Below are 115343 nucleotides of genomic sequence, written 5' to 3' on the forward strand. Positions count from 1 at the left end.
GCACGTCACTGATCTTCCTCGCCCAGTCCTTGCTTGCCATCGCCCATACCTCCAGTGATTCCGAGAGGGTGTTGCGACGACCGATTGAATCCACCTTGAGACCCCGCGTCGCTGTGACAGCGCAGGTCCTCGTGGCGAGCGCCGCGGGACCAGCGGGCCATCTCGATCGCGTCGAGGACCATCTCGGTGCGCATGTGTGACGCGCACCGCCACCCTACGATCATCCGGGAGAACGCGTCGACGATGAAGCAGACGTACGCGACGCCGGCCCACGTCGGCACGAACGTCAGGTCGGTGACCCAGAGCCGGTTCGGGGCAGGCGCGGTGAACTCCCGCTTCACGAGGTCCGGGTGCCGCGCCGCGGTCGGATCTGGCCGGGTCGTCTTCACCCGCTTCGACCTGGTCGCGCCCTTAATCCCTGCGGCGCGCATGAGCCGGCCCGTCTGATCTCGGCCGATGTCGATCCCGGCGCGACGCGCGGTCTTCCAGAGCTTTCTGACCCCGTAGACGCGGTAGTTCGTCTCCTAGAGCTCGACCAGCTGCGGGATCAGCTCCTCGTCCCGCACCGCGCGAGCCGAGGGGGCGCGGGTCTTGGCGGCGTAGTAGCTGCTCGGAGCCACCTGCAGCAGCCTGCAGATGAGCTCGACTCCGAGCCGGCGAGCGTCGACCAGGTCATCCTTGTTCGCGTCGATGAACGCGACTACTTCCGGTAGTGGCGGTCGAGCTCCGCCCCGAAGAAAGACGCAGCACGCTTGAGGACCTCGTTGGCCCGCCGCAACTCCCGGACTTCCTGCTCCAGTTCACGCACCCGCCGCGCCTCAGCGCTGCTCACGCCAGAGGTGACGCCGTCGTCGATGTCGGCTTGCTTGACCCACATCCGCACGGACTCGACCCCGTACCCGAGCTGCGTCGCGACCCGATTGACGGTCCCATGCTCGGTCCCCAGCTCGGCACGCAGCGTCCTCACCATCCGGACCGCCGCGGCCTTCTCCTCCGGCGAATACCGACGCGTCGTCGGCTTCCCCGCTGTCTGCTCTTTCGGCATAACTCCATCCTCGTTTCCAAGGTCAGGAGCCTCCAACAAACCCAGGGCGCTTCAATCGGTCAGGAAGGCAGCAGGAGCACCTTGATGTCGTAGTCGAGCTTGCAGAGATAGAAGATCAACTCGACGACGGGACGGTGACTATCCCAGCGGGGCTGTGAGGGGCCGATCTCGCAGAACCTTGCGGCAAACTCAACCTTCTCGCGCGCGGCCGGGATCGATGCGCGGAAGGCCGCTTCATCCCATTGCTCTTCGCTCATACTCCCGACCGTAGCGGTGAGTACCGACACGGCCGTGGGAGCTCTCAGCCCCAGAAGATCGGATCCTGGTGGCTGCCGATGTAGTCGAGCAGACTCTGGACGTTCTTCGTCGGGCGCCTCTTCGTGTACTCGTGGAACTTCATGTGCCGGTCACGCCAGTAGATGCTCCACTGGCCGGTCTTGACGGTGTATCGCAGGCGCGCGACCGGGAACCGCGTCCAGTCGCCCTGCCCGTCCCACGGCGGCCGCGTCTCGATGATCGTGACGTGCCGGTCGGCGATCTCGGCTTCTACTCTCACCTGATCCCACAGGTGCTCGGGCACGCGTTCACGGCACCAGCGGCCGATGCGCAGCAGGTCGGTCTCGGGCATAGCCATACGTCCATTATGCTGTCCGATCTCCTCGGTAGCCTCGAAGCTGTGGCGGATACCAAGCAGACGAAGACCATCGGGGAGCATCACGTTGCGGCGGAGCTGGCCCGACGTGGCTGGGCGCCGGCACTGACTCATGACGGTCTGGAACGCACAGACATCCTCGCCGTGCTTGCCGACCCGGATAACCGTCGGATGGTCGAGATCCAGGTGAAGACGGCGCGTGGGTCGGCGTGGAGGTCGATCAGCTGGCCGCTCGGATCGAAGTCGCAGGGGCCGAGCCAGCACCAGCGGGAGTACTACGTCATGGTGGCTGTGTCGCATGACCTCGCCCTGCCGCCACGCAACTTCGTCGTTCCCCGCTCGCACGTCGCCGCCGCCGCATGGATCGAGCACATGAACTGGCTCACCGAACCCGGGATCGAACCGGGCAAGCGGAACGCACCAGTGGAGCGGTCACGGGTGCTGCTCTCCACGTTCGAACGCTACGAGGATCGCTGGGATCTGCTACTGGTCGACGAGATGGCGACGCTGGCGCCCTGGCCGAGGCGCGTGCGACGCAGAGCTCTTCGCGAAAAGTCCTGATCATGAGATAATGAGGACAGGTCGCAACGTTCGGTCGAGCCGGTATGGCTCCCGGTTCCGGCAACCATCGTCGCCCCGCTCCGGCGCGCTCCACCCCGTCTGTCGGTGGCCGTCGGTACGGTAAGACACGCCCCCGAGAGCACAACTTAAGTCGCGCGTCAGCGCGGAGGAGAACCAGTACAGCATGACATCGTTCAGCACCAGGCGGTCGCACGGCCCCAGCAGTACAGCGTGTAACCGTGACGTCCGCCGTCAGGAGGCCACGCGATGACCCCGTCGGTGCCGGACGAGACCCGAGACCTGCACCAAGAGTTGCTCGCTCAACTCCGTGACCTGGTGCCCAGTGCTTTCCTCGACGGTGAGCTCGATCGGGATGCGTTGCTCGGGGCGCTCGGTCTTGACGGTGACTCGAAGCCCGCCTTCTCCTTCACCTGGCCAGGCATCGAGCGAGCACGCCAGGACGCACGCGTGCCCACCACCGCAACGCTGGTGCCTGATGAGGACGCCTCGCTGCGTTGGTCGGATGCCCGGGACGTCCTGATCGAGGGCGACAACCTTCAGGTGCTCAAACTCCTGAAGAACGGCTACTCGCGAGCCGTCAAGCTGATCTACATCGACCCGCCCTACAACACCGGCGACACGTTCACCTACAACGACGACTTCGCGGTGCCCGAGCGGCAGTACCTCGAGGAGACCGGTCAGGTTGATGACCAGGGCAACGCCACCACCAGCCGGATCGAGACCGGCGGGCGCAAGCATGCGCCGTGGCTGACCATGATGTTCCCGCGTCTGGCGCTCGCGCGTCACCTGCTGCGCCGCGACGGCGTGATCCTCGTTTCCATTGATGACAACGAGGTCCACCACCTGCGGCTGCTGCTCGATGCCGTATTTGGCGGAGAGAACTTCGTCGGCAACTTCATCTGGAATGGCGGCCGTAAGAACGATGCTCGTCAGATCTCCGTTGGACACGACTACGTAGTGGCCTACGCGCGTGACCACACCTATCTGCGCGAACAGGACGCGCGCTGGCGTGAGCGCAAGGCCGGTCTCGACGAGATTTACGGGAAGGTCAAAGAGCTACGCGCTGTTCACGGTACAGATTATGAGGCGGCAACGGCGGCGCTACAGGCCTGGTACAACTCACTGCCTGACGAAGCCCCCGCAAAAGCGCACAAGCACTATCGCGTGATTGATGCTCGAGGTGTCTACTTCGCGTCAGATCTAAGAAGCCCGAACCCGAGGGCCAATCTCGTCTACACATTCCGCGGTCACGAACCGCACGCGAATGGCTGGGCCTACGGACGGGAGAAGATGGAGGCGTTCGCCGATGACGATCGCATCGTCTATCCCAAGAAGGAGGGCGGACGCCTTCAGCTCAAGTCCTACTTGCATGAGCATGAGGAGTGGGCACCCGCGTCCGTCTTCTATAAGGATCGCCGTGCCGCATCGAAGGCGCTAGACGAGCGCATGGGAACAACCGTGTTCGACTACCCGAAGGACACGGAAGTGCTCGCCCGCCTGTTCCACGCCATCACCGACGACGGCGACCTGATCCTTGACTTCTTCGCGGGATCCGGTTCGACGGGCCAGGCAGTGTGGGAGCAGAACCCGAAAGACGGCAAGACGCGGCACTGGATTCTGGTGCAGGTCCCCGAGAAGCCTGATGCGTCCGAGGAGTCGGGCAAGAACGCGCTGGCTGCCGGGTACGAGACGATCTTCGAGGTGACGGCGGAGCGACTGCGCCGTGCGGCGGCCTCCCTGCAACAGGAGACGCTCGATGCGCCACAGCTGGGCTTCCGGATCTTCCGCACGCGTCCGACGAACCTCGTCATCGACAAGCCGCTGTTCGCGCTTCCGGAGATGACCGGGCAGAGCTACCTGACGCAGGTGCTCGACCACACGGCGGGCGCTCCGGTGGTTGATGGTGCGAAGCCGCTCGACGTTGCGTGGGAGGTGGCGCTCAAGGCCACGGGAACGAGGCTCGATACGCGCGTGACGACGCATGAGGCGGACGGCTTGGTCGTCTACGAGTTCACGCCTGCCGTGGGCAATGCGTCCACAGGACGTCTCCTGATCTCGCTCGATGCGTTCTCGCTAGCCACGGCCGATGCGCTTGCCTTGAGTGATGACGACACCCTGATCCTTCGTGGTGACCAGGTCGAGGACTCGGTGACGCTGACGTTGGCGCCGCGGTTGCAGTCAAAGCTGATTCTTCTGGAGCGGGTGCCTCGTGAAGTTTCGCTTTGATGATCAGCCGCACCAGTCGGCCGCCGTCTCCGCGGTGGTCGACCTGTTTGAGGGTGCCCTGGTGCCGCCGCGCGATGCGCTTGCTGGGCAGGCACCTGGCGCGGATGGTCACGCGGGCTTCACGCTGGAACGCTCCGTTCTTACCGACAACCTGAGGACGATCACCACCCGTGAGGCTGTTGAACCGCAGGCCCAGCTCGAGCTGCTTGCGGAGACGGATCTCGAGGGCGCGGAGCGCGAGTTCCCGAACTTCTCGGTCGAGATGGAGACCGGCACGGGTAAGACATACGTCTACATCTCGACGGCGCTGCGTCTGGCGGAGCTGTATGGGCTGCGGAAGTTCGTCATCCTGGTTCACTCGATCGCGATTCGTGCGGGCGTGGTGAAGACGTTCGAGCAGACCGAGGAGCACTTCCGGCTGAAGTATCCCGGCGTCCCGTACAAGTGGGGTGTGCTGGGCGAGAATTCGGCACTGAACGACTTCACCGAACCGTCGGGCACGGTGCAGTTCCTAGTTGCCAGCGTGCAGGCGCTCGACAAGCCGGAGAAGAACACGCTGTATGCCAGTGCTGAGCAGCCGCAGCTGTGGGGCGACTCGCTGAGCGGTGTGCAGCAGATCGCGAAGGCTCGCCCCGTCGTCCTGATCGATGAGCCGCAGAATATGGCGACGCCGCTGCGCCGTCAGGCGATTGCCACACTGAACCCGCTGGTGGCGCTGCGCTACAGCGCAACGCACAAGGAGTCGTTCAACCTCGTGCACAGGCTCGGCCCGAAGCAGGCCGCCGAGGCTGGTCTGGTCAAGCGGGTATCGGTCAAGGGAATCGTCGCCGGCGAGGATGGCAAGCCGTACGTGCGCCTCGACAAGCTTCGGAGCGTCCGCAAGCGCCTGATGGCAGAGGCGGTCATCCACAAGGCCGGTGGCAAGCGGGTGCCGGTGGTGCTGCAGAACGGCACCGACCTGTTCGAGGAGTCCGGCAAACTGCCGCAGTATCGCGGGTTGGTGGTCGAGAGCATCGAACGTAAACCCGACCGGGTGATCTTCGAGAACAAGCTCGTCGTGCAGGCCGGGACTGAGACCGGCGTGGATTCCGAGGCTGTCTGGCGTGATCAGATCCGCCATACCATCCGAACGCACCTGGCTCGGCAGGGGCAGATCGACTCGATGAACCGTGGCATCAAGGTGCTGTCGCTATTCTTCGTCGAGCGTGTGGCTGACTACGCCGGTGACGAGGCGGTGCTGCCTGCGATGTTCGACGAGCTGTTCCGTGAGGAGTGGCTCCGGGCAGGCAATTCCGAGAGCGAGATGCCTGACCCTGCCGAGCTGCGGGTCGCCTACTTCCCGTCTACCAAAACGGGCATCCTGAAGGACACATCGGGGCGTGCATCGGACGCCGAGCTGGAGGCGCGGGCGTACCAGGAGATCATCGCGAACAAGGAGCTCATTCTCGACCGCGCCAACCCGCGCGCGTTCATCTTCTCCCACTCTGCGCTCAAGGAGGGCTGGGATAACCCGAACGTCTTCCAGGTCGGGTTCCTGCGTCACACGCGCTCCGAGCTGGAGCGTCGACAGCAGATCGGCCGTGGCCTGCGTCTGCCGGTGGACCAGAACGGTCACCGCGTGATGGACCCGGCGATCAACAGGCTGACGCTCATCGTCGACGAGTCCTTCACGGAGTTCCGCGACGGTCTGAATGCCGAGTACGTAGCCTCGGGTGGTGGCTCCGGCGAGGCCGGCCCCGAGGTCGACAACGCCGACAATGAGGTCGTCGTCCGCAGGCGCCCTGCCCTGTTCGAGAGCCCCGAGTTCGCTGAACTGTGGAAGCGTATTCGCTACAAAGCGCGCTACCGCGTCACCGTCGATCCGGACGCACTCCGCATCGTGGTGGCGGCGTCCGAGCATCTGGCTGACCTCGAGTTCATCGAGCGGCGCGCCAACGTGGTGCAGTCCGCCGATCTCGTCTACGACGACGAGGGACACGTCATCACGGCGGACTCCGCCGTTGCAGAGTCCCGTGGTGAGCGTATCGTCGTCGTAGGCCAGCGCCTTCCTGACGTCGTGCAGCTCATCGAGGATCAGCTGCAGTACGGCAAGTTCCCCCTCCAGCTCACCCGCCCGACCCTGGCTGGGATCGTGCGCGAGATCCTGAACTATCCCGACCGCGACTACGCACGTCACGTCCTCGACGATCCCGACCGCTGGGCACGGATCGTGGCGAACGCCATCCGGATCGAAGCTATCGAGCAGATGGTGCGGGGCATCAGCTACGAACCCATCGACGAGACGGACTGGTGGGATGCCGAGGTCGTGTTCCTCGAGGTCGAGTCCAAGAACCCGCCTCAGCCGCTGCCCGGCAACCCAGACCCGAAGAACGGCGTCATCGCCGCGCCCGAGGGCGGCGTGAACCTCTACGACCACGTCGACTACGACAGCCACGTCGAACGCGCCTTCGCCGCACAGCTCGAGAACAACCGCGAGCACGTCAAACTGTTCACCAAGCTGCCGCGCCGCTTCCGCGTCCGCACGCCTGTCGGTGAATACTCGCCGGACTGGGCCATCGTCTACGACGAGAACGGCGCTCAGCGGCTCTACCTTGTCCGCGAGACCAAGGACACCCGTAATCTCGACGACCTCGACTGGGACGAGGCGATGCGCATCCGCTTCGCCGAGCACCACTTCGACGCCGCACCGCTCGGGCCGGTCGATTACAACTTCACAACCGACAAACACGGACTGCTGATCGGCGGAGCCGGAGGCGATGACTAATGGCCGGCAACCGCAGAGATGACGCAAGTGCATCGATGATCAAGGTCATCTACTTTGATGAGGAGACAGCCTCGGACTATCTCGACATCTCCGCTGGAGGCAAGACAGCCTCCACGAGCGAACAGGTTCAGGAGCGGTCGAAGGAAACTCATGCCAAGGTCGAGGCTGGCCTGATGGCGAAGCTGAGTTGGCTGCCCTTCCTCGGAGCCTCGGGCGAGCTGAGCGCTGGTGCCGGCGCGTCCGCGGCTGGTAAGAGCATCCTCAGCAAGACGTTGTCGAACACGATCCTGACCGACTACCTATCCAAGGCAGATGGCGATTCTCGGGTAGTGCAGCTGCGAGACCTTCGGGTGACGGCACCAAAGGACTCGATGGCGTACGTGAAGATGTTCACGCCTTACATGGTCATGCTCAAGATGGACGACATTCCAGTCGACTTGGCACGGATGGACGAAGTGCTCGTCGGCGCCAAGGGCTACTACGAACTACTTGGCGAGGGCGCTGACGACACCAAGCGCGTACTGCGCTTCAACCTCAAGGCGTTCCGAAACAACTACGGACTCACCGATCTCGGACGCATGCGCCTCGTCTTCCACGGAGTGCTCGTCGGACAGACGCCGGAGCATGCGCTCAGCATGGAGGCCGAGATGTCTGGCAGCCTGGGCGGCACGCCCGTCACGGCCGTCGAACTCGTCGACGGTATAGACACGCAGAGCGACGATCTCCTGGATGTCTACGACGTGATCCTCGCGGGAGTTGAGCATGCCGCGTGATACGACGGTCACCATCTACTACGGCCCGCTGTCGTGGTTCGAAGACCAACTTGGGAAGAAGAAGCGCACGGGTCTTCTCGACATCGTCTATGAGCGCGACGAAGCCAACCGGCGGCATACCCATGTAGTTGAAGGCCAGGAGGCGCCGTCCGAGGAGCCCGCGCCGAGGCCGAAGCGGGTGGCAGCCGAATCGAGCGACTACGCCAGCTTGAACGAGCACGTCATCACGAACTTCGCCGGCCTCGTACGGTCGATCAACCCCGAGCACCTTCACCTGCACAACCCGCCTGCCCTCGTTCACTCACAGCTTGAGCGAGCGTTCACAACCGAGGTGAAGCGCTATGAGTACCCGGCGGTGACGCGGGACACTCTCGTTCGTTTCCGCGACGGCTTCGCCGGACATCTCGTGGGTCAGGCCGCAGTGAAGGAGGCGCTGCTCGCAGCGCTGTACCCACTGACCACGGCACGGCTGACGAAGCCAGTCGTCCTGATGTTTTACGGCCCGTCCGGTGTCGGCAAGACCGAGACTGCGCAGTTCGTCAACGGGCTGCTCGGGGGCACGCTGCTGCGCAAACAGTTCTCCATGTTCCACAATGAAAAGTTCGCGTCGTACCTGTTCGGCGGGACGCACTCCGAGGCATCCTTCGCGCGCGACCTACTCGACCGCGAGTCCGGTGTCATCCTGATCGACGAGTTCGACAAAGCGAACTCGGTCTTCCACAGCGCCTTCTACCAGCTGTTCGACGGTGGCGCGTTTGAGGACAAGAACTACAGCATCGAGCTCGGCCCGTCCTTGATTATCTGCACCTCGAACTACGGCACCGAGGACGAGATCCGCAAGGCTCTTGGCGACGCCCTCTACTCGCGATTCGACTCCTTGGTTCACTTCAAGCCGCTCTCCAAAAAAGAGATCCGTCAGGTCATCGACCGACTTGTTGACGACCGCGTATCCAAGCTCGCGCCCGACGAACGAGCGCGACTGGAACCCGAGACCATCAAGGGCACCCTGTATCCGCTGGCTGATAAGGGCGGCAACGTGCGCAAGCTCGGCAAGCTGGCCGACGAGGTCATCTCGCTGGTGTTGGTGCGCGCCGTGCTAAATGAAGCAGCCAATCCCAGCGGGGCAGCTGTCTCCGGTGACGAGGAGACCGCGGCATGAGGGTCAGACAGCTTGAGATCGAGAACTTCCGCGGCATCACAAAGGGACGCGTGGTCTTCCAGCAGCGCACCTTGCTGGTCGGCGGAAACAACATCGGGAAGTCCACAGTGTGTGAGGCATTGGAACTGGTCTTGGGCCCGGAGCGCCTCTACCGCCGCCCGGTTATCGACGAACACGATTTCTCCCACGGCGCCTACCTTGGCGACGAGGGTGGTCCACGCGAGATTCGCTTTCGCGCGGTTCTCACCGACCTTTCGGACGAGCAACTACGCCGGTTCTTCTAGCTGTTGTGGGTCATGAGGTTCTTGGCACGAGGGCCGGGCTGAGATGAGACGAGTGGGCCTCTCCCGCAGGATGGAAGTTCCTACACCACCGACCTGCCCGAGAAGACCCACTCATGACTCACGCTAATGCACCCCTGACCCCCACCGGCCGTCTCAGGATGGTCCACCGCCACCTGCACGACGGGATCCCGCAGGCACACGTGGCCGCCGAGTTCCGCGTCAGCCGCCCCACGGTGGCCACCTGGGTGGCCCGCTACCGCGCCGAGGGCGAGGCCGGGCTGCTCGACCGGCCCAGCCGTCCGCGCCGTTCACCTGCCCAGCTCGACCCCGAGGTGGTGGCTCAGATCCAGACCCTGCGTCGCAGGGAGAAGTGGTCGGCCCGCCGGATCCATCACCACCTCGTCTCCGAGGGCCACCGGGTGTGCCTCCGAACGGTGGGCAGGTGGCTGCACCGGCTGGCATCTCCCGGTTGCCAGACCTCGCGCCCACGGGTGAGGACCTGCGCCAACGACCACAGAAGATCACCGCCCGCGGCCCGGGGCACATGGTGCACCTGGACGTGAAGAAGATCGGGCGCATCCCTGACGGGGGCGGCTGGCGTGCTCACGGACGGGACTCCGAGAACGCGCGAGCAGCCAAGCGCGGGCCTGGCCGACGGGTCGGCTACACCTACCTGCACTCGGCGATCGACGGGTTCACCCGCCTGGCCTACACCGAGGCGTTGGAGGATGAGCGGACGGTGACCACGATCGGGTTCTTCTGCCGGGCGCGGGCGTTCTTCGCCGCCCACGGCATCACCGTGGACCGGGTGGTCACGGACAACGGGAACAACTATCGGGCTGCGGAGTTCACCGCGAAGGTGGTCTCGCTCGGGGGCCGGCACCACCGGATCCGCCCATACACGCCCCGCCATAACGGGAAGGTCGAACGGTACAACCGGCTGATGGTCGATGAGGTCCTCTACGCCCGCCCGTATACCTCAGAGACAGCTCGGCGTGAGGCGCTGGCCGTGTGGGTGAACCACTACAACTATCATCGGCCTCATACCTCCTGCGGGAACGCCCCGCCGGCCTCACTGGCACCGGCCCGAGTCAACAACGTCATGACCTCTTACATCTAGGACGGACGCCGCCCGGGCCGCGGATGTGATCGGCGTCATCGGGCGGGGAGTTTGCTCTGGCTCCCTCAGGGGAGGACAGTAGATCGGTGGAAAATCCCCAGAATCCTCTCGCGGGCCGCGTGCCCGACGTCGAGCCGTCCGCCCGCGTGGCGGCGTCGACGGCCACCCGTCCCGACGACGCCACCCCCGACTGGCGCGGCCGCCCGTTCCTCGGCCAGCCCGGCCCGCTGGCGAACCTGTTCTCCGTGGAGCTGTGGGAGCGCTTCTCCTTCTACGGCATGCAGGCCATGCTCGTGTACTACATGTCCTGGACCGCCGCGGAGGGCGGCCTCGGGATCGACCCGGCCGTGGCCACGGGCATCGTCGGCGCCTACGGCGGCATGGTGTACGTGTTCTGCATCCTCGGCGGCTGGGTCGCCGACCGCCTGCTCGGTTCCGAGCGCACCATGTTCGTCAGCGCCGTCGGGATCATGTTGGGCCACATCGCGCTGGCCCTCGTCCCGGGCGTCCCGGGCCTGACCCTGGGCCTCGTGCTCGTCGCCGTCGGTTCGGGCGGCCTCAAGGCCAACGCCACGAACCTCGTCGGCTCCCTGTACTCCCGCGAGGACCCCAAGCGCGATGCCGGCTTCTCCATCTTCTACATGGGCGTGAACATCGGCGCCCTCTTCGGCCCGCTGCTCACCGGCCTGGCACGCGACACGATGGGCTTCCACGTGGGCTTCGGCCTCGCCGCCGCCGGCATGGCCATCGGCCTGACGCAGTACGCCCTGACCCGCAAGAACCTGCCCACGGACGTGCACCGGGTCCCGGATCCGCTGCCGCGGTCGCAGTACGGCCGCTGGGGCCTGATCGGCCTGGGGATGGTCGCCGTCGTCGTGGCCCTGTTCCTCACGGACGTCATCACCCTGGACAACCTCTCCGACGCCGTCGTCGTGCTCGCCGCCGTCGCGGCCATCGCGATCTTCGCGGTCCTGCTGACCTCGACGAAGGTCTCGGAGGAGGAGCGCTCGCGCGTGAAGGCGTTCATCCCGCTGTTCATCGGCACGTCCGTGTTCTTCGCCCTCTTCCAGCAGCAGTTCACCGTGATCGCGCTGTACTCCGAGCACCGCCTCGACCGGAACCTGTTCGGCTGGCTCATGCCCATGGAGTGGGTCAACTCCATCAACCCGATCTTCATCATCGTGTTCGCCCCGGTGTTCGCCGCGCTGTGGACCAAGCTGGGCACCCGCCAGCCCGCCACCCCGGTGAAGTTCGGCATCGGCATCGTCCTGATCGGCATCGCCTTCCTGCTGTTCATCCCGGTGGCCGACGTCGCCGCCGTGCCGCTGCTGTGGCTGACGCTGATCCTCTTCGTCTGCACCATGGGCGAGCTGCTCGTCTCCCCGGTGGGCCTCTCCCTGGCCACCAAGGTCGCCCCGCGCAGCTTCCCGGTGATGATGGTGTCGCTGTACAACCTGTCCGTCGCCCTGGGCACGGCCCTGGCCGGCTCCCTGGCCGGCTCCTACTCGGAGCAGAACGAGGTGGGCTACTTCGGCACGATCGGTGCGGTCACCCTCGGCGTGGGCCTGATCGTGCTGGCCATCGCCAAGCCGGTGCGTCGCGGCATGCGCGGCGTGCTCTGAGCACGCCAGTGGCGCGAATCACGCGCCGCTCGGTAGTCTGCGAGACGACGTCATCCCTCCCGACCACACAAAGGACGCGCACTCCATGAGCTCCATCCCCGAAGGCCTGAAGTACTCCGCCGAGCACGAGTGGATCGCCGAGGCCGGTGCCGCCGGCACGGTCCGCGTGGGCATCACCGACTTCGCCCAGGATGCGCTGGGTGACGTCGTGTACGTGGACCTGCCGGAGGTCGGCACCGAGGTCACCGCGGGCACCGCGGTGGGCGAGGTCGAGTCCACGAAGTCCGTCTCGGACATCTACGCCCCGGTCTCCGGCACCGTGGCCGCCGTCAACGACGAGCTCGACGGCGAGCCCGGCCTGGTCAACTCCGCCCCCTACGAGGGCGGCTGGCTGTTCGAGATCACCCTCGCGGACGAGGCCCAGCTCGAGGGCCTCATGGACGCCGAGGGCTACGCCTCGCACACCAGCTGAGCCCCGTCCGCCGTCGCCCCGCCGCCGGCCGGCGGGGCGACGGCGTCCCCTTCGTCTCTCCCTCCGGCGCCGCGGCGCCGGCCCCCGCACAGGAGCACCCCATGAACCAGCCCGGACGTGAACCGGACCTGTCCACCTCCGCCATCAACCTCACCGAGCTGGCGCCGCTGGTCTCGGCGGACCTCACCCGTGAGGAGTCGGACGCGATCCGCGCCCTCCCGGCCGGTTCCGCGCTGCTGCTCGCCCACGAGGGCCCGGACCAGTCGGCCCGCTTCCTGCTGGACGAGGACGTGGTCTCCGTGGGGCGCCACCCGGACGCGGACATCTTCCTCGACGACGTCACCGTCTCCCGTCGTCACGCGGAGTTCCGGGCCGAGGACGGCGGCCACCGGCTCGTGGACCTGAACTCCCTCAACGGCACCTTCGTGAACCACGACCGCGTGGACGAGATCCTGCTGCGCTCCGGGATGCACGTGCAGATCGGCAAGTACCGGCTCACGTACTACGCCGGGCCGGCGCGGGGCTGAGCCGTCATCCTCGTGACCGATCCGCGCCCGCGCCCCGACGCCGTCCCCACCGCCCGCCCTGCGGGCCGGCTGGGCATCGGCGAGGTCGTAGCCTCCCTCGAAGTCGAATTCCCCGGCGTCACCGCGTCCAAGGTGCGCTTCCTGGAGGACCGCGGCCTCGTGCTGCCCGAGCGGACCAGCGCCGGCTACCGGCGCTTCCGGCCCGAGGACGTGGACCGGCTCCGGTTCGTCCTCGCCCTGCAGCGCGACCACTTCCTGCCGCTCAAGGTGATCGCCGACCACCTGGCCGCGCTGGACCGCGGTCAACGCCCCACCGGCCTGCCCGGAACCGCGGCGGTCCCGGCGTCCTCGGACGCGGAGCGGCTCGGCCGCGAGGTCGCCGGGGGCCGCCGGTCGTGGACCCGCGCCGAGCTCGCCGCCGAATCCGGTGCGGGCGAGGAGCTGCTGGCCGAGCTGGACCAGTACTCGCTCCTGCCCGTCGATCCCGACGGCGGCTACCCGAGCCACGCGATGGACGTGGCCCGGGCCGCCGTCGTGCTCGCGGGCCACGGCCTGGAGCCGCGGCATCTGCGCCCGCTGCGGGCCGCCGCCGACCGCGAGCTGGGCCTGGTGGAGCGCGCCGTCGCCCCGCTGCAGGCCCGCCGCGACGCCGGCACCCGCCCCCGCGTGGCCCGCTCGGCACGCGAGATCGCGCAGGCCAGCCTGCGGCTGCATGCGGCCCTCGTGGCCGAGGGGCTGGAGCAGTGGGATGACTGAGCCGCGCCCCGTGCCCGCCGACGACGTCGGCGACGTGCCGCTCTCCGTGCTCGGCGTACGCGTCGAGCTGCCCGAGCAGCACCACGTGATCCTGCTGGTGGATCCGCCCGGCCGCACGATGGTCCCGCTGTGGGTGGGCGCGCCCGAAGCCGCCGCCGCCGCGCTCGCGCTCGAGGGCGTCCGCGCACCCCGGCCCCTCACCCATGAGCTGCTCCTGGCCGCCGTCGACGCCCTGGGCGCCGAGGTCGTGCGGGTGCGGCTCACCGAGGTCCGGGACGAGGTCGTGCACGCCGAGCTCGTGCTCTCCACGGGCGCCCGGGTCGACGCCCGCGCGTCGGACGCCGTCGTGGTCGCCCTGCGCGCCGACGCCCCCGTGCTCGGCAGCCCCGCCGTGCTCGCGGACGCCGGCATGCCGGCGCGGACGGGGGAGGAGGACGCCGGCCAGGAGCGCGCCGTCGAGGACTTCCGCGACTTCCTGGACACGGTGCGCCCCGAGGACTTCGCCTGAGCGGAGCCGGCGCGACACGGCGCGGCCTCGCCGCAAGCTTCGTTGACCGCCCCCGGACCCGCGCGTACCTTCGAGGGGAAGAGGGCCCCGCCACCCGGGGCGCCTCCGTCGTCCTCCCCACGGTCACCGGGGAGCGCCGCCACGGTCACCGGCGGCACATGACGGTCGCGTCCCCTTCCCGCACCGGGGGCCCCGCACCAGGAGGTTCCCCGTGACACCCACTGCAGGTCCTGGCCGGCCCCCCGCGCTCGGCACCCAGGGCACGCTCTTCGACGAGGGCGCGACCCGGGGCGACGACGTCGGCTTCCGCGGTCCCACCGCGTGCAAGGCCGCCGGCATCACCTATCGCCAGCTCGACTACTGGGCCCGCACGGACCTCGTGGTCCCCACGGTCCGCAGCGCCACCGGCTCCGGCTCCCAGCGGCTCTACTCGTTCCGCGACATCCTCGTCCTCAAGGTGGTCAAGCGCCTCCTGGACACCGGCGTCTCGCTCCAGCAGATCCGCACCGCCGTGGGCCACCTGCGCGAGCGGGGTGTCGAGGACCTGGCGCAGATCACCCTGATGAGCGACGGCGCCTCGGTGTACGAGTGCACCTCGGCGGACGAGGTCGTGGACCTCGTCCAGGGCGGCCAGGGCGTCTTCGGGATCGCCGTCGGCCGCGTGTGGCGCGAGGTCGAGGGCAGCCTCGCCGAGCTGCCCCGCGAGAGCGTGGTCGGCGCCCCCGAGCCGGGGGACGAGCTGGCCGGGCGGCGTCAGGCCCGCCGCTCCGCCTGACCCTCCACCGCGGGGCGCCCCGGAGGGCCGAGTCAGTCATCTTTCGTCTCGCAGCGGTGAGTGTGCGCGACACGAGGTGGAACTCCGGCGCGGTGTGACACACTCCCAACCATGACCGCACCTGTCGAGAACTTCACCCCTCCAGAGGACGCGGCCGGGTCGACCGGAGCCGGCGCCGTCTTCTCCAAGGTCTTGGTGGCCAACCGCGGCGAGATCGCCGTCCGTGCCTTCCGCGCCTGCTACGAGCTGGGCGCCCGCACCGTCGCCGTCTTCCCCTACGAGGACCGCAATTCGATCCACCGCCAGAAGGCGGACGAGGCCTACCGCATCGGCGAGGAGGGCCACCCCGTGCGCGCCTACCTCGACGTGGACGAGATCATCCGCGTGGCGAAAGACGCGGGGGCCGACGCGATCTACCCGGGCTACGGCTTCCTGTCGGAGAACGCCGGCCTGGCCCGCGCCGCGGCCGAGAACGGGATCACCTTCGTCGGCCCGCCCGCCGACGTCCTCGAGCTGACCGGCAACAAGGTCGAGGCCCTGCGCGCGGCCAAGCGCGCGGGCATCCCCACCCTGGCCTCCTCGGACCCGAGCGCCGACGTCGAGTGGCTCCTGGAGCAGGCCGAGGAGATCGGCTTCCCCATCTTCGTCAAGGCCGTCGCCGGCGGCGGTGGCCGCGGCATGCGCCGCGTCGAGCGCCGCGAGGACCTGCGCGGCTCCCTCGAGGCCGCGATGCGCGAGGCGGACACCGCCTTCGGCGACCCCACCGTGTTCCTCGAGCAGGCCGTCCTGCGGCCGCGGCACATCGAGGTGCAGATCCTCGCCGACGGCGAGGGCAACGTCGTGCACCTCTTCGAGCGGGACTGCTCGCTCCAGCGCCGCCACCAGAAGGTCATCGAGATGGCCCCGGCTCCGAACCTGGACGAGGAGATCCGGCAGGCCCTGCACCGGGACGCCGTCGCCTTCGCCAAGGAGATGGGGTACGTCAACGCGGGCACCGTCGAGTTCCTCGTGGACACGGCGGGCGAGCGTGCGGGCCAGCACGTGTTCATCGAGATGAACCCCCGCATCCAGGTGGAGCACACCGTGACCGAGGAGGTCACGGACGTGGACCTGGTGGGCGCGCAGCTGCGCATCGCCGCCGGCGCCACCCTGCCCGAGCTGGGCATCACCCAGGACGCCCTCCAGGTCCGCGGCTTCGCCATCCAGTGCCGCATCACCACCGAGGACCCGGCCAACGGCTTCCGCCCGGACACCGGCACCATCACCGCCTACCGCTCGGCCGGCGGCTCCGGTGTGCGCCTCGACGGCGGCACCATCTACGCCGGTGCGGAGATCAGCCCTCACTTCGACTCCATGCTGGTCAAGCTCACCTGCCGCGGACGCGACTACGCCACGGCCGTGCGCCGCGTGCGCCGCGCCCTGGCCGAGTTCCGCGTGCGCGGCGTGGCCACCAACATCCCGTTCCTGATGAACGTGATGGACGACCCGCAGTTCGTCAGCGGCGACGTCGCCACGGACTTCATCGACAAGCACCCCGAGCTGGCCACGGTGAACCGCTCCCAGGACCGCGGCTCCAAGGCCCTGCAGTACCTCGTGGACGTCACGGTCAACCAGCCGCACGGCCCGCGCATCGAGGGCATCGACCCCCGCGACCGCCTCCCGGAGCACCCGGGCGACAAGCACCAGGAGCCGGACCGCTCGCCCTTCGACGGCCCGAGCCGGAACGAGGACGCGGCGCCCCCGCACGGCTGGCATCAGGTGCTGCTGGAGCAGGGCCCCGAGGGCTTCGCCCGCACCCTGCGCGAGCAGACCGCGCTGGCCGTCACGGACACCACGTTCCGCGACGCCCACCAGTCCCTGCTGGCCACCCGCGTCCGCACCCGCGACCTCCTGGCCGCCGCCCCCGCCGTGGCGCACACCCTGCCGGGGCTGCTCTCGGTGGAGGCCTGGGGCGGGGCGACGTACGACGTCGCGCTGCGCTTCCTCCACGAGGACCCGTGGCAGCGCCTCGAGCTGCTGCGCGCGGAGCTGCCGAACATCCCGATCCAGATGCTGCTGCGCGGCCGCAACACGGTGGGCTACACGCCGTACCCCACCGAGGTGACGGACGCGTTCGTGGCCGAGGCCGCGGCGTCCGGCGTCGACGTGTTCCGCATCTTCGACGCCCTCAACGACGTCGAGCAGATCACCCCGGCCATCGAGGCGGTGCGTGCCACGGGCACCGCCGTGGCCGAGGCGGCCCTGTGCTACACGGGCAACATGACGGATCCGAAGGAGACGCTCTACACGCTCGACTACTACCTGGGCCTCGCCCGCCGGATGGTCGACGCCGGCGCCCACGTCCTGGCGATCAAGGACATGGCCGGCCTGCTGCGGCCCGCCGCCGCGCGCGAGCTCGTCACCGCCCTGCGCGCCGAGTTCGATCTGCCCGTGCACCTGCACACGCACGACACCGCCGGCGGCCAGCTGGCCACCCTGCTCGCGGCGGCGGAGGCCGGTGTGGACGCCGTCGACGCGGCCACCGCGTCCATGGCGGGCACCACGAGCCAGGTGCCGCTGTCCGCCCTGGTCGCGGCGCTCGAGCACACGGAGCGGGACACCGGTCTCGGCCTCGAGGCCGCCACCGCGATGGAGCCCTACTGGGAGTCCGTCCGCTCGGCGTACGCGCCCTTCGAGGCGGGGCTGCCCGCCCCGACCGGCCGCGTGTACCACCACGAGATCCCGGGCGGCCAGCTGTCCAACCTGCGCACGCAGGCGATCGCCCTCGGCCTGGGGGAGCGGTTCGAGGCCATCGAGTCGATGTACGCCGCGGCCGACGACCTGCTCGGCCACCTCGTCAAGGTCACCCCGTCCTCCAAGGTGGTGGGCGATCTGGCGCTGCAGCTGGTCGGTTCCGGCGTGGACCCGAAGGAGTTCGCGGAGCGTCCGCAGGAGTTCGACATCCCGGACTCCGTGATCGGCTTCCTGCGCGGCGAGCTCGGCGACCCGCCCGGCGGCTGGCCGGAGCCCTTCCGGACCAAGGCCCTCCAGGGTCGCCGCGAGGGCGCGGGCATGGTGGAGATCTCCGCGGAGGACTCGAGCGCCCTCGCCGAGGCCGGACAGACCCGCCGCGCGGTGCTGAACCGCCTGCTCTTCCCCGGCCCCACGAAGGAGTTCGAGGCGCACCGCGAGGAGTTCGGGGACACCGTCACCCTGCACACCCGCGACTTCCTCTACGGCCTCGTCCCCGGGCGTGAGCACGTCATCTCGCTCGGACGCGGTGTCCGGCTGCTCGCCACCCTCATGTCCGTCTCCGAGCCGGACGAGAAGGGCATGCGCACGGTGATGGTCACCCTGAACGGCCAGCTGCGCCAGATGACCGTCCGGGACCGCTCGATCGAGTCCACCGTGCGGACCGCGGAGAAGGCGGACCCCGGCACCCCCGGCCACGTCGCCGCCCCGTTCGCGGGCTCGGTCACCGTCCAGGTGGCCGAGGGCGACGCCGTCGAGGTCGGCCAGGCGGTGGCCACGATCGAGGCGATGAAGATGGAGGCCACGATCACGGCCCAGGCTGCGGGCACCGTGCGCCGCGTGGTCACGGAGGGCGTCACGCCCGTCAACGGCGGAGACCTGCTGCTCGTGATCGAGTGAGCCCCGCGTGAGCCCGCCGCCGGCGGGCCGCCCCACGGGCCCGGACGCCACCGCGTCCGGGCCCGTGCCTATCCTGGGAGGCATGGCCACCTCTGCGGAACACCACGACCTGCTCATCATCGGCTCCGGATCGGGGAACTCCCTGATCAACGAACACTGGAAGGGCCGGAGCGTCGTGATCGCCGACTCCGGCACGTTCGGCGGCACCTGCCTGAACGTCGGCTGCATCCCCACCAAGATGTACGCCTACCCGGCCGGCCTGGCCGCGCTGCCCCCCGAGGCTCGGAGCCTCGGGGTGGGGCTGGAGTTCACGGGCGCCGACTTCCCGGCCATCCGGGACCGCATCTTCACGCGCATCGACGGCATCAGCCGCGACGGGCTCCGCTACCGCCGGGACGATCTGGACTACACGAGCGTGATCCAGGAGGAGGTCCGCTTCGTCGGCCCCCGCCGCGTGCGCACCGCCTCGGGCCGGGAGATCACGGCGGACCAGGTGGTGGTCGCCGCGGGGTCTCGGCCCACCCTCCCGGCGATCCCGGGCCTGGACCTGCCGTCGGTGCACACCTCGGACACCGTCATGCGGATGGATCGGCTACCGCGGCGGCTGCTCGTGGTGGGCGGCGGGTTCATCGCCTGCGAGTTCGCCTCCGTCTTCGCCGGGCTGGGGACCGAGGTCGTCCAGGTCAACCGCGGCCACCGGCTGCTCAAGCAGCACGACATGTCCGTGTCCACGACGTTCACGAAGATCGCTGCCCGACGGTGGGACCTGCGCACGGGGTGGACCCTGGCCGGGATCGAACCGGTCGAGGACGCCGAGCGGGCCGCGGACGGCTGGGTCCGGGTGCACCTGGATCGCGCGGAGGGCCAGGAGCAGACCGGCATCGTGGAGGAGGCCATCGAGGCGGACGCGGTGCTGATCGCGGTCGGCCGGACGCCCAACACGGACCGCCTCGACCCCGCCGCCGCGGGACTGGACGTCACCGACGGCGGCGTCCTGGCCAGCGACCAGCACCAGCGCGCGCTCTCCGACGGTGCTCCGGTGGAGGGGGTCTACGTGCTCGGGGATGTCGCCAACACGTGGCAGCTCAAGCACGTGGCCAACCACGAGGCCCGCGTCATCGCGCACAACCTGGAGCATCCGGACGACCTCCGCGCCAACACGCTCGGCCCCGTGCCGGCGGCCGTGTTCACCCATCCGCAGGCGGCCTCCGTCGGGCTCACGGTGGAACAGGCGCTCGCCGACTACGGCGCGGACGCGATCACGGTGAAGACCCAGTCCTTCGGGGACGTCGCCTACGGCTGGGCCATGGAGGACACCGAGGGCGTGTGCACCGTCGTCGCGGAGAAGGCCACGGGACGGATCCTGGGCGGGCACATCCTGGGGCACGAGGCCGCGAACCTCATCCAGCCGCTCGTGACCGGCATGGCGTTCGGCATCGACGCCCACCGGCTCGCGCGGGGCCAGTACTGGCCCCACCCGGCCCTCACCGAGGTCGTCGAGAACGCGCTGCTGGGCCTGGACGTGCCGGACTCCGGCCTGCTCTGACCGGACCCGCGGGGACGACGACGCCCGGCCGCGGGGGCCGGGCGCCGTCGTCGAGGGGCGTTCAGTTCTGCGGGGCGGGCTCCCCGTAGATGTCCGCGATCTGCGCGGCGAAGTCCTTCATGATCGCCGACCGGCGCATCTTCAGGGACGGGGTCACATGGCCCTCCTCCAGGGAGAAGTCGCGGTCGAGGATGCGGAACTCCCGGATCCCCTCGGCGCGCGAGACCAGGCTGTTGGCCTTGTCCACGGCCTCCTGGATGTGACGGCGCACCGCGTCCTCGCGTGCGGCCGCAGCGACGTCGAGGTCCTTCGGCAGCCCGTTCGCGGCGAGCCACGCGGGCAGGGTGTCGGTGTCGAGGGTGACGATCGCCGCGATGAAGGGCTTGCCGTCGCCGACCACCATCACCTGGGAGACGAGCGCGTCGCTGCGGATCGCGTCCTCGAGCATCGCCGGTGCCACGTTCTTGCCGCCGGCCGTCACCAGCAGCTCCTTCTTGCGGCCGGTGATCGTGAGGAAGCCGTCGTCGTCCAGGGCCCCGAGGTCGCCGGTGCGGAACCAGCCGTCTTCGAAGGCCTCCTCGTTCGCCTCCGGCCGGTTGTGGTAGCCGCGCATCAGCGACGTGCCGCGCGTGAGGATCTCGCCGTCCTCGGCGATCCGCACCTGGTTGCCGCCGAGGGGGTGTCCGACCGTGCCGATCTTCAGCCGGTCCGGCCGGCCCACGGTGATGGGGGCCGTCGTCTCGGTGAGGCCGTAGCCCTCGAGGATGGTCACGCCCACGCCGCGGAAGAAGTGCGCCAGGTCGGTGGAGAGGGGGCCGCCGCCGGAGACCGCGTACGCGAGCCGGCCGCCCATGGCCGTCCGGATCCGGCGGTAGACCAGCGCGGAGTAGAACGCGCGCTGCAGCCGCAGGGGCGCCGTCATCTGGCCCGAGTCCAGCGCCCGGGACCAGCGGATCGCCACGTCCGCGCCACGGCGGAAGATCTTCTCCTTGCCGCCGCTCTGCGCGTTGAGCAGCGCCGCGTTGTAGATCTTCTCGAACACGCGCGGCACGGCCAGCACGAAGCTCGGCTGGAAGGTCTGCAGCGAGACCGAGAGCCGCTTGATGTCCGAGACGTGCCCGCAGCGTGCGCCCGCGGCGACGGTGAGCACCGAGACGAAGCGCGCGAACACGTGCGCCAGGGGGATGAACAGCACGGTGGAGGTGTCCTCGCGGACGACGTCGCCGAGCGAGGAGGACAGGGTCTGGTTGACGAGCTCCGCGAAGTTCTCGTGCGTGAGCTCGCAGCCCTTGGGCCGGCCCGTGGTGCCGGAGGTGTAGATGATGGTCGCCAGGTCGGCCAGGCCGGCGGAGGACCGGCGCGTCTCGAGCTCCTCATCGGTGACGTCCGCGCCCAGGGCGACGAGCGCCTCGAGGCCGGAGCCGGGGGCGCCGTCGGCCGGGTCCATCGTCCACAGGCCGATCAGCTCCGGCAGGCCCTCGCGCTGCACCGCGTCCCGCACCGTCTTGGCGAGGTCCTCGTTCCCGGTCACGACGGCGCGCACGTCCGAGTCCTCGATGATCCAGGACACCTGGCTGACGGAGGAGGTCTCGTACACGGGCACGGTGGCCGCGCCGGCATACCAGATGGCGAAGTCGACCAGTGTCCACTCCAGGCGGGTGGAGGCCAGGAGACCGACCGTCTCCCCGGGCTGGATCCCGGCGGCGATGAGCCCCTTGGCCAGGGCCCGCACGCGTTCGCGGGCGTCCCGGGCGGAGACGTCCGTCCACTGGTCCTGCGCGTCGGGCACCGCGAAGAGGCCGTGGTCGGGACGCTCCGTGGCCTGGCGTTCCAGGAAGTCCGTGATGTTCGCCTCCGGGGACAGGCGGGGGTGGTACGGCTCGCTGATCTCGTGCATGGGACTCCTCGGGCGTCGGGTCGGTCCCGCCGACCGATGGTCGGCGGAACGGAAGTATGTGTGAGTCGTGTCACGCACACTCTACAACCGGCAGCGGCAGGGTCCGGGCGCGACTCAGTGCGTCGTCATGGCGGCGACCGCGCTCCGGCCGTGGTCGATCAGCAGCGGCAGGTCGTAGTCGAGCGTGGCGACGTGGCGGCTGCGGGGCAGTCCCACCACCTCCACGGGGGCCTGGCGCAGGCCCCGCACCAGGGTCCGGTGGCTCGAGGCGGGCACGACGGCGTCGCGGGCGGACCGGTAGACCGTCACGGGAGCGGTGATCCGCGGCAGGGCGCGGCGGGCGGCCCGCTGGATGCGGCCGAGGGCGGCGACGCCGGCCACCGGCGTGCGGGGGTAGGCGCGCTCGCGCGCCGTCGGGTCCGCGATGTCGTCAGCGATCGGGGCGACCGTGGGGACGAACGGGGCCAGCAGCGGGGCGAAGGGGGCGAGCGGGCTGGCGAAGCGCAGCGCGGGGTTCACCACGAGCACCCCGGCCACGGGTCGGTGGGCGGCGGCGTCCAGCGCGAGGGCGCCGCCCATCGAGATGCCCGCCATGACCACGCGGCCGTGTCGGGCGAGCTCGAGGTCCACGACGGCCCGGACGGCGGCGCGGATCTCGTCCGCACCGGTGGCGGCGAGGTCCTCCCACCGGGTGCCGTGCCCCGGCAGCAGGGGCACGCTCACGGGGGAGCCGCCTGCCGCGAGCCCCTCGGCCCAGGCGCGGACGGAGGCCGGAGTCGAGGTGAACCCGTGCAGGAGCACGACGCAGTGGTCGCGCCGGGCGGGAGCGGCGGGCATGAGGCGCAGGGGGAGGTCTTCGGGGGCGACGGCGACGGGGCGGGGCATGGTGCCAGGATAAGGCAGGCGGACCATACGATGGGCAGGCACCCGACCGCCCCGACCGGAAGGCCCTCGTGTCCACGTTCTACTGGTCCGCCAAGACGTTCGCCGTGGCTCCGGCCACCCGCCTGCTGTTCCGCCCCTGGGTGAAGGGCCTCGGGAACGTGCCGGCCGAGGGCCCGGCGATCCTGGCCAGCAACCACCTGTCCGTCTCGGACTCGGTGTTCATGCCGGCCATGCTCGACCGCCAGGTGCACTTCCTGGCCAAGCACGAGTACTTCACCGGCCCGGGCGTGAAGGGCTGGGTCACCCGCCGGTTCTTCGAGGCCGCGAACCAGCTGCCCATGGACCGCTCCGGCGGAGAGGCGTCCCTGCGCTCGCTGAACGCGGGCCTCGAGGCGCTGCGGGAGGGCCGGCTGCTCGGGATCTACCCGGAGGGCACCCGCAGCCCGGACGGGCGGCTGCACCGCGGCAAGATCGGCGTGGCCAAGCTCGCGCTGGCCTCGGGCGCGCCCGTGGTGCCCATCGCGATGATCGGCACGGACCGGGTCCAGCCGATCGGCCACGTGCTGCCGCGGATCCGGCGCCTGGGCATGATCTTCGGTGAGCCGCTGGACTTCTCCGACCGTGCCGAGGCCGCCGGCGACCCCCGGGTGCTGCGGGAGGTGACGGACGAGATCATGGAGGCCATCCGGCGCCTGTCGGGCCAGGAGTACGTGGACACCTACGCGGCGGACGTGAAGGCGGGCCGTACGGCCGCTCCGCCACGCGCCCGCGACTGAGCGGGGCCCGCGCGTCGTCATCCGGGGACGCTCAGACCGGGGCGCGGCACGCGGCCCCTAGCCTGGTGCACATGACTGAAGACCCCCGCGAGAAGATCCTGGCCTTCGGCACCGCCATCTCGGAGGGCGCCGCCGACATCCCCGGCCTGGACCACTGGCGCTCGCTGCCGATCGCACAGGCGCCGTCCTGGGCGGACGAGGCCGATCACCGCGCCGCCGTCGCCGAGCTGAGCGCCCTGCCCCCGCTCGTCTTCGCGGGCGAGGTCGACCTGCTGCGCGCCCGTCTGGCCGACGTCGCCCAGGGCCGCGCGTTCCTCCTGCAGGGCGGCGACTGCGCCGAGACGTTCGCCGGGTCCACCGCCAACCGGATCAGCGCCCGGGTGAAGACCATCCTGCAGATGGCCGCGGTGCTGACCTACGGCGCCTCCATGCCGGTCGTGAAGATGGGCCGGATCGCCGGCCAGTTCGCCAAGCCGCGGTCCTCGGACACGGAGACCCGCGACGGCGTCACGCTGCCCAGCTTCCGCGGCGAGATCGTGAACGGCTACGAGTTCACCGAGCAGGCACGCCGGCACGACGCCCGACGGATGGTGCAGGCCTACCACACCTCCGCCTCCACCCTGAACCTGGTCCGCGCCTTCACCCAGGGCGGCTTCGCCGATCTGCGCAGCGTGCACCAGTGGAACCAGGGCTTCATGGCCAACCCGGCCTACGCCCAGTACGAGGAGATGGCCGCCGAGATCGACCGCGCGGTCCGCTTCATGAACGCCGCGGGCGTGGACTTCGAGGCCATGCGCCGCACCGAGTTCTACTCGGCCCACGAGGCGCTCCTGCTCGACTACGAACGCGCCCTGACCCGCGTGGACTCGCGCAGCGGCGACCCCTACGCCACGAGCGCCCACTTCCTGTGGATCGGCGAGCGCACCCGCCAGGTGGACGGCGCCCACGTCGACTTCCTCTCCCGGGTCCGCAACCCGATCGGCGTGAAGCTCGGCCCGACCACCACGGTCGCGGACGCGCTCGAGCTCGCGGAGCGGCTGGACCCGGAGCGCGAGCCGGGCCGCCTGACCTTCATCACCCGCATGGGTGCGGAGCGGATCCGGGACGTGCTCCCCGGCATCGTCGAGGGCGTCCGGGACGCGGGGCTGGAGCCGGTGTGGGTCACCGACCCCATGCACGGCAACACCGTGACCGCGGCCAACGGCTACAAGACCCGCCGGTTCGAGGACGTGATGGACGAGGTCAGCGGCTTCTTCGAGGTGCACCGCGAGCTCGGCACGCATCCGGGCGGCATGCACGTCGAGCTGACCGGCGACGACGTCGCCGAGTGCCTGGGCGGCTCCGACCCGATCAACGAGGCCGACTTCGACGCCCGCTACGAGACGCTGTGCGACCCGCGGCTGAACCACCAGCAGTCCCTGGAGATGGCGTTCAAGGTCACCGAGGCCCTCTCCCACCCCGAGCGTCGCGCGCCGCGGGCCTGACCGCGCGGCCGGGCACGCCCCGGCTCAGCCGACCCAGACGTGGACCGCGGTGCCCTCGGGCAGGGCGGTCCCGGCGGCGGGGGACTGGTGCAGGACCCGGGACTCGCCCCGGCCGGAGAGCGGCAGCGGCAGGCGATGCACGCGGGCGTCCCAGCCGTCGTCCGCCAGCGTCGTGCCCGCCGTCTCCGGATCCTGCCCGGTCACGTCCGGCACCGGGCGCACGGCGCGGCCCTCGGAGAGCACCACGCGGACCGCGGTGCCCGGCGTCGCCTGCTCGCCGGGGGCCGGGTGCTGCTCGATCACGGCCCCGGCCGGCACTGCGGGATCGGTGCGGCGCTCCGCGACCTCCACGGTGAATCGGGCGTCCCGGGCCACGCCGTGGGCCCGCCGGATCACGACGCCGGTCAGGTCCGGCACCGGCACCGGCGCGGGGCCGGCGGAGACGGTGAGCTCGACGGGGGTGCCGCGCCCCGCCGGCTCCCCGGCCGCGGGCGAGCTGGCGACGACCGTGCCCTCCGTGCGGAGTTCGTCGTGCCGGGCCGTGACCGCCGCGGTGAAGCCCGCGGCGGTCAGCCGTTCCTCCGCCGCCTCCCGGGCCAGCCCGTCGAGGTCGGGGACCACCGCCACACCTCCGACTCCGAGGCCGCCGGAGCCCAGCGTCCAGCCCAGCAGCAGGGCGACGCCGGTGAGCAGCAGGGTCACGGCCGCGCCGATCGCGGCGGCCCGGCCGGTGCCCTGGCCGAGGTCGAGCGCGGGACGGCGGGCCGCCCGACGCAGCCGCCGCTGGGAGCTGCGCCCCGGATGCCGGTCCGCCGGAGCGGGGTCGAGCCCGAGCGGGCCGATCGGCTCCGCCGGGTGCGCGGCGGGCCGCGGGTCGCCCCCGTGCGTCGCCACACGGGTGTCGATGATGTCGGTCATGTCCGCGTCGAGGTCGGACTCGGCCAGGGCGGGGAGCAGGCGCGTCGCGTGGTGGTCGCCGGCGTCGAGGGCCCGGGTCTCCAGGTTCCCGTCCGGGGCTGCGTCCTCGGGGCCATCGGCGGCGGGGGCGCCCACCGCCGGCTCCGCATCCGGGCCCTCGGCGGGGTGGCGGTCCGGTTCGTCGGGGTCCAGGCCCGCCGCCACGGCGTCGATGCGGTGCAGGAGCTCGCCGGCACCGGCGGGCCGGTCGGCCGGGTCCGGCTCGGTGCACCACAGCACGAGGTCGTCGAGATCCTCGGGGAGCCCGGGGTGCAGCGTGGACGGCACGGGGACCCGCTCGTGGACATGCCGGTAGGCGACCTGCAACGCGGTCGCCGCGGTGTACGGCTGGCGGCCCGTGAGCAGCTCGAACAGGATGATGCCCACGGCGTACACGTCGGAGCGGGCGTCGGCGGGCGCCCCGGCGATGTGCTCGGGGGCGAGGTAGGCGGGCGTGCCCACGACGGCCTGCCCGGCCAGGGTGTGGGCCGTGGCGGCACGGGACAGGCCGAAGTCCGCGACCGTCACCCGCCCGTCGTCGCGGACGAGCACGTTCTCGGGCTTCACGTCCCGGTGCACCAGCCCGGCGCGGTGCGCGGCGGCCAGGCCGTCGACGAGCGGACGCAGGAACCGCAGCGCCTCCCGGGGTGAGAGCGGTGCACGGTCCCGGATGACGGTGCGCAGCGTGCGGCCGGGCACGTGCTCCATCACGAGGTAGGCCAGCACGTCGCCGTCCTCGGCCTCGGTGTGGCCCTGGTCCAGGACCGCGACGACGTGCGGATGGGACAGCCGCGCCGCCGTCTTGGCCTCCTGCTCGAACCGGCCGACCAGGACGGGGTCCTCCGCCAGGTGCGGATGCATGACCTTGAGCGCCACCTCGCGGTCGAGACGCTCGTCCACGGCCAGGTAGACGGTGGACATGCCGCCCCGGGCCAGCCGCTCGACGACCCGGTAGCGGCCGTCGACGATGCCCCCCACGAGGGGGTCCCGGCGTGCGCTGCTCATCGTCCCAGGGTAGGACAGGCGGCGGACCCCCTCGGGGCGGTCCGCCGCCGGCGGATCAGAACATCGCCATCGCGGCACGCACCTTGGCCACGTAGTCCCGTGCCTCCGGGTTCAGGCCGCTGTCCAGCACTCCGCCGAGGCCCTGGTAGTAGGCCCCGATGCCCTGGTCGAGGGTGGGGGTGCGGTCCTGCACGTACTTGATGAACGCGACGCCGGCCACCGCGTTGTCGTAGGGGTCCAGCAGGTTCAGCTCGCGGCCCACCAGCTCCGAGGCGAACTCGCCCGTGATCGGGATGACCTGCATCGCCCCCACGGCGTTGCCGGGGGAGACCGAGGCCATGCGGAAGCGGGACTCGGTGTACGCGTGGCCCAGGGCCAGGCGGGGGTCCACGCCCATCCGCTCGGCGGTCTCGCGGATGATCTGCTGCATCTGCTCGGGGGTGGGCTGCGGGACGGAGCGCAGCAGGCGTAGGTTCTCGTTCGCCGAGGCCGTGACGTGCGGCGCGTAGGTGCGCCCGAGGAAGGTGTCGCCGACCGCCTGGACGGCGGAGACCGGCTCCACCTCGAGGGTGCCGTCGGAGATCACGAGCACGTCGCCGGGGTGCAGCGTCGAGGCCCGCGTCAGGCCGTTGAGCTCGCGCAGACGGGGGATGGAGACCTCGAACCGCTGGGAGATCCCCCAGAGGGAGTCGCCGGAGACCACGGTGTACCGGATCGTCCCGCCGGCCGCCGCCGGGGCCGTCGACGCCGGCGCGGAGGCCGGGGTCGTGGCCGGGGTGGTCGACGCGGGGGCCTTCGGCGCGGCGGCCGTGCGCTGCGTGGTCAGGACCATGCCCGGGTGGAGCATGCTCGACGCGCTCATGCCGTTGAGGCGCTGCAGCTGCGCGGCGGAGACACCGGTGCGGCGGGCGATGACCCACCACCCGTCGTTCGGCTGCACCGTGTAGGTCCCGGCGGCCGGGGCCGGGGCCGCCGCGCCGGTCAGGCGGAGCTCGTCACCCGGGTAGAGCACGGTCTCCAGGCCCAGGCCGTTGAACCGCAGCAGGTCGGCGACGGAGACGCCGCGGGCGGCCGAGATCCGGGTGAGGGTGTCGCCCGGGCGCACGGTGTGCACCGCCGCCTCCTGGGCGTGGGCCTGGGTGGGCAGAGCGGTGAGCAGCAGCAGGGGCACCGCGCCGCCGGTCAGGACGGAGCGCAGGCGGCGGGAGCGGACGGGGTGTGGGACACGGCAGACCTCGGCATCGGATCGGACGGATGGAACACGACGGGGAAGTGACGGGCGGGACCCGTGGCCCCCCGCGGTCGACCGACGACGTCGGCGCCCGGCCGTGGAGCCTCGGCGATGTTATCGGAATGTGATCTTCGTGACCATCCTGAGATCTATGCCGTCCGGAGCGCGGTGGGCCGGGCCCGTCGGCGGCCACGTAGGCTGGCGCCCGTGAGCACCACTTCCTCCGACACCCCGGTCCCCGCTGACGCGATCCCCGCCGAGCTCGACGCCCTCGTGGGCGAGTGGCTCTCCGTGCCCGACGTGGCGGAGCGCCTCGACCAGCGCGTGACCCGCGTCCACAACCTCGTGCATGATCGCCGCCTGCTGGCCGTGCGTCGCCCCGAGCCCGCGGTGCGGTCCGTGCCGGCGCTGTTCCTCACCGAGACCGGCGTGCTCGATTCCCTGCAGGGCACGCTCGTGTTGCTGGCCGACGCCGGCTTCTCCGACGAGGAGGCCCTCCGCTGGCTGTTCACCGAGGACGAGTCGTTGCCCGGCCGGCCCATCGACGCGCTCCGGGACGGTCGGAAGACCGAGATCCGGCGCCGCGCCCAGGCCCTGGCCTGGTGAGCCGGCCCCGCGGGCGACGATCCGCCCGCGGGGTCCGTCGCCGCTCAGTGGCGGCGCGACGTGTAGGCGTCGATCAGCCGCGTGAGCTCGGCGCTCACGTCCTCGGGGACGCCGTGCGCGAGCAGGCCCGCCACGGCCCCGGCCGCCTCGTGCGAGAGCGCCGCGACCCGCTCCTCGACGGCCCGGCGCGCGCCGCACGCCTCGAGGACGCCCTGCCAGTGGGCCACCCGGTCCGCGCCGAGGTCCGGGTCGCCGAGGTCCGCGTCGAGCGCGGCGGCCTCGTCCGGGGCGAGCAGCTCGACGGCGCGGGCGATGAGCACCGTCTGCTTCCCCTCCCGCAGGTCGTCGCCCGCGGGCTTGCCCGTGGTCGCCGGATCGCCGAACACGCCGAGCAGGTCGTCCCGGTACTGGAAGGCCATGCCGAACGGCAGCGACACCCGGGCGAACGCGGTCACCAGCCCGTCGTCCGCCCCCGCCAGCAGCCCACCGAGGGCCAGAGGGTGCACGGCCGAATAGCGCGCCGACTTGTGCTCCACGACCGCCTCGGCGGCCGCCTCGGCCTCGCGGGCATCGCGCGCCGCCGGGGCCATCTCGGCCACCACGTCGAGGTACTGACCCGCCATCACCCCGAAGCGCATCCGCTCGAGCTCGGCCCGCGCCCGGTCCTCCCGGGGGGTGCCGGCGAGGACGCGCGCGAAGGCCGTCTCGCTCATCCCCAGGGCGACGTCGCCGGCGAGGATCGCGGCGGAGACGCCGAAGTGCTCCGCGGCGTGGCGCCAGCCCGCCTCCCGGTGGAGGGACTCGAAGCGGCGGTGCACGCTGGGCATCCCGCGGCGGGTGTCCGAGCGGTCCAGGATGTCGTCGTGGATCAGCGCCGCGGCCTGGAACAGCTCGAACGCCGCCCCCGCCTCGGCGATGCGGGGGTCCTCCGCCTCGCCACCGGCCGCCCGCCAGCCGAGCCAGGCCAGGACGGCGCGCAGGCGCTTGCCGCCCGCGGTCAGGTCCGCGATCGCGTCCACGAGGGGCGCGGTCAGCGGGTGGACGTCCCGGGCGAGGTCCCGGTGCTCCGCCAGCAGGCGGTCGAGGGCGTCGGCGACGGCGGCGCGGAAGCGGTCCTGGTCGGCGGGACGGGGGCGGGGGACGGCGACGTCGGCGGGCATGGCCCCACCCTAGCCGCGCCGCGCGACGGATCGCCCGTCCCGATAGGCTCGGTCCATGTCCGAGACCGCGCCCGCTGCACCCCGCGATGAGGCGACGATCCTCCACGTGGACATGGACGCGTTCTTCCTGTCCGTCGAGCTGCGCGAACGGCCCGACCTCGAGGGGCGTCCCGCCGCCGTCGCCGCCCCGAGCGGCCGGTCCGTGGTGCTCTCCGCCTCGTACGCGGCGCGGGCCTACGGGGTCCGCTCGGCGATGCCCCTGGCGCACGCCCGCGCCCTGTGCCCGCCCCTCGTGGTCATCCCGCCGCGCCAGCAGCTCTACCGGGCCGTCTCCGCCGAGGTGATGGCCGTGCTCGCGGACGTGACCCCCGTGATGGAGCAGCTCAGCGTGGACGAGGCGTTCCTCGACGTCGCCGGCGCCCGCCGCCGGCTCGGCCCGCCCGAGCACATCGGCCACCTGATCCGGGAGCGCGTCCGCTCCGCGCTGGGGCTGCCGTGCACCGTGGGCGGCTCGGCCGTGAAGTTCGTGGCCAAGACGGCGTCCACCGCGGCCAAGCCCGACGGCCTGCTGATCGTGCCGCCGCAGCGCACCCTGGACTTCCTCCATCCGCTGCCCGTGGGCCGGCTGTGGGGCGTGGGCCCCAAGGCGGCCGAGCGGCTCGCCCGGCGGGGGGTGGCGACCATCGGTGACCTCGCCCGGGTGGACCCCGCGCGGCTGGAGGCGTCGTTCGGGGCCGCCGGCCGGGAGTGGGCGTCGCTCGCCCGGGGCATCGACCCGCGCCCCGTCGCCCCGCGCCCGGCGGCCCGCAGCATCGGGGCGGACCACACCTTCGACGTCGACCCCGTCGACGTCGCGGGCGTCGACCCGGAGGTCCTGCGCCTGTGCCACCGGGTCGCGGCCCGGCTGCGTGCGGAGCAGGTCACCGCCGGCGCGGTCACAGTCCGCCTCAAGGCGCCGGACGGGTCGGTCCGCAGCCGCACCGCCCGCCTCGCCCGGCCGACCGCCACGGGCCACGACCTCCTCGGCCCGGCGCGGCGACTCGTCCGCGAGCTGCACGCCGAACGGCCGCATCCGGTCCGGCTCGTGGGCGTGCGCGCCGAGCGCCTCGGGGACGAGGCCGATCAGCCCCCGGCCCAGGAGGCGCTCTTCGGCGGTCCCGCCTGGGGGACGGAGGGCGAGGCGTCGGAGGCGGGCGACTGGGCCGGTGCCGAGGCCGCCCTGGACGCCGTCGCCCGGCGCTTCCCGACGGCGGCCGTGCGGCCGGCGTCGCTGCTGGGTCGCCGCGAGGCCCGCGCCGACGCCCGCCGGGACGCGCCGCGGCCGGGCCCCGGAGGCCCGGACCGGGAGTGAGGGGTTCCGGGGCCGGCGACGTCGCCACCTGGCTGGGGTGGGGCGGCAGGTCCTATCCTGGAGGGCAAGTCGGACGCGCGGGCGTCCCCTCCCGGTCCCGGAGGTGTCGGAGGCCGCGTTCGAAGGAGTCGCCATGCCCCTCTCAGAGCATGAGCAGCGGATGCTGGACCAGCTGGAGCAGCAGCTGCGCACCGAGGACCCCCGGCTGGCCACCCAGATGGCGGACACGGGGCGGCATCGGCTGCCCGTGGGTCGCGTCGTGGCCGGGGCCGTCCTCGCCGTGGTCGGGCTGCTCGTCGTGGTCCTCGGGGTCGCCAACCACGCGATCCTCCTGGGCGTGCTCGGCGTCGTCGTCATCGGGGCCGGCATCTTCCTGCTGACCACGCGGCCCCGCGCTGTCGCCTCCGGGGCCTCGGGCCCGGAGGCCCGCCGGTCGGGCGCACAGCGGCGGCAGGGGAGCGGCGACTTCATGGGCCGCCTCGAGCGGCGCTGGGACGAGCGGCGCGCCGGAGGCGACTGAGCGCCTGGCCCGCCGGGCCCCCACTATCCTCCACTCCAGGCCCCGATCCGCTCCGGATCGGGGCCTTTCCGCTGCCCGAGGCTCCGTCGTCGCCGCGGCCCTCCACCGGGGGCCCACCGGTCCTCCACTTCCCTCCACGGCGACGCCGGCCCCGGGATCCGCGGGATGGCGCGCCGGACCCGGGGGCCTCGACACGCCCGTGGCGCCGTGACCCGCGTTCCTGGGTTGATGGTGGAGGGAAGTGGGGTAATGTGGAGGAAAGGAGAGAGCATGGGTCCCGACCTTGGTCGGGAGGGACCGCTCGACGAGCCAGGGGGTGTGCCGTGTTCTTGGGCACGTACACCCCCCGGCTCGACGAGAAGTCCCGGCTGATCCTCCCCGCCAAGTTCCGCGAGGAGCTGGCGGAGGGGCTGGTCCTGACCCGGGGTCAGGAGCGCTGCATCTACGTGTTCAGCGCTCGTGAGTTCGAGCGGGTCCACGAGCAGATGAGGTCGGCTCCACTGTCCTCCCGCCAGGCCCGTGACTACATCCGCGTCTTCCTCTCGGGGGCGTCGGACGAGGTCCCGGACAAGCAGGGTCGGGTGACCGTGCCGGCGCCGCTGCGGCAGTACGCGGGGCTGGACCGGGACGTGACCGTGATCGGCGCGGGGACGCGAGTGGAGATCTGGGACTCGGAGTCCTGGAACACCTACCTCGCCGAGCAGGAGGCCGCCTTCTCCGAGACCGACGAGGACGTCCTGCCCGGCGTCTTCTGACCGTGACCACCCGACCTCGAGCGAGACCTCCAGCCGACGCCGCCGCACCTGACCCGTCTTCCCCTGGGCCAGGCGTGGCGGCGGACGGATGGGGATCCCGCCCGAGGTCCGCCAGGACCGCGATGTGAGCAGGAGGTCGAGAGTGGACGCAGGCCAGCCGCGCCCCGAGGACCGCCACCTGCCCGTGATGCGGGACCGCGTCGTCGACCTCCTCGCCCCCGCCGTCCAGGCCGCGCTCGAGGCCGGCCGCACGCCCGTCGCCGTCGACGGCACGCTGGGCATGGGCGGGCACACCGAGGCCCTGCTGACCCGGTTCCCCCACCTGCGCGTCATCGGCATCGACCGCGACGTCCACGCCCAGGCCATGGCCGCCGAGCGCCTCGGCCCCCTCGCCGACCGTCTGATCCCCTTCCACGGCACCTACGACCGGGTGCCCGAGGCCATGGCCGCCGCGGGCGTCACGAAGGTCGATGCCGCGCTCTACGACCTCGGCGTGTCCTCCTATCAGCTGGACGACCGGGAACGCGGCTTCGCCTACTCCTACGACGCTCCGCTGGACATGCGCATGGACGACACCGCCGAGCGCTCCGCCGCGACGCTCGTGGCGGAGCTGGACGAGCAGGAGCTGCGCCGCATCATCCGTCGCGACGGCGAGGAGCGCTTCGCCGGCCCCATCGCACGGGCCATCGTCCGGGCCCGCGCCGAAGCCCCCATCGAGACCACCGGCCGCCTCGTCGAGGTGATCCGCTCGGCCGTCCCCGTCGCCGCGGGGGCCACCGGCGGGCACCCGGCCAAGCGCACCTTCCAGGCCCTGCGCATCGCCGTGAACGAGGAGCTCGACATCCTCGACGCCGCCGTGCCCGCCATCCTCGACGCCCTCCACGTGGGCGGCCGCCTCGTGGTGATGAGCTACCACTCCCTCGAGGACCGCATCACGAAGCGGCATCTGAGCGCGTGGGCCACGTCCACGGCGCCCCCGGGGTTCCCGGTGGTGCTGGAGGAGCACGAACCCGTGGTGCGGGTGCTCACCCGCGGCACCGAGAAGCCCACCGAAGAAGAAATCTCAGAGAACCGTCGCGCCTCCTCCGCGAAAGTGCGTGCGGTTGAGAAGATCAGGACGTCCAGGACCACGGCATGACGCTGCACGAGGAGATGAGCATGGCCGCACACGCACGGATCGCAGAGTCGCTGCGCCCCGGGTCGACCCCCGTCGCCCCCGCGCGGCCGGCTCCGCAGGAGCGCACGCCGCTCTCGGTGGTGCCCGCCCCGCTGCCCCGATCCCGCTCCGGGGTGACCGTGCTGTGCGTCCTCGTGGTGCTCGCCGCGCTCGCGGCGGTGCTCGTCATGAACATCACCATGTCCAACCGGCAGTACGCCCTCCTCGACCTGCGCCAGGAGCAGCAGGCCGTCACCGAGACCAATGAGCGGCTGGCCGAACAGGTGGGCCACCTCGAGGCGCCGCAGAACCTGGCCGCGCGCGCCGACGCCCTCGGGATGGTCGCCCCCGCCGGCACCGCCTCCGTGGACGCGGGCACGGGCGAGTTCAGCGGCGAGGCCCAGGCGGCCCAGGACGGCGACGTCTCCGCCACCTACGTCGCGCCGCCGGCGGACGCGGACGCGGTCCGCCAGGGGGCGTCCGACGACGGCCAGGACGAGATCGAGGGACCGCGCACCTTCAGCGGCGAGGACGCCTCCGCCGCCGACCAGGACGCCGCCGACCGTTGATCGACCGTCCCGCCTCGCACCTTCCCCGCGGCGGATCGACGGTCGGGCCCGCTCCCGGGCACCCCGCCGTGCGCACCCGCATCCTGCTGCTGCTCGTCCTCGTCCTGCTCGGCGGGCTCGCGCTGCGGCTCGTCTACGTGCAGGGCATCGACCCCACGGGGCAGGCCGCGGCGGCCATGGATCAGCGCCTGACCCACCAGGAGACCCTGCCGCAGCGCGGGTCCATCCTGGACCGTGACGGCGACGTGCTGGCCGCCAGCGTGCGCCGATACGACATCGTCGTGGACCAGCGCCTCGTCAAGGACTTCAACGAATGGGACCGCGAGGCCCGGGAGACCGTGCTGGTGGACGTGGACTCCCGCCTGGCCAGCCTGGCCGAGGTGCTCGGCATGTCGGAGGAGGAGGTGCGCGAGGCCACCATCGGCTCCCGCCCGTACGCCGTGGTGCGTCGCTCCGTGACCCCGGAGGTGCGGGACAAGGCCATGGCGCTCAACGTGCCGGGCCTGCTCTCCGAGGCGGTGGACCGCCGCACCTACCCGAACGGGTCGGTCGCCGGCAGCATCATCGGCTTCATGGGTGGCGACGGCACCGCCCTCGAGGGCCTCGAGCTCAGCCAGGACGACGTCATGACCGGCACCCCGGGCACCCGCACGTTCGAGGTGGGCGCAGACGGCATCCGCATCCCCAACGCCCCGCTCGAGGAGGTTCCGGCCGTGGACGGCGCCGACCTGCGCCTGACCGTGGACAAGGACGCCCAGTGGTTCGCGCAGGAGACCCTCGGCGCCCTCGCCGCCGAGTACGAGGCGGAGTGGGCGAACGCCGTCGTGATGGACGTGAAGACGGGCGACGTGATCGTCATGGCGGACTCCACCACGGTGGACCCCGCCGACCCCGACGCCACCGAGGGGAACTTCCGCACCTCCACCGTGATGAGCACCCCGTACGAGCCGGGCTCCACGGGCAAGGCGCTGCCGATCGCGGCCGCCGTCGACGCCGGGAAGGTCACCGCCACGGACGGCTTCACCGTCCCCAGCAGCCAGGACTTCGACAGGCAGACCATCCGGGACTTCTCCCCGCACCCGACGTTCGACATGACCGTGGCCGGCATCTACGCGCGCTCCTACAACACGGGCACGGTGCAGATCGCCGAGAAGATCACGGACGAGCAGCGCTACGAGTACATGCGCTCCTTCGGCGTCGGCCAGCCCATCGACCTCGGCCTGCCGCAGCAGGCGGGCAGCGTCCTCGTCCCGCCCGAACAGTGGGACGGCCGCCAGCGCCTGACCACGGCCTTCGGCCAGGGCTACACCCAGACCACCCTGCACACCGCCCAGATGTACCAGGCCCTCGCCAACGGCGGCGTGCTGATCCCGGCCCGGCTGATCGACGCCACGGTGGACGGCGACGGCGCGGAGAAGCGCTGGGAGTCGTCCGCGGAGCCCCACCGCGTGGTCTCCGAGGAGACGGCGGCGCAGATGCTCCGCATGATGGAGACCGTCGTGACGCAGGGCACCAGCAAGGCCGCCGCGATCCCCGGGTATCGCGTGGGCGGCAAGTCCTCCACCGCCGAGGCCGCGAGCGACACCGGCACGTACGACGGCTACAACTTCGGCTTCACCGCCGTCGCCCCGCTCGACGACCCCCGCTTCGTGGTGTCCGTGTCCCTGCATCGGCCGCCGTCGAAGCAGGGCTCCCGGGACGTGTCCGTCGCGGCCGCCACGATCATGGAGTACATGCTCCGCCAGGCGGACGTGCCCGCCACCGGAGCCGAGCCGAACGACTACCGCGTCTTCGTGGACGATCCGCAGGACCGGCCGTGGTGACCCACGGCTCCGGCCCCGAGCACCCCAGGAGCACCCCCATGACCACCCCGAGCGACCCCTCTGCTCCGCTGACCCCGGCCCAGCAGGACGCCGCCTTCCGGCCCTCCCGCACCCCCGCCGCGCCCTGGCCCGCCCTCGCACAGGCGCTGGCCGGGGCGGGGATCGCGGCCCACGTCCACGGCGCGGCCCCGGCCGACGGCGTCACGGGGGTCAGCCTCGACTCGCGTGTCGTGCGCCCGGGCGACCTCTACGTCGCCGTGCCGGGGGCGCGCGCCCACGGTGCGGCGTTCGCGGCCACGGCGCTGGAGGCCGGCGCCGTCGGCGTCCTGACGGACGCGGCGGGTCGCGCGCTCCTGGCGGAGCAGGGTCTGGCCGACGTCCCGGTGCTCGAGGTCGACGCCGTGCGCACCGCCGCAGGCACCGTGGCGGCCCGCGTGTACGGCGGCGGGGGCGACGCCGGCCCGCGCCTGGTCGGCGTGACCGGCACCAACGGCAAGACCACCACGAGCTTCCTCGCCGCCGCCCTGCTCGAGGCCCTGGGGCGCCGGTCGGGCATCGTGGGCACGATCCTGATCCGCGCGGGGGAGCGGGAGGTCCCCTCCACGCTCACCACGCCCGAGGCCACCCAGCTGCACGCCCTCATGGCGCTCATGCGCGAGGAGGAGGTGGACACCGCCGTCATGGAGGTCTCCTCCCACGCCGTGGCGTATCAGCGGATCGCCGGCCTGCGCTACGCGGTGGCCGGGTTCACCAACCTGACCCAGGACCACCTGGACATGCACGGCTCGATGGAGGAGTACTTCGCGGCCAAGGCCGGTCTGTTCGACCCCGCCCGCACCGACCACGCCGTCATCACGCTCGACGGCGGCGAGGGGCCCCGCTGGGGCGTCGCCATGGCCCGGGCCGCCGGCGCTCCCGTCACCACGCTCGCCCTCGGGCCGGCCGCGCCGACGCCGGGCGCCCTGGCCGACCACGACCCCGGTTTCCGGGCGGACTGGGAGGTCGCCGAGCTCGCGCCGGACGGCCTCGGCCACCGCTTCACGCTGCGCCACGCGGCCACGGGCCGGGAGCTGCGGGCCTCCGTCGGTCTGCCGGGCCGCTTCAACGTGGCCAACGCGGCCCTCGCGGTCCTGCTCGTGCTGCACGCCGTGGGGGAGGAGCACCTGGACACGCTCGCCGCCGTCCTGGACGTGCCCGCGGGCGAGGGCCCTCTGGCCGCCGCCGTCCCGGGGCGGATGGAGGTCGTGGGCCGCGAGCCGGACGCCGTCGTCGACTTCGCGCACAACCCGGACGGCATGGTCCAGGCGCTGCGCTCCCTCGCCGACGCCCGGGCGGCGGCCGGGACGCGCGGCCGCACCCTGATCGTGTTCGGCTCCGCCGGTGACCGTGACCGTGACAAGCGGCCCGTGATGGGCGCGATCGCGGCCCGGGCGGCGGATGTGGTGATCGTCACCGACGACACCCCCCACTCGGAGGACCCGGCCCCGATCCGTGCCCACATCCTCGCCGGCGCCCGCGCCGAGGCCGACCGCATCGCGCGGGAGGAGCGCCGCACGGTCGTGATCGAGGAGGTGGCCGACCGTGCCGCGGCCATCCGCCGCGCCGTGGAGCTGGCGGGGCCGCAGGACGGCATCCTCCTGGCCGGCCGCGGGCACGAGACCACGATGGACTACGACGGCGAGCTCGTCCCGCTGGACGATCGGGTGGCCCTGCGTGAGGCCCTGGCCGCCCGTGTCGCGGCGGCCTCCGCCTCGGGCTCCGGCCCCGCCCGCGAGGGTAAGGTCATCGAGTCATGATCGCTCTCACCGCAGCCCAGATCGCCGAGGCCGTGTCCGGCACGCTCTCGGCCACCCTCGACCCCGCCGCCGTGCTGGTGCACGTCACCCCCGACTCGCGGGAGGTCACCGCCGAGGGCACGCTCTACGTGGCGAAGCCGGGGGAGCGCGCCGACGGCCACGACTTCATCGACGCCGCGCTGGGTGCCGGCGCCGCCGCCGTGCTCGCCGAGCACGTCACGCACGCCCCCGACGGCGCCGCGCACCCGGCGATCATCGTGGAGGACGCCGTGCTCGCGATGGGCGCGCTCGCCCGGGAGGTCGTGCGCCGCGTCCGGGGGCACTCCCCGACCACCGTCATCGGCATCACCGGCTCGGCCGGCAAGACCACCACGAAGGACCTGCTCGCTGCCCTGCTGGCCACCCAGGGCCCCACCGTCGCACCGGTCGGCTCGTACAACGGCGAGGTCGGCGTGCCGCTCACGGTGTTCCGGGCGGAGCTGGACACGCGCTTCCTCGTGGTCGAGATGGGCGCGGACCACGTCGGCAACATCGCGTACCTCTGCGACATCGTGCGCCCGGACATCGGCGTCGTGCTCATGGTGGGCACCGCCCATGCGGGCAGCTTCGGCGGCGTGGCGAACATCGCGCGCACCAAGGGCGAGCTCGTGGAGGCCCTCGGCCCCGAGGGCGTCGCCGTCCTCAACCTCGACGACGAGCGTGTCGCCGGCATGGCGGCGCGGACCGCCGCCCCGATCACCTGGTTCACCGCGGACGAGCGGGGCGTCGCCCGCGCGGCCGAGGACGTGGCCGCCGGCCGTGCGTCGGGACTCGTCGCCGCACGGGACGTGCGCGCCGACGACCAGGAGCGCCCCGTCTTCGACCTGCAGGTCGGGACGGATGAGGCCGCCGTGCGGCATCCGGTCGCCTCCGGACTGACCGGCCTGCACCACGTGCACAACGTGCTGGCCGCCGCCGCGGCCGCCCACGCCGCCGGCATGGACCCGGCCGAGATCGCCCGTGGTCTCGACGGGCTCGGACCCGCCAGCCGCTTCCGGATGGAGCGCACCGACCGCGCGGACGGCGTCACGGTCATCAACGACGCGTACAACGCCAACCCCGAGTCCATGCGCGCCGCGCTCCGGACGCTGGCCACCCTCGGCCGCTCCAGCGGCCGCCGCACCTGGGCCGTCCTGGGGGAGATGCTCGAACTCGGCGATGCCCGCGTCCGTGAGCACACCCTCGTGGGCGAGTCCGTGGTGCGCCTGAACATCGCCCAGCTGCTGGTGGTGGGCGCCGGAGCCCGGCCGCTCTACATCGGCGCCCTCAACGAGGGCAGCTGGGGCGAGGAGGCGCACTTCGTCGACGACGCCGCGCAGGCCGAGGCGTTCCTCGCCGAGCACCTGCGCCCCGGCGACCTCGTCCTCGTCAAGTCCTCCAACGGCGTCGGGCTCGCGGCCCTCGGCGAGCGCCTCGCCACGGCCGACGCCATCGCCGCCCCCTCCGCCTCCCCGAAGGAGTCCCGACCGTGATCGGACTGCTCATCGGCGGCGTGCTCGGCCTGGTCCTCTCGGCCGCCGGCACCCCGCTGTTCATCCGGTTCCTCGTCAAGCGCGGGTACGGCCAGTTCGTCCGCGACGACGGCCCGACCACCCACAAGACCAAGCGCGGCACGCCCACGATGGGCGGCGCGGTCATCATCGGCTCCCTCGTGCTGGCGTACCTGATCACCCACGGGCTGCTCGCGGTGCTCGGCGTCGACTTCGGCGGGCCCACGGCCTCCGGCCTCATCCTGCTGCTGCTCACCGTGGGCATGGCCTTCGTCGGCTTCGTGGACGACTTCACGAAGATCACGAAGCAGCGCTCGCTCGGCCTGACGCCGCGCGGCAAGATCATCCTCCAGGCCCTGATCGGCACCGCCTTCGCCGTCCTCGCCCTGAACTTCCCGGACGAGCGGGGCCTGACCCCCGCCTCGACGGCGATCTCCTTCGCCCGGGACGTCCCGTGGCTCGACCTGGCCTTCGCCGGACCTGCGATCGGCGTCATCCTGTTCGTGATCTGGTCGAACCTCATCACCACCGCCACCACGAACGCCGTGAACCTCACGGACGGTCTCGACGGGCTCGCCACGGGCGCCACCGCCATGATCACGGGCGCTTACGTCCTGATGTCGCTCTTCCAGTCGAGCCAGTCCTGCGCGCTCGAGGGCACCCGCGGCTGCTACGAGGTCCGCGACCCCATGGACCTCGCCCTGCTCGCGGCGATCCTCACGGGCAGCCTGCTGGGGTTCCTCTGGTGGAACACCTCCCCGGCCAAGATCTTCATGGGGGACACCGGCTCCCTGGGCCTGGGCGGCGCCCTGGCCGGCTTCGCGATCTTCACGCGCACCGAGATCCTGGTGGCCGTGCTGGCCGGCCTCATGGTCGCGATCACCCTCTCCGTCATCATCCAGGTGGGCTGGTTCAAGGTCTCCGGCGGCAAGCGCGTGTTCCTCATGGCGCCGCTGCAGCACCACTTCGAGCTCAAGGGCTGGGCCGAGGTGACCGTCGTGGTCCGCTTCTGGCTGCTGTCCCTGATGTGCGTCACCGTGGGGCTCGCGATCTTCTACGGCGACTGGCTCATCCGCCAGGGCGGCCTCGCGGGGGTGACCCCGTGACCGGCCCCGCGTCCGACGCCGCGCCCGCACCGGTGCGCCGGCCCCGCGCCGACACCGCCCGCACCGCCGACCTCACGTCCTGGGACGCCCCGGGGTGGGCCGGCCTGCGCGTCGTCGTCACGGGCCTGGGCCTCACCGGCTTCTCCGTGGCCGACACCCTGGCCGAGCTGGGCGCCGCCGTCGTGGTGGTGGACGGCGACGACGGTCCCGAGAACCGGGCGCGCGCCGAGACCCTGCGGATCGTGGGGGTCCGCGAGGTCCTGCTCGACCGGGCGGCCACGCAGGTGCTGCCCGAGGTCGACGGCGCCGCCGCGGACCTCGTCGTGACCTCCCCGGGCTGGCGGCCGGACCAGCCGCTGCTGATGGCCGCCCACGCGGCGGGCCTGCCGATCTGGTCCGACGTCGAACTGGCCTGGCGGCTGCGCGAGCGCGCCGGCCGGAAGACCGCCGACTGGGTCTGCCTGACGGGCACGAACGGCAAGACGACGACCGTGACGATGGTCGAGGCCATCCTGCGGGCGGACGGCCGTCGGGCGGTGGCCTGCGGCAACGTCGGCACCCCCGTGCTGGACGCGATCCGCGACCCGCAGGGCTTCGACGTGCTGGCCCTCGAGCTCTCCAGCTTCCAGCTGCACTGGACGCACGGCCTGGCCCCGGCGTCGTCGGCGGTGCTGAACCTGGCCGAGGACCACGTGGACTGGCACGGCTCGATGGAGGAGTACGCCGCCGCCAAGGGCAAGGTGTACGCGAACACGCGGGTGGCCTGCGTGTTCAACGAGCAGGACCCGGTGACCCGCACCCTCGTGGAGCGCGCGGACGTCCAGGAGGGCTGCCGCGCGATCGGCTTCACCACGGACACCCCGGGCCTGTCCGACATCGGCGTCGTGGACGGGATCCTCGTGGACCGTGCGTTCCTGGACAACCGGCGCCACGAGGCGATCGCCCTGGCCGAGCGCGCCGACCTGGGCCCGGTGGCGCCGCGCCACACCATGGCCAACGCGGCCGCCGCGGCGGCGCTGACCCGGGCCGTCGGGGTGAGCCCCGCGGCCGTGGCCGAGGGCCTGCGCTCCTATGACCGCGGGGAGCACCGCATCCAACTCGTGGCCACCTCCCGCGACATCATGTGGGTCAACGACTCCAAGGCGACGAACCCGCACGCCGCGGACGCGTCGCTGGCGGCGTTCAGCTCCGTGGTGTGGCTGGCCGGCGGCCTGCCCAAGGGCGTGACCTATCACGAGCTGGTGGCCGCGCACGCCCACCGGCTCCGCGCGGTGGTGCTCCTGGGCAGGGACACCTCGGCCCTGCGCGCTGCCCTGGCCGCGCACGCCCCCGAGGTCCCCGTCCACGCCCCCCTCGCCGCGGCCGACGGCACCGGCCCCGCCGACGGCGCGGCCGTGATGGCCGAGGCGGTGCGCGTGGCCGACGGCCTGGCCCGCCCCGGCGACACCGTGCTCATGGCGCCCGCCGCGGCGTCGATGGATCAGTTCCGCTCCTACGCGGCCCGCGGCGACGCGTTCATCGAGGCCGTCGCCGGGCTGATGCGCGAGCACGGCTGGGACGTGCCCGACGACGCCGCGCCCGACGCCGACTGACCCGCCGCCCACCCGACCGTCTCGCTTCCCCCGTGAGGAGGGCCATGTCCCCGATCGAGCTCCGCCCGGTCCGTCCCCGCGCGGACGACGACGCCCCCGAGCACCGGGAGCGGCTCCTGCGCCGGATGTGGCGGGTCCTCGAGGGCCGCCGCGCCCTCGACCTGTCGGTCCTGCTCATCAGCGGCTGCACCGCCCTGCTGACCGTGCTGGGCCTCGTCATGGTGCTCTCCTCGTCCTCCGTCGAGGCGATCGGCACCGGCGGCGGCTCGTACGCGCTGTTCCTGCGCCAGAGCGCCTGGGCGGTGGCGGGCGTGGCGGCCCTGCTCGTGTTCTCGCGCCTGCCGGTGCGCGTCCTCAAGGCGATGGCCTGGCCGGCGTTCGGCGTGGCCGTGATCCTGCTCGCGCTGGTCGCGTTCTCCCCGCTCGGCGTCACCGTGGGCGGCAATCGCAACTGGCTGGGCATCGGCGAATTCCGGATGCAGCCCTCCGAGGCCGCCAAGCTCGCCCTGGCCCTGTGGGCGGCGGCGGTCCTGGAGCGCAAGCACCGCCTCGTCACCCAGGTGCGGCACGCACTGATCCCGGTGCTGCCCGGCGGCCTGCTCCTGCTGGGCCTGGTGATGGCGGGCAGCGACCTCGGGACCGCGATCATCCTCGCGATCGTGCTGGCCACGGTGCTGTACGTGGCCGGCACCCACTGGGGGGTCTTCCTCACCTTCCTGGCGCTGAGCGTGCTGGGCATCCTGGCCCTGACCCTCCTGGCCCCGCACCGCATGGTCCGGGTGCAGGCCTGGCTGGGGGACTGCTCCGACGCCACCGACCCCTGCTTCCAGCCGGCGCACGGGATGTACGCCCTGGCCTCGGGCGGCTGGTGGGGCGCGGGCCTCGGCCAGTCCCGCCAGAAGTGGAGCTACATCCCGGAGGCCGAGAACGACTTCATCTTCACCATCCTCGGCGAGGAGCTCGGGCTCGTGGGCACGCTGGTGGTGCTGCTGGCCTACCTCGGCCTGGCGATCGGCATCTACCGCGTCGCCGCCGGGACCACGTCCACGTTCATCCGCCTCTCCACGTGGGGGATCCTGGCCTGGCTGGTGGGCCAGGCGGCCGTCAACATCGCGATGGTCTCCGGGATCATCCCCGTGGTGGGCGTCCCGCTGCCCTTCATCTCCTATGGTGGTTCCGCGCTCACCCTGTCCTTGAGCGCGGTCGGCATCGTGCTGGCCTTCGCCCGCCACGAGCGCCGCCGTGCCGTCCAGCCGGACGCCCGCCCGCAGGCGGACGAGCCGGACACCGACCCCCTCCCCGTGATCCCCACCCCCGCCCTCCAGGAGCCCCGATGACGCAGACCTCTCATCCCTCCGGACCCCTGCGGGTGGTGCTGGCCGGCGGCGGCACCGCCGGCCACATCTCCCCGATGCTCGCGATCGCCCGCGCCCTGGAGGACGACGGCGGCGGTCCCGTCGAGTGCACCATGGTCGGCACCGCCTCCGGCATGGAGACGCGTCTCGTCCCCGAGGCGGGCTACGAGCTCGACCTGATCGACCGGGTCCCGATGCCGCGCCGCCCGTCGATGGACGTCGTCCGCTTCCCGGCCCGCATGCGCGCCGCGGTCGCGACCGCGGCCCGGATCCTGCGGGACCGGCGCGCCGACGTCGTCGTGGGCGTGGGCGGCTACGTCGCCACCCCCGTGTACCTCGCCGCGTTCCGGGCCGGCGTGCCCGTGGTGGTCCACGAGGCCAACGCGCGCCCCGGCCTGGCCAACCGCATCGGGGCCCTGCGGGCCACGCACGTCGGCACCGCCCTGCCGGACACCCGCCTCCGCGGCGCCCGCTGGGTGGGCATGCCGATGCGCCCCGAGATCTCCGGCCTGGACCGGGCGGCCGCCGGCCGTGCCGCCCGCGAGGCCCTCGGCCTCGACCCGGACCGGACCACCGTCGTGGTGACCGGCGGCAGCTCGGGCGCGCTGGCCGTGAACCGCACCGTGCGCGCCGCGCTGGGCGACCTCCTCGACGCCGGTCTGCAGGTCTTCCACCTGACCGGGCGGGACAAGGCCCTCACCGAGGACGACGGCAGCCTGCTGGTCCGGGACGGCTACGTCCAGCGGGAGTACCTGGCGGGCATGGAGCAGGCCTACGCCGCCGCCGACCTGATCGTCGCCCGCTCGGGCGCCGGCACGGTCTGCGAGGTGTCCGCGGTCGGCCTGCCCGCCGTCTACGTCCCCCTGCCCATCGGCAACGGCGAGCAGGCGCTCAACGCCCGCCCCGTGGTGGAGGCGGAGGGTGCGCTGCTCGTCCGCGACGACGCCTTCGGGCGCGCGTGGGTGCAGCGTCAGCTGATCCCGCTGGCGACCGACCCCGAGCGTCTCGCGCGCATGGGGGAGGCGGCCGCCCGCTTCGGCGTCCGGGACGCGGACGTCACCATGGCCGGCCTCGTGCGCTCGGCCGCCCAGGAAGGAGCCCGGCGATGAGCCGCGACGAGAGCAGCCGTCCCGCGGCCGAGGGCCGCTTCGCCGACCTGGGCCGCGTGCACCTGCTGGGGATCGGCGGTGTCGGCGTGTCGGGGGTCGCCCGCATCCTCCAGGAGCAGGGCGTCGCGGTGTCCGGCTCCGACGCGAAGGACCTGCCCGTGATGCGCGAGCTCGCCGCGGGCGGCGCCCGGATCACGGTCGGCTACGACGCCGCGCACCTGGGCGAGGACGTCACCACGGTGATCGCCTCCTCGATCGCCGGGCCGGGCAACCCGGAGCACGACGCCGCCGTGGCGCGCGGACTGCGCGTGCTGCACCGTTCCGAGGGCCTCGCCCTGGCCATGCGCGGCCACCGGGTGCTGGCCGTCGCCGGCACGCACGGGAAGACCACCACGTCCTCCATGGCCGCCATGGCCTTCTCCGACGCCGGCTGGGACCCCACGTTCGCCGTCGGCGCCGCCGTCGCCGGGCTCGGCACCAACGCCCGGGCGGGCCGGGGCGAGTGGTTCATCGCGGAGGCCGACGAGTCCGACGGCACCCTGGTGAACTACCCGAGCACGATCGGGATCGTCACGACCGTGGAGGCCGACCACCTGGACCACTACGGGACCGAGGAGGCGGTGCACCGTGTCTTCCGGGACTTCGCGGGCGGGCTGCCGGCCGCCGCCCAGGGCGGGGTCCTCGTGACCTGCCTCGACGACGCCGGCGCGGCGGACCTGGCCGCGTGGGCCCGGGACCACGCGGCCGCCGACGTCGTGACCTACGGGTCGGCGCCCCGCGACGGCGTGACGCCGGACCTGCTGGTCACCGACCTCGCGGTGGAGCCGGGCGAGACCGGAGTGGGCCAGCGCGCCACGTTCCGGATGGCGGACGGACCGGAGCGCACCCTGCACCTGCAGGTGCCCGGCCGGCACAACGCGCTGAACGCCGCCGCCGTGGTCCTGGCCGCCGTCCGGGCGGGCATGGCCTTCGAGGCCGCCGTGCGGGGCGTCGAGGCCTTCCGGGGCACGGCCCGCCGATTCGAGTTCCGCGGCGCCGCGCGCGGCGTGCGGGTCTTCGACGACTACGCGCACCATCCCACGGAGGTGACCGCCGCGGTCTCCGCCGGCCGTGCCGTGGCCGGCGACGCCCGCGTGCACGTCCTGTTCCAGCCCCACCTGTTCTCCCGCACCCGGGACTTCGCCGCCGAGTTCGCCGCCGCCCTCTCCGGGGCGGACGCGGTGCGCGTGCTGCCCGTGTACGCGGCTCGGGAGGAGCCGATGCCCGGCGTCGACTCGTCCCTCATCGCCTCCCGCCTCACCACGGGCGCCGCCGAGGACCGTGTCGTCGCCGAGGACCGCGCCGAGGCGGTGCGCTCGCTCGCGGCGGGCGCCACGGCCGGCGACGTCGTCCTGACGATGGGCGCGGGGGACGTGACCACCCTGGGCCCGGACCTGCTGGCCGAGCTCGGCCGGGACGCGGCGCCCGGCGTCGCCCACCCGTGAAGCTCGGCCGCGGGACGCCGCCGGTCGCTCCGGCCGGGGCCGACGCCTCCACCGTGGTCCGATTCCCGGGCCGCACCGCGCGCCGGCGCCGCGCCACGCGCTGGGGTGTGGCGGCCGGGGTGCTCGCGGTGCTGACCGTCCTGGGCTGGGTCGTGTTCTTCTCGCCCGTGCTCGCGGTGGACCGCGTCGAGGTCACCGGCACCCGCCATGTCTCCGCCACCGACGTCCAGGAGCGCCTGGAGCCCGTGTACGGCGTGCCGCTGTCCCGCGTCGGCGCCGGCCGTGTGGACGAGCTGGTCGGTGGTCTGCCCGGAGTGGCCGAGGTCCAGACCGTGCCCCGCCTGCCCACCGGCCTGGAGGTCGCGGTCCGGGAGCACGAGGCGCGGGCCCGGCGGGACGGCGACGACGGCGTGCAGCTGCTGCTCGCGGACGGCACCGTCCTGACGGGAGTGCCGGAGGAGCGGCTCGAGGGCGAGGACCTCCCCGCGTTCTCGGAGGAGCTGCCGCAGCGGGCGCAGGAGGAGCGCGCCGAGGTGGCCGAGGTGCTGGCCGCCCTGCCGGAGTCCGTGGCGGATCGTGTCGAGACGGCCGACTCCCGGGGCCCGGGCCAGGTCCGTCTGGCGCTCGAGGGCGGGGTGACCCTGGTCTGGGGCGACGCGCAGGACGCCGGCCTCAAGGGGTCCGTGGCCGAGGCGTTCCTGGCGGACGAGCGGCACGGGTCCGCGGCGGGCGGCGTCGCCGAGATCGACGTCTCCGTGCCCACGCGGCCGATCACGCGCTGAACCGGGGCCACAGGAGTCTCCAGTAGAACGTGAAGGTGAAGGTCGGGGCGCGGGGCCTCGCGCGAGTCCGGGTGCCATCACCGCGGCGGCTGGTCCTTCGAGTCTCACGTGAAGGTTGATGCGGAGGCCGTCTTTTCCGCGTGGACACGCCGTTTTCTTTTGCACGTGACGCGGGCCTCCCAGTACGGTGGACCCGAACGCGCGCGAGGCTCGCTTCACGCTGTGCTTGAAGGTGTCCACCCCGGGTGGCCGCCGATCACCGGGGCGTTGTGCCTCGCGCTGACCTCTCGAGATCTCGAACAAAGGGAACCAACACCGTGGCTGCACCCCAGAACTACCTGGCCGTCATCAAGGTCGTCGGCATCGGCGGCGGCGGCGTGAACGCCGTGAACCGCATGATCGAGGTGGGGCTCCGCGGCGTGGAGTTCATCGCCATCAACACGGACGCCCAGGCGCTGCTGATGTCGGACGCGGACGTGAAGCTGGACGTGGGCCGCGAGCTCACCCGTGGACTCGGCGCGGGCGCGAACCCCGAGGTGGGCCGCCAGGCCGCCGAGGACCACGCGGAGGAGATCGAGGAGGTCCTGCGGGGCGCGGACATGGTGTTCGTGACCGCGGGCGAGGGCGGCGGCACCGGCACCGGCGGGGCGCCCGTCGTGGCCCGCATTGCGCGCTCGCTCGGCGCCCTGACCATCGGCGTCGTGACCCGCCCGTTCACGTTCGAGGGCCGCCGTCGCGCCGGCTCCGCCGAGGCGGGCATCGACGCCCTGCGGGACGAGGTCGACACCCTCATCGTGATCCCGAACGACCGCCTGCTGTCCATCTCGGACCGCAACGTCTCGGTCATGGACGCCTTCCGTCAGGCGGACCAGGTGCTCCTCTCCGGCGTGCAGGGCATCACCGACCTGATCACCACCCCGGGCCTGATCAACCTCGACTTCGCGGACGTGAAGTCCGTGATGCAGGGCGCGGGCTCCGCGCTCATGGGCATCGGCCACGCGCAGGGCGAGGACCGCGCCGTCAAGGCGGCCGAGCTGGCGATCGCCTCGCCGCTGCTCGAGGCCTCCATCGACGGCGCGTACGGCGTGCTGCTCTCCATCCAGGGCGGCTCCGACCTCGGCCTCTTCGAGATCAACGAGGCCGCGCGCCTGGTCCAGGAGGTCGCCCACCCGGAGGCCAACATCATCTTCGGCGCGGTCATCGACGACGCCCTCGGCGACGAGGTGCGCGTGACCGTGATCGCCGCGGGCTTCGACAAGGTGGACGTCACCTCCGCCCCGGCCGCCCCGCAGGCCGTGCAGCAGCAGGCGGCCCCGCAGCGGGCCGCGGCCCCCACGCAGCCGCAGCCCGTCCCCGCCCAGCCGCAGCCCGCCCCGGCCCAGCCGCAGCAGGCCGAGCGTCCCGCCGTGCGCGGCACCGTGCCGCTGGCCCCGCAGGAGCAGCAGCCGCGCCGCCAGCAGGACCTGCCCACCGTGGTGGAGCCGGACCTCGGCGCCGGGTCCTCGGACCTGGACGTCCCGGACTTCCTCAAGTGACGGCCGCGGAGGGGTCGGCCGGGACCGTACGGGTCCCCGCCGGCCCCTTCGTGCACCGCGAGACCGTCCGCACCGCGACGGGCGCCGTGCACGTGGCCTGGACGTCCGTGGCCGCCGGCAACCTCGCGCTGCACGTGGTCCCGCCGGACGAGGCCGAGGGGCTCGCTCGCGTCAGCGCCGCCCGTCGCGCCCTGGAGCGCGTGATGGGGGTTCCCGAGGACGCGACGCTCTATTTGGACCAGGTGCACTCGGCCGACGTCGTGTGGGCGGACGGACCCGGGCGCGGCGGTGCCCCGGCCCCCGTGGCCGACGCCGCCGTGAGCCGCGACGGGTCCCGGCCGCTGGCCGTCATGGTGGCCGACTGCCTCCCCGTGGTCTTCGTCGACGAGACGACCGGCGCGACCGCCGTGGCCCACGCCGGGCGGCGCGGGCTGCTGGACGGCGTCCTGGAGGCGACCGTCGATCGTCTGCTCTCCCTGCGCCCGGAGACCGACCGGACCGGTCCCGGCCTGCGCGCCTGGATCGGTCCCGGCGTGTGCGGCCGCTGCTACGAGGTGCCCGCCGCCATGCGTGCCGAGGCCGCCGCCCGCCTCCCGGCGACCGCGGCCACCACGTCCTGGGGCACCCCCGCCCTCGACCTGCCCGCCGGCGCCGCACAGGTCCTCCGTGCCCGCGGGGTGGCCGCCGCGACGATCGACGTGTGCACGCGCGAGGACGAACGCCTGTTCTCGCACCGCCGGGCGCCCGGTGAGGGCCGGTTCGCCGGCCTCGTCTGGCGCACCGACCCCGACGCCACCACCCCGAGAGGAGAGGCATGACCGCCCCCGCCACCGCCGGGCCGACCCCGACGGACCCCCGCGCCCGGGAGATCGCCGACGCGCTCGCCGCGGTGCGCGCCCGCATCGCCGACGCCGCGCGGGACGCCGGGCGCGAGGCGGAGCCCGCGCTCGTCGTCGTGACCAAGACCCACCCCGCCGAGGACGTCGTGCGCCTCGCCGCGCTCGGCGTGACCGACGTGGGGGAGAACCGCGACCAGGAGGCCCGGCCCAAGGCCGAGGCCGTCGCCGCGGCCCTGGGGGCGGACGCCCCGCGCTGGCACTTCGTGGGCCAGCTGCAGACCAACAAGGCCAAGTACGTGGTGCGCTACGCGTCCGTGGTGGAGTCGGTGGACCGACCCGAACTGGCCGAGGCGCTCTCGCGAGCGCTCCTGCTGCGGCGCGAGCGCGAGCCCGAGGCCGCGATCCCCGACCTGGAGTGCCTCGTGCAGGTGGACGTCGACGACCGCGCCGACGAGGACCGCCCCGAGGGGATCGGCCCGCGCGGCGGCGCCCGTCCCGAGGACGTCCCCGCCCTCGCGGACGTCATCGCCGGCCTGCCGGGCCTGCGGCTGGGCGGGCTGATGTGCGTGGCACCGCGCGGCCTGGACCCGGAGGACGCGTTCCGCCGGCTCGCCGCTCTCGGCGCGGGCCTGCGGCAGACGCATCCGGAGGCCACCACGCTGTCCATGGGGATGAGCGCGGACCTCGAGGCGGCCGTGCGCGCCGGGGCGACACAGGTGCGCATCGGCTCCGACGTTCTGGGGGCCCGGGACGCGGTGGGCTAACGTTGACCCCGCGCGTCCCGGCGGGACGCGACAGGACCGCGCGGACGCACGCGCACCGACGACGAACGACGGCGGCCCCCGGGGCCGGAGGACGTGGTGAAGGAAGACTCATGGCTGGCGCCCTGAAGAAGACGATGATCTACCTCGGCCTGGCCGACGGCGACGAGTACGACGAGCAGCCGCGTGCCGCCGAGCGGGAGACCGCGCCCCGACACGAGGTCGTCGAGGCGCGCCGCCCCGCGGAGCCGGACACCGACCCCCACATGGAGGCCGTCCGCCCGGCTGCGGTCCGCGATCCCGAGCCGGCCGAGCGGCCGGAGCCCGTAACCCCGTCCGGCTCCACCGCGGCCGATCCCGTCGAACCCCGGCGTCCGGCGCGTCCCGAGCCGGTCGACCCGGGCTACCGGGCCCCGGTGACCCCCATCAAGCGAGCCGCAGCGTCGTCTGCCGAAGGAGCCTCCGTGCACACCCTGTCCACCGTCCATCCCCGCTCCTACAACGACGCGAAGGCGATCGGCGAGTCCTTCCGCTCCGGCGTCCCCGTGATCATGAACGTCACCGACCTCGGTGAGAACGAGGCCAAGCGCCTCGTGGACTTCGCGGCCGGCCTCGTCTTCGGCCTGCACGGCTCGATCTCCCGCATCACCAGCAAGGTGTTCCTGCTGACCCCGGCCACCGTGGACGTCGTCGGCGCCGAGCAGGGCGAGTCCGGCGAGGCCGACTCCCCGTTCGACGGCGACTGAGGCGCCCATGCAGCTGCTCCTCGCCCTCGCCTACCTCGCCCTGACGGTGGTGCTCGCGGCGCTGACCGTGCGGATCGTCCTGGACGTCACCCAGTCGTTCGCCCGCCACTGGCGCCCCACCGGGGCGGCCCTCGTGCTGGCCAGCGGCGTGTACGGGGCCACCGATCCGTTGCTGCGCCCCGTGCGTCGTGCCGTGCCGCCGGTGAACCTGGGCGGCATCGGCCTGGACGTGGCCTTCCTCATCGTGTTCCTCGGCGTCGTCCTGCTGCGGGTCCTGGTGGTGAGCCTGGCCGGCGTGGCCTGACCCGCGGCCCGGGGCGGCTGTCGGCCCCGGTGGTAGTCTTCGCGGCAGGGTCGGCGCCGCCCCTCACCGGCGCGCCGACCGCCGACGCGCCGGGCCGCCCGGCCGTCCTAGAGCACCGAGCAGAGAGCGAGACGGTTCCATGGCGCTGTCCTGGGAAGACGTGGTCAACAAGCAGTTCCAGCCCACGAAGTTCCGCGAGGGCTACGACCAGACCGAGGTGGATGACTTCCTCGACGAGATCGTGGCGGAGTTCAAGCGCCTGATCGCCCTCAACGAGCAGCTCGAGTCCGAGAACGCGGAGCTGCGCGCCGGCGGCGCCGCCGCGGCCGCCGCCCCCGCTGCGGACACCCCGGAGGCCGCCGCGACGCCGTCCTCCGTCGAGGAGCCGGCCGCGGCCCCCGAGGCCGCCGACGCGGCCGCGACCTCCGCCGCCGGCGTCCTGGCCATGGCCCAGCGGCTGCACGACGAGCACGTCGCCGCAGGCGAGCAGCGCAGCACCGAGCTCGTCGCCGAGGCCGAGGCCACCGCGGCCCGGCTCGTCAGCGACGCCGAGGAGCAGAAGGCCCGCACCCTCGAGGCCCTGGCCGAGGAGAAGGCCGGCCTGGAGGGCGAGGTCGAACAGCTGCGCAGCTTCGAGACCGACTACCGCAGCCGCCTCACCTCCTACATCGAGGGCCAGCTGCGCGAGATCCGCGCCCAGAAGCGCGTCGAGCCCCCCACGCCCGCGGCGTGAGCCGAGCCGTCGACGCCACGTCGGCCCCGCGATCCCCTCGCGCGGGCCGGCGAGCCGTGCTCACCGCCCTCATCGTGGCGGTGCTGGCCTACGCCCTCGACCAGCTGACCAAGTACGCGGTCGAGAGCACGATGCAGCTGGGGGACTCCGTCGCGGTGATCCCCGGGGTGCTGCGCTGGCACTACATCCTGAACCCGGGCGCGGCGTTCTCCATCGGCGAGGACCACACCTGGGTGTTCACCGTCATCCAAGCCGTGGTGGCGGTGGCCGCCCTCGTCGGGATCGCCCGCGTGCGCTCGACGCCGTGGGCCCTGGCGCTGGGCGGGCTCGCCGGCGGCGTGCTCGGCAACCTCACGGACCGGCTGTTCCGGCCCCCGGCGTTCGGGCGCGGCCACGTGGTCGACATGATCTCCGTGCCGCACTTCGCGATCTTCAACGTGGCGGACTCGTTCATCGTCTGCTCCGTCATCGGCGTCGCTCTGCTCGTGATGACCGGCCGCCGCCTGGACGGCACACGGGAGGCGTGAGGACATGGGCATGAGACCGGGACTCACCGAACGGCTCGAGGTCACCGAGGCCGAGGCGGGCCGGCGGGTCGACGCGGTGCTCGCCGACGCGTTCGGCGTCTCCCGCTCGCTGCTGGCGGACTGGTTCTCCCGGGGCCTGGTGCGGGCCGAGTCGCGCTCCGGCCGCCGGGACCGCGTCCTGGCCAAGTCCGCGAAGGCCGTGGCGGGGGAGACCCTCGCCGTCGACGTCCCCGACGACCCCGACCCCCTGGAAGTGAGGGCAGAGCGCGTGGACGCGCTGAGCATCCTGTACGAGGACGAGGACCTGGTGGCCGTGGACAAGCCCACCGGCGTGGCCGCGCACCCCTCGCCCGGCTGGGTCGGGCCCACGGTGGTGGGCGCCCTGGCCGCCCTCGGCTACCACATCACCACCTCGGGTGCCCCCGAGCGCCAGGGGATCGTGCACCGGCTCGACGTCGGCACCACCGGGGTCATGGTCGTGGCCAAGACCGAGCGCGCCTACACGGCCATGAAGGACCAGTTCCGCGAGCGCGTGCCGGAGAAGGTCTACCACGCCGTGGTCCAGGGCATCCCGGACCCGCTGAGCGGCACCGTGGACGCGCCCATCGGGCGGCATCCCGGCCACCACTGGAAGTTCGCGGTGCTCGACGACGGCCGGCCGTCCGTGACCCACTACGAGACGCTCGAGGTGTTCGGCCGGGCCACCCTGCTCGAGGTCCACCTGGAGACCGGGCGCACCCACCAGATCCGCGTGCACACCTCGGCGCTGCGCCACCCGTGCGTCGGCGACCTCACGTACGGGGCGGATCCGCGACTGGCGGCCGAGCTCGGGCTGACCCGCCAGTGGCTGCACGCCCACCGGCTGGCGTTCCCGCACCCGGTCACGGGGGAGCCGGTGACGATCACCTCCCCGTATCCGGACGACCTCGCCCACGCCCTGGCGGCGCTGCGCGGCGACGAGGACTGAGCCGGCACCGTCGACGTGACCCCCGTCCCGGTCCGGCCCCGCCGCCCGGGCACCACGAGTAGGCTGGTGCGGCCCCGCCGTCCTCCCCGTCGAAAGGCCCACCCCGCATGACCGTGTCCGCCGACGCCCGCGCCGACGCCGTGAAGGACGGCGGCTTCGTCCACCTGCACACGCACACCGAGTACTCCATGCTCGACGGCGCCGCGAAGCTGGACGACCTGTTCGCCGAGGCTCAGCGGCTGGGCATGGACTCGCTGGCCATCACGGACCACGGCTACCTCTTCGGCGCCTACGACTTCTGGTCCAAGGCGACGGCGGCGGGCGTCAAGCCGATCATCGGGCTCGAGGCCTACGTGGCCCCCGGGCAGCAGCACCGCACGGACAAGGAGAAGACCCGCTGGGGCGAGCCCCACCAGCGGGGGGACGACGTGTCCGGCGGCGGTGCGTACACGCACATGACGCTGCTGAGCGAGACCACCGAGGGGATGCACAACCTGTTCCGGATGGGCTCGATCGCCTCGCTGGACTCGGTGTACGCCAAGTGGCCGCGGCTGGACCGGGAGCTGCTGAGCCAGTACTCGAAGGGCCTGATCGCCACCACGGGCTGCCCCTCCGGCGAGGTGCAGACGCGCCTGCGCCTGGGCCAGTACCGGGAGGCGATGCAGGCGGCCTCGGACTTCCGGGACATCTTCGGCAAGGACAACTACTACTGCGAGATCATGCACCACGGCCTCGACATCGAGCGCCGGGTGATGACGGACCTGCGGCGGCTCGCCAAGGACCTGGGCCTGCCGTTCGTGGCCACGAACGACCTGCACTACACCCACGAGCACGACGCCAAGGCGCACGAGGCGCTGCTGGCCCTGCAGTCGGGCTCGAAGCTCAACGAGCCCAGCTACGACCAGGGCGGCTCCCGCTTCGCGTTCTCCGGCACCGAGTACTACCTGAAGTCCCCGCGGCAGATGCGCGAGCTGTTCGCGGAGCTGCCCGAGGCCTGCGACAACACGCTGCTCATCGCCGAGCGGTGCGAGGTCGAGTTCGACACGAAGGCCAACTACATGCCGGTCTTCCCCACGCCGGAGGGCGAGGACGAGACCAGCTGGCTCATCAAGGAGGTCGCCTCCGGTCTGGCCTACCGCTACCCGGACGGCGTGCCGGACCACGTGCGCAAGCAGGCGGACTACGAGCTGGACGTCATCATCTCGATGGGCTTCCCCGGGTACTTCCTCGTCGTGGCCGACTTCATCAACTGGGCCAAGGAGAACGGCATCCGGGTGGGCCCGGGCCGCGGCTCGGGCGCCGGATCGATGGTGGCGTACGCGCTGCGCATCACGGACCTGGACCCGCTCAAGCACGGGCTGATCTTCGAGCGGTTCCTCAACCCGGACCGCGTGTCCATGCCCGACTTCGACGTCGACTTCGACGACCGCCGTCGCTCCGAGGTGATCGACTACGTCACCCGCAAGTACGGCGACGAGCGCGTCACCATGATCGTCACGTACGGCACCATCAAGACCAAGCAGGCCCTGAAGGACTCGGCCCGCGTGATGGACCAGCCCTTCTCGATGGGCGAGTCCCTCACCAAGGCGCTGCCGCCGGCGGTGATGGCCAAGGACATCCCGCTCAAGGACATCGAGGACCCCGCGGCCCCGCGCTACGGGGAGGCCGCGCCCTTCCGCGAGCTGATCGCGACGGACCCGGTGGCGAAGGAGGTCTTCGAGACCGCCAAGGGTCTCGAGGGCCTGAAGCGGCAGTGGGGCGTGCACGCGGCCGGCGTGATCATGTCCTCGGTGCCGGTGATCGACGTCATCCCGATCATGCGCCGCCTGCAGGACGGCCAGGTCATCACGCAGTTCGACTACCCGATGGCGGAGTCCCTGGGCCTGATCAAGATGGACTTCCTGGGGCTGCGCAACCTCACGATCATCTCGGACGCGCTCGAGAACGTGAAGGCGAACCAGGGCGTGGACCTGGACCTGGAGACCCTCGACGTGGACGACCCGGCGGCCTACGAGCTGCTGGCCCGCGGCGACACCCTCGGCGTGTTCCAGCTCGACGGCGGGCCCATGCGCTCGCTGCTGAAGATGATGCGCCCGGACAACTTCGAGGACATCTCGGCGACCATCGCCCTGTACCGCCCCGGCCCCATGGGCGCGAACTCGCACACCAACTACGCGCTGCGCAAGAACGGGCAGCAGGAGATCACCCCGATCCACCCGGAGCTGGAGGAGCCGCTGCGGGAGATCCTGGACACCACCTACGGCCTGATCGTGTATCAGGAGCAGGTCATGGCGATCGCCCAGAAGGTGGCGGGCTACTCGCTCGGCCAGGCCGACATCCTGCGCCGTGCGATGGGCAAGAAGAAGAAGTCGGAGCTGGACAAGCAGTACGAGGCGTTCCACCAGGGGATGCTGGACCGCGGCTACTCGGAGGCCGCGGTGAAGGCCCTGTGGGACATCCTGCTGCCCTTCTCGGACTACGCGTTCAACAAGGCGCACTCGGCCGCCTACGGCCTGGTCTCCTACTGGACGGCCTACCTCAAGGCGCACTACCCGGCGGAGTACATGGCCGCGCTGCTCACCTCGGTGGGCGACGACAAGGACAAGCTGGCCATGTACCTCAACGAGTGCCGCCACATGGGCATCACCGTGCTGCCCCCGGACGTGAACGAGTCCCACCTGACCTTCACCCCCGTCGGCCGGGACATCCGCTTCGGCATGGGCGCCGTCCGCAACGTGGGCGCCAACGTGGTCAAGGGCATGGTCCAGGGGCGCGAGGAGAAGGGCTCGTACACGGGCTTCGGCGACTTCCTGGCGAAGGTGCCGCTCGTGGTGTGCAACAAGCGCACCATCGAGTCCATGATCAAGGCCGGCGCCTTCGACTCCCTCGGCTACGCCCGCCGCGCCCTGCTGGCCGTGCACGAGGAGGCCGTGGACGCCACCGTGGCGCAGAAGCGCAAGGAGGACCACGGCGAGTTCACCTTCGACCTGTTCGCGCTCGGCGGCGGCGACGAGGACGACTCCGACGCCGCGGACGGCGTCGCCGTCCCGGACCTGCCGGAGTGGGCCAAGAAGGAGAAGCTCGCGTTCGAGCGCGAGATGCTGGGTCTGTACGTGTCCGACCATCCGCTGCAGGGCCTCGACGGCGTCCTGGCCCAGCACGCCGACGTCCAGATCACCCGCGTCCTCGACGACGACGGGCCCGCGGACGGCGCGATCGTCACCATCGCGGGCCTGATCACCACGCTCGAGCGCCGCATCGCCAAGTCCTCGGGCAACGCGTACGCGCGCTGCGAGATCGAGGACCTCGGCGGCTCGATGGACGTCATGTTCTTCGGCCAGGTGTACGCGCCCATCGCGATGATGCTGGCCGAGGACCTCGTCGTCGCCGTCAAGGGCAGGGTGCAGCGCCGGGACGACGGGTCGGTGTCCCTGTCGGCGATGGAGCTGACCATCCCGGAGCTCTCGGACGGCCCCGGCGGCCCCGTGCGGATCACGCTGCCAGCGTTCAAGGCCACGGAGCAGGTCATGGGCCAGCTGGCGGACGTGCTGCGCACCCATGAGGGCTCCTCGGAGGTGCGGCTGTCCCTGGTGGGCCAGCGTGCCACGCAGGAGTTCCAGCTGGGCCCGCAGTTCCGGGTGAGCCCGAACCCGGCGCTGTTCGGCGACCTCAAGATCCTGCTGGGTCCGGCCTGCCTCGGCTGAGCGGACGTAGCATGGGAGTGCCCCGCCCAGGAGGAGAGAGCTGATGCACTGCCCGTTCTGCCGCCATGAGGACTCGCGCGTGGTGGATTCGCGCTCCCTCGACGACGGCTCCGCCATCCGTCGGCGTCGGCAGTGTCAGGCCTGCGGCAAGCGGTTCACCACCATGGAGACCACCGCCCTGACCGTCGTCAAGCGCTCCGGGGTGGCGGAGCCGTTCGACCGCTCCAAGGTGATCAACGGCGTCCGGAAGGCGTGCCAGGGGCGGCCGGTGACGAGCGACGACCTGGCCATGCTCGCCCAGGAGGTCGAGGAGACGGTCCGTGCCACGGGCAACGCCGAGGTGGACGCCCACGACGTCGGCCTGGCCATCCTCGATCCGCTGCGCCGTCTCGACCAGGTGGCCTTCCTGCGCTTCGCCTCCGTCTACCGGGACTTCGAGTCCCTCGACGACTTCGAGGAGGCCATCGCCGAGCTCCGGGCCGGTGACGGGGACGACCGCGGCCGTCCCGCCGTGCAGCCGCGGCTGTTCACCCGCTGACCTGGGCCGATGCGACGGCGCCGCCGGGATCGACGGTGCAGTGGTGCGCACGGCCTCCAGACGCTACAGTGATCCCCGGGCCGACCTCGGTCGGCCCGGCAAGACTGCCGAGGGCGGTTCCGGAGGGGAAGCCGGAACCGCCCTCGGTGTCTGCGCCCTCAGTTGCCGTCGGCGAGCGAGCCGTGCGCGGCCAGGGCGGCGCCCACGATGCCCGCGTTGTTCTGCAGCTGGGCCGGGACGATCGGGGTGCGCAGGCGCAGCAGCGGCAGGTAGTCGTCCGGCCGCTTGGAGATGCCGCCGCCGACGATGAACAGGTCGGGCGAGAAGATCCGCTCCACGTGGGAGAAGAAGCGCTGCAGTCGCTCGGCGTACTCGGCCCAGCTGAGCTGATCGCGCTCCCGGGCCTTCGCGGAGGCCCGCGACTCGGCCATCACGCCGTCGAGCTCCAGGGAGCCGACCTCGAAGTTCGGGACGAGCACGCCGTCGTGGATCATCGCGCCGCCGATGCCGGTGCCGAGGGTGATCACGTGCACCAGGCCGCGCACGCCCCGCCCGGCCCCGTAGCGGGCCTCCGCGAGGCCGGCCGCGTCGGCGTCGTTGACCACGGTCACGGGGCGGCGCAGGTGCTCCTCGAACCTGCCGCGCAGGTCCGTGCCGATCCACGAGTGGTCGATGTTGTTCGCGGACAGGCACACCCCGTCCTTGACGATCGAGGGGAAGCACACGCCCAGCGGGGCGGAGGGCTTCGGCGCCTTCTCGCGCCCGTCGAGCTCGGCGGTGATGGCCGCCAGGGTCGCCGCCACGGGCTCGGGCATGGCCGGCTGCGGCGTGGGGATGCGGAAGCGGTCCCCGCGCAGGGTGCCCGCCTTCGGCCCCGACCCGAGGCGGACCAGGCCGCCCTTCATGCCGGTCCCCCCGACGTCGATGCCGATCGTCGTGGGGTATTTGGAGGAGCGCTGGGCGGTGCTGGTGTGCGTCGTCACGGCCCCCAGCTTAGTGCCGGGTCACGGCAGCGTGAGAATCTCCGCGCCGTCGTCCGTGACCACGATCGTGTGCTCGAACTGCGCGGTGCGACGGCGGTCGCGGGTCACCACGGTCCAGCCGTCGTCCCACTGGTCCCACTCGATCGTGCCGAGGGTGAGCATCGGCTCGATGGTGAACACCATGCCGGGCACGAGCAGGCGGTCGTGGGCCGGGGCCGCGTCGTAGTGGGGGATCACGAGGCCGGAGTGGAAGTCCACGCCCACGCCGTGGCCGATGAAGTCGCGCACCACGCCGTAGCCGAAGCGCTTGGCGTAGGACTCGATGGCGCGGCCGATCACGTTGACCTGACGGCCGGGCTTCACGGCGCGGATGCCGCGGCGCAGGGCCTCCTCGGTGCGCTCGACGAGCAGCCGGGACTCCTCGTCCACGTCGCCGACCAGGTAGGTGCGGTTGTGGTCCCCGTGGACGCCGTCCAGGTACGCGGTGATGTCCAGGTTGACGATGTCCCCGTCCTCCAGGACGGTGCCGTCCGGGATGCCGTGGCAGATGACCTCGTTGATCGAGGTGCAGATGGACCGCGGGAAGCCGCGGTAGCCCAGGCAGGACGGGTAGGCGCCGCGCTCCACGAGGAAGGCGTGCGCGATCCGGTCCAGCTCGTCCGTGGTGACGCCCGGGCGGATGTGGGCGGCGGTGTGCTCCATGGCCTGCGCGGCCAGGCGGCCGGCGGCGCGGATCCGCGCGACGCCGGCGGCGTCGTAGACGTCCGAGGCCTTGCCCTCGTCCGGGGTGGCCTTGCCGACGTACTCGGGGCGCGGGATCGCGGCCGGCACGGGCGGGGCGGGGGACGGGGCCCCGGGCGTCAGCGTGCCGACGGGGGCGAGCGACCCGGGCTCCGGCGCGGTGGGGCCCGCAGGGCGGGGACCGTTGTGGCTGGACGGGGCGACGGGGTTCTGACGCTGGGACATGTCCTCCAGCCTATCGGCCCGGCTACTGTGGCCCCCATGACCGAGACGAGCGAGTTCTGGTACAACGTCAACACGCATCAGGTGGAGGTGGGCGCCCAGTCGGACTGGTCCCAGCTGCTGGGCCCGTTCGGCACCCGCGAGGAGGCCCAGGCCGCGATGGACCGCGTGCGGGCGAACAACGAGACCGCCGACGCCTGGGACGAGCGCGACGACGACTGGGACAGCCGTCCCGTCGACGACGCCTCCTGACCGCGGCGCCGGACGACGCCGGGCCCCCGTCCCTCGGACGGGGGCCCGGTCGTCTCACGGGGCGGGTTCAGCCCTCGAAGCCGTGCTCCGGGGCCGGGAACGCGCCGTCGAGCACGTCCGCGCGATAGGCCCGGACCGCGTCGCCCACGACCTCGTGCAGACGGGCGTACTGACGGACGAACCGGGGCACCCGTCCCTCGCGCAGGCCGAGCATGTCCTGCCACACGAGCACCTGGCCCGTGGTGCCCGGGCCCGCGCCGATGCCCACGGTGGGCACCCGCAGCGCGGCGTCGACGGCGGCGGCGACGTCCGAGGGGACCATCTCCATCAGGACGGCGAACGCCCCCGCGGCCTCGAGGGCCCGGGCCGACGCCGTCATCCGCTCGGCCGCCCCCGCGCCGCGGCCCTGCACCCGGTAGCCGCCGAGCACGTGCTCGGACTGCGGGGTGAAGCCGATGTGGGCCATGACCGCGACGCCGGCTGCCGTCATCGCGGCCACGTGCTCGGCGAAGCGCTCGTCGCCCTCCACCTTGACGGCGTGCGCGCCGGACTCCTTCACGAGGCGCACGGCCGACTCGACGGCCTGCCGCGGGGAGGCCTCGTACGAGCCGAAGGGCAGGTCCGCGACCACGAGGGCACGCTCGGCACCGCGTACCACGGCCTGGGTGAACAGGATCATCTGGTCCAGGGTGACCGGCAGGGTGGTGGGATGGCCCAGCACGGTGTTGCCCACCGAGTCGCCCACGAGCAGCACCTCGACGCCGGCCTCGTCGAACAGGGCCGCCGTCATCGCGTCGTAGGTGGTGAGCATCGCGAAGCGCCGGCCCTCGTCCTTGGCCCGCTGCAGGTGGACCGTCCGGTACCGGGACGGGGCGGGCGGACCGTAGGGGGCGGTGTCGTCAGGCTGCCGGGGGGACTGGGGAGCAGACATGGGCCGGAGTCTACGCGGCGCGTCTAGAGTGGCGGCATGGATCGACAGCAGGACTACGTGCTCCGCACCATCGAGGACCGGGACGTCAAGTTCGTCCGGCTCTGGTTCACGGACGTGATCGGCACCCTGAAGTCGGTGGCCCTGTCTCCGGCCGAGGTGGAGAACGCCTTCACGGAGGGCCTGGGCTTCGACGGCTCCTCGATCGACGGATACACCCGCATCTCCGAGTCGGACATGCTGCTGCAGCCCGATCCCTCGACCTTCCAGATCCTGCCCTGGCGCGGCGACCAGGAACAGAGCTCCCGGATGTTCTGCGACGTGCTCACCCCGGACGGCCGCCCCGCCCCCGCCGACCCGCGGCACGTGCTGCGCCGCGTGCTGGACCGGGCCGCCGATCGGGGCTTCACGTGCTTCACCCACCCGGAGATCGAGTTCTACCTCCTGCAGTCGGACCAGCCCGGCCCGGACGGGGAGCCGGTGCCCGTGGACCGCGCGGGCTACTTCGACAACGTGCCCGGCTCCGACGCGGCCGACTTCCGCCGCGACGCCGTCAGCCTCCTCGAGGGCATGGGCATCTCCGTCGAGTTCAGCCACCACGAGAACGGCCCCGGCCAGAACGAGATCGACCTGCGCGCGGCGGACGCGCTCACGACGGCGGACAACGTGATGACGTTCCGGACCGTCGTCAAGGAGGTCGCCGCCGCCCAGGGCACCTACGCCACGTTCATGCCCAAGCCGTTCTCCCACCACCCGGGCTCCGGCATGCACACCCACTTCTCCCTCTTCGAGGGCGACGCGAACGCGTTCTACGACCCCGCGGACGAGTTCCGGCTCTCCGTCACGGGCCGCCGGTTCATCGCGGGCCTGCTGCGCCACTCCGTGGAGATCACCGCGGTGACCCACCAGTTCGTCAACTCCTACAAGCGTCTCTGGGGCGGGGGAGAGGCCCCGTCGTACACCTCGTGGGGGCACAACAACCGTTCCGCCCTCGTGCGCGTTCCCCTGTACAAGCCGGACAAGGCCGGCTCGGCCCGCATCGAGTACCGCGGCATCGACGCCTCGGCCAACCCGTACCTGGCCTACGCGCTGCTGCTGGCCGCCGGCCTGAAGGGCATCGAGGAGGGCTACGAGCTGCCCGAGTCCGCCGCCGAGGACGTCAGCGCGCTCACCACCCACGAGCGGCGCGTGCTCGGCCACGTCCCCCTGCCCGGCACCCTGCACGACGCCCTGCGCGCCGCCGAGGAGTCCGAGTTCGTGGCGTCCGTGCTGGGCGAGCACGTCTTCGACGCCCTGCTGCGCAACAAGCGCCAGGAGTGGGACGACTACCGGGTGGAGGTCACGCCGTACGAGCTGCGGCGCTACCTCTCCGGCCTCTGAGGCGCCGGCCGTGTCCGCCCTGCCCGACGCGGCGACCGCCGACGCCCCGGACCGCCGCACCCTCGCGCACGCCGGCGTCGCCGACGCCGGCCGCGTGCAGACGCTGCTCACCTCGCCCGAGTTCGAGGGCGTGGACGTGCGTCCCCTCGTCGAGCTCCTCGGCCACGCCGCCGATCCCGACCGGGCCCTGCTGCTGTGGGTGCGCCTGGCCGAGCGCGAGCCCCGCGTCCACCACGCCCTCCGGGACCCCGGGACGACGGCCCGCCTGCTGCGGCTGCTCGGCGCCTCCGAGGCCCTCGGCGAGTTCCTCATCCGCCGTCCCGAGCACCTGGACCTCGTCCTCGACCCGGACGCGGCCGCCGCCACCGCGCCCGCCCTCGCCCAGCCCGACCCGACCGCCGGCGAGCCCTGGGGTGATGCGTCCGCCGCCCTGCGCCGCCTGCTCCTGGACTCGGTGGGCGCCGACCCGGACGCCGACCGCCCCCTCGCGGCCGTCACCGGCAAGGACGCCGCCGTCGCCCTGCGCCGCGCCTACCGCCGCCAGCTGGCCGCGATCGCCCTGCGCGACCTCGACTCCGCCGAGCCCACGGCGGCCATGCCCTCGGTGGGCCGCTGGCTCGCGGACCTGGCCGGCGCCGCCGTGGACGCGGCGCTCGCCGTCTCACGGGCCGTCCTCACCGAGCGGGAGGGCCCCGTGGTGGACCGCCTGGACCTCGCCGTGATCGGCATGGGCAAGTGCGGCGCCGGCGAGCTCAACTACGTCTCGGACGTGGACGTCGTGTTCGCCCACGCCGTCCGCGAGGCCGCGGACGGCGCGGACCCCGACGCCCAGGTCCCGGACGGGCCGCGCGCCGCCGCGCTCGCGGCCGAGCTGGCCGCGGGCATCGGCCGCGTGATCCAGGGTGCGGCCCCCGAGCCGGGACTGTGGGAAGTCGACGCCAACCTGCGTCCCGAGGGCAAGGACGGCGCCCTGAGCCGCACCGTGGAGTCCCACGCCGAGTACTACCGCCGCTGGGCCCACGGCTGGGAGTTCCAGGCCCTGCTCAAGGCCCGCCCGATCGCGGGCTCGCCACAGCTCGGCGAGCGCTACATCGCGGAAATCTGGCCCCGGGTGTGGGAGTCCTCCGCGCGCGACGGGTTCGTCGAGTCCGTCCGGGCCATGCGCGCCCGGGTCCTGGACACCCTCGCCCCCGCGGAGCGCGAGCGGGAGATCAAGCTCGGGCCCGGCGGTCTGCGCGACGTCGAGTTCACGGCCCAGCTGCTCCAGCTCGTGCACGGCCGTGCGGACGAGTCGCTGCGGGTGCGCGGCACGCTCGACGCGGTGCGGGCGCTGCACGCCGCCTCCTACGTCACCACGCGAGACGCGCGGGCGTTCGACGAGCACTACCGGTGGCTGCGCACCCTCGAGCACCGCATCCAGCTCGTGCACCTGCGGCGCACCCACCTGATGCCGGTCAAGGAGGAGGCCCGCCGCGTCGTCGCCCGGTCGATGCGCGGCGCCGCCGACCGGGGCCCCGCCACCGGCGAGGACCTCCAGGCCGAGTTCACGCGCGTGCGCCGCGCCGTGCGCGGTCTCCACGAGACCGTGTTCTACCGGCCGCTGCTGTCGACGACGGCCGCCCTGTCCGCCGAGGACGTGCGGCTGTCCGCGGAGGCCGTCCGCGACCGCCTGGCGGCGCTGGGCTACCGCGACCCGCAGGGCGCCCTGCGGCACATCGAGGCCCTCACGCAGGGCGTCTCGCGCCGGGCCGCGGTCCAGCGGCAGCTGCTGCCGGCCATGCTCGGGTGGTTCGCGCGGGGCGCCGACCCCGACGGCGGCCTGCTCGCCTTCCGCCGGCTCTCCGAGTCGCTGGGCGGCACGGCCTGGTATCTGCGGATGCTCCGCGACTCCTCGGACGCCGCCCGGCGGCTGTGCCTGGTCCTGTCCGGCTCCCGGTTCGTGGGGGACCTGCTCGAGCACTCGCCCGAGGCCGTGGCCTGGGTGGGGGACGACCGGGAGCTCGACCCCCGGGGCGCCATACAGCTCTGGCGCCAGGTCGACGCGCGGCTCGACCGCCGCGTGGCCGCGCAGGAGGCCCCGGCCGCCGTCCGCCACGTGCGGCAGGTGCGCCGCAGCGAGACCCTGCGCGTGGCCCTGGCGGACATCTCGGGGCTGCTGGACCTCGAGGCCGTCACCGGGGCCCTGTCGGACATCGACCAGATCACCGTCGTCGGCGCCCTGCGCGTGGCCTCGCGCGCCGTCGTCGGGGACGCCGACCCGCTCACCGACGTGCTCGTGGTGGCCATGGGCCGCCAGGGCGGCCGGGAGATCACCTACGGCTCGGACCTCGACGCCCTGTTCGTGCACCGGCCACGCCCCGGCGTCGACGAGGGGCGGGCGCGCGAGCAGGCCGAGGAGGTCGTGCGGACGCTGATGTCCCTGCTGCACCGCCCCGCGACCCCGCCGCTGCCCGGCGAGCGGCCGCTCGAGGTGGACGCCGACCTGCGCCCCGAGGGGCGCCAGGGGCCGCTCGTGCGCACCCTGGACTCGTACCGGGAGTACTACGGGCGCTGGGCGGAGGTGTGGGAGCGTCAGGCGCTGCTGCGCGCCCGGCCCCTGGCCGGCGACGACGACCTCGCCACCGACTTCCGGCGGTGGGCCGACGGGGTCCGCTACGCCGGGGACCTGACCACCGCGGACGCGCGGGAGATCCGGCGCATCAAGGCCCGTGTGGAGGCCGAGCGCCTGCCCCGCGGCGCGGACCCCTCCCGGCACGTCAAGCTCGGCCGCGGCGGGCTCTCGGACGTGGAGTGGCTGGTGCAGTCCCTGCAGCTGCGCCACGCGGGAGAGGTCGAGGACCTGCGGGTCACCGGCACGCTGCCGGCCCTGCGGGCGATCGCCCGGCACGGGCTGCTGCCCGAGGCCGAGGTCGCCGTGCTGGAGGAGGCGTGGCTGCTGGCCACCCGGATCCGCGCCGCCCTGCTGCTGTGGACGGGCAAGGTCTCGGACGTGCTGCCCACGAACATGCGCGACCTCGAGGCCGTGGCCCGCCTCAGCGGGGTGGGCACGGCCGGCGGGGAGCTCGAGGAGCGCTACCTGCGGGTGACCCGCCTGGCCCGTCAGGTGTTCGAGACCCGGTTCTACGGGCTCTGAACGACGCCGGCCCGCCACCTCGACGGGGTGGCGGGCCGGCCGTGCTCCGGTGTCGCGAGCGCCGGCTCAGGCGCGCACGACGTGCTCCCCGAGCAGCTCCAGGGTGCGTCGCCGCACGCCGGCGTCCTGGGCCGCCGTCGTGATGATCAGCTCGTCCGCCTGGACCCGCGCCGCGAAGTCGTGCAGCCACGCCGCCGTCGTCGGGCCGGTGCCCACGGCCGTGCACTCGAGCATCCCGAGCACCTGCTGACCGGCGGGGGAGTGCAGCAGCATCTCGACCTCGTCGTCGGTGAGGGTGCGGCCCCGGCCGAGCATCATCCGGATGCGCGCCCGCTGCGCGGCCTGCCACTCCCGCTCGGCCACCTCCTCGGTGTCCGCGGCGATCACGTTGGCCGCCGCGATGAAGTGCGGCTCCGCGAGGGCCTCGGAGGGCTCGAAGTGCTCCCGGTACAGGCGCGCCGCATGCTCGAGCATCTGCGGTGCGAAGTGGCTCGCGAACGCGTAGCCCAGGCCGAGCTGCGCGGCCAGCTGGGCGCCGAACGCCGAGGAGCCGAGGATGTACAGCGGCACGTTGGTGCCCTTGCCGGGGTAGGCGTCGATGCCGGGGATCAGGCTCTGGCCGGTGAGGTAGCCCTGCAGCTCGAGCACGTCCTGCGGGAAGCGCTCGGCCGCCGACGGATCTCGGCGCAGCGCCTGCAGCGTCCGCTGGTCGGTGCCGGGGGCGCGACCCAGGCCCAGGTCGATGCGGCCGGGGTGCAGCTCGGCCAGGGTGCCGAACTGCTCGGCGATCACCAGCGGCGAGTGGTTGGGCAGCATGACGCCGCCGGAGCCGAGGCGGATCGAGTCGGTGTGGGCGGCCACGTGCGCGATGAGTACGGCCGTGGCGGAGGAGGCGATGGAGGGCATGTTGTGGTGCTCCGCGTACCAGACGCGCCGGAAGCCGGCGGCCTCGGCGACGCGGGCCTGCTCCACGGATTCGGCGAAGGCTTCGCCCATCGGGGCGCCGTCGCGGACGAGGGCGAGGTCCAGCAGGGACAGCGGCAGGGGGGTGGGGGCGGTGTGCTCGGTCATGGTGCTCCTGGTCTGCGGGCCGCCCGGCCGGGCGGAGGTCTCCACAGATCCAGCGACCACCGGCCCCGGACTATTCCGCGGCCGGGCACGACGACGGCCGCCCGCCTCCGGCGTGGGAGACGAACGGCCGTCGTCGGGGCCGCGGCGGGCGGATCAGACCGAGTAGTACAGCTCGAACTCGTAGGGGTTCGGGCGCAGGGCCAGCGGGGCGATCTCCATCTCGCGCTTGTACGCGATCCAGGTCTCGATCAGCTCTTCGGTGAACACGTCGCCGGCCAGGAGGAACTCGTGGTCCTCCTCGAGGGCGTTCAGGGCCTCGTCCAGGGTGGCGGGTGCCTTCTGGATGTCGGCGGCCTCCTCCGCCGGCAGCTCGTAGAGGTCCTTGTCGATCGGCTCGGCCGGCTCGATGCGGTTGCGGATGCCGTCCAGGCCGGCCATCAGCTGCGCGGCGAACGCGAGGTACGGGTTGCCCGAGGCGTCCGGGGCGCGGAACTCGATGCGCTTGGCCTTCGGGTTGGAGCCGGTGATCGGGATGCGGATGCCCGCCGAGCGGTTGCCCTGCGAGTAAACCATGTTCACGGGGGCCTCGAAGCCCGGCACCAGGCGGCGGTAGGAGTTCACCGTGGGGTTGGTGAAGGCCAGGACCGCGGAGGCGTGCTTCAGCAGGCCGCCGATGTACCAGCGGGCGGTGTCCGAGAGGTTCGCGTAGCCCTTCTCGTCGAAGAACAGCGGCTCGCCGCCGTTCCACAGGGACTGGTGGCAGTGCATGCCGGAGCCGTTGTCGCCGAAGACGGGCTTGGGCATGAAGGTCGCGGACTTGCCGAACATGTTGGCGACGTTCTTGACGACGTACTTGAACTTCTGCAGGTCGTCCGCCGAGTGGGTCAGCGTGTTGAAGCGGTAGTTGATCTCGGCCTGGCCGGGCGCGCCCACCTCGTGGTGCGAGCGCTCCACGGTGAGCCCGACCTCGGCGAGGACGGCGCAGATCTCGTCGCGCAGGTCGGCCTGCTTGTCCGTGGGGGAGACGGGGAAGTAGCCGCCCTTGAGGCCGGTCTTGTGGCTCAGGTTGCCGCCCTCGTCCTCGCGGGAGGCGTTCCACCAGGCCTCGTCCGAGTCCACGGCGTAGAACGAGCCGCGGGGGGAGGACTCGTAGCGGACGTCCTCGAAGATGAAGAACTCGGCCTCGGGGGCGAAGAACGCCGTGTCGGCGATGCCGGAGGAGCTCAGGTAGGCCTCCGCGCGCTGGGCCACGCCGCGCGGGTCGCGCAGGTAGGGCTCGCCGGTGCGGGGGTTCACGATGGAGAAGTTCATCGTGAGGGTCTTGCGGACCCGGAAGGGGTCCACGAAGGCCGTCGCGACGTCCGGGATGAGCTGCATGTCGGACTCGGCGATGCCGGCGAAGCCCCGGATGGAGGAGCCGTCGAAGAGCTGGCCGGTGACGAAGAAGTCTTCGTCGACACTCGAGGCGGGCACGTTGAAGTGGTGCTGCAGCCCGGGGAGGTCGGTGAAGCGGACGTCGACGAACTCGACCCCCTCTTCCCTGATGTACGTGAGGACTTCCTGGGGGGAGGTGAACATGGTTCGCTCCTGGCCTTCCTGTGTGTGGCGGCGACGCCTGCGACGGCGGACGCCTCTATACTACGCGCCCGGCGTGGCCCCGCCAGACCGGCGCGCGTGCCGTGGTCGCGCACTACGCTGGTGGGGTGGCACGCAGAGCACCCGACCCCCAGGACCGCACCGAGACGACCGGCCGAGCGGAGCCGCTGATCACGCGCCGCGATCTGGCCGGCTGGGTGGACGGTCCCGGCGGGGGGCGCGCCGGCGGCCGCTGGCCGGGGGACCTGCTCGGCCTGCCGGAGCGCGGTCCGGCCTCCATGGCGACGGCGGCCCGCCGCATGGGCGCCCTCGTCCTCGACTGGTTCATCGCCCTGGGCATCTCGTGGCTGGCCTTCGACGCCGACGCGATCGCCACCCTCCTCGTGTTCGCCGCGATGCACGTGATCGGTCTCACCCTGCTGGCCACCACGGTGGGCAAGGCCGTGTGCCGCATCCAGGTCGTCCGCGTCGGCGGCCGCCCGGCCGGCCTGCTCCGGATCCTGCTGCGCACGGCCCTGCTGTGCCTCGTGCTGCCGGCCGTCGTCGTCGGGCCGGACGGGCGCGGCATGCACGACAAGCTCGCGGACACCGTCGAGATCCGCATGTGACCGTCCCGCCCGCACACGACAGGGGCGCCCCGCCGTGCGTCGGCGGGGCGCCCCTGTCGTCTGCGGCCGGTTCAGCGGCCGCGCATCGCGCGGCGGCTCGGGCGCACCTTGTTCGGGTCGACGCCCTTGGGGATGGGCAGTCGGTTGGTGTTGAGCGCGGTCAGGCGCTTGTCCACGGCCTGGACCTCCTGTGCCGTGAGGGCCTTCTTCATGCCCTTGAGCGTGCCGGGCAGCTCGTGCAGCGGGACCTGGCCCTGGCCGTTGCCGGACTCCACCACGGTGACGGGCACGCCGGGCAGGAAGCGGCGCATGGCCTTCTCCTCCTTGACCACCAGCGCGGCGACGCGGGGGGAGGGGCCCTCCGTCACCAGCACGACGCCCGGCCGGCCCACGGCGCGGTAGACGAGGTCCTGGGTCTTCGGATTCACGGCGGCCGGCTGCTCGGACACGATCCAGCCGCGGCCCAGCGTGGAGAGCGCGGCGCCGGCGGCGCCGGGGCGGCCCTCGAGCTGGGCGAACCCGGCGCGGCGCGCCTTCCGGTTCAGGATGACGACGGCGGCGAGCACACCGAACGGGATCGCGATGAGCAGCCACGTGATCCAGTTGTCCAGGAGGAAGCCGATGACGAGGCCGACGACCAGGGCGCCCAGGAAGGCCAGCAGCATCCACAGTCCGACCTTGGGGTCGTGCGCCTTGGTCATGGCGTAGGCCTGCTTGAGCTGGGAGATCACGCCCGGGCCCTTCGTGGCGCGCTTGTCCCGGCGCTGGGCCTTCGCCTGCTCCTTCTCGCGGAGGCGACGCTCGCGCTGCATGGCCTTGACCTCCTTGAGCGTGGCGGAGGTGGAGCCGGAGGAGGACGCGGGGGGCTGGCTGTTCTTCGTCATGACGGGGTCCAGTCTAGTCGGGCGGCTCAGGACATCTGGGCGACGACGGCGGAGGCCTCCTGGCGGGCGGTCTTCTCCCCGGCCAGGTGCGCCAGGTTCTCCGGCAGGGTCCGGCCGAGGCGCTGCATGGCCTGCGCGTAGAGCTTGCCCGCGCGGTACGACGAGCGCACCAGCGGGCCCGCCATGACGCCCTGGAAGCCGATCTCCTCGGCGCGCTGGGACCACTGGACGAACTCCTGCGGCTTCACCCAGCGGTCGATGGGGTGGTGCAGCTTCGAGGGCCGCACGTACTGCGTGATGGTGATGATGTCGCAGCCGGCCTCGTGCAGGTCCACCAGGGCCTGGTCGATCTCGTGGTCCTCCTCGCCCATGCCCAGGATGAGGTTGGACTTGGTGACGAGCCCGTCGGCCTTGGCCATCGTGAGCACCTTGAGGGACTTCTCGTATGTGAAGGCCGGGCGGATGCGCTTGAAGATGCGCGGCACCGTCTCCAGGTTGTGCGCGAACACCTCGGGCCGCGCGTCGAACACCTGCTGGACGAGCTCCGGCACCGCGCCGAAGTCCGGCGGCAGGATCTCGACGCCGGTCCCCGGGTTGAGCGCGTGGATGCGGCGGATGGTCTCCGCGTAGAGCCACGCCGCGCCGTCCTTCTGGTCGTCACGGGCCACGCCCGTGACGGTGGCGTACCGCAGGTCCATCTCGCGGATGTTCTCGGCGACCTTCTGCGGCTCCTCCATGTCCAGGGGACGCGGCTTGCCGGAGGTGATGTCGCAGAAGTCGCACCGGCGGGTGCAGATGTCGCCGCCGATGAGGAACGTGGCCTCGCGGTCCTCCCAGCACTCGAAGATGTTGGGGCAGCCGGCCTCCTCGCACACGGTGTGCAGGCCGGCGGACTTGACCTTGTTCTTCAGGCCGATGTACTCGGGGCCCATGTGGACCTTGGCCTTGATCCACTCGGGCTTGCGCTCGACGGGCACCTCGGCGTTGCGCGCCTCCACGCGCAGCAGGCGGCGGCCTTCGGGGGCGAGGCTCATGCGGGGATTCCTTCCGTGGGGGTGACGGCGATGTACGCCGGCCCGAGCTCGTCCAGATGACGGGTGAGCACCGGGACGACGTCGGCCGGCGTGATGGTCCGGCCCGTCTCGACCGACAGGGTGGTGGTGGCGGCGTCCGTGATGCCGCACGCGATGATCCCCTCGTAGGGGGCCAGGGAGTTGGAGCAGTTCAGCGCGAAGCCGTGCATGGAGACGCCGTCGTGGATGGACAGGCCGATGGCGCCGACCTTGCGGTCCGGGCGGGCCGTGCCGTCGTCGTCCCGGTCCGCGAGGACCCAGATGCCTGCCCGCCCGTCCACGCGGACGGCCGTGACGCCGAACTCGGCGGCGGTGCGGATCAGCAGCTCCTCGAGGAACCAGACGTAGTCCTTGACGTGGGCACGGTCGCGCAGCCGGACCACGGGGTAGCCGACCAGCTGGCCCGGCCCGTGCCATGTGATCTTGCCGCCGCGGTCCACGTCCACGACGGGGGCGCCGTCCGTGGGGCGCTCGGCGTCCTCGGTGCGACGACCGGCCGTGTAGACGGCTTCGTGCTCCAGGAGGAGGAATTCGCCGTCGGAGCGGCCGGCGACGACGTCCGCGTGCAGGGCGCGCTGGGCGTCCCAGGCGGCGTGGTAGTCCACCAGGTCGGGCGCCAGGCCGAGCACGCGCAGGGGCGGCAGGGGTGTCTCGGGCATGACGTCCACTGTAGTCCTCGGGCCCGGACCTGTGGACAACCGCCGTGACGCTCGGGGACATGCGGCACCCTGGGCTGGAACGGACGGCGCGGCGGAGAGGGGAGACCGATGCGGGACTGGGACGAGGCGGACGGCGGCGCGGCCGGACGCGTCGGCGGCGGGCCGGAGACCGAACCGGAGAGGTCGTCGGAGCCGGGCACGGCTGCGCCGCGCGCCCCGGGCTGGGAACCCGTCCGGCTGCTCGGCGCGGGCGCCCAGGCGGAGGTCTGGCTCGTCGAGGACGGTCGGGGCGTCCGGGCCGCCCTGAAGGTGCCCCGTGCCGGCGCGGCGCCGGATGCGCTGGCGGCGGAGGCGCAGGCCGGACGGGTCGCGCATCCCCATCTGCTGCGCGTGCTCGGCGTGGTGGAGACGGACCGGGGCCTCGGGGTCCTCACCGAGCACCGCGCGGCCGGCACGCTGCAGGACATGGTGCAGCGGGTCGGACCCCTGAGCCCGGGGCAGGCCGTCACCGTGCTCGTCCCGATCGCCCAGGCTCTCGCGTGCCTGCACCGCGAGGGGGTGGTGCACGGCGACGTGTCCCCGGCGAACGTCCTGTTCGGCGTCGACGGCAGCCCGGCCCTCGCCGACCTCGGCGTCGCCCGGGTGGTCGGCGGGGCGTCGGGGGCCGGGGCGACGCCGGGCTTCGCGGCCCCCGAGGCGCTCGCCGCGGTGGAGGGGGCCGGGGCGGAACCGGGGGCGTCTCCGGCGGTGGGGGCGCCGAGTGACGTCCATGCGTGGGCCGCCCTGGGCTGGTACGCGCTCACCGGTCGGGCGCCGGGCGCCGCCGGGCATCGGGCGCCGCTGCCCGTCCTGGTCCCCGAAGCGTCCCCCGAGCTCGCGCTGCTGCTCGATGCGGCGCTCTCCCCGGACCCGGCGGCGCGGCCGAGCGCGGAGGAGGCCGCCGCAGCCGTATACGCGACGGCCCGGCCCGAGCCGGTCCCGCTGGGAGAGGCCGCCCCCGCCGAGGTGGCGCACCTGCTGCCCACGGTGCTGCCGGGCTCCGGGCCCACGCGGCGACGCCGGGGACGACGCGCGGCTCCGAGACGGCGCGCGCTCGCGCGCCGACGGGGGGCGGCGCCACGCCGGGGCGTCCTCGTGGCCGCCGGGCTGGCCACCGCGCTGGCCGTCGGCGGCGGCACCGCCGGGCTGTGGTGGCCGGCGTCCCTGGGCGACGCGACGGAGGGGGCGCCGGAGCCGGCGGGCGCGGTGCCGGCCGGCACCTCGGTGGACGCGGCGCGCCCGGCGGACGGGACGCCGGAGAGCGGGACGCCGGCGAGGGTGCCGGACGCGGGTGCCCCCGGGGAGGACGCCGCCGGGGAGGACGCCGTCGACGTGGGCGAGGCGCTGGCCGCGGTCGGCCACGCCCGGACTGCCGCGCTCATCGACCCGGAGCCTGCGCGACTGGACGCCTACGCCGTGCCCGGGGGACCGGCGTGGGAGAACGACCGGGATCTGCTGCGCCGGCTGACGGACGAGGGGTTCGCCTTCTCCGGCCTCGAGGTGACGGTGGAGCAGGCCGGACCCGCCCGGCGGGCCGGGGACGACGCGCTGCGTGTCGACGCCGTGCTCCGGACGTCGGCCCACACCGTGCTGGACCGCGCGGGACGCGTGGCGGCGCATCGGGAGGCGACGGCCGAGGAGGTCGTGCTGGTCCTGCGCAGCGGCCACGGAGAGGGCCCCGAGGGGCGGGACGGCGGCGCGGCGGGTCGGACGTGGCGGGTCGAGACCGTCGATCCGCGCTGACCCCGGGCCCGGATCCAGCGCCGGAGGCCGGCGGTCCAGACGGGGGGACGCCGCGGGCCCCGGGGAGAAGCTCCCCGGGGCCCGCGGCGTGGTGCGGCGTCAGCCGCCTGGGCTGATCACTGCCAGAGGACGGCGACCAGGATGTTCACCAGGCCCAGACCGCCCACCGCGTGGGCCAGGCCCGTGGGCACGACCTCCCCGCGGTTGGACTTGCGGCGGCCGATCAGGGCGGCCACGAAGACGATGACGCCGATCAGGAACTTGACGCCCAGCTTCATGTGGTTCGGCTCCCCGCTCATGGCGAGGCCGAAAAGCACCACGCCGGAGACGATCATGCCCACGGAGCCCCACCACTGCGAGGTGGTGACGGTCGGGTTGCGGAAGTGCGCGAACCAACCGCCCACGATCGCTGCGGCGGACACGATGTGCACGGCCACCAGGATGCTGTGCAGGATATCCACAGTCCTTCTCCCTTTCCGTCAGAGACCCAGCTCGTTGGCGAACTCGCCGCCCTCGAGACGCTGACGCAGCGTCGTCAGGAAGCGGCCCGCGTCGGCCCCGTCCACCAGGCGGTGGTCGTAGGTCAGGGACAGGTACATCATGTGGCGGATGGCGATCGAGTCGTTGCCGTCCGCGTCGGTCACCACCATGGGGCGCTTCACGATCGCACCGGTGCCCAGGATCGCGACCTGCGGCTGGTTGATGATCGGCGTGTCGAACAGCGCGCCCACGGAGCCGATGTTCGTGATCGAGAACGTGCCGCCCGAGAGCTCGTCCGGCGAGATCTTGTTCGTGCGGGTGCGCTCGGCCACGTCGGCGATCTTCTGGGCGAGGCCCGTCAGGTTCAGGGAGCCGGCGTCCTTGATGACGGGAACCAGCAGCCCCTTCTCCGTGTCCACGGCGATCGCGATGTCCTCGGACGCGTGGTAGGTGATCTCCTCGTTGTCCTCGGAGAACGACGCGTTCAGCTTGGGGTGCTGCTTGAGGGCCTCGGCGACCGCCTTGGTGATGAACGGCAGGTACGTCAGGTTCACGCCGGCCTGCTGCTGGAAGGAGGCCTTGGCCTTCTTGCGCAGCTGCACGATGCGGGTGACGTCCACCTCGTGCACCTGGGTGAGCTGGGTGGACAGGTCGAGGGACTCGCGCATGCGCTGGGCGATGACCTGGCGGATGCGCGGCGCCTTCTCCACCTCGCCGCGGACCGAGGGGTCCACGGAGGAGCTCGCGGCCGGGGCGGACGCAGCGGCCGGGGCCGACGACGGGGCGGCAGCCTCGGAGGCCTGCTCGGCCGGAGCCTCGGACCCGCCCGCGGCGGCCTGCGAGGCCAGCGCGGCGGCGAGCACGTCCTGCTTGCGGATGCGGCCGCCGACGCCCGTGCCGCGGACCGTGGACAGGTCCACGTTGTTCTGGTGGGCCAGGCGGCGCACCAGCGGGGTCACGTAGCCCTGGCCGGGCTCGGTGGCGGAGGGCGCCTCGGCGGACTCGGCCTGCGCGGAGTCGCGCTCAGCGGACTCGCGCCGGGAGGCCTCCTCGGACGGGGACGCCTCGGGCGTCTTCTCCGACTTCTCGGCGCCGGCGGCCTCGGCGGCCTCCTCGGTCTCCTCGGGGGCCTCGGCCTCGGTCGCCTTGTCCTCGATCTCCTCGGCGGACGCCTCGTCCTGACCGGAGGAGCCCTCCGACGGGGCGGAGCCGCCGCCGGCGGAGCCGGAGCCGACGAGCGCGAGGACGGCGCCCACCTCGACGGTGTCGTCCTCCTCCGCACGGATCTCCAGGAGGGTGCCCGCCACGGGGGAGGGGATCTCGGTGTCGACCTTGTCGGTGGAGACCTCGAGCAGCGGCTCGTCGACCTCGACCTCGTCGCCGACGGACTTCAGCCAGCGGGTCACGGTGCCCTCGGTCACGGACTCGCCCAGCGCGGGCAGGGTGACCTCGGAGGCCTCGCCGCCGGCCGACGGGGCCTCGTCCGAGCCCTGGTCGGTGGAGGCGCGCTCCTCCGGGGCCGGCTCGCCTGAGGGCTCCTGCTGGGCGTCGTCCTGCTGCGCCTCCTCGACGGCGGGCTCCTCGGCCGCGGCGTCGTCCTCCGACGCGTCGGCGGAGCCGCCGCCGGAGCCGTCGCCGATCGTGGCCAGCGGGGCGCCGACCTCGACCGTGTCGTCCTCCTCGACCAGGATCTCCTCGAGCACGCCGGCCACGGGGGACGGGATCTCGGTGTCGACCTTGTCGGTGGAGACCTCCACCAGGGGCTCGTCGACGGCGACCTCGTCGCCGACGGCCTTGAGCCAGCGGGTCACGGTGCCCTCGGTGACGGATTCGCCCAGGGCGGGCAGGTTCACGGTTTCAGACATGGTTCCGATGCTCCTCATGAGGGGTGGGCGCCGGGGGCGCCCACCCGGGGTTGCGAGGTGGGCCCGACGCACGGGCCCGGGATGGTCAGTGCGGTGGGTCAGCTGTGCAGCGGGTGGCCGAACAGGGCCATGGCGGCCTCGCCCAGGGCCTCGTTCTGCGTGGGGTGCGCGTGCACGAACTGGGCGACGTCCTCGGGGTAGGCCTCCCAGTTCACGATGAGCTGCGCCTCGCCGATCTGCTCGCCGATGCGCTTGCCGATGCCGTGCACGCCCACGATCGGGCCGTTCTTCTGGCGGATCATCTTGATGATGCCGCCGGTGCCGAGGATCGAGGACTTGCCGTTGCCGGCCAGGTTGTACTCGGCGACCTCGACGTTGTCCTTGCCGAACTTCTCCTCCGCCTTGGGCTGGGTGTAGCCCACGGACATGATCTCCGGCTCGGTGAAGGTGACCTTCGGGATGTTGATGTCCTCGACGACCATCGGCTTGTTGCCGGCGATCTCCTCGGCCACGAAGATGCCCTGCTGGAAGCCGCGGTGCGCCAGCTGCAGACCGGGAACGATGTCGCCCACGGCGTAGATGCTGCCGACGCCGGTGTGCAGACGCTCGTCGGTGAGGACGAAGCCGCGGTCCATCTTGACGCCCTGCTCCTCGTAGCCGAGGCCCTCGGTGTTCGGGCCGCGGCCGACGGCGACGAGGCAGACCTCGGCCTCGAACTCCTTGCCGTCCGCGAGGGTCACCTTGACGCCCGAGTCGGTCTCCTCGACCTTGTCGAAGAACGTGCCCAGGTTGGTCTTGATGCCCTTCTTCTTGAACTCGCGCTCGAGGACCTTGATGATCGCCGGGTCCTCGTTGGGGACCAGGGTCTTCAGGCCCTCGATGATGGTGACGTCGACGCCGAAGGAGTTCCACAGGGACGCGAACTCGGAGCCGATGACACCGCCGCCGAGCACGATGGCCGACTTCGGGGTGTAGTCCAGCTCGAGGGCCTCCGTGGAGGTCATGATCTTCTTGGAGATGGGCAGGCCCATGGTCTTGGCCACGGAGCCGGAGGCCAGCACGATGTTCTCCGCCGTGTAACGGGTGCCGTCGACCTCGACCTCGTTCTTCGAGACGAGCTTGCCCTCGCCCTCGATGACCTGGACCTTGCGCATCTTCAGCAGGCCGGCCAGGCCCTTGTGCTTGCCGGCGACGATGCCGTCCTTGTAGTCGCGCACCTTCGCCATGTCCACGGACTCGAGGGTCGCGTTGACGCCGAACTTGGCGGCGTTGCGGGTCTCATCGGCCACCTCGGCGGCGTGCAGGTAGGCCTTCGTGGGGATGCAGCCCCAGTGCAGGCAGGTGCCGCCGACCTTGGACTTCTCCACGAGGGCGACGGACTTGCCGTACTGCACGGAACGCAGGGCTGCGGCGTACCCGGCGGAGCCACCGCCGAGGACGAGGACGTCGAATTCCTGAGCGGTTGCCTTGTCGGCCACGGTGTTGCTCCTTGGTGCTGGGGTCGGTGGATCGTGGTGGTGGTGCGTCACCGCCACCCCCGGCCGTCGGCGGCGGGCCGCGCGGCCGGGGACGCGGTGGACATCGGGACCAACCTTACCGGGCACGCCCCTCGATGAGACCCACCAGGGTCCGCACCATCACGCCGGTGGCGTCCTGCGGGGTGTAGCCGTACGCGGCCGACTCGTTGAAGGAGGGGCCGGCGATGTCGAGGTGGGCCCAGGGGGTCCGTGCGGCGGCGTCGCCCTCCGACCGTCCGGCGTCGACGAATTCGCGCAGGAAGGTGGCGGCGGTCATCATGCCGCCGAAGCGGTCGCCCATGTTGGAGATGTCCGCGACGCGCGAAGTGAGCGAGGCGCGCAGCTGCTCCGGCAGGGGCATGCCCCACGCGAGCTCCCCGGCCGCGTCGGCCGCGGCGACGACCTCGTCGCGCAGCGCGTCGTCACCCATGACGCCCGTGTGGCGCACGCCGAGGGCGACCAGCTGGGCACCGGTGAGGGTGGCCACGTCGAGCACCGCGTCGGGTCGCTCGTCGGTGGCCGCCACGAGGGCGTCGGCCATGACGACGCGGCCCTCGGCGTCCGTGTTCATGACCTCCACGGTCTTGCCGCCGTACATCGTGATGACGTCGGACGGGCGGATGGCGGTGCCCGAGGGCATGTTCTCGGCCAGCGCCAGCCAGCCGGTCACCTTCACAGGGACGTCCAGGGCCGCGGCGGCGCGCACGACGGCGAAGACGGTGGCGGCGCCGGCCATGTCCGACTTCATCGTCATCATCGAGGCGGCGGGCTTCAGCGAGATGCCGCCCGTGTCGAAGGTGATGCCCTTGCCCACCAGCGCGATGTGCGCGGCGGCGTCGGCCGGCGCGTGCTCGATGCGCACGAGCCGCGGCGGGCGGGAGGAGCCCTGGCCGATCGCGAGGATGCCGCCGAAGCCCTCGGCGCGCAGGCGGTCCTCGTCCCACACGTCCACGCTCACGGACGAGTCCGCGAGGTCCTCCGCGACGGCGTCCGCGAACGTGGCCGGGTAGAGGTGCGAGGGGGCCGTGTTCACCAGGTCGCGCACGGCGCAGACCGCGTCGCCCACGACGGCGGCCCGGCGCAGCACGGGGTCGGCGTCCGCGGCGGCGAGCGGGGTGACGACCTCGACCTCGCGGACGGGACGGGACGTGTCCGTCTCGGCGCGGGCGCGCTCGGACTTCTGGGCGGTGAAGGCGTACGCGCCCAGGACGGCGCCCTCGGCGACGGCGGCCAGTCGGGCCGGGGTGTCGGCCGGCAGGGCCAGGGCCACGGCGTCGGTGCCGGCCAGGGAGCGCACGGCAGCCCCGGCGGCGCGGCGCAGGGACTCGTCCGCGGCCTCGCCGTCGTCGTCCAGACCGCCGACGCCGGCCAGGACCAGCAGCGGCACCGGCACGCCGCCCAGGCCCGGCAGGCGATGGACCTCGTCCTCGGCGCCCCGCACGCCCAGCAGCTCGAACGAGGCCTCGAGGGCGGTGGCCGCCTCGGCCGGCAGCGCGTCCGTCAGGAGCACGGGGCCGTCCGGGCCGGTGCCCACCCCCACCACGAGGGCGGAGGCGGTCAAGTCCTCCAGGGCGCGGGCGGTCAGGGTCGGGCGGTCCAGGGTGATCACGGACGGGCCTCTCTTCCGGGGGTGGGGGATGCGCCCGGCGGGGTGGGCCGGGCCGTCCCGCGTCATCCTAGCCAGAGGGCTCGCGCGCCCGTCCAGGGCGCGCGGGCGCGGAATAGGAGGGTGCCGTGCCGTGGTTGACTGACGCCAGAGGACAGGGAGGGATCCGCGTCCGCCGCCATCCGGGCGGCGGGGACGGCTCTCCCGCAGACGGACCACCGGAAGGGGAACGAGACGTGCAGGACGCCGCGCCGCTGTACACCCGTCATGAGGGGGCGCCCGTGCCCCCCGGCCTGGGCATGCTCGTGGCCCTGACCGGGCACATGGACGCGGGCCGGGTCGCTCGGCAGGTGCGGGCCGCGCTGCACGAGCACCTGACCCATCGGACCGTCGTCTCCTTCGACGTCGACTCGATGTTCGACTACCGCGCCCGGCGTCCCCGGCTCCGGTTCGACCGGGACCGCTACCGTGATCTGCGCCTGCCCGCGCTCGAGGTGCAGCTGGTCGAGGACCTGCTCGGCCACCCCTTCCTGCTGCTGTCCGGCCCCGAGCCGGACTTCCGGTGGCAGGCGGTGACGGAGGCCGTGCTCGGCCTCGCGCAGGAGTGGGAGGTGGACTCGCTCACCTTCCTCGACGCGGCCCCGCTGCCCGTGCCGCACACGCGGCGGCTCGGGGTCACGACCCACGGGTCCCGCGCCGACGCCGTCGAGGGGCTGTCCACCTGGAGCCCGGAGGCGGACATCGTCGCGGGGCTGCTGCAGATGCTCGAGCTGCGCGCCGAGGAGGCGGACCTGCCGACGGCGGGCTACACCGTCCATGTGCCGCACTACGTGGCCGAGGCGTCCTTCCCCCAGGCGGCCGTGGCCGCGCTCGAGTACGCGGGGGCCGCCATGGGGCTCATGCTGCCCTCGGACGACCTGCGAGACGCCTCGCGGGACATCGAGGCCGAGCTGGAGCGCCAGGTCTCCGGGTCCGGGGAGATCCAGCAGATGATCGCCGGCCTGGAGCGCAACTACGACCAGAACGCCGAGGACCAGGAGCGGTCGTTGCTCGAGACCGAGCAGGGCCTGCCCGACGGCGACGAACTCGCCTCCGCCGTCGAGGCGTACCTCGCCGCGCGGGACGCCGGCGGCGGGTCCGCTCCTGCACAGGAGGACGGACCCGGCCGTCCGTCCACCGGCGACGGGGACTGATCCCACCGCGGGCGCCCGGTCGGCCAGGGTGGCGGCATGGAAGCCCCCACCTCACTCGACGTCCCCGTCCTGCCGGCCCGCGGCCCGGAGGACCTGCTCGCCTACGTCGGCCACGCCCTCGGGCGGTTGCCCGAGGGCAGCCTGGTCCTCCTCACCCTGCGCGACGGGCGCCTGCGCGCCGTGGTGCGGGTCGACCTGCCTCCCGAGGAGGTCGACGTCGGCGCCTGGGCCTGCGCCGTGGCCGAGGTGTGCCGGCGGGACGCAGCCGCGGACGCGACGCTCTGCCTCGCGCTGCCGGACGGCGCCCGGGCCACGCTCGCCCGTCCCGGCTGGGCCGCGGCGCTCGACGACGCCCTGGCGTCCGCGGGTCGCCCCCTGACCGCGGCCTGGACGTGCGCGCGGGGACGGGCGCGCCCCTGGTGGGGGAGCGGCGTCGCCGAGGAGGGCCCGCTCGACCCCCGAGCCGCGCCGCTGTCCCTGCACCTGATGACCCGCGGTTCGGTCTGGGACCGTGCAGCAGTGCCCGACCCGGTCCCGCGCCGCGGTCCCGCGGCGGCCCGGGCCGACGACGCGCGGTGGCGGCCTCCCGAGCAGGACGCGCCCGCGGCACGCCGCGCGTGGCTGGCGCAGTGGGAGTCGGTGCTGACCGGCGCGGCTCGTGACCGCGGCGCGCCCGCACCGGCCGTGCTGGGCTCGCCGCTGACGCGTCCGGCCTGGCGCGACGGCCTGCTGCTCCATGCCGCCGCGCCGTCCGGCGCGGCCACGGGGGATCCGGGGGACGAGGAACGGATCCTCACCGCGGCCTCGGGCCGGGCGCCGGCCTGGGATCGGCTGGACGCCCTGCGGGCGGGGCTGCGCGCGCTCGTGCCCGTCGCGACGCCGGCTGTGGCGGCGCAGGCCCTGGCGCTGGCCGGGTGGGTCGGCTGGGCCCGCGGCCACGGCTCCGACGCGGACGCCCACCTGACCGCGGCGGCGGCGCTGAGTCCCGGCGACCCGTTCGTCTCCGTCCTGCGACGCATCGTGGCCGCGGGGTGCGTCGCAGGCTGGGCGACCGACCCGGCCACCGCGTGGCGGCCCGACGGTGGCCGCCCATGAGAGAATGATGCGGCTTCACGACGGCACGGCCGACCGCAGCCCGTTTCCCGGGTGCGGAATAGATCGGTCTCAGCCGTCGTTGGCACTCACGGACCCTGCAGTCGGCGGGCCCGGACGACGTCGGTCGTCCGAGGCCGCGACTTGACAGGGTCACGTGTCTATGGACTGCAAGGATCCGCGGGTGGCCGCGGACGAGACGGAAAGGCCTCGAGTGACCACTTCGACGACCAGCGGTGTGCAGGACGGCAAGGAGACCACTGCCTCCGAGGCCACGACCACGCGCACCCGCTCCACGGCAGCCAAGAAGTCGGCAGCCACGAAGAGCGCCACGACCAAGGGCGCCACGACGCGGACGACCGCGACGAAGTCGGCGGCGACCAAGACCGCTGCCACGCCGACGGCCAAGAAGAAGGCGACCCGGAAGCCCACCGCGGCCAAGACCACCGCCACGGCCAAGACCACCGCCGCGAAGAAGACCGCCACGACCGGGGGCAAGAAGGCCACCGCGTCCGCCGCCTCCGCCGAGCAGGCCGAGGACGACGAGGAGCTCGTCCAGGCGCGCGAGCGCACCGAGGCCGCGGACGCCGTCGAGGAGGACGTGGTGGCGGACGAGACCGCCACCGAAGACTCTGATGATGAGGACGCGGACGGCTCGGACGCTCCGGAGCGTCCGGCGATGGACGCGGAGGCCGTGACCGGCACGACGGCCGCCACAGGCCAGAAGGTGGCCCAGTCCAAGGGCGCGTTCGTCATGGACGACTCCGAGGACGACGCCCCGGTGCAGCAGGTGGTCGTGGCGGGCGCCACGGCGGACCCGGTGAAGGACTACCTGAAGCAGATCGGCAAGGTCGCCCTGCTCAACGCCGAGCAGGAGGTGGACCTGGCCATGCGCATCGAGGCCGGCCTCTACGCCGAGCACGTCGTGCAGCACGAGGCCTCCGACGACTACCGCGAGCGCCGGGACATCCAGCTGATCATCGCGGACGGGCGCAAGGCCAAGAACCACCTGCTCGAGGCCAACCTGCGTCTGGTGGTCTCCCTGGCCAAGCGCTACACCGGTCGCGGCATGCTGTTCCTGGACCTCATCCAGGAGGGCAACCTCGGCCTGATCCGCGCCGTCGAGAAGTTCGACTACACCAAGGGCTTCAAGTTCTCCACGTATGCCACGTGGTGGATCCGTCAGGCCATCACCCGCGCCATGGCGGACCAGGCCCGCACCATCCGCATCCCGGTGCACATGGTGGAGGTCATCAACAAGCTGGCCCGCGTGCAGCGGCAGATGCTCCAGGACCTCGGCCGCGAGCCCACCCCGGAGGAGCTGGCCAAGGAGCTGGACATGACCCCGGAGAAGGTCGTCGAGGTGCAGAAGTACGGCCGCGAGCCCATCTCCCTGCACACCCCGCTCGGCGAGGACGGCGACTCCGAGTTCGGCGACCTGATCGAGGACTCCGAGGCCGTCGTGCCCGCGGACGCCGTCTCCTTCACGCTGCTCCAGGAGCAGCTGCACTCGGTGCTGGACACGCTCTCCGAGCGCGAGGCCGGTGTCGTCGCCATGCGCTTTGGCCTGACCGACGGCCAGCCCAAGACGCTGGACGAGATCGGCAAGGTCTACGGAGTGACACGAGAGCGCATCCGCCAGATCGAGTCGAAGACCATGTCCAAGCTGCGTCACCCCTCCCGCTCGCAGGTGCTCCGGGACTACCTGGACTGAGTCGCAGCGGCATGACGAAGGGCCGGACCCCCGCGGGGGTCCGGCCCTTCGTCATGCCGGGCGCGTCAGGCGCCGGCGGTGAGGCGGTCCGTCTCGTCCTGCCACAGCGCGGCCTGGGGACGCAGCGCGTCCTCGACGGCGCGGGCGTGGTGGGCGCAGAACTGGAGGGCACCGCCCGAGTGCAGCACGGCGCGGACGTAGGCCTGCGCGCCGCAGCGGTCGCAGCGGTCGGAACGGGTGAGGGCGGCCGGCTCGGCCACGGCGGTGATGGACATGGTGTCCTCCTCGGGTCTCTCGGGGCTGGAGGGCGACGACGCCGGTGGGGCGGGTCGGTCCTCCTCTTGTCCCATGGAACAGCAAGGATGGCAGGGAACTTCCCCGCGCGCCCGCCCCGCACCCGCGTTTCGCCACCCGCGTACGCAAGCAGCCGGGCCGGGCTGCCCAGGGACGTCCGGCCCGAACCCTGGCGTGTCCGGCCCGCGGAGTAGGCTGGACCGGCCGCCGTCGTCCACCGAAAGGCCCGCCCCGTGCCCGCGAACACCGAGTACAACGCCCGCCACCTCTCCGTGCTGGAGGGGCTCGAGGCCGTCCGCAAGCGGCCGGGCATGTACATCGGCTCCACCGATTCCCGCGGCCTCATGCACTGCCTCTGGGAGATCATCGACAACTCGGTGGACGAGGCTCTGGCCGGCTTCGGGCAGTCGATCGAGATCACCCTGCATCCGGACGGCTCCGTCGAGGTCGAGGACAACGGGCGCGGCATCCCCGTGGACGTGGAGCCGCGCACCGGCCTGTCCGGTGTCGAGGTGGTGTTCACCAAGCTCCACGCCGGCGGCAAGTTCGGCGGCGGTTCCTACGCCGCCTCGGGTGGCCTGCACGGCGTGGGCGCGTCGGTGGTCAATGCCCTGTCCTCGCGCCTGGACGTGCAGGTGCTGCGCGGCGGCAAGGTCCACCAGATGTCGTTCCGGCGCGGCGAGCCGGGCCGCTTCCAGGACGGGTCGCGCCCGTCGCCAGACGCCCCGTTCGAGCCGTCCACGGACGCCTCGCCGCTGGACGTCGTCGGGAAGGCCAAGCGCGGGCAGACCGGCACGCGCGTGCGCTACTGGGCGGACGAGCAGATCTTCGTGAAGGACGCGACGTTCTCCGCCGAGGAGCTCCAGGCGCGGGCGCGCCAGACCGCCTACCTGATCCCGGGCCTGCGGATCACAGTCAAGGACCTGCGCCGCCGACCCGGCACGCCCGGCGCCGACGGCCCGGTCGAGGAGGTCTTCCAGTACGACGGCGGCATCTCCGAGTTCGTGGAGCACCTCACGCCCGCCACCCCGGTGACGGACGTGTGGCGGATCCAGGGCTCCGGCACCTTCAAGGAGCGGGTCCCGGTGCTCGGCGAGGACGGGCGCACCTCCATGCAGGATGTGCAGCGCACGTGCGAGGTGGACGTCGCCCTGCGCTGGGACGTCGGCTACGACACCGTGTTCCGGTCCTTCGTGAACATCATCGCCACGCCCAAGGGCGGCACCCATCAGTCCGGGTTCGAGGCGGCACTGCTGAAGGTGTTCCGGGCCCAGGTGGAGGCCAACGCGCGCCGGCTCAAGGCCGGGTCGGACAAGGTGGAGAAGGACGACGTGCTGGCCGGCATGACCGCCGTCCTGACGGTGCGGCTCGCCGAGCCGCAGTTCGAGGGGCAGACCAAGGAGATCCTCGGCACCTCCGCGGTGCGGCGGATCGTCTCCCAAGTGGTGGAGAAGCAGCTGACCGCCCGCCTCACCTCCACGGCCCGCGCCCAGAAGCAGCAGGTGCACACGCTGCTGGAGAAGGTCGTCGCCGAGATGAAGTCGCGCATCTCCGCGCGCACCCACAAGGAGAACCAGCGGCGCAAGAACGCCCTGGAGACCTCGACGATGCCGGCCAAGCTGGCGGACTGCCGCAGCAACGACGTCGCCTCCTCCGAGCTGTTCATCGTCGAGGGCGACTCGGCGCTCGGCACCGCCAAGCTGGCCCGGTCCTCCGACTTCCAGGCCCTGCTGCCGATCCGGGGCAAGATCCTGAACGTGCAGAAGGCCTCCGTCTCGGACATCCTGGCCAATGCCGAGTGCGCGGCGCTGATCCAGGTCGTCGGGGGTGGTGCGGGGCGCAGCTTCGACCTGGATGCGGCCCGCTACGGCAAGGTCGTGCTGATGACGGACGCGGACGTGGACGGTGCCCACATCCGCACCCTCCTGCTGACGCTCTTCTTCCGCTACATGCGGCCCATGGTCGAGGCCGGGCGCGTGTACGCGGCCGTCCCGCCGCTGCACCGGATCGAGGCGGTGACCCGGGGCGTCAAGGAACGCGAGGTCATCTACACGTACTCCGAGCAGGAGCTGCACGCGACGCTCGCCCGCCTGGAGCGGGAGGGCCGCTCGTATCGCGAGCCGATCCAGCGCTACAAGGGTCTGGGCGAGATGGACGCGGACCAGCTGGCCGAGACCACCATGGACCCGCGCCACCGCATGCTCCGCCGCGTGAACATCGCCGAGGTGGAGGCCGCCGAGCGCGTCTTCGACCTGCTCATGGGTTCCGCGGTGGCCCCGCGCAAGGACTTCATCGTCTCCCACGCCGACGAGCTGGACCGCGAGCGCATCGACGCCTGACCCTCCGCTTTCGTTCGGGAAACGGCGGCGCGGCCGCCGCCGTTTCCCGAACGAAAGCGGCGTGACCCGCGCCGTTTTCCGAACGAAAGCTCGGGACGGGCGCTCGTTCCGGCCGCGGCGGGCGTCAGCGGTCGCGGTAGTACGCCGCGACGCGGTGCAGGCCCTCGTCGATGCTCACGGTCGGCGTCCACGCGAGGACCTCACGGGTGCGACGCTGGTCGAACCAGTGGGCGGTCGAGAGCTGCTCGGCGAGGAACTCGGTCAGCGGCGGCTCGCCGTCGTCGGAGCCCACGCCCCGGGACCGCAGCCCGAACAGATCCCGCTCCCACGCCCGCTCGATCAGGGCACCGGCGCGCCGGGCCAGGCCCGCCGGGACGCGGCGTTCGGGCTCCGCGGCGCCGCCCGCCAGCGCGATCTGGCGGATCAGCTCGCCGACCGGTCGCGGCTCGCCGTTGGTGACCACGAGGGCCTCGCCGTGGTGCACGTCGGCCGCGGACACAGCCGCCACCACGGCCTCGACGGCGTTGGCCGTGTACAGCGTGTCGACCAGGGGAGCGCCCGTGCCGAGCACGGGCATTCGCCCGGCCCGCGCGCGCTGCACGATCCGGTCGGTGAGCTGCAGGTCCCCGGGCCCCCACATCAGGTGGGGGCGCAGCACCAGGACGCGGAAGTCGTCGCGGTCGGCGGCCAGGGCCAGTCGCTCGCCGGCCGCCTTCGTGCGCGCGTAGGGTCCGCGCGCGTGCTCGGGGCTGGCGGCTCCGGCGCCCTCGCCGACGATGGAGTCGCCGGCGTGCGCCACGGAGGGGGAGGAGACGTGGACGAAGCGTCGCACGCCGTGGCGCTGTGCGGCGTGCAACAGGATGCGCGTGCCCTCCACGTTCACGGCCTCGTACTCGTGCTCGGGGCCGGACACGGACACCTTCGCGGCCACGTGCACCACGGTGTCCGCGCCGGTCAGGGCCTCCTCGACGGCGGCCGGGTCGGTCACGGACCCGCGCACGTCCCGCGCACCGGGCACGCCCGACGGACGCCGCTGCAGGGTGGTCACGTCGTTGCCGGCATCGGCGAGCACCCGGGCGACGCCCGCACCCAGCAGCCCCGAGGCGCCGGTCACCAGGACGCGGCGCGACGCGAGGCGCTCGACGAGGTCGGGCATCCCGGCGGCGTCGAGGTCGACGTCGTAGCCGAAGCCGCTCACAGCGCACCCACCTTCCCGCCGGCGAGCACGGCCTCCGCCCAGTCGGCCACCCGGGCGCGGTCGATCTTGGAGTTGTGCCGGATGTCCGTGGGGATCTCATCGGCCACGAGCACCGCGGCCACCGGCAGCGGCTCGAGGGCCGCGCGCACGGCGGAGGCCAGCGCGGTCGGGGCGAGGCCCTGCTTGGGCCGGCCGTCCCGGTGGTGACCCGGGCGCCGCGCCGGGCGCGTGGCCGGCACGGCCGCCTCCACGACGACGACCACGGCCTGCGTGCCCCGGGGCCCGACGCCGACGACGGCGCTGCGTCGCACCGGCCCGAGCGCGTCGACGGTCTTCTCGGGCCCACCCGGACCGACCGGGCCCTCGGGCGTGGTGATCACGTGCTGGAGCCGACCCTCGAGCCAGACGCGGCCCTCGGCGTCGAAGTGGCCGACGTCGGCGGTGCGGTGCCATACCCGGCCGTCCCGCCGCCACAGCCCGTCGCGCTTGCTCTGCTGGTCGGTGTGCCAGAGCGCGTCGTAGCGGTCCTTCAGGTGGGGGGCGCTGACCACGATCTCGCCGAGGACGCCGTGGCCCCGCGCGGGGTCGAGGATGACGTCCTCGGCGCTGCCGTCCTCGAGCAGCGGCGCGATGGCCAGGGACACCGTGGGCAGCGCGGAGCCCACGCAGACGCCCTCGTCGTCGGCGGTGCGCAGGCGCTGCACCTCGGCGCCGTCGATGTCCGTGAGCAGCAGCCCCTCGGTCATGCCCCACGGCGTGTGGACCCGGGCGTTCGGCATCAGGTCCGAGACCTGACGCATCAGCTGCGGGTGCACGGGGGCGCCGGCCGAGAGCACGAGACGCACGGCGTCGAGCGCCTCGCGCCGGGGCGCGTCGAGGCCGTCGGCGGTCGCGACCACGTTCGCCAGGGCGGCGGGGGAGGCGAACAGCACGCTCGACTGCCCGGCGATCGCGGCGTCGGCCAGCTTCTGCGCGGTGAGGGTGGCTGGCTGGGTGACATCCATGTCCGGGGAGACGGACGCGGCGCCGAGGGCGGGTCCGAGCAGCGCGAACGGGGCGAAGCCGGCCAGCAGGGAGCCGCCCGGGCGGATGCCCAGGGTGCGGGAGATCAGCGCCACGAGGCGGCCCAGCCGCTCGTGCGTGTACACGACGCCCTTGGCCGGGCCCGTGGAGCCGGACGTGAACAGCACCGCGGCGTCCGCGTCCAGGGCGGGCTCGGGCAGCACGGTGCCGTACTCGTCGACGGCGTCGCCCGTGGCCGGGTCGCGGTGGCGGTCCACCATCGCGTAGAGCGAGTCGGAGACGTCGAGCAGGCGGCGCTGGGCGGCGCCCGGCTCGGTCACGGAGATCCGGGTGCCCGGCCAGGACTGGGCGCGGGCCAGCGTCAGACCGGGGGTGCGGCCGATGATCCAGCGGGGGCGGGCCGACTTCATCGCCCGGGTCATGCCCTTGACCCCGAGGCCCTGGTCCGCCACCACGGCGACGGCGCCCACGCGCAGCACGGCGTACAGGGCCGCCGACAGGTCGCGACCCGGCGGCACGAGCATGGCGACCCGGTCGCCCGGCCGCATGCCCGCGGCCCACAGCCCGGTCGCGATGGCCGAGACCATCTCCTGCAGCTCACCCCAGGTGACGGCCACGGGGCGGCGGGCGGTGCCCACGAGCGAGCGGCCGGCCTGGGCGCCGGCCATGTCCACCAGCGCGGTGTACTCGCGGTGGTCCGAGCCGGGGGCGCCCCAGTCGCGCAGGTGGTCCCAGAGCCGGACCACGCCGGGCTCGCGGGCTCCGGGCTCCTCCCCGAGGTCCACCTCCAGGCCCGGGTCGGCGGCCGCGTCGGCGGTGGCGTGCGGGACGGGGCCCGGCAGCCCCGAGGCGGGGTCGGAGAGCTGGCCGCCGCGCAGCAGCTGGGCCCACTGCAGCAGGGGCGCGGTGATGTCGCGGTCGTCCACGAGCAGGTGCCCCGCCCGCTCGTAACGCTGCACGCGCGCGTGGGGCAGGCGGTCGCGGAGGTCGTCGAGGTAGCGGTCCAGGAAGACCGGGTCGTCGGCGCCCCACAGGATGAGGGCGGGCACGTCGGTACGGCCCAGGGCGGCGAGGTCCTCGCCCACCCGCTGCAGTTCGGGATGGCTGCCGTGGCCGGGGTCGGCCGGGATGTCCGCGACGAAGCCGCCGACGCCGCCGCGTCGGGCCGCCGTGTCGTAGGGCAGGTGGTAGGCGGCCCGCGTCTCGCGGTCGAGGGCCGGGGTGGCGAGGGAGGTCGTCACGGAGAGGAAGGCGTCCGTGGTGACGGTGGAGGCCGGCAGGACGGGCCCGGCGAGGGCGGCCTGCAGCGGGGCGGGGATCGGCGCCCCCTCGGGCTGGTGGACCGCGGTGTTCAGGGTCGCGACGCCGGCCACCAGCTCCGGATGACGCGCCGCCCAGCCGAGGGACACGACACCGCCCCAGTCGTGGCCGAGCGTGATCAGCGGGTGGCCGGTGGCTGCCAGGTCGCGCAGCCCGAGAGCCGCCAGCAGGGCGTCCAGGTCGGCGATGCGGCCGCCCAGCGTGCGGTAGGTGTCGCCGGCACGGCCCATCGACGCGGCGGACGGGGAGCCCGCGTGCGCGAGGCGCTCGGAGAAGCCCATGTCCAGCTGGTCCGGCGCCACGACGCGCCACGCGGCCATGCCCCGGCGTGCCCGGCGCACGGTCTCCGCGAGCAGGGACCGCCACAGCCAGGACCACGTCGGGTTGCCGTGCACCGCCACGATCGTGCCGACGATCTCCGCCCCGGCCGCGGCGAGCACGGGACCGGTGTCCGCCACGTGCAGCGTCCGCACGGTCCCCTCCGGGTCCGCGGCGGAGCGGATCTCCACGAGGCGGGACCACGCCGGGTCCCAGCCGGGCAGTCGGTCGGCCGGCGGCAGGGCGGCGGGGGCGGCGGGGATCTGGGGCATGGCTCTGGCTCCTTCAGCTCACCATTCGATCTCGAGCATCGCGGTGTTCAGGCCCGAGCCCACGCCCAGGCAGACCACCGTGTCCCCGTCCTCCAGGGCGTCCATCTCCCGCACGAGGGTGATGGGCAGCGACGCCGGGCCGACGTTGCCCAGCGTGGGGAACGTCGTCGGGATGCGCGCCGGGTCCAGGTGGGCGGACTCCGCGATCGCGTCGGTGTGCATCTGCGAGACCTGGTGGGTGATGAACCGGTCGGCCTCCGGCCACGCCCACTCCGCCGGGACGTCGTGCCACGCGTCCATCACGAGCTCGAGACCGTCCTTGAGCAGGGCGGTGGAGTCGGTGTACATGCCGTGGTGGTCGCCCACGCACAGGCCGTGGTGGTCGGTGCCGGCGCGGGTGATCCCGCGGACGATCCGATGGGCGTCCGGGTGGTCCTCGATGCGGCCGACGACGGCGGCGGCGGCCCCGGAGCCCAGCGTCAGGGACGCGAACTGCTCCATGAAGTTGCCGCGGTGCGTGGTCTCGGCGTGCAGGTTGGCCACGGTGGCGGCCTGCACCTTCGAGGCGTCCTCGGCGGCGACCACGACCGCGTAGTCGATCTGGCCGGCGTCCACGAGGGTGGAGGCGAGCATGAGGCCGTTGACGAACCCGAGGCACGCGTTCGTGATGTCGAAGTTGGTCGCCGAGGTCGGCAGCCCCATGAGGTGATGGATCCGCACGGCCACGGAGGGCTCGAGCGTGGCCCGGGTGACCGACGTGTTCACGAGCAGGCCCACCCGCTCCCGGGGGACGCCGGCCTGCTCCAGGGCCGCGACGCCGGCGCGGGCGGCGGCCTCCTGGAAGTCCTCGGTCTCGTCCCAGTTCCGTCGGCTGCGCACACCGGCCACCCGCTCCAGGAGGGAGCCGGGCAGGCGCAGGCGGGTGAGCACCTCCGCCAGCTGGTCGTCGAGGTCCCGCGAGGTGACTTCGACGGGGGCCTCCACCTCGGTGACCGCCAGGAGGGCGGCGCGGGAGTACTCGTAGCTGGCGTTGCCGGACACGTTCGTCACCAGGACCAATCTGCGGGGGGTCGGGGGAGGGGGGCGCTCACCTGCGGTGAGACGACAGCCCACTGTATCGGAGGGGTCGGGCGGGGCGCCCATCCGGGGCGTCGATCGGCCCGAGGCGAACAGGCTCGCCCCGGACCGGGGTCAGTCCGCGGACACGGCCACGGCGTCGTCCTCGGCGGGCGGGGCCGAGACGAGTTCGGGGGAGGCGCCGGCGCCGACGGCCTCGATGCGCTGGTCCACGGGCACGCCCGAGCCGTCCCGGCGCCCATACTCGATCGGCAGCGCGCGGGCCACGCCGGCCCGGGAGGCCGCGAGCGCGGGCGCGGCGCCGATCCAGCCGAGCTCGAGGCCGCTCTCGCCCTTGAGCAGCCGGTGGGCGCGCACGCCGCCGGTGCCGCGGCCCTTGGCCGGATACTCCCCGAGCGGGGTGACCTTGACGGAGCCCGGGGCGGAGCCGAGCACGTCCGCCTCGCCGTCCGTCACGGTCACCACGACGGCGGGCCGCGGGTGGGCCGCGGCGTCCGCACCGGTCTCGGTGAGGGAGGCGGCGGGGGCCACCCCGAACGCGAGCACCGTGTCCCCGGCGGCCAGCCGGATGCCCGCGACACCGCCGCCGGCCGGGCCCTGGGGGCGCACGGCGGAGGCGGCGTAGCGCAGCAGCTGGCCGGTGCGGGTGAGGAAGACGAGCTGGTCGGCCTCGTCCGGGGCGGGGGCGGCGCCGACCACCGCGTCGCCGTCCTTCAGGGCGACGGCGTCGACGACCTGGCGGTTCAGGGGCCATTCCGGCCGGACGCGCTTGACGACCCCGTGGGCGGTGCCCAGCGCCAGGACGGCGTCCAGGGGGACCAGGGCCACGAGCGTCTCGCCCTTGGCCAGGGGCACCAGCTCCGCGACGGGGACGGCCGCGGTCATCGCGGGGGCCGCGGACGGCTCGCCGGCCGCCGGCAGGTCGACCGCCTGGAGGCGGTGCAGCGCGCCGGCGGAGGTGAGGGCCCCGATCTCGCCGCGGGCCGTCGTCGGGACCACGGAGGTGAAGGCGTCGTGCTTGCGGCGCCGGCCCTGCGGGGCGATCGGCGTGCGGTCCGCGGTGCGCAGCAGGCGTCCGGAGGTGGAGAGCAGGGCCCAGCACGCCGTGTCGGGGACCATCAGGTCCGCCCCGGCCTCCGCGGCGCCGGCGGGGGTGGGCCCGGACGGTGCGGGCCCGGCGGCGGGGGCCGCGGCGGTCTCGGCCTCGAGCAGGACCGTGCGCCGGTCGTCGCCGTGCTCGTCGGCCACGGCCTGCAGCTCGGCCGAGACCACCTCGCGCAGCCGCGCGTCGGAGGCGAGGATCGCCTCGAGCTCGGCGATCGCGGCCTGCAGCTCGTCGCGCTCGGCCTCCAGCTCGATGCGGGAGAACTTCGTCAGCTGGCGCAGCCGCAGCTCCAGGATGTGGTCGGCCTGCACCTGGGTGAGGTCGAAGACGCCCATGAGGCGGGTGCGCGCGGCCGCGGTGTCGTCCGAGGAACGGATGATCTCGATGACCTCGTCGATGTCCACGAGCGCCAGCAGCAGGCCCTCGACGAGGTGGAGACGATCGCGGTGCTTGCCGAGGCGGTGCCCCGTGCGGCGCCGCACCACGTCCAGACGGTGGTCCACGTAGACCCGCAGCAGGGGCAGCAGGCCCAGGGTCTGCGGCTGCCCGTCGACGAGCGCGACGTTGTTGATCCCGAACGTCTCCTCGAGCGGGGTGTGCCGGTACAGGGCGGCCAGCACGGCCTGGGGGTTGAACCCGGACTTGAGCTCGATCTGCAGGCGCAGCCCGTTCTTGCGGTCCGTCAGGTCCACGACGTCGGCGATGCCGCTGAGCTTCTTCGCGTCGACGCCGGCCTTGATCCGCTCGATGACCTTCTCGGGGCCCACGCCGTACGGCAGCTCGGTGACGACCAGGCCGGTGCGACGCGCGGAGACCTGCTCCACGGCGACAGCGGCTCGCATGCGGAACGTGCCGCGGCCGGTCGCGTAGGCGTCGCGGACGCCGTCGAGCCCCACGATCCGGCCGCCCGAGGGGAGGTCGGGGCCGGGGATGTGGGCCATGATCGCCTCGAGGTCCGCCTCGGGGTCCGCGAGCAGGTGGCGCGCGCCCGCCACGACCTCGCGCAGGTTGTGCGGGGCCATGTTCGTGGCCATGCCGACGGCGATGCCGGTGGTGCCGTTGACAAGCAGGTTGGGGTAGGCGGCGGGCAGCACGGCCGGCTGCTGGAGCTGGTTGTCGTAGTTGGGGACGAAGTCCACGGTGCCCTCGTCGAGGTCCGCGGTGAGCGCCAGGGCGGCCGGGGCCATGCGGGCCTCCGTGTAGCGCGGGGCCGCGGGGCCGTCGTCGAGCGAGCCGAAGTTGCCGTGCCCGTCCACCACGGGCAGACGCAGGGAGAACGGCTGGGCGAGGCGGACCATCGCGTCGTAGATCGCGGCGTCGCCGTGGGGGTGCAGCTTGCCCATCACCTCGCCTACCACCCGGGCGGACTTCACATGGCCGCGGTCCGGGCGCAGGCCCATGCGGGCCATCATGTAGAGGATGCGCCGCTGCACCGGCTTGAGGCCGTCGCGCGCGTCCGGCAGGGCGCGCGAGTAGATCACCGAGTAGGCGTACTCGAGGAAGGACGCCTCCATCTCCTCGGAGACGTCGACGTCGACGATGTTCTCCTGCTCCAGCGGCAGCGGGCGCGGGGCGTCCTGCTCGGCGGGGCGGGAACGGGATGAACGGGCCATCATGGTGGTCGGGGAGTCCTCACGGCGTCGGGGATTGTCTACAGTGATCCTATGGGTGAGACCGAAGCCGTCCGCGGATATCCCTCCCACTGGGAGGCCGATGTGGTGCTCCGTGACGGTGCGACGGCCCACCTGCGGCCCATCTCGCCCGAGGACGCCGCCGAGCTGCAGCGCATGCACGCCGGGCAGTCCGAGAACTCCATCTACCTGCGCTACTTCACGTACAAGTCCGAGCTGAGCGCCAAGGACCTGGACCGGTTCACCCACGTGGACCACCGGGACCGGGTGGCGTTCGTGATCACCCGGGGCGGCCGCCTGCTGGGCGTGGGCCGCTACGACCGCTACGGGGACTCCGACGCCGCGGAGGTCGCCTTCAACATCTCCGACGCCGCGCAGGGCCGCGGGCTGGGCTCCATCCTCATGGAGCACCTGGCCGTGGCCGCCCGCGAGAACGGCATCCGCCGCTTCACCGCCGAGGTCCTGCCCGAGAACCGCAAGATGCTCTCGGTGTTCCAGGAGTCCGGCTTCGAGGTGACCCGCCGGTTCGAGGACGGCGTCGTGGCCGTCGAGTTCCCCATCGACCCCACCGCCCGGTGGCGCGCCGTCGTCGAGTCCCGCGAGCACCGCGCCGAGTCCCGCAGCGTCGCCGAGCTGGTCGAGCCCGCGTCCGTGGCCGTCGTCGGCGCCTCCCGCGATCCGCAGGCCGTCGGCTCGCTCGTGCTGCGCCACGTCCTCGAGGCGGGCTTCACGGGAGCCGTCCACGCCGTGAACCGCGCCGCCGAGGACGTCCAGGGCCTCACCGCCCACCGCTCCCTGGCCGACATCGGCGAGCCGGTCGACCTCGTCGTCGTCGCCGTGCCCGCCGACGAGGTCGAGGCCCTCATCCCCGAGGCCGCCGCGGCCGGGGCCCAGGGCCTCGTGGTCCTCACCTCGGGCTACGCCGACGCCGGCGCCGAGGGGCTCGAGGCCCAGCGCCGCCTGGTCTCCCGCGCCCGCGCCCACGGCATGCGTGTGATCGGCCCGGCCTCGGCCGGCCTGGTCCGCACCGACCCCGCGATCCGCCTCAACGCCTCCCCGTCCCCGGGCCTGGCCCAGCGCGGCCCCGTCGGCCTGTTCAGCCAGTCCGGCGCCGTCGGCGCCATGGTCTCCGCCGGCGTCAAGCGCCGCGGGGTGGGGATCTCCACCTCGATCAGCGCCGGCAACCGTGCGGACGTCTCGGGCAACGACGCCATGCAGTTCTTCGAGGCGGACCCCCACACCGCCGCCGTCGGCGTGTACCTCGAGTCGTTCGGCAACCCGCGCAAGTTCTCCCGCATCGCCCGGCGGCTCTCCCGCACCAAGCCCGTCGTGGTGGTCCGCTCCGACGTCACCGGGCGCTTCCTGCCCCCGGGCCACGAGACCCGCACCACCCAGGCCCCCGAGGGCGCCGTGGACTCGATGCTCGACCAGACCGGCGTGCTCGAGGCCCACACGCACGAGGCCATGCTCGACATCCTCATGGCCGTGGCCAGCCAGCCGCTGCCCACGGGCCACCGCGTCGTCCTCGTGGCCGACTCGCTCGCCCTGGACCGGCTGGGCCGCGACGCCGCGGCCGAGGCCGGGCTGGAGGTCACGGCCACCGTCGGCCTCGTCGGCAGCGAACAGGGCATCGCCCCGCCCGCCGAGACGCTGGTCTCCGCCGTCCGGGACGCCGTCCGCCACGAGCAGGCCGACGCCGTCGTGGTGCTGGCCCGCCTCGGCCTGCACCAGGCGGACGACGAGCCGGAGCGGCTGGCCCACGCCCTCGCGGACGCGACCCGGGACGCCCGCATCCCCGTGCTCGGCTGCCTGACCGACGTCGTCTCCCCGCGCTACCGCGGCGCCACGCTCGGCGCCACCGGGCCCGTGGGTGACGACGCCGAGCCCGGCTCCCTGCAGCCCGGCCTGCCCTTCTACCCGTCGCCGCAGCAGGCCATGACCGTGCTCGGCGCGCTCGCGGACTACGTCCACTGGCGCCGCCAGGAGGTCGGCGAGCCGCTCGAGCCGACCGGCCTGCACCCGCACGAGGCCGAGGAGCTCGTGGAGGCGGCCGCCGCGCGTGCCGAGGGCACCGAACTCGTCCGGCTCTCCGACGAGGAGACCGAGACGCTGCTGGGCCACTACGGGATCACCGTGCTGCCCTCGGCCCGGTTCGAGACCGCCGACGAGGCCGTGGCGGCCGCCGAGCGGCTCGGCTTCCCCGTGGCGCTCAAGGCCGTGGACCCCCACCTGCGGCACCGACTCGACCTGGGCGGCGTCCGCCTGAACGTGGTGGACGCCGATTCCCTGCGCCGCAACGTCGAGCACATGCGCCGTCTGCTCGCGCCGTTCGGCGTGCGCGAGCTCGAGGTCCAGGCCATGGCCCCCGCCGGCCAGGCCTGCATGCTCACGGCGCTCGAGGACCCGCTGCTGGGCCCCGTGGTCTCCTTCGGCATCGCCGGCGACGCCACGGACCTGCTGGGGGACTGGGTGCACCGCGTGCCCCCGCTCACGGACCGGGACGTGGCCCGCATGGTCCGCGCCCCCCGCGCCGCCGTGAAGCTGCGCGGCACCGGCGGGGTGCCCTCCGTCGACCTCGCCGCGCTGGAGGACCTCGTGGGCCGCGTCAGCGTCCTCAAGGACGACCTGCCGCAGGTCGCCCGCCTGCGCTTCGCGCCCGTGCTGGCCGCCCCCGAGGGCGTGACGGTGCTGCAGGCCGAGGTGCACGTCGCCAACGCGGCCCGCCGCACCGACTCGGCCCGGCGCGCGTTGCGCGGCCGCTGACCGGGCCGTCCACAGCGGGCCCGGACGGCCCGGCGCCGGACCCGTAGCATGGGGGACATGAGCCCGTTCCGCAGGAGTCACGAGCCAGGCCGTCCCGACCACCGCCCCGACGCCCCCGAGGCCGAGGGCCGGCAGCGCGAGGCCCGCACCCTGGACGGCAGCGGCGGCCTCGACGCCTCGCTCGTCCGCGCCGGCTTCTACCCGGACCTCGTGGCGCACGCCATCGCCGTCGAGCTCGAAGGCCGCACCCCGGACGCGCACCTCGTCCACGTGGACACGCACTTCGACTACGAGGAGATCCACCGGCACATCACGGCCCTCGTGCTCGCCGGGGACACCCTGCTGGCCGTCCACCTCGACGACCACGCCGCCGACCCGGCCGGCCAGGCGGTCCTCGCCCAGGTCTCCACCGAGATGGTCCCGGTCCGCGCCCTCGGCTCCGTGGTCCTGACCACCGGCCACGCCGACCCCGCCCGCTTCCGGCCGCCCGACCCCGTGGCCGAGATGACCCTCGGGCTGATGTGGGCCGGCGGCCAGCGCCTGGACCTGCAGCCCGCCGGCTGCGCCGACCCCCAGTGCGACCTCGACCACGGCTACACCGGCACCGCCACCCGCGAGGACCTCGTGATCCGCGTCGCCGCCGACGCCGACGGGCAGGGGGCCGTCGACGGCGCCCTGGCCTTCGCCCGGGCCCTGCGCCGCGCCCACCTGGCGGCCACCACGTGACGGGGCCCGCCCTCCCCGCGGGCGTGGTCCCCGCCGATCGTGCCCTGCGCTCCGTCCTGACCTCCGCCGCGGCCGCCCTCGGTGTCCCGGGCTGTGAGAACGCGCTCGCGGTCCCGGAGGGCCGCCGCGTGGTCGTCGCCCTGGTGGACGGCCTCGGACGGTCCCTGCTGAAGCGCTTCGGCGGCCACGCCCCCACGCTGCGCGCCGCGATGGCCGACGGCGGCCGCGTCCTCGAGGTGGCCGTGCCCACCACGACGGCCGCCTCCCTCACAAGCCTGGGCACCGGGCTGGACGTCGGGGAGCACGGCGTGGCCGGCTACGACGTGCTCGACCCGGACCGGGACGTGGTGATCAATCAGCTGGGCGGCTGGGACGAGGCCACCGACCCGGTGGGGTGGCAGCCGAAGCCCACCGTGTTCGAGCGCGCCGCCGCGGCCGGCGTGGACGCCGTCACGGTCTCGCTGCCCGCCTTCGAGCGTTCGGCCCTGACACGGGCGGGGCTGCGTGGCGGCCGGTTCGTGGCCGGTCGCACCCTGATCGCCCGCGCCCAGGCCGCCGAACGCGTGTTGAAGGACGCCCGCGTGCCCACGCTCGTCTACTTCTATGTCAACGAGCTGGACAAGGCCGGCCACCGGGACGGCGTGGGCTCGGACCGGTGGCTGCACGCCCTCGAGGAGGTCGACGCGGCGGTGCGGCGCCTGGTGGACCGCGTGCCCGCCGGGACGGTGGTGCTCGCCACCGGCGACCACGGCATGGTCGACGTGCCGCCGTCGCGCCGCGTGGACTACGCCGCCCTGGACGAGGCCGGGGAGCTCGCCGACCCCGCGCTGCTCGAGGGGATCGCGCACACCGCGGGGGAGCCCCGCCTCGTGCAGCTGCACTTCCGGTCCGACGCGGGTCCGGACGTGCGCGCGAGGGTGCGGCGCGCCTGGGCCGAGCGCTACGGGGCGCACGCGTGGGTGCTGACGCGGGACGAGGCCGTCGACGCCGGCTGGTTCGGCGCCGTCGTCGAGGACCGGGTCCGTGCCCGCATCGGGGATCTGCTCGTCGCCGTGCACGGGGATCTGGCCCTCTACGACGGCCGGCGGGTGCCCCCGCACGCCTTCGAGATGGTGGGCCAGCACGGCGCGCCCACGCGCGCCGAGCGGGAGGTCCCGCTGCTCACCTGGCACCGCTGAGCCCGCCCCGGGGCCGGGCCGGGGTCAGTCGCCCTTGCGGCCGAAGACGATCTCGTCCCAGCTGGGCACGGACGCGCGGCGAGCGGCCGAGCGGGCCCGGGGGCGCGGCGTGACGGTCGGCATGGCAGGGCGCGCGGCACGCTCGCGGGGGGCGGGCTCCGCCCCCTCGTCTTCGACACCCGCGTCCGCGACCTTCGCGTCCGCGACGTCTGCGGCAGTGTCCTCGGCGCGGTCGGTCTCGGCGGCCGGTTCCGGCGCGTCGACGACCGGGGCGTCGTCGGCGGTCGTCAGGGCCCCCTCGGCGTCGACCGGGGCGAGCCGCTCGGGCGCCTGGGCGGCCTCGCGCCGACTCCGGTCCTGGTGCTCGCGGGCGATCAGGTGGGCGAGCGCGTCGTCCGACTCCAGGTCCGCGCCCACGCGCTGGCCCCGGCGCACCCGCAGGATCTCCAGCAGATCGGCGTCGCGGTCGGCGGCCGGGGAGTGCGCACCCGCGGGGGTCACGGCGTCCTCGGCGTCCACGTCGTCCGTCACCGGTTCGGCCGCGGGGGCGCGGGGGACCAGGTCCCAGGCCTCCGCCTCGGACAGGGCGCGGGCCCAGGCGTTCTCGGGTTCGAGGTGGCGTCCGGCCGGGCGGAACGTCCAGAGCGCCGGCGGCTCCTCGCGGGTGGGCAGACTCCTCGCGCCGGCCACGGCGAACCGGGCGGCCACGGTCCAGCCGGCCTGGTCCTCGCGCCACGCGTCCCACTCGAGGCTCGCCTCGTCCACGCCCAGCTCGGCGAGTCGGTGCGCGGCGAGCTCGCCGAGCGTCGTGGGGCCGCCGTCCTGGACGAGGTCCGCGTAGAGGTCGGGCCCGCCGACCCAGACCTCGACGGCGCGGGCCTGTCGGGCGATCCAGTCGCGCTCGGCCAGGACGGGGTGACCGTAGGTGCGGATGCGCGAGAACGCGTTCCCGCTCTCCCGGGCGACCTGCTCCACGGAGGCGCCCGCACGGATGCGCTGCTGGATCTCCCGGGGGGTGAGGGGCTCGGCCTCGTGGGTCGCGGCGGCCTTGATGGACTCCTGGTCGGTCAGCGGCGCCGGGGTCGGGCCGTCTGCGGTCTCATCGTCGGCCGCGGGCCGCGGGTCGATGCGGGGGGTGAGCGCGAGGTCCTCGTCCGGACGGGTCGGGCCGGAGGGCACGTCGGGAGCCCGCTCGCCCTCCTCCGCGGCATCGTCGGCCTGCGTCGTCGCGTCCACCGGTCCCTCGGCGTCCTCGTCGCCCGTCCCGGGGACGTCCGTCTCCGTCATGTCGTGCCAGGCCGCGGGGCCGCCCTCGGCCGGTCGCACGGCCTCGGGCGCAGCGCCCTCGATGACCAGCCGGCGCAGATAGGGGGAGAGGGCGAGCGTGTGCTCCTCACCCTCGGGCCCCGACAGGCGCAGCGCGTCGCCGTCCTCGGTGGGTCCGGTCAGTCGCAGCTCTGCCATGGCGGTGGTCCCTCCCACATCGTGTTCTGGTCACCGGGCATGTGGACGCCCGGCCGGGCATGCCCCGATCCTAGCCGCCGTGCCGCAGACCACGGCCCGGGCGAGGGACGAGCGGCCGCGGGAATCCGCCCTGGGCGAGCGTGCCCGTCAACATTTGGCACGGGTTCGGCCATGGTGCACAATCTACGCGCAACGGCGCAGGCCGGTGACGCGTGGTCCGCCCACGACGCCGTCCGCGCAGTGCCGGCACCGGTCCCGGTGCCGTCCCCCACCAGCGGAGCGTGAAACCCCATGGCCACTGACTACGACGCCCCTCGCAAGAACGAGGAAGAGCTGAGCCAGAACTCCATCGAGGAGCTGAAGGCACGGCGCACGGACACCCAGTCCGCCGTCGTGGACGAGGACGAGGCGGAGGCCGCCGAGGGGTTCGAGCTGCCTGGCGCCGACCTCTCGGGTGAAGAGCTGATGGTGCGGGTGCTGCCCGCCCAGTCGGATGAGTTCACCTGCGCCTCCTGCTTCCTGGTCCGCCATCGCTCGCAGGCCGCGCGTGAGAAGAACGGCCTGATCTACTGCAGCGACTGCGAGGGCTGAGCCCCCGCCGCCGGGGCGGTCAGCGGTCCTCGGCCGCCCCCTCCTGCCGGGCCATGGCCCCGCCGAGGGCCGCGACCAGCTCCTCCGGACGCCGGGTGCTGGTCAGCCAGTAGGGCGTGCGGTCGCGCTCGTCGGTCAGCTGGATCCGCACGACGGGCCCGATCCAGCCGCGCAGGTTCACGAAGGCCAGCCCGTGCAGCAGCGGGCCGCGCTGGGCCCGGGCGTCCTCGCCGCGATACCCCGTGACCTGACCGACGTGGTGCCGTTCGATGCTGGCGCGGCCCACCTGGAGGGTGCGTTCGCGCACCACGATGCGCGGGGTGGTGGCCACCAGGAGCAGGGCCTCGACGGCGAAGAACACGACGGCGGCGGCGATGCCCAGCCCGAGGTCGATCGGCGCGAACACGAGGATCGTCAACGCCGCCAGCATGAGCGCCACGGTCCAGACCCCCGGGGAGGGCGTCAACCGCTCCTCGAACAGGACCGGATCGGGTCCCGCCGCAGCGCCCTCGGGGGCGCGGCGGGAGGCATCGGCGACGGGGTGCTGCTGGGGATCACGCATGGGTCCCAGCTTCCCACATCCGGACTCCGGTCCCGCCGCGCGGCACCGGCGAGGGCGCCCGCCCGACCGCCTCGACGCGGCCCCGGGCCGACGGGTGCTCGTGTAGGGTCGGGCCTCGTGACCGACTCCGCCGAGCTGCCCGTGCCCCTGCACGCCCTCGATCCGGGCCTGGCCCCGCCCGCCTACGCGCAGCCGGGCGACGCGGGCGCGGACCTGCGCACCGCCGTCGACGTGACCCTGGCCCCGGGCGAGCGCGCCCTGGTGCCGACCGGCGTGGCGTTGGCCATCCCGGAAGGCCACGCGGGGTTCGTGCACCCCCGCTCGGGTCTCGCGGTCCGTCGCGGCCTGACCATCGTCAACGCCCCGGGCACCATCGACGCCGGCTACCGCGGGGAGATCAAGGTGCCCCTGATCAACCTGGACCCGACCGAGCCGATCGTGCTGCGCCGCGGCGACCGGATCGCCCAGCTCGTGCTGCAGCCGGTCGTGCGCGCCCGCTTCGAGCCCGTGGACGTGCTGCCCGACTCCGAGCGCGGGGCCGGCGGCTTCGGCTCGACCGGCGGCTTCACCGCCGACACCACCCCTGGGAGGACGTCGTGATCTTCGGACGCAACCGCACCGTGCGCCACGAGCAGGTCAGCCTGCCGGACGAGCTGCTGGAGGAGCGCGACCTCGAGATCGCCGCCGCGCCGGCAACCGCCGACGTCGGTCCGCACGACGTCGCCACCCGCCTGGATCCCGCCGGCATGATCGACCTGGGGTCGCTGCGCCTGAGGGCCGTCCAGGGCATGAAGCTGCGCCTCGACGTCGAGGACGCGACGAAGCGGATCGTCGCCGCCACCATCAGCCTCGGACGCTCGGCCCTGCAGGTCCAGGCGTTCAGCGCCCCCCGTCGCACGGGTCTGTGGGACGACCTGCGCGCCGAGCTGCACGACTCCCTGTCGATCACGGCCCACGCGACCGTGCAGGAGCAGACCGGCCGTTTCGGCGTCGAGATCCTCACGCGCGTGCCGGCGGCGCTGCCGGACGGCTCGCCGGGGTGGAACGTCGCCCGGTTCGTGGGCGTGGACGGACCGCGCTGGTTCGTCCGCGGCGTGTTCCACGGCGAGGCCGCCTTCCAGCCGGAGGCCGCCGAGCCGCTGGAACAGGTGTTCTCCGACCTGGTCGTGGTGCGGGGCGACGAGCCGCTCCCGCCGCGCGAGCTGCTGCCCCTGCGTCCGCCGCCCAACGCGCGCCCGCTGCAGCGTCGCCGCCCGGCCCCGGACGAGGGCCGGGACGTGCTCGCGGACACCGCCGCCGGCCCGGGGGACGGCGCGGCACCGGAGGCCACCGCGCTGCCCGAGCGCGGTCCGGAGATCACGGAGACCCGGTGAGCCCCGCCGTCGCAGCCCGCCCGACCGGCGCCGCGGGCCGCATCGAGCGCCGCGGCGTCATCGCCTCCGTCACACTGCCCGGCGCGGACGAGGCGACCGTCTTCCGCGCGGTCTTGGCCGACCGCCTGCCCGCGCCCGGGAGCATGGCGCCCGCGGAGACGCTGCAGCTGGTCTGGCACGGGCGGCGCCGCGTGCCCGGTGTCATGCCGGGGGAGTGGCTGACGGTCCGCGGCCGCGTCACCCAGATGGACGGCGTGCCCACCCTGCACAACCCCGAGTTCGACCTGGTCGACGCGCCCGAGGCCACGCGCTGAGCACGGCCCCGAGAGGAGAGCCCATGACCGAGCCGCATGGCCCCGTCACCGCCGCCCCGGACGGGGCCGGCCCCCTGCCGTCTCGAGCCCGCCTGGACGAGCGCGGCCGCCTCGACGCGCTGGGCAGCGTCGGTGGCTGGCGCGGCATCGTCGAGGCCTCCCTGCCCACCCTCGTCTACATGGTCGGCTACGTCGCCACCCAGCAGGTGTGGCCCTCCGGCGTGGCGGCCGTCGCGGTCGCACTCGTGCTGGGCGTCGCGCGCCTCGTCCAGCGCCAGTCGCCGGTCCAGGTGCTGGCCGGCCTCGCCGTCGTCGTCCTGTCCGTCGTGGTCTCCCTGACCACCGGCCAGGCCCGCGACTACTACCTGTGGGGCTTCGTCACCAACGCCGCCTACGGCCTCGCGTTCGCGGTGTCCGTCCTCGTGGGCTGGCCCGCGGCGGGCCTGGTGCTCGGCCTCGTGCGCGCCGAGGGCACCCGCTGGCGGGCCCACCGGCGTCGGCGCCGCGCCTACGCCGCGGCCACCTGGATCCTCGTGGCCGTGTTCGCGCTGCGCCTGGCGGTGCAGGTGCCCCTCTACCTCGGGGACGCCGTCACCGCGCTCGGGGTGGCCCGCCTGGTGATGGGCCTGCCGCTCTATGCCCTGGGGCTCTGGCTCGCCTGGTCCGTCAGCTCGCCCGGTCAGGACGACGGCGTGCCGGCGGACTCCGCCGCCTCCGAGCGTCCCTGAGCGCGGCCCTCGCCGACGAGGAGGCGACGCAGGGCCGGCTCGGCGGAGCCGGCGGCCAGGAAGAAGAGCTCGTCGCCCACCTCCAGGACCTCGTCCGCCGACGCCTGCCGGGGGGCGCCGTCGCGCACGACCGCCACGAGCGGAGCCTCCTGCGGCCAGGACACGGTGCCGATGCGCCGGCCCTCGAGCCAGTGCTTTGCCGGGACCCGGAACTCGGACAGCGCCGCGCCGCCGGCCTCCAGCCTGAGCAGGCGCACGAGGTCCCCGGTCTCCACGGCCTCCTCCACGAGCGCCGTCATGATCGAGGGGGTGGACACGGCCACGTCCACGCCCCACGACTCGTCGAAGAGCCAGTCGTTGAGCGGGTTGTTGACGCGAGCCACGGTGCGGCCGACGCCGAACTCCGAGCGGCTCAGCAGGGAGCACACGAGGTTGACCCGGTCGTCGCCGGTCGCCGCGACGAGCACGTCCGCCTCCAGGGCGCCGCACTGCTCGAGCACGGTCAGGTCGCACGCATCCCCGAGGACGAGGCGTGCGCCGCCGACGTCGGCCTTGCGGGCCGCGTCCGTGCGCGCCTCGACGACGACCACCTCGTGGCCGTGCGCGTGCAGCTCCCGCGCGATGGAGGCGCCCACGGCGCCGGCTCCGGCGATGACGGCCCTCATGCCCGTCCCTCCTCGTCCTCGTCCGTGCCGTCCGGCACGCGTGCCTCGCCCTGCAGGGCGGCCTCCACCTGGTCCCGGCGGTCCACCGGGTAGACGGCGTGCAGCACGTCGCCCTCCTGCAGGCGGTCGCCCGGCCGGGGCAGCTGGCCGTCGCCGAGCCGGGTGAGGTAGGCGATGCGCATCCCCACCGTGGACTCGACGTCGGTCAGCCGACGGCCCCACCACGAAGAGTGGGGGACCAGCTCGGTCACGAGCAGCCGGCCGGAGGCGTCGCGGTGCTCCGCGTCGGCGGTGCCGGCCGGCAGCAGCCGGTGCAGCACCTGGTCGGCCGTCCACTGGATCGAGGCGACCGTGGGGATGCCGAGGCGCTGGTACAGCCGGGCCCGGTCGGCGTCGTAGATGCGCGCCACCACGTGGTCCACGTGGAAGGTCTCGCGGGCCACGCGGGCGGCGATGATGTTCGTGTTGTCGTCCGCGGTCACGGCCGCCAGGCCCTGCGCGCGGTCGATGCCGGCGGCGAGCAGCGCGGAGCGGTCGAAGCCCACGCCGGCCACGAGCTCGCCGGAGAAGCCGGGGGCCAGCCCCTCCACGGTCCGCGGGTCGCGGTCCACGAGGGCGACGCCGTGACCGGCCGCGTCCAGCGCGGCCGCCAACCGGGTGCCCACCCGTCCGCCGCCGACGATCACGTAGTGGGCCATGCCCGTCCCTGCCTCTCGTGCGGTGCTCCGTGCGCCGGGGAGCCGACGCGCGCTCCATCCTCGCATCCGGCGGGCACGTCCGGGAGCATCCGCGTCGCCGCGGCGTCCGGGCCCGGCGGGGGTACCGTGGTGCGGTGGCCACGCTGTCCTCCCTCCTGCGCCGCGGCCTCCTCGGTCGCCCCGTGACGTCGCACGCCGCCGACGAGCCCCGCATGAACCGGTGGCGGGCGCTGCCCGTGACGTCGTCGAACGCCCTGTCCTCCCTCGCCTACGCCCCGGACGAGGTCATCCTCACCCTGGTCGCGGCCGGCACGTCCGCGCTCGCGCTCGGACCCGCCGTCGGCTGGGCCGTCGTCGCGGTGATGCTGCTCATCGTCGTGTCCTTCCGCGCCGCGGTCGCCGCCGTTCCGCACGGCGGCATCTATCACATGGCCGGCATGAAGCTGGGCCCGAGGGCCGGCGTCGTCGCCTCGGCCGCGCTCCTGCTGGACTTCGTGTTCACCGCCGCGGTCTCCGTGGCCGCCTTCGCCCACTTCGTGGCGGCGCTGGCCCCCGGACTCACCGTCGGCAGCCGCGTGCTGGTGGCCTCGGCCGCGCTCGTGGGCGTACTGCTGGCCGCGCTCCGCGGGGTGCGGCTGTCCCGGTGGGTGCTGCCCGTGCTCGTGAGCGTGTTCGTCGCCCTGACCGCGCTGCTCGTCCTGGCGGGCCTGTGGCAGGAGGGCCGTGGGCTGCTCGGCGCGGCGCCGACGGCCGGCTGGACGCAGGAGGGCGCCGGGGTCGGCGGGACCGTCGGCACCGTGGCGACGGCGCTGCTCGCCCTGCGCGCGTTCAGCGCGGGATCGGTGCTGCTCACCGGCGTCGAGGTGCCGGTCTCGAGCACCCGCCTGATGGCCCGGCCGGCCGTGCCCACGGTGCGGTGGGTGCTCACCGTGATGGCCCTCACCCTCGGCGCGCTGACCGTGGGCGTCATGCACCTGGCTCAGCGCACCGGCGTCGTCGTCGGGCTGGAGCTGGAGAACCTCCGGGACGCCGCGGGTGCCGAGGTCACGCCCGACCGCGCCCCCGCCCCCGTGCTCGCCCAGCTCGCGGACACCGTGTACGGCCCGGGCAGCATCCTGTCCGTCGCCACCATCGCGGCCACCGCCCTGCTCCTGCTGTTCGCGGCCAAGTCGGCGTTCCGCTCGTTCCCCGCCCTGGCCGCGCGCGTGGCCGAGGACGGCTACCTGCCCCGGCAGCTGAGGGTCCGCAGCGACCGGCTGGTGCACACGTGGAGCGTCCTCGGGATGGGGGCCGTGGCCCTCTCGCTCGTGCTGTTCTTCGAGGCCCGGACCGCCCTGCTCGTGCAGCTTTACGTCATCGGCGTGCTGCTGGCCTTCACGCTCGCGCAGGCCGGCATGCTGCGGCTGTGGCGCCGCCGGCTCGTGCACACACCGGGCGCCCGGGCCCGCGCGGCCGTCCGGCTGCGCCTGATCATCACGGCGGTGGCCTGGGTGGTCACGGCGCTGGCGGGCGTCGTCGTCCTGGTCACCCGCTTCACGCAGGGCGCGTGGGTGGCGCTGCTGGCGATCGTGCTCGGCTCGCTGGTGATGGGGCGGATCCGCCGCCACTACGCGGACGTGGACCGCGAGCTCGCACCGGACCCCCAGGACGACGCGCGGGCCCTGCCCTCGCGGGTCCACGTGGTGGTCGTCGTGACCACGCTGGACCGGCCGGCGCTGCGGGCGCTGGCCTACGCCCGCGCGTCGCGGCCGTCCTCCCTCGAGGCCGTCGTCGTGGACGCCGAGCGCGCCGCCACCCTGGAGGTGATCGACGCCTGGGAGCGTGCCGGCCTGCCGATGTCGCTCACCGTGATCGCCTCGCCCTACCGCGACACGGTGGCCCCCCTGGTGCGGCATGTGCGCGAGCACCGACGCCGCTCCCCGCGGGACCTGACCATGGTGTTCATCCCGGAGTACGTGGTCCGGCCGGGCTGGCGCACGCTCCTGCACAACCGGACCGCCACCCGCCAGACGCGGCGACTGCAGCGGGAGCCGGGCGTGATGGTGGGCTCGGTGCCGTGGCAGGTCCACGAGGGCCAGGGCTCTTGACCGCCCCGGCGCCCCCGGGGAGCGGCGGATGACGCCGTCCGACGGCGCGCCCACGATCGAGGCGACACAGCCGCATCGGTCTGCAAGGATGATGATGATCTGACCAGTCGATGCTCAGGGCAAGACCTGAAGCGCGCTGCGATGCGAGAGGAGCCAGACATGGCAGTCGTCGACACGTCCACAGACGTCACCGGGATCGGGAGGACCATCGAGGTGGAGGTCGGGGCCATGGCCCACGGCGGCCACTGCGTGGCCCGGCACGAGGGGCGGGTCGTCTTCGTGCGCCACGCCGTGCCCGGCGAGAAGGTCCGGGTGGCCCTGACCGAGGCCGAGGACGGGGCCCGCTTCTGGCGCGGCGACGTCGTGGAGGTGCTGCGGCCCTCCGAGTTCCGCCGCATCCACCAGTGGAAGCTCGCGGACATGCTGCGCGCCCACGCCTCGGGTCGCCCGCCCGTGGGCGGCGCCGAGTTCGGCCACATCGTGGTCCCGCACCAGCGCCGGCTCAAGGCCCAGGTCTTCCGGGACACGGTGCACCGCATCGCCGACCTCGCGGTGGAGCCGGAGGTGTGCTTCGCCGGCTCCGAGGACGAGCCCACCGGCCAGCGCTGGCGGACCCGGAACGCGTTCGCGGTGACCCCCCAGGGGCACATCGCGATGCACGCCTACCGTTCGGCGACCCTCCTACCCGTGCGCAACATGCCGCTCGGCGTGCCGGCCCTCGATGCGCTCGCCCTGTGGGACTGGGACTTCACCGGAGCCGCCCGCGTGGACGTCGCGACGCCGGCCTCCGGCTCCCGCCCCCTCGTGCTGGTGACGCCCACCCCGCAGACGCGGGCGGACGAGGTCAAGCTCGGCCGGCTGCGCACCCGGATCCGCCAGGCGGCCAATGCGTGCGGCGTGGACGTCTCCACCGGCCTGGCCCTGCCCGGCCCGAAGCAGTTCCAGCCGGTCAAGGTCGAGCGCATCACCGGCAAGACCTGGGTCGAGGAGACCGTGGAGTCCGAGCGCGGCGGCACCAAGCGCTTCCGCGTCACGGGTGACGGCTTCTGGCAGGTCCACCAGCACGCCCCGGCCACCCTCGTGGACGCGGTGCTCGAGGACGCGCGCGTCGAGCCGGGCCAGGTCGTGGCCGACCTCTACGGCGGCGCCGGCCTGTTCAGCGCGTACCTGGCGGACGCCGTGGGACCCGAGGGCCGCGTGTACTCGGTGGAGGCCTTCCGCCAGGCCTCGAAGGACGCCCGCCGCAACCTGCACGACCAGCCGCAGGCCTCGGTGCTCAACGGCCCCACGGACAAGGTGCTCGGCAGCTGGCTGAAGTACCCCGAGCGTCCCGTGGCGGACGGCGGCCTCGGCGGTGCCGCGCTGGACACCGTCGTCCTGGACCCGCCGCGGGCGGGCGCGGGGCGGCGGGCGATCGAGCGCATCCTCGCGCTCGAGCCGGGCCGCATCGTGTACGTCTCGTGCGACCCCGCCTCGTTCGCCCGCGACCTGGCGTGGCTGCGCGACGGCGGCTACGAGGTGGAGCGCGCCCGCGTGTTCGACCTCTACCCGGACACCCACCACCTCGAGTCGGTGACCGTGCTGGTGCCGGCCGCCCAGAGCGCCCCGGCCGCGGCCGTCGTCGAGATCTGACCCGGCATCCGCGCGGCGGCCTCCGGGCCGCCGCGCGCCATGCCCGCGTCACACGCGACCGGCGCGGTACCCTGGGACACAGTGCGGCACCTGTGACGCAGACGACGCCCGTCCCGGACGGCGCGCGGTCCGCGGCCGCGGGTGACCACCCCCCACTGGACGAGCGCCCGGAGGAAACCGGGCGGGAAGAGGAGTCCTCTCGTGACCACCGTCGACAGCTTCGGCTCCAAGGGCGTCCTGGACGTCAAGGGAGCCGAGTATGAGATTTTCCGTCTGAACAAGGTCGAGGGGGCGCAGAAGCTGCCCTACTCCCTGAAGGTGCTGCTGGAGAACCTGCTGCGCACCGAGGACGGCGCCAACGTGACCGCCGACCAGATCAAGGCCCTGGCCGCCTGGGACCCGAACGCCCAGCCGGACACAGAGATCCAGTTCACGCCGGCGCGCGTGATCATGCAGGACTTCACCGGCGTGCCCTGCGTCGTGGACCTGGCCACCATGCGTGAGGCCATCCAGGACCTGGGCGGCGACCCGGAGCGCGTGAACCCGCTCTCCCCGGCCGAGCTCGTGATCGACCACTCCGTGCAGATCGACTCCTTCGGCAACGACGCCGCCATCGAGCGGAACATGGAGATCGAGTACGAGCGCAACGGCGAGCGCTACAAGTTCCTGCGCTGGGGCCAGACCGCCTTCGACGACTTCAAGGTCGTCCCCCCGGGCATGGGCATCGTCCACCAGGTCAACATCGAGAACCTGGCCCGCACCGTGATGACCCGCGAGGTCGACGGCGTGCTGCGCGCCTACCCGGACTCCTGCGTCGGCACCGACTCGCACACCACCATGGTCAACGGCCTGGGCGTGCTCGGCTGGGGCGTCGGCGGCATCGAGGCCGAGGCCGCGATGCTCGGCCAGCCCGTGTCCATGCTGATCCCGCGGGTCGTGGGCTTCAAGCTGACCGGCAGCATCCCCTCTGGCGCCACCGCGACCGACGTGGTGCTGACCATCACCGAGATGCTCCGCCAGCACGGCGTGGTCGGCAAGTTCGTCGAGTTCTACGGCGAGGGCGTCGGCTCCGTGCCCCTGGCCAACCGCGCCACCATCGGCAACATGTCGCCCGAGTTCGGCTCCACCGCCGCGATCTTCCCGATCGACGAGGTCACCCTCGACTACCTGCGCCTGACCGGCCGCTCCGAGGAGCAGGTCGCCCTCGTGGAGGCGTACACCAAGGAGCAGGGGATGTGGCACGACCCGTCCTCCGAGGTCGCCTACTCCGAGTACCTCGAGCTGGACCTGTCCACCGTGGTGCCCTCCATCTCCGGCCCGAAGCGACCCCAGGATCGCATCGAGCTCACCGACTCCAAGGACCAGTTCCGCAAGGACCTGCACAACTACGCCACGCAGGACGAGGCCGGCGAGGGCCGCCCGTCCAAGCTCGTGGACGTGGCCATGGCGGACGGCCGCCAGTTCCAGCTGGACCACGGCGCCGTGTCCATCGCCTCGATCACCTCGTGCACCAACACGTCCAACCCGTCCGTGATGATGGCGGCCGGCGTGCTGGCCCGCAACGCGGTCGCCAAGGGCCTGAAGTCCAAGCCGTGGGTGAAGACCTCCGTGGCCCCGGGCTCCCGCGTGGTGACCGACTACTACGAGAAGTCCGGGCTGCGCGAGTCCCTCAACGACCTCGGCTTCAACGTGGTCGGCTACGGCTGCACCACCTGCATCGGCAACTCCGGCCCGCTGGAGTCCGAGATCTCCGAGGCCATCCAGGAGAACGACCTGTCCGTGACCGCGGTGCTCTCCGGCAACCGCAACTTCGAGGGCCGCATCAACCCGGACGTGAAGATGAACTACCTGGCCTCCCCGCCGCTGGTGGTCGCCTACGCCCTGGCCGGCACCATGGACTTCGACTTCGAGAACGAGGCCCTGGGCCAGGACACCGAGGGCAACGACGTCTTCCTCAAGGACATCTGGCCGGACCCGACCGAGGTCCAGAAGATCATCGACGCGTCGATCGACACCGAGATGTTCACCTCGCAGTACGCCACGATCTTCGACGGCGACGAGCGCTGGCAGTCCCTGGAGACCCCCTCGGGCTCCACCTTCGAGTGGGACGAGAAGTCCACCTACGTGCGCAAGCCCCCGTACTTCGAGGGCATGACCATGCAGCCGGACCCGGTGTCGGACATCTCCGGCGCCCGCGTCCTGCTCAAGCTGGGCGACTCCGTGACCACGGACCACATCTCCCCGGCCGGCTCCTTCAAGTCGGACACCCCGGCGGGCCGCTACCTGCTGGAGAACGGCGTGCAGCGCAAGGACTTCAACTCCTACGGCTCCCGTCGTGGCAACCACGAGGTGATGATCCGCGGCACGTTCGCGAACATCCGCATCAAGAACCAGCTGCTCGACGGCGTGGAGGGCGGCTTCACCCGCGACTTCACCCAGGAGGGCGCCCCGCAGGCCTACGTGTACGACGCGGCGCAGAACTACGCCGAGCAGGGCACCCCGCTGGTGGTCCTGGGCGGCAAGGAGTACGGCTCCGGCTCCTCCCGTGACTGGGCGGCCAAGGGCACGGCGCTCCTGGGCGTCAAGGCCGTGATCACCGAGTCCTTCGAGCGCATCCACCGCTCGAACCTCATCGGCATGGGCGTGCTGCCGCTGCAGTTCCCCGAGGGTGAGAACGCCGACTCGCTGGGCCTGACCGGCACCGAGACCTTCGACATCTCCGGCATCACCGCCCTCAACGAGGGCACCACGCCGAAGACCGTGAAGGTCACGGCCACCGGCGAGGACGGCAAGGTCACCGAGTTCGACGCGGTCGTCCGCATCGACACCCCCGGTGAGGCCGAGTACTACCGCAACGGCGGCATCCTGCAGTACGTGCTCCGCCAGATCGCCTCGAAGGCCTGATCCACGGGACACCGCCCGCGCGCGGGCATCACGACGGCGGCCCGCCGCCCTCCGCACGGAGGGCGGCGGGCCGCCGTCGTCGTGGGCGCCGGGGCCGACGCCGGTGCACGACCGCTCTTCATCCCCCAGCGCAGGGACCGTCCAACCCTTGGGCCAGACGGTCCTCGGGCGTGTCTGACAATGAAGCCGGGGGAAGGCCGGCACCCTCGAAGACACGGTCCCGGTTCCAGATGCTCTCCCACGCCCCCACAGGCCGGCAGGGCCGGCCGTTCGCCGATGCCCTCACGATGGTCGACGCCATCATCCACCGGTACAGGTGCTTCGATCCCCTGGCGGGACCTGCCCGAGGTCTCCGGGCCCTGGCTGAGTCGTGTGGACCTGGCACGGCCGCATGGCCGAAGAGGGCACCTGGGACACGGTGCTGGCAACACTGACCGCCGCAGCGGATGCCGAAATCGTGATCGATTGGTCGGTCTCGGTGGACTCCACGATCGCCCGCGCCCATCAGCACGCGAGGAACACCACCCGGCTCACGGGGGGCTGGATCGAACGACAAGGAATCCGCGTGAAGAGCCCGCCGACCACGGCCTCGGGCGCTCACGGAGCGGGCTGAGCACGAAGACCCATCAGCTGGTCGACGGTGCTGGGCGAGAGGGCGTACTCATCGCGGGCGATCGGCACCCATCTGCGCGCCGGTGGCATCGAGGCCGTCCTCCCCAACCGGCTGACCAGCAGGGCCACCGCAGACGCCGCGGCTCGGCCGGCGGCCGAACCGCGGGCCTGGACGTGGACGCTTACACGGGCCGGAACGTGATCGAGCGCCAGGACGCGCACCTGCAGCAATGGCCGGGCCTGGCGAGCACGTACGACAAGTACGCGATCGTGGACCGGGCTGCCGTGGTCCTGAATGCTGTGCTCGCGTGGTCAACGGCATTGTCGGACACGCCCGAGTGGCGTGTTCGAACGGATCGACGATCCAGGTCAAGTGCTCGAGAAGCTCGGCGAGGCTCAGCACCGGCAGGTATGAGCGTGAGGACCTGGACAGAGAGGATCCCCCGAAATGCACGTCGTGAAGCGGCGTGAGCGATGTAGTGCTCTTCAGTTGGCACTGGTTGATATTGGTCGACGAGGCTTCAGCCCGGTGTGGTGATGCCCTGCGATGACTCTGAAGCCGGCTCTCGGGCGAATCCTCACATCGGGACGCCGAGACCCTGTGGGAGTCCAAGGATGGGACGTCTCGACGCCTGATCTGTCGCCGCTGCAGAGGAGCATGAGGCCTGGGCCTCAAGCCAACTGAAGACCGGTCAAGCAGGTGGGGTCGTCGGGGCGGGTCGAGATGGCCTTTTTCGCGGTGCGGCCTTCAGCTGAGACAGTGAGAGTAGCGTCAATTCCACGCGGCAGCCAGACCCCGACGAATCCGTTGTCGTACGTCGTCAGCGTTTCATCGAGGAGGGTCTCCCCGGACGTCGCCTCGACCACGGTGACGTGGACGTCAGTATTGGCGAGTTCGCCGGTGCAGGTCGTGAGGCTGTGGAAGTAGCATTCGTGAGTCTGGCTGCGATACGGGGCGATAGAGACGTAGAACTCGTCTTCTGGCATCGGCACGGTGGTCTGATTGTTCTGATCGTCGGTCAGTACAAGCTGGTCGGGTTCAATCGACGCGATGAATTCAGACGAGCGATCTGTCACCTTCGTTGAGTCGAGGCGCGTGATGATCTCGCGAGCATTCAATCCGTCTAGATTGTGCTCGACCACCAGTGAGTGATCGGATCCTGCATCAGCGGACGGTCCCGCATCAGCACAGCCGCTGAGCAGGAGGACGGCGCTGGTCGCCAGACCGGTCAAGGCCGCGCAGATCCTCAGGCGGCTCCTGGAGGACTGGATCGGAGCAACAATGGCAAGTGGCATGCCCAACTCTTTTCTCAGGTGAACGTGTTCATGTCGTCAGGTTAGACAGAAGGCATCCCGAGTTCGCCGGTGCCCAGGGCGCGACGAGGTGCAAAGCACGCCTGCCCGGAGACATCAAGAGCCTTGTCCTGATCTGGGGTCCACCGGTCCGAGGCACCCTGTGTCGAAGACATCGGCTGGTGTCAGGAGCGCACGAGGCGATTGATGGCGTCGCTGGCCTCCTGGATCTTGGCGATGGCCGCGTCTTCATCGCCTTTCTTGGCGGCGTCGAGCACGCAGTGCTTGAGGTGGTCATCGAGCAGACCGGTCGCCACTCCTTGCAGGGCGCGGGTGAGGGCCGAGACCTGGGTGAGGATGTCGATGCAGTACTTTTCGTCGTCGATCATCTTCGTGATGCCGCGGGCTTGGCCTTCGATACGCTTCATGCGGTTGCGGTAGCGGTCCTTGACACTGATGTAGCCGTACCGGTGGGCTCCGGTGTCGGTACCGGTCTCATCGGCTGCAGTTTCAGTGGTCACGGGTGTGTCCTTCACTTCTGGTGCTCCAGGACGGAGCGGGTGCTGGCAGCTGGGGCGAGGTCGATGCGACGCAGCAGCTGGGCGTTGAGCGCGACGACGACGGTGGAGATCGACATCAGGATCGCACCTACTGACATCGGCATGACGAAGCCGACGGGTGCGAGCACGCCAGCCGCGAGCGGCACAGAGAGCAAGTTGTACCCTGCAGCCCACCACAGGTTTTGCCTCATTCTACGGTATGCGGCACGGGAGAGCTGGATCACCGAGAGCACGCTACGCGGGTCGGAGCTGGCGAGGATGACACCTGCAGAGGCGATGGCGACGTCGGTGCCGGCCCCGATGGCGATGCCGACGTCGGCCTGGGCCAGGGCAGGGGCGTCGTTGACGCCGTCGCCGACCATGGCGACCTTCTTGCCCTCCTTCTGCAGCTGGTCGACCTTGGCGGATTTGTCCCCGGGGCGGACGCCGGCGAAGACCCGGTCGATGCCGAGCTCTCTTCCCACCTCGTTCGCCACGGCTTCCGCGTCGCCGGTGATCATGACGACCTCGACGCCGAGCTGATGGAGCGCATCGACGGCGTCGCGGGACTCTGGGCGAACCTCGTCGGCGAGCTTGAGACCGCCGATGACCTTGCCGTCGCGGAGGACGTGCAGGATGATCGCACCCTCTGCCCGCCATTCGTCGGCGACACCGATCTCGTCCTGGCCGGTCTCCTCGAGCAGACGGGGTCCGCCGACGCGGATCTCATGGTCGGCCACCGTCGCGGTGACGCCGACCGCCGGGGAGGAGGTGAACCCGCTGGCCGGTTCGACGGCGAGGCCCTTCTCCTTGGCGGCGGTGACGATGGACCGGGCGAGGGGGTGCTCACTGTCGGCCTCGGCGGAGGCGGCCAGGGCGAGGAGCTGTGCGGCATTCAGGCCGCCGGTCGGCTCCACCCCGGTGACGGTGGGCTCGCCCTTGGTCAGGGTGCCGGTCTTGTCGAAGAGCACCGCGTCGACCTGGCGCATGGACTCCAGGGCGAGGCGGTCCTTGATCAGGACGCCGCCGCGGGCGGCGCGCTCGGTGGCGATGGACACGACCAGAGGGATCGCCAGACCCAGCGCATGGGGGCAGGCGATGACGAGGACAGTGATGGTGCGAACGACCGCGTCGTCGGGGAGCCCGAAGAGCGTCCAGACGACGGCGGTGATCAGCGCAGCTCCGAGGGCGAACCAGAACAGCAGGGCCGCAGCCCGGTCGGCGATGCGCTGGGCACGGGAGGATGAGCCCTGCGCCTCGGCGACGAGCCTGTTGATGCCCGCCAGAGCCGTGTCGTCGCCGGTGGCGGTGATCTCTACGCGCAGGCCGGAGTCGGTGGCCACGGTGCCGGCGGTGACGTTCTCGCCCTCGCCGCGGGCGACGGGGTGTGATTCGCCGGTGATCATGGACTCGTCCATGTCGGCGCGGCCGTCGACGATGGTGCCGTCGGCGGGGACGCTGCCGCCAGGCCGGACGATGACGACGTCGCCGACGCGCAGCTCTGCCGGGTCGACCTTGACGACGTCGTCTCCCTCTATACGCTCAGCCTCGTCAGGGAGCAGCGCGGCGAGGGAGTCCAACGCCGAGGTGGTCTGGGCCAGTGAGCGCATCTCGATCCAGTGGCCCAGCAGCATGATGACGATCAGCAGCGCCAACTCCCACCAGAACTCGAGCTCGGGGTGGACGAGACCGACAGTGGCGGCCCAGGAGGCGAGGAACGCTACGGTGATGCCGAGCGCGATGAGCAGCATCATCCCCGGCTGGCGGCTTTTCAGCTCGCTGACAGCACCGGTGAGGAACGGGGTGCCGCCCCAGGCCTACATGACGGAGCCGAG

At 72.9% G+C, this 115343-nt stretch carries 91 protein-coding genes, 4 pseudogenes and 1 other annotated feature (1 of these 96 running past the window's edge); of the genes and pseudogenes, 63 read left to right on the forward strand and 32 right to left on the reverse strand.

The features are described 5' to 3' along the window. Nucleotides 1–95 precede the first annotated feature (95 nt). From ABIB16_RS02085 to ABIB16_RS02095, 3 genes and pseudogenes are all read right to left on the reverse strand, one after another. Nucleotides 96–1045: pseudogene (locus tag ABIB16_RS02085) on the reverse strand (IS3 family transposase); the annotation flags it as partial. Beyond that, nucleotides 612–746 (reverse strand) — a sequence feature (AL1L pseudoknot). It overlaps the preceding pseudogene by 135 nt. Nucleotides 1046–1104: 59 nt before the next feature. Beyond that, the gene (locus ABIB16_RS02090; RefSeq protein ID WP_010078466.1) at nucleotides 1105–1302 is read right to left on the reverse strand and encodes a hypothetical protein; all 198 of its coding nucleotides are present in this window, start codon (nucleotides 1300–1302) and stop codon (nucleotides 1105–1107) included. A 44-nt stretch (nucleotides 1303–1346) separates the two neighbouring features. After that, nucleotides 1347–1679, reverse strand: a complete 333-nt coding sequence (locus ABIB16_RS02095) for a DUF3024 domain-containing protein (protein ID WP_036315702.1) — start codon at nucleotides 1677–1679, stop codon at nucleotides 1347–1349. 9 nt (nucleotides 1680–1688) lie between these two features. Here ABIB16_RS02095 and ABIB16_RS02100 point away from each other — a divergent pair, with 9 nt between their 5' ends. From ABIB16_RS02100 to ABIB16_RS02170, 15 genes and pseudogenes are all read left to right on the forward strand, one after another. Then, the gene (locus tag ABIB16_RS02100; RefSeq protein ID WP_144823908.1) at nucleotides 1689–2258 is read left to right on the forward strand and encodes a hypothetical protein; all 570 of its coding nucleotides are present in this window, start codon (nucleotides 1689–1691) and stop codon (nucleotides 2256–2258) included. A gap of 267 nt (nucleotides 2259–2525) precedes the next feature. Next, nucleotides 2526–4505 carry a DNA methyltransferase gene (locus ABIB16_RS02105; protein ID WP_144823909.1) on the forward strand — a complete coding sequence of 660 codons (1980 nt, stop codon included), beginning with the start codon at nucleotides 2526–2528 and terminating at the stop codon, nucleotides 4503–4505. Next, nucleotides 4489–7269, forward strand: a complete 2781-nt coding sequence (locus tag ABIB16_RS02110) for a restriction endonuclease (RefSeq protein WP_222120925.1) — start codon at nucleotides 4489–4491, stop codon at nucleotides 7267–7269. Before ABIB16_RS02105 ends, ABIB16_RS02110 begins: the two co-directional genes overlap by 17 nt. Then, the gene (locus ABIB16_RS02115; RefSeq protein ID WP_102708633.1) at nucleotides 7269–8042 is read left to right on the forward strand and encodes a DUF6414 family protein; all 774 of its coding nucleotides are present in this window, start codon (nucleotides 7269–7271) and stop codon (nucleotides 8040–8042) included. The genes ABIB16_RS02110 and ABIB16_RS02115 overlap by 1 nt, the downstream gene beginning before the upstream one ends. Continuing rightward, entirely contained in the window at nucleotides 8032–9201 is a 1170-nt protein-coding gene (locus tag ABIB16_RS02120) for an AAA family ATPase (protein ID WP_070709235.1), read from the forward strand. Before ABIB16_RS02115 ends, ABIB16_RS02120 begins: the two co-directional genes overlap by 11 nt. Continuing rightward, nucleotides 9198–9485 (forward strand): AAA family ATPase, encoded by a 288-nt coding sequence (locus ABIB16_RS02125; RefSeq protein WP_070709233.1) that lies wholly within the window; start codon nucleotides 9198–9200, stop codon nucleotides 9483–9485. Before ABIB16_RS02120 ends, ABIB16_RS02125 begins: the two co-directional genes overlap by 4 nt. Before the next feature lie 113 nt (nucleotides 9486–9598). After that, nucleotides 9599–10605 (forward strand): annotated as a pseudogene (locus ABIB16_RS02130) (IS481 family transposase). 86 nt (nucleotides 10606–10691) lie between these two features. After that, entirely contained in the window at nucleotides 10692–12227 is a 1536-nt protein-coding gene (locus ABIB16_RS02135) for a peptide MFS transporter (RefSeq protein ID WP_036316670.1), read from the forward strand. Between the two features lie 85 nt (nucleotides 12228–12312). Beyond that, a complete protein-coding gene (gene gcvH / locus ABIB16_RS02140) occupies nucleotides 12313–12699 on the forward strand; it encodes a glycine cleavage system protein GcvH (protein ID WP_002854607.1) in 387 nt (128 codons plus the stop codon). 101 nt (nucleotides 12700–12800) lie between these two features. Next, nucleotides 12801–13226 (forward strand): FHA domain-containing protein, encoded by a 426-nt coding sequence (locus tag ABIB16_RS02145; protein ID WP_002854606.1) that lies wholly within the window; start codon nucleotides 12801–12803, stop codon nucleotides 13224–13226. 12 nt (nucleotides 13227–13238) lie between these two features. After that, entirely contained in the window at nucleotides 13239–13982 is a 744-nt protein-coding gene (ftsR, locus tag ABIB16_RS02150) for a transcriptional regulator FtsR (protein ID WP_354436021.1), read from the forward strand. After that, on the forward strand, nucleotides 13975–14490 hold the full coding sequence (locus ABIB16_RS02155) for a bifunctional nuclease family protein (RefSeq protein ID WP_002854604.1): 516 nt from the start codon (nucleotides 13975–13977) through the stop codon (nucleotides 14488–14490). Before ftsR ends, ABIB16_RS02155 begins: the two co-directional genes overlap by 8 nt. A 211-nt stretch (nucleotides 14491–14701) precedes the next feature. Beyond that, nucleotides 14702–15265: a MerR family transcriptional regulator gene (locus tag ABIB16_RS02160; RefSeq protein ID WP_354436022.1), complete on the forward strand. Its 564-nt coding sequence runs from the start codon at nucleotides 14702–14704 to the stop codon at nucleotides 15263–15265. Between the two features lie 111 nt (nucleotides 15266–15376). Beyond that, nucleotides 15377–18895: a pyruvate carboxylase gene (locus tag ABIB16_RS02165; protein WP_354436023.1), complete on the forward strand. Its 3519-nt coding sequence runs from the start codon at nucleotides 15377–15379 to the stop codon at nucleotides 18893–18895. Nucleotides 18896–18977: 82 nt separating this feature from the next. After that, the gene (locus ABIB16_RS02170) at nucleotides 18978–20441 is read left to right on the forward strand and encodes a mycothione reductase (protein ID WP_311795402.1); all 1464 of its coding nucleotides are present in this window, start codon (nucleotides 18978–18980) and stop codon (nucleotides 20439–20441) included. 61 nt (nucleotides 20442–20502) lie between these two features. Here the strand turns inward: ABIB16_RS02170 and ABIB16_RS02175 are convergent, their stop codons facing one another. Then, nucleotides 20503–22338, reverse strand: coding sequence for an AMP-dependent synthetase/ligase (locus tag ABIB16_RS02175; RefSeq protein ID WP_354436024.1), 1836 nt, complete (start codon nucleotides 22336–22338; stop codon nucleotides 20503–20505). A gap of 114 nt (nucleotides 22339–22452) precedes the next feature. After that, the gene (locus ABIB16_RS02180; RefSeq protein ID WP_036316677.1) at nucleotides 22453–23223 is read right to left on the reverse strand and encodes an alpha/beta hydrolase; all 771 of its coding nucleotides are present in this window, start codon (nucleotides 23221–23223) and stop codon (nucleotides 22453–22455) included. 68 nt (nucleotides 23224–23291) lie between these two features. On the opposite strand from ABIB16_RS02180, the gene ABIB16_RS02185 reads away from it, so the two are divergent. Next, nucleotides 23292–23999, forward strand: coding sequence for a lysophospholipid acyltransferase family protein (locus ABIB16_RS02185; protein ID WP_145951446.1), 708 nt, complete (start codon nucleotides 23292–23294; stop codon nucleotides 23997–23999). A gap of 71 nt (nucleotides 24000–24070) precedes the next feature. Further along, a complete protein-coding gene (locus tag ABIB16_RS02190) occupies nucleotides 24071–25483 on the forward strand; it encodes a class II 3-deoxy-7-phosphoheptulonate synthase (RefSeq protein WP_036316682.1) in 1413 nt (470 codons plus the stop codon). Between the two features lie 24 nt (nucleotides 25484–25507). Here ABIB16_RS02190 and pknB read toward each other — a convergent pair whose 3' ends face one another. After that, the gene (gene pknB / locus ABIB16_RS02195) at nucleotides 25508–27445 is read right to left on the reverse strand and encodes a Stk1 family PASTA domain-containing Ser/Thr kinase (protein WP_354436025.1); all 1938 of its coding nucleotides are present in this window, start codon (nucleotides 27443–27445) and stop codon (nucleotides 25508–25510) included. Between the two features lie 55 nt (nucleotides 27446–27500). After that, the gene (locus ABIB16_RS02200; protein ID WP_354436026.1) at nucleotides 27501–28616 is read right to left on the reverse strand and encodes a LysM peptidoglycan-binding domain-containing protein; all 1116 of its coding nucleotides are present in this window, start codon (nucleotides 28614–28616) and stop codon (nucleotides 27501–27503) included. A gap of 267 nt (nucleotides 28617–28883) precedes the next feature. On the opposite strand from ABIB16_RS02200, the gene ABIB16_RS02205 reads away from it, so the two are divergent. Further along, nucleotides 28884–29282 carry an Rv2175c family DNA-binding protein gene (locus tag ABIB16_RS02205; RefSeq protein WP_049158988.1) on the forward strand — a complete coding sequence of 133 codons (399 nt, stop codon included), beginning with the start codon at nucleotides 28884–28886 and terminating at the stop codon, nucleotides 29280–29282. Between the two features lie 44 nt (nucleotides 29283–29326). Here ABIB16_RS02205 and ABIB16_RS02210 read toward each other — a convergent pair whose 3' ends face one another. Next, nucleotides 29327–30442: a polyprenyl synthetase family protein gene (locus ABIB16_RS02210; protein ID WP_002854581.1), complete on the reverse strand. Its 1116-nt coding sequence runs from the start codon at nucleotides 30440–30442 to the stop codon at nucleotides 29327–29329. A gap of 55 nt (nucleotides 30443–30497) precedes the next feature. On the opposite strand from ABIB16_RS02210, the gene dinB reads away from it, so the two are divergent. The 24 genes from dinB (at nucleotide 30498) to nrdR (ending at nucleotide 58023) form a co-directional block, all read left to right on the forward strand. Continuing rightward, nucleotides 30498–31793: a DNA polymerase IV gene (dinB, locus tag ABIB16_RS02215; protein WP_101962596.1), complete on the forward strand. Its 1296-nt coding sequence runs from the start codon at nucleotides 30498–30500 to the stop codon at nucleotides 31791–31793. 133 nt (nucleotides 31794–31926) lie between these two features. Further along, nucleotides 31927–32313 carry an SCO2097 family morphological protein gene (locus ABIB16_RS02220; RefSeq protein WP_102708628.1) on the forward strand — a complete coding sequence of 129 codons (387 nt, stop codon included), beginning with the start codon at nucleotides 31927–31929 and terminating at the stop codon, nucleotides 32311–32313. Between the two features lie 323 nt (nucleotides 32314–32636). Beyond that, a complete protein-coding gene (gene mraZ / locus ABIB16_RS02225; RefSeq protein WP_002854575.1) occupies nucleotides 32637–33068 on the forward strand; it encodes a division/cell wall cluster transcriptional repressor MraZ in 432 nt (143 codons plus the stop codon). 142 nt (nucleotides 33069–33210) lie between these two features. Then, entirely contained in the window at nucleotides 33211–34206 is a 996-nt protein-coding gene (rsmH, locus tag ABIB16_RS02230) for a 16S rRNA (cytosine(1402)-N(4))-methyltransferase RsmH (protein ID WP_095694689.1), read from the forward strand. Continuing rightward, complete coding sequence (ftsL, locus tag ABIB16_RS02235; protein ID WP_049145839.1) at nucleotides 34203–34793, forward strand: cell division protein FtsL; 591 nt, start codon at nucleotides 34203–34205, stop codon at nucleotides 34791–34793. The genes rsmH and ftsL overlap by 4 nt, the downstream gene beginning before the upstream one ends. Before the next feature lie 68 nt (nucleotides 34794–34861). Further along, nucleotides 34862–36616: a peptidoglycan D,D-transpeptidase FtsI family protein gene (locus ABIB16_RS02240; RefSeq protein ID WP_354436027.1), complete on the forward strand. Its 1755-nt coding sequence runs from the start codon at nucleotides 34862–34864 to the stop codon at nucleotides 36614–36616. A gap of 38 nt (nucleotides 36617–36654) precedes the next feature. Continuing rightward, nucleotides 36655–38412: a Mur ligase family protein gene (locus ABIB16_RS02245; RefSeq protein WP_354436028.1), complete on the forward strand. Its 1758-nt coding sequence runs from the start codon at nucleotides 36655–36657 to the stop codon at nucleotides 38410–38412. After that, complete coding sequence (locus ABIB16_RS02250; protein WP_354436029.1) at nucleotides 38409–39923, forward strand: UDP-N-acetylmuramoyl-tripeptide--D-alanyl-D-alanine ligase; 1515 nt, start codon at nucleotides 38409–38411, stop codon at nucleotides 39921–39923. The genes ABIB16_RS02245 and ABIB16_RS02250 overlap by 4 nt, the downstream gene beginning before the upstream one ends. Beyond that, nucleotides 39920–41047, forward strand: a complete 1128-nt coding sequence (gene mraY / locus ABIB16_RS02255; protein ID WP_036341564.1) for a phospho-N-acetylmuramoyl-pentapeptide-transferase — start codon at nucleotides 39920–39922, stop codon at nucleotides 41045–41047. The genes ABIB16_RS02250 and mraY overlap by 4 nt, the downstream gene beginning before the upstream one ends. Next, nucleotides 41044–42639 carry a UDP-N-acetylmuramoyl-L-alanine--D-glutamate ligase gene (gene murD / locus ABIB16_RS02260; protein WP_230260010.1) on the forward strand — a complete coding sequence of 532 codons (1596 nt, stop codon included), beginning with the start codon at nucleotides 41044–41046 and terminating at the stop codon, nucleotides 42637–42639. The genes mraY and murD overlap by 4 nt, the downstream gene beginning before the upstream one ends. 44 nt (nucleotides 42640–42683) lie before the next feature. Beyond that, nucleotides 42684–43976, forward strand: a complete 1293-nt coding sequence (ftsW, locus tag ABIB16_RS02265) for a putative lipid II flippase FtsW (protein ID WP_144879646.1) — start codon at nucleotides 42684–42686, stop codon at nucleotides 43974–43976. Then, nucleotides 43973–45103 carry an undecaprenyldiphospho-muramoylpentapeptide beta-N-acetylglucosaminyltransferase gene (murG, locus tag ABIB16_RS02270; RefSeq protein ID WP_041102719.1) on the forward strand — a complete coding sequence of 377 codons (1131 nt, stop codon included), beginning with the start codon at nucleotides 43973–43975 and terminating at the stop codon, nucleotides 45101–45103. Before ftsW ends, murG begins: the two co-directional genes overlap by 4 nt. Further along, entirely contained in the window at nucleotides 45100–46587 is a 1488-nt protein-coding gene (gene murC / locus ABIB16_RS02275) for a UDP-N-acetylmuramate--L-alanine ligase (protein ID WP_354436030.1), read from the forward strand. The genes murG and murC overlap by 4 nt, the downstream gene beginning before the upstream one ends. Beyond that, on the forward strand, nucleotides 46584–47369 hold the full coding sequence (locus ABIB16_RS02280; protein WP_230260011.1) for a cell division protein FtsQ/DivIB: 786 nt from the start codon (nucleotides 46584–46586) through the stop codon (nucleotides 47367–47369). Before murC ends, ABIB16_RS02280 begins: the two co-directional genes overlap by 4 nt. A 317-nt stretch (nucleotides 47370–47686) precedes the next feature. After that, on the forward strand, nucleotides 47687–48904 hold the full coding sequence (ftsZ, locus tag ABIB16_RS02285) for a cell division protein FtsZ (RefSeq protein ID WP_060774656.1): 1218 nt from the start codon (nucleotides 47687–47689) through the stop codon (nucleotides 48902–48904). Continuing rightward, complete coding sequence (locus ABIB16_RS02290; RefSeq protein WP_354436031.1) at nucleotides 48901–49722, forward strand: purine nucleoside phosphorylase YfiH/LACC1 family protein; 822 nt, start codon at nucleotides 48901–48903, stop codon at nucleotides 49720–49722. The genes ftsZ and ABIB16_RS02290 overlap by 4 nt, the downstream gene beginning before the upstream one ends. After that, nucleotides 49719–50507, forward strand: a complete 789-nt coding sequence (locus ABIB16_RS02295) for a YggS family pyridoxal phosphate-dependent enzyme (RefSeq protein ID WP_136940919.1) — start codon at nucleotides 49719–49721, stop codon at nucleotides 50505–50507. The genes ABIB16_RS02290 and ABIB16_RS02295 overlap by 4 nt, the downstream gene beginning before the upstream one ends. Before the next feature lie 110 nt (nucleotides 50508–50617). After that, a complete protein-coding gene (locus ABIB16_RS02300; RefSeq protein WP_060774653.1) occupies nucleotides 50618–51250 on the forward strand; it encodes a cell division protein SepF in 633 nt (210 codons plus the stop codon). Nucleotides 51251–51257: 7 nt separating this feature from the next. Continuing rightward, nucleotides 51258–51554, forward strand: a complete 297-nt coding sequence (locus ABIB16_RS02305) for a YggT family protein (protein WP_144879652.1) — start codon at nucleotides 51258–51260, stop codon at nucleotides 51552–51554. Nucleotides 51555–51693: 139 nt separating this feature from the next. Next, nucleotides 51694–52287 (forward strand): DivIVA domain-containing protein, encoded by a 594-nt coding sequence (locus tag ABIB16_RS02310; protein ID WP_136940918.1) that lies wholly within the window; start codon nucleotides 51694–51696, stop codon nucleotides 52285–52287. 56 nt (nucleotides 52288–52343) lie between these two features. Then, nucleotides 52344–52814, forward strand: a complete 471-nt coding sequence (lspA, locus tag ABIB16_RS02315) for a signal peptidase II (protein ID WP_060774652.1) — start codon at nucleotides 52344–52346, stop codon at nucleotides 52812–52814. Nucleotides 52815–52818: 4 nt separating this feature from the next. After that, nucleotides 52819–53781, forward strand: coding sequence for an RluA family pseudouridine synthase (locus ABIB16_RS02320; RefSeq protein WP_144879654.1), 963 nt, complete (start codon nucleotides 52819–52821; stop codon nucleotides 53779–53781). A 107-nt stretch (nucleotides 53782–53888) separates the two neighbouring features. Continuing rightward, a complete protein-coding gene (gene dnaE, locus ABIB16_RS02325; RefSeq protein WP_141843994.1) occupies nucleotides 53889–57485 on the forward strand; it encodes a DNA polymerase III subunit alpha in 3597 nt (1198 codons plus the stop codon). A gap of 43 nt (nucleotides 57486–57528) precedes the next feature. Then, nucleotides 57529–58023, forward strand: coding sequence for a transcriptional regulator NrdR (gene nrdR, locus ABIB16_RS02330; protein ID WP_002855838.1), 495 nt, complete (start codon nucleotides 57529–57531; stop codon nucleotides 58021–58023). Between the two features lie 158 nt (nucleotides 58024–58181). Here the strand turns inward: nrdR and ppgK are convergent, their stop codons facing one another. Continuing rightward, nucleotides 58182–59006, reverse strand: a complete 825-nt coding sequence (ppgK, locus tag ABIB16_RS02335) for a polyphosphate--glucose phosphotransferase (RefSeq protein ID WP_036339941.1) — start codon at nucleotides 59004–59006, stop codon at nucleotides 58182–58184. Between the two features lie 21 nt (nucleotides 59007–59027). Further along, nucleotides 59028–59972, reverse strand: coding sequence for a type I methionyl aminopeptidase (gene map / locus ABIB16_RS02340; RefSeq protein ID WP_144879656.1), 945 nt, complete (start codon nucleotides 59970–59972; stop codon nucleotides 59028–59030). A gap of 36 nt (nucleotides 59973–60008) precedes the next feature. On the opposite strand from map, the gene ABIB16_RS02345 reads away from it, so the two are divergent. Beyond that, nucleotides 60009–60221: an SPOR domain-containing protein gene (locus tag ABIB16_RS02345; RefSeq protein WP_036314191.1), complete on the forward strand. Its 213-nt coding sequence runs from the start codon at nucleotides 60009–60011 to the stop codon at nucleotides 60219–60221. 67 nt (nucleotides 60222–60288) lie between these two features. On the opposite strand, the gene panB is transcribed toward ABIB16_RS02345, so the two are convergent. Further along, nucleotides 60289–61152 carry a 3-methyl-2-oxobutanoate hydroxymethyltransferase gene (gene panB / locus ABIB16_RS02350; RefSeq protein WP_036383056.1) on the reverse strand — a complete coding sequence of 288 codons (864 nt, stop codon included), beginning with the start codon at nucleotides 61150–61152 and terminating at the stop codon, nucleotides 60289–60291. A gap of 36 nt (nucleotides 61153–61188) precedes the next feature. On the opposite strand from panB, the gene glnA (ABIB16_RS02355) reads away from it, so the two are divergent. Further along, the gene (gene glnA, locus ABIB16_RS02355; RefSeq protein ID WP_144879658.1) at nucleotides 61189–62529 is read left to right on the forward strand and encodes a type I glutamate--ammonia ligase; all 1341 of its coding nucleotides are present in this window, start codon (nucleotides 61189–61191) and stop codon (nucleotides 62527–62529) included. A 10-nt stretch (nucleotides 62530–62539) separates the two neighbouring features. Further along, nucleotides 62540–65662 (forward strand): bifunctional [glutamine synthetase] adenylyltransferase/[glutamine synthetase]-adenylyl-L-tyrosine phosphorylase, encoded by a 3123-nt coding sequence (locus ABIB16_RS02360; RefSeq protein ID WP_144825528.1) that lies wholly within the window; start codon nucleotides 62540–62542, stop codon nucleotides 65660–65662. Between the two features lie 66 nt (nucleotides 65663–65728). Here ABIB16_RS02360 and ABIB16_RS02365 read toward each other — a convergent pair whose 3' ends face one another. Both ABIB16_RS02365 and glnA (ABIB16_RS02370) read right to left on the reverse strand, forming a co-directional pair. Continuing rightward, on the reverse strand, nucleotides 65729–66733 hold the full coding sequence (locus tag ABIB16_RS02365; RefSeq protein WP_036314199.1) for an LLM class flavin-dependent oxidoreductase: 1005 nt from the start codon (nucleotides 66731–66733) through the stop codon (nucleotides 65729–65731). Between the two features lie 153 nt (nucleotides 66734–66886). Further along, the gene (gene glnA / locus ABIB16_RS02370) at nucleotides 66887–68311 is read right to left on the reverse strand and encodes a type I glutamate--ammonia ligase (RefSeq protein ID WP_095694673.1); all 1425 of its coding nucleotides are present in this window, start codon (nucleotides 68309–68311) and stop codon (nucleotides 66887–66889) included. Between the two features lie 125 nt (nucleotides 68312–68436). Here glnA (ABIB16_RS02370) and ABIB16_RS02375 point away from each other — a divergent pair, with 125 nt between their 5' ends. Further along, entirely contained in the window at nucleotides 68437–68937 is a 501-nt protein-coding gene (locus ABIB16_RS02375) for an RDD family protein (RefSeq protein ID WP_134416827.1), read from the forward strand. Nucleotides 68938–69008: 71 nt separating this feature from the next. On the opposite strand, the gene ABIB16_RS02380 is transcribed toward ABIB16_RS02375, so the two are convergent. The 3 genes from ABIB16_RS02380 to lipB are packed head-to-tail and all read right to left on the reverse strand — an operon-like array spanning nucleotide 69009 to nucleotide 71553. Continuing rightward, a complete protein-coding gene (locus ABIB16_RS02380; RefSeq protein ID WP_095694671.1) occupies nucleotides 69009–69821 on the reverse strand; it encodes a DUF4191 domain-containing protein in 813 nt (270 codons plus the stop codon). 26 nt (nucleotides 69822–69847) lie between these two features. Then, a complete protein-coding gene (gene lipA / locus ABIB16_RS02385) occupies nucleotides 69848–70855 on the reverse strand; it encodes a lipoyl synthase (protein ID WP_002857341.1) in 1008 nt (335 codons plus the stop codon). Further along, the gene (gene lipB / locus ABIB16_RS02390; protein WP_036314221.1) at nucleotides 70852–71553 is read right to left on the reverse strand and encodes a lipoyl(octanoyl) transferase LipB; all 702 of its coding nucleotides are present in this window, start codon (nucleotides 71551–71553) and stop codon (nucleotides 70852–70854) included. Before lipB ends, lipA begins: the two co-directional genes overlap by 4 nt. 108 nt (nucleotides 71554–71661) lie before the next feature. On the opposite strand from lipB, the gene ABIB16_RS02395 reads away from it, so the two are divergent. Next, nucleotides 71662–73335 (forward strand): serine/threonine-protein kinase, encoded by a 1674-nt coding sequence (locus tag ABIB16_RS02395; RefSeq protein WP_049146952.1) that lies wholly within the window; start codon nucleotides 71662–71664, stop codon nucleotides 73333–73335. 116 nt (nucleotides 73336–73451) lie between these two features. On the opposite strand, the gene ABIB16_RS02400 is transcribed toward ABIB16_RS02395, so the two are convergent. The 4 genes from ABIB16_RS02400 to ABIB16_RS02415 all read right to left on the reverse strand — a co-directional run bounded on the left by ABIB16_RS02400 (nucleotide 73452) and on the right by ABIB16_RS02415 (nucleotide 78806). Further along, nucleotides 73452–73796, reverse strand: a complete 345-nt coding sequence (locus ABIB16_RS02400; RefSeq protein WP_010078527.1) for a hypothetical protein — start codon at nucleotides 73794–73796, stop codon at nucleotides 73452–73454. 18 nt (nucleotides 73797–73814) lie between these two features. Next, nucleotides 73815–75680, reverse strand: coding sequence for a 2-oxoglutarate dehydrogenase, E2 component, dihydrolipoamide succinyltransferase (gene sucB / locus ABIB16_RS02405; protein ID WP_163721314.1), 1866 nt, complete (start codon nucleotides 75678–75680; stop codon nucleotides 73815–73817). Between the two features lie 98 nt (nucleotides 75681–75778). After that, on the reverse strand, nucleotides 75779–77158 hold the full coding sequence (gene lpdA / locus ABIB16_RS02410; protein ID WP_060973495.1) for a dihydrolipoyl dehydrogenase: 1380 nt from the start codon (nucleotides 77156–77158) through the stop codon (nucleotides 75779–75781). 115 nt (nucleotides 77159–77273) lie between these two features. Further along, complete coding sequence (locus tag ABIB16_RS02415) at nucleotides 77274–78806, reverse strand: leucyl aminopeptidase (RefSeq protein ID WP_044659535.1); 1533 nt, start codon at nucleotides 78804–78806, stop codon at nucleotides 77274–77276. Between the two features lie 233 nt (nucleotides 78807–79039). On the opposite strand from ABIB16_RS02415, the gene ABIB16_RS02420 reads away from it, so the two are divergent. The 3 genes from ABIB16_RS02420 to ABIB16_RS02430 all read left to right on the forward strand — a co-directional run bounded on the left by ABIB16_RS02420 (nucleotide 79040) and on the right by ABIB16_RS02430 (nucleotide 82802). Beyond that, entirely contained in the window at nucleotides 79040–79996 is a 957-nt protein-coding gene (locus ABIB16_RS02420; protein ID WP_044659523.1) for a PAC2 family protein, read from the forward strand. 36 nt (nucleotides 79997–80032) lie between these two features. Then, nucleotides 80033–81091, forward strand: coding sequence for a DUF4192 family protein (locus ABIB16_RS02425; RefSeq protein ID WP_044659524.1), 1059 nt, complete (start codon nucleotides 80033–80035; stop codon nucleotides 81089–81091). 160 nt (nucleotides 81092–81251) lie between these two features. After that, nucleotides 81252–82802 carry an RNA polymerase sigma factor gene (locus ABIB16_RS02430; protein ID WP_239074670.1) on the forward strand — a complete coding sequence of 517 codons (1551 nt, stop codon included), beginning with the start codon at nucleotides 81252–81254 and terminating at the stop codon, nucleotides 82800–82802. A gap of 65 nt (nucleotides 82803–82867) precedes the next feature. Here ABIB16_RS02430 and ABIB16_RS02435 read toward each other — a convergent pair whose 3' ends face one another. Then, nucleotides 82868–83077 carry a DUF7455 domain-containing protein gene (locus ABIB16_RS02435; protein WP_002858172.1) on the reverse strand — a complete coding sequence of 70 codons (210 nt, stop codon included), beginning with the start codon at nucleotides 83075–83077 and terminating at the stop codon, nucleotides 82868–82870. Nucleotides 83078–83329: 252 nt separating this feature from the next. Between ABIB16_RS02435 and ABIB16_RS02440 the strand changes: the two genes are divergently transcribed. After that, entirely contained in the window at nucleotides 83330–85435 is a 2106-nt protein-coding gene (locus ABIB16_RS02440) for a DNA gyrase/topoisomerase IV subunit B (RefSeq protein WP_044659526.1), read from the forward strand. A gap of 124 nt (nucleotides 85436–85559) precedes the next feature. Here ABIB16_RS02440 and ABIB16_RS02445 read toward each other — a convergent pair whose 3' ends face one another. From ABIB16_RS02445 to ABIB16_RS02460, 4 genes are all read right to left on the reverse strand, one after another. Further along, on the reverse strand, nucleotides 85560–86633 hold the full coding sequence (locus ABIB16_RS02445) for an NAD-dependent epimerase/dehydratase family protein (RefSeq protein WP_044659527.1): 1074 nt from the start codon (nucleotides 86631–86633) through the stop codon (nucleotides 85560–85562). After that, on the reverse strand, nucleotides 86630–89566 hold the full coding sequence (locus ABIB16_RS02450; RefSeq protein WP_354436033.1) for an alpha/beta fold hydrolase: 2937 nt from the start codon (nucleotides 89564–89566) through the stop codon (nucleotides 86630–86632). Before ABIB16_RS02450 ends, ABIB16_RS02445 begins: the two co-directional genes overlap by 4 nt. An 18-nt stretch (nucleotides 89567–89584) precedes the next feature. Continuing rightward, complete coding sequence (locus tag ABIB16_RS02455) at nucleotides 89585–90616, reverse strand: 3-oxoacyl-ACP synthase III (protein WP_044659529.1); 1032 nt, start codon at nucleotides 90614–90616, stop codon at nucleotides 89585–89587. A gap of 141 nt (nucleotides 90617–90757) precedes the next feature. Next, nucleotides 90758–93364 (reverse strand): DNA gyrase/topoisomerase IV subunit A, encoded by a 2607-nt coding sequence (locus ABIB16_RS02460; protein WP_102708619.1) that lies wholly within the window; start codon nucleotides 93362–93364, stop codon nucleotides 90758–90760. A gap of 48 nt (nucleotides 93365–93412) precedes the next feature. Here ABIB16_RS02460 and ABIB16_RS02465 point away from each other — a divergent pair, with 48 nt between their 5' ends. From ABIB16_RS02465 to ABIB16_RS02475, 3 genes are read left to right on the forward strand one after another with little or no spacing between them, the layout of a single operon-like run. Then, a complete protein-coding gene (locus tag ABIB16_RS02465) occupies nucleotides 93413–96142 on the forward strand; it encodes a bifunctional acetate--CoA ligase family protein/GNAT family N-acetyltransferase (protein ID WP_044659531.1) in 2730 nt (909 codons plus the stop codon). A 57-nt stretch (nucleotides 96143–96199) separates the two neighbouring features. Further along, nucleotides 96200–96868, forward strand: coding sequence for a DUF5998 family protein (locus ABIB16_RS02470; RefSeq protein ID WP_230282596.1), 669 nt, complete (start codon nucleotides 96200–96202; stop codon nucleotides 96866–96868). Beyond that, the gene (locus ABIB16_RS02475; protein WP_230282597.1) at nucleotides 96865–98046 is read left to right on the forward strand and encodes an alkaline phosphatase family protein; all 1182 of its coding nucleotides are present in this window, start codon (nucleotides 96865–96867) and stop codon (nucleotides 98044–98046) included. The genes ABIB16_RS02470 and ABIB16_RS02475 overlap by 4 nt, the downstream gene beginning before the upstream one ends. A gap of 24 nt (nucleotides 98047–98070) precedes the next feature. Here ABIB16_RS02475 and sepH read toward each other — a convergent pair whose 3' ends face one another. Beyond that, nucleotides 98071–99510 (reverse strand): septation protein SepH, encoded by a 1440-nt coding sequence (gene sepH, locus ABIB16_RS02480; RefSeq protein ID WP_354436034.1) that lies wholly within the window; start codon nucleotides 99508–99510, stop codon nucleotides 98071–98073. A 291-nt stretch (nucleotides 99511–99801) separates the two neighbouring features. Between sepH and ABIB16_RS02485 the strand changes: the two genes are divergently transcribed. Next, nucleotides 99802–100101: a DUF4193 domain-containing protein gene (locus tag ABIB16_RS02485; RefSeq protein WP_041104622.1), complete on the forward strand. Its 300-nt coding sequence runs from the start codon at nucleotides 99802–99804 to the stop codon at nucleotides 100099–100101. A 19-nt stretch (nucleotides 100102–100120) separates the two neighbouring features. Here the strand turns inward: ABIB16_RS02485 and ABIB16_RS02490 are convergent, their stop codons facing one another. After that, complete coding sequence (locus ABIB16_RS02490; RefSeq protein WP_203552679.1) at nucleotides 100121–100663, reverse strand: DUF3093 domain-containing protein; 543 nt, start codon at nucleotides 100661–100663, stop codon at nucleotides 100121–100123. Nucleotides 100664–100780: 117 nt separating this feature from the next. On the opposite strand from ABIB16_RS02490, the gene dut reads away from it, so the two are divergent. The 4 genes from dut to ABIB16_RS02510 are packed head-to-tail and all read left to right on the forward strand — an operon-like array spanning nucleotide 100781 to nucleotide 103078. Then, nucleotides 100781–101263 (forward strand): dUTP diphosphatase, encoded by a 483-nt coding sequence (gene dut / locus ABIB16_RS02495; RefSeq protein WP_010078549.1) that lies wholly within the window; start codon nucleotides 100781–100783, stop codon nucleotides 101261–101263. After that, nucleotides 101260–102036, forward strand: coding sequence for a DUF3710 domain-containing protein (locus tag ABIB16_RS02500; RefSeq protein WP_354436035.1), 777 nt, complete (start codon nucleotides 101260–101262; stop codon nucleotides 102034–102036). Before dut ends, ABIB16_RS02500 begins: the two co-directional genes overlap by 4 nt. After that, nucleotides 102033–102350, forward strand: a complete 318-nt coding sequence (locus ABIB16_RS02505; RefSeq protein WP_020625078.1) for a single stranded DNA-binding domain-containing protein — start codon at nucleotides 102033–102035, stop codon at nucleotides 102348–102350. The genes ABIB16_RS02500 and ABIB16_RS02505 overlap by 4 nt, the downstream gene beginning before the upstream one ends. A gap of 23 nt (nucleotides 102351–102373) precedes the next feature. Next, complete coding sequence (locus ABIB16_RS02510; protein WP_203552677.1) at nucleotides 102374–103078, forward strand: DUF3159 domain-containing protein; 705 nt, start codon at nucleotides 102374–102376, stop codon at nucleotides 103076–103078. On the opposite strand, the gene ABIB16_RS02515 is transcribed toward ABIB16_RS02510, so the two are convergent. Beyond that, nucleotides 103030–103743, reverse strand: coding sequence for a potassium channel family protein (locus tag ABIB16_RS02515; RefSeq protein WP_020625080.1), 714 nt, complete (start codon nucleotides 103741–103743; stop codon nucleotides 103030–103032). The genes ABIB16_RS02510 and ABIB16_RS02515 overlap by 49 nt on opposite strands. Continuing rightward, nucleotides 103740–104441 carry a potassium channel family protein gene (locus tag ABIB16_RS02520; protein ID WP_020625081.1) on the reverse strand — a complete coding sequence of 234 codons (702 nt, stop codon included), beginning with the start codon at nucleotides 104439–104441 and terminating at the stop codon, nucleotides 103740–103742. The genes ABIB16_RS02515 and ABIB16_RS02520 overlap by 4 nt, the downstream gene beginning before the upstream one ends. 134 nt (nucleotides 104442–104575) lie before the next feature. On the opposite strand from ABIB16_RS02520, the gene ABIB16_RS02525 reads away from it, so the two are divergent. The 4 genes and pseudogenes from ABIB16_RS02525 to ABIB16_RS02540 form a co-directional block, all read left to right on the forward strand. Next, nucleotides 104576–106528, forward strand: coding sequence for an APC family permease (locus ABIB16_RS02525; protein WP_036382845.1), 1953 nt, complete (start codon nucleotides 104576–104578; stop codon nucleotides 106526–106528). A 159-nt stretch (nucleotides 106529–106687) separates the two neighbouring features. Continuing rightward, on the forward strand, nucleotides 106688–108160 hold the full coding sequence (locus ABIB16_RS02530) for a class I SAM-dependent RNA methyltransferase (protein ID WP_354436036.1): 1473 nt from the start codon (nucleotides 106688–106690) through the stop codon (nucleotides 108158–108160). Nucleotides 108161–108361: 201 nt separating this feature from the next. Then, nucleotides 108362–111064, forward strand: coding sequence for an aconitate hydratase AcnA (gene acnA / locus ABIB16_RS02535; RefSeq protein WP_354436037.1), 2703 nt, complete (start codon nucleotides 108362–108364; stop codon nucleotides 111062–111064). A 230-nt stretch (nucleotides 111065–111294) separates the two neighbouring features. Further along, nucleotides 111295–112012: pseudogene (locus ABIB16_RS02540) on the forward strand (transposase); the annotation flags it as partial. A 336-nt stretch (nucleotides 112013–112348) separates the two neighbouring features. Here ABIB16_RS02540 and ABIB16_RS02545 read toward each other — a convergent pair. The 3 genes and pseudogenes from ABIB16_RS02545 to ABIB16_RS02555 all read right to left on the reverse strand — a co-directional run. Next, entirely contained in the window at nucleotides 112349–112972 is a 624-nt protein-coding gene (locus tag ABIB16_RS02545) for a CueP family metal-binding protein (protein WP_095694653.1), read from the reverse strand. Between the two features lie 182 nt (nucleotides 112973–113154). Then, a complete protein-coding gene (locus ABIB16_RS02550; RefSeq protein ID WP_280790510.1) occupies nucleotides 113155–113490 on the reverse strand; it encodes a metal-sensitive transcriptional regulator in 336 nt (111 codons plus the stop codon). Nucleotides 113491–113501: 11 nt separating this feature from the next. Next, nucleotides 113502–115343, reverse strand: a pseudogene (locus ABIB16_RS02555) (heavy metal translocating P-type ATPase) (it continues 294 nt past the right edge of the window).

The sequence above is a fragment of the Micrococcus sp. UYEF5 genome, assembly GCF_040546065.1.
Taxonomy (GTDB): domain Bacteria; phylum Actinomycetota; class Actinomycetes; order Actinomycetales; family Micrococcaceae; genus Micrococcus; species Micrococcus luteus.

Coding starts and splice junctions, on each gene's coding strand:
- ABIB16_RS02295 (WP_136940919.1), top strand. CDS start 49,719: ATGACCGCCCCCGCCACCGCCGGGCCGACCCCGACGGACCCCCGCGCC.
- ABIB16_RS02435 (WP_002858172.1), bottom strand. CDS start 83,077: ATGTCCATCACCGCCGTGGCCGAGCCGGCCGCCCTCACCCGTTCCGAC.
- ABIB16_RS02300 (WP_060774653.1), top strand. CDS start 50,618: ATGGCTGGCGCCCTGAAGAAGACGATGATCTACCTCGGCCTGGCCGAC.
- ABIB16_RS02145 (WP_002854606.1), top strand. CDS start 12,801: ATGAACCAGCCCGGACGTGAACCGGACCTGTCCACCTCCGCCATCAAC.
- ftsL (WP_049145839.1), top strand. CDS start 34,203: ATGACGCTGCACGAGGAGATGAGCATGGCCGCACACGCACGGATCGCA.
- sepH (WP_354436034.1), bottom strand. CDS start 99,510: ATGGCAGAGCTGCGACTGACCGGACCCACCGAGGACGGCGACGCGCTG.
- dinB (WP_101962596.1), top strand. CDS start 30,498: ATGTCCGAGACCGCGCCCGCTGCACCCCGCGATGAGGCGACGATCCTC.
- ABIB16_RS02090 (WP_010078466.1), bottom strand. CDS start 1,302: ATGAGCGAAGAGCAATGGGATGAAGCGGCCTTCCGCGCATCGATCCCG.
- ABIB16_RS02250 (WP_354436029.1), top strand. CDS start 38,409: ATGATCGCTCTCACCGCAGCCCAGATCGCCGAGGCCGTGTCCGGCACG.
- ABIB16_RS02490 (WP_203552679.1), bottom strand. CDS start 100,663: ATGCGTGATCCCCAGCAGCACCCCGTCGCCGATGCCTCCCGCCGCGCC.
- ABIB16_RS02380 (WP_095694671.1), bottom strand. CDS start 69,821: ATGACGAAGAACAGCCAGCCCCCCGCGTCCTCCTCCGGCTCCACCTCC.
- ABIB16_RS02470 (WP_230282596.1), top strand. CDS start 96,200: ATGAGCCCGTTCCGCAGGAGTCACGAGCCAGGCCGTCCCGACCACCGC.
- ABIB16_RS02365 (WP_036314199.1), bottom strand. CDS start 66,733: ATGACCGAGCACACCGCCCCCACCCCCCTGCCGCTGTCCCTGCTGGAC.
- sucB (WP_163721314.1), bottom strand. CDS start 75,680: ATGTCTGAAACCGTGAACCTGCCCGCCCTGGGCGAATCCGTCACCGAG.
- ABIB16_RS02450 (WP_354436033.1), bottom strand. CDS start 89,566: ATGCCCCAGATCCCCGCCGCCCCCGCCGCCCTGCCGCCGGCCGACCGA.
- pknB (WP_354436025.1), bottom strand. CDS start 27,445: ATGAGCAGCGCACGCCGGGACCCCCTCGTGGGGGGCATCGTCGACGGC.
- ABIB16_RS02545 (WP_095694653.1), bottom strand. CDS start 112,972: ATGCCACTTGCCATTGTTGCTCCGATCCAGTCCTCCAGGAGCCGCCTG.
- lipB (WP_036314221.1), bottom strand. CDS start 71,553: ATGCCCGAGACACCCCTGCCGCCCCTGCGCGTGCTCGGCCTGGCGCCC.
- ABIB16_RS02115 (WP_102708633.1), top strand. CDS start 7,269: ATGGCCGGCAACCGCAGAGATGACGCAAGTGCATCGATGATCAAGGTC.
- ABIB16_RS02210 (WP_002854581.1), bottom strand. CDS start 30,442: ATGCCCGCCGACGTCGCCGTCCCCCGCCCCCGTCCCGCCGACCAGGAC.
- ABIB16_RS02320 (WP_144879654.1), top strand. CDS start 52,819: ATGGGCATGAGACCGGGACTCACCGAACGGCTCGAGGTCACCGAGGCC.
- ABIB16_RS02120 (WP_070709235.1), top strand. CDS start 8,032: ATGCCGCGTGATACGACGGTCACCATCTACTACGGCCCGCTGTCGTGG.
- ABIB16_RS02460 (WP_102708619.1), bottom strand. CDS start 93,364: ATGATGGCCCGTTCATCCCGTTCCCGCCCCGCCGAGCAGGACGCCCCG.
- murC (WP_354436030.1), top strand. CDS start 45,100: ATGAGCCGCGACGAGAGCAGCCGTCCCGCGGCCGAGGGCCGCTTCGCC.
- ABIB16_RS02515 (WP_020625080.1), bottom strand. CDS start 103,743: ATGAGGGCCGTCATCGCCGGAGCCGGCGCCGTGGGCGCCTCCATCGCG.
- ABIB16_RS02430 (WP_239074670.1), top strand. CDS start 81,252: ATGGACTGCAAGGATCCGCGGGTGGCCGCGGACGAGACGGAAAGGCCT.
- lipA (WP_002857341.1), bottom strand. CDS start 70,855: ATGAGCCTCGCCCCCGAAGGCCGCCGCCTGCTGCGCGTGGAGGCGCGC.
- ABIB16_RS02485 (WP_041104622.1), top strand. CDS start 99,802: ATGGCCACTGACTACGACGCCCCTCGCAAGAACGAGGAAGAGCTGAGC.
- ABIB16_RS02155 (WP_002854604.1), top strand. CDS start 13,975: ATGACTGAGCCGCGCCCCGTGCCCGCCGACGACGTCGGCGACGTGCCG.
- ABIB16_RS02165 (WP_354436023.1), top strand. CDS start 15,377: ATGACCGCACCTGTCGAGAACTTCACCCCTCCAGAGGACGCGGCCGGG.
- ABIB16_RS02520 (WP_020625081.1), bottom strand. CDS start 104,441: ATGGCCCACTACGTGATCGTCGGCGGCGGACGGGTGGGCACCCGGTTG.
- nrdR (WP_002855838.1), top strand. CDS start 57,529: ATGCACTGCCCGTTCTGCCGCCATGAGGACTCGCGCGTGGTGGATTCG.
- ABIB16_RS02175 (WP_354436024.1), bottom strand. CDS start 22,338: ATGCACGAGATCAGCGAGCCGTACCACCCCCGCCTGTCCCCGGAGGCG.
- ABIB16_RS02510 (WP_203552677.1), top strand. CDS start 102,374: ATGACCGAGCCGCATGGCCCCGTCACCGCCGCCCCGGACGGGGCCGGC.
- ABIB16_RS02190 (WP_036316682.1), top strand. CDS start 24,071: ATGACTGAAGACCCCCGCGAGAAGATCCTGGCCTTCGGCACCGCCATC.
- ABIB16_RS02465 (WP_044659531.1), top strand. CDS start 93,413: ATGGGTGAGACCGAAGCCGTCCGCGGATATCCCTCCCACTGGGAGGCC.
- glnA (WP_144879658.1), top strand. CDS start 61,189: ATGGATCGACAGCAGGACTACGTGCTCCGCACCATCGAGGACCGGGAC.
- ftsW (WP_144879646.1), top strand. CDS start 42,684: ATGTCCCCGATCGAGCTCCGCCCGGTCCGTCCCCGCGCGGACGACGAC.
- ABIB16_RS02095 (WP_036315702.1), bottom strand. CDS start 1,679: ATGGCTATGCCCGAGACCGACCTGCTGCGCATCGGCCGCTGGTGCCGT.
- gcvH (WP_002854607.1), top strand. CDS start 12,313: ATGAGCTCCATCCCCGAAGGCCTGAAGTACTCCGCCGAGCACGAGTGG.
- ABIB16_RS02170 (WP_311795402.1), top strand. CDS start 18,978: ATGGCCACCTCTGCGGAACACCACGACCTGCTCATCATCGGCTCCGGA.
- ABIB16_RS02220 (WP_102708628.1), top strand. CDS start 31,927: ATGCCCCTCTCAGAGCATGAGCAGCGGATGCTGGACCAGCTGGAGCAG.
- map (WP_144879656.1), bottom strand. CDS start 59,972: ATGTCCCAGCGTCAGAACCCCGTCGCCCCGTCCAGCCACAACGGTCCC.
- ABIB16_RS02345 (WP_036314191.1), top strand. CDS start 60,009: ATGACCGAGACGAGCGAGTTCTGGTACAACGTCAACACGCATCAGGTG.
- dnaE (WP_141843994.1), top strand. CDS start 53,889: ATGACCGTGTCCGCCGACGCCCGCGCCGACGCCGTGAAGGACGGCGGC.
- ABIB16_RS02180 (WP_036316677.1), bottom strand. CDS start 23,223: ATGCCCCGCCCCGTCGCCGTCGCCCCCGAAGACCTCCCCCTGCGCCTC.
- glnA (WP_095694673.1), bottom strand. CDS start 68,311: ATGTTCACCTCCCCCCAGGAAGTCCTCACGTACATCAGGGAAGAGGGG.
- ABIB16_RS02105 (WP_144823909.1), top strand. CDS start 2,526: ATGACCCCGTCGGTGCCGGACGAGACCCGAGACCTGCACCAAGAGTTG.
- ABIB16_RS02305 (WP_144879652.1), top strand. CDS start 51,258: ATGCAGCTGCTCCTCGCCCTCGCCTACCTCGCCCTGACGGTGGTGCTC.
- ABIB16_RS02100 (WP_144823908.1), top strand. CDS start 1,689: ATGCTGTCCGATCTCCTCGGTAGCCTCGAAGCTGTGGCGGATACCAAG.
- ABIB16_RS02245 (WP_354436028.1), top strand. CDS start 36,655: ATGACCACCCCGAGCGACCCCTCTGCTCCGCTGACCCCGGCCCAGCAG.
- panB (WP_036383056.1), bottom strand. CDS start 61,152: ATGTCTGCTCCCCAGTCCCCCCGGCAGCCTGACGACACCGCCCCCTAC.
- ABIB16_RS02395 (WP_049146952.1), top strand. CDS start 71,662: ATGCGGGACTGGGACGAGGCGGACGGCGGCGCGGCCGGACGCGTCGGC.
- ABIB16_RS02530 (WP_354436036.1), top strand. CDS start 106,688: ATGGCAGTCGTCGACACGTCCACAGACGTCACCGGGATCGGGAGGACC.
- ABIB16_RS02425 (WP_044659524.1), top strand. CDS start 80,033: ATGGAAGCCCCCACCTCACTCGACGTCCCCGTCCTGCCGGCCCGCGGC.
- murG (WP_041102719.1), top strand. CDS start 43,973: ATGACGCAGACCTCTCATCCCTCCGGACCCCTGCGGGTGGTGCTGGCC.
- ABIB16_RS02310 (WP_136940918.1), top strand. CDS start 51,694: ATGGCGCTGTCCTGGGAAGACGTGGTCAACAAGCAGTTCCAGCCCACG.
- ABIB16_RS02125 (WP_070709233.1), top strand. CDS start 9,198: ATGAGGGTCAGACAGCTTGAGATCGAGAACTTCCGCGGCATCACAAAG.